71 protein-coding genes and 4 pseudogenes are annotated in these 87,335 nt (G+C 66.3%); 50 read left to right on the forward strand and 25 right to left on the reverse strand.

What is annotated here, in order from left to right; translation table 11 throughout:
• Positions 1 to 22: 22 nt before the first annotated feature.
• Entirely contained in the window at positions 23 to 406 is a 384-nt protein-coding gene (locus ACODR1_RS03910; protein WP_488879269.1) for a hypothetical protein, read from the reverse strand.
• Between the two features lie 287 nt (positions 407 to 693).
• Entirely contained in the window at positions 694 to 1,578 is an 885-nt protein-coding gene (locus ACODR1_RS03915) for a LysR family transcriptional regulator (protein WP_488879270.1), read from the reverse strand.
• A 128-nt stretch (positions 1,579 to 1,706) separates the two neighbouring features.
• Between ACODR1_RS03915 and ACODR1_RS03920 the strand changes: the two genes are divergently transcribed.
• From ACODR1_RS03920 to upp, 8 genes are all read left to right on the forward strand, one after another.
• Positions 1,707 to 2,759 (forward strand): alpha/beta hydrolase, encoded by a 1,053-nt coding sequence (locus ACODR1_RS03920; RefSeq protein ID WP_488879271.1) that lies wholly within the window; start codon positions 1,707 to 1,709, stop codon positions 2,757 to 2,759.
• Between the two features lie 59 nt (positions 2,760 to 2,818).
• Positions 2,819 to 3,661: an SDR family oxidoreductase gene (locus tag ACODR1_RS03925; protein ID WP_488879272.1), complete on the forward strand. Its 843-nt coding sequence runs from the start codon at positions 2,819 to 2,821 to the stop codon at positions 3,659 to 3,661.
• Positions 3,662 to 4,081: 420 nt separating this feature from the next.
• Positions 4,082 to 4,753: a 4'-phosphopantetheinyl transferase family protein gene (locus ACODR1_RS03930; protein ID WP_488879273.1), complete on the forward strand. Its 672-nt coding sequence runs from the start codon at positions 4,082 to 4,084 to the stop codon at positions 4,751 to 4,753.
• 240 nt (positions 4,754 to 4,993) lie between these two features.
• Positions 4,994 to 8,854, forward strand: a complete 3,861-nt coding sequence (locus ACODR1_RS03935; protein WP_488879274.1) for a non-ribosomal peptide synthetase family protein — start codon at positions 4,994 to 4,996, stop codon at positions 8,852 to 8,854.
• A gap of 2 nt (positions 8,855 to 8,856) precedes the next feature.
• A complete protein-coding gene (locus tag ACODR1_RS03940; RefSeq protein WP_488879275.1) occupies positions 8,857 to 9,090 on the forward strand; it encodes a tautomerase family protein in 234 nt (77 codons plus the stop codon).
• 11 nt (positions 9,091 to 9,101) lie between these two features.
• A complete protein-coding gene (locus tag ACODR1_RS03945; protein WP_488879276.1) occupies positions 9,102 to 10,082 on the forward strand; it encodes a pseudouridine-5'-phosphate glycosidase in 981 nt (326 codons plus the stop codon).
• Positions 10,079 to 11,290 (forward strand): questin oxidase family protein, encoded by a 1,212-nt coding sequence (locus ACODR1_RS03950; RefSeq protein WP_488879277.1) that lies wholly within the window; start codon positions 10,079 to 10,081, stop codon positions 11,288 to 11,290. The genes ACODR1_RS03945 and ACODR1_RS03950 overlap by 4 nt, the downstream gene beginning before the upstream one ends.
• An 11-nt stretch (positions 11,291 to 11,301) precedes the next feature.
• Positions 11,302 to 11,985 carry a uracil phosphoribosyltransferase gene (upp, locus tag ACODR1_RS03955; RefSeq protein ID WP_488879278.1) on the forward strand — a complete coding sequence of 228 codons (684 nt, stop codon included), beginning with the start codon at positions 11,302 to 11,304 and terminating at the stop codon, positions 11,983 to 11,985.
• Here upp and ACODR1_RS03960 read toward each other — a convergent pair.
• From ACODR1_RS03960 to ACODR1_RS03970, 3 genes are read right to left on the reverse strand one after another with little or no spacing between them, the layout of a single operon-like run.
• The gene (locus ACODR1_RS03960; RefSeq protein WP_488879279.1) at positions 11,964 to 12,437 is read right to left on the reverse strand and encodes a DMT family transporter; all 474 of its coding nucleotides are present in this window, start codon (positions 12,435 to 12,437) and stop codon (positions 11,964 to 11,966) included. The genes upp and ACODR1_RS03960 overlap by 22 nt on opposite strands.
• Positions 12,438 to 12,439: 2 nt before the next feature.
• Entirely contained in the window at positions 12,440 to 12,916 is a 477-nt protein-coding gene (locus ACODR1_RS03965) for a DMT family transporter (protein ID WP_488879280.1), read from the reverse strand.
• On the reverse strand, positions 12,909 to 13,487 hold the full coding sequence (locus ACODR1_RS03970) for an HD domain-containing protein (protein WP_488879281.1): 579 nt from the start codon (positions 13,485 to 13,487) through the stop codon (positions 12,909 to 12,911). The genes ACODR1_RS03965 and ACODR1_RS03970 overlap by 8 nt, the downstream gene beginning before the upstream one ends.
• Before the next feature lie 224 nt (positions 13,488 to 13,711).
• Here ACODR1_RS03970 and ACODR1_RS03975 point away from each other — a divergent pair, with 224 nt between their 5' ends.
• From ACODR1_RS03975 to ACODR1_RS03995, 5 genes are all read left to right on the forward strand, one after another.
• On the forward strand, positions 13,712 to 14,629 hold the full coding sequence (locus tag ACODR1_RS03975; protein ID WP_488879282.1) for a LysR family transcriptional regulator: 918 nt from the start codon (positions 13,712 to 13,714) through the stop codon (positions 14,627 to 14,629).
• Positions 14,630 to 14,729: 100 nt separating this feature from the next.
• Positions 14,730 to 16,088, forward strand: a complete 1,359-nt coding sequence (locus tag ACODR1_RS03980; RefSeq protein ID WP_488879283.1) for an LLM class flavin-dependent oxidoreductase — start codon at positions 14,730 to 14,732, stop codon at positions 16,086 to 16,088.
• Positions 16,089 to 16,412: 324 nt separating this feature from the next.
• Positions 16,413 to 18,569: a TonB-dependent receptor gene (locus ACODR1_RS03985; RefSeq protein WP_488879284.1), complete on the forward strand. Its 2,157-nt coding sequence runs from the start codon at positions 16,413 to 16,415 to the stop codon at positions 18,567 to 18,569.
• Positions 18,570 to 18,659: 90 nt separating this feature from the next.
• Positions 18,660 to 19,661 carry a zinc-binding dehydrogenase gene (locus ACODR1_RS03990; RefSeq protein WP_488879285.1) on the forward strand — a complete coding sequence of 334 codons (1,002 nt, stop codon included), beginning with the start codon at positions 18,660 to 18,662 and terminating at the stop codon, positions 19,659 to 19,661.
• 107 nt (positions 19,662 to 19,768) lie between these two features.
• Positions 19,769 to 20,587: an ABC transporter substrate-binding protein gene (locus ACODR1_RS03995; protein WP_488879286.1), complete on the forward strand. Its 819-nt coding sequence runs from the start codon at positions 19,769 to 19,771 to the stop codon at positions 20,585 to 20,587.
• 213 nt (positions 20,588 to 20,800) lie between these two features.
• Here ACODR1_RS03995 and ACODR1_RS04000 read toward each other — a convergent pair whose 3' ends face one another.
• Positions 20,801 to 21,676 (reverse strand): PhzF family phenazine biosynthesis protein, encoded by an 876-nt coding sequence (locus tag ACODR1_RS04000; RefSeq protein ID WP_488879287.1) that lies wholly within the window; start codon positions 21,674 to 21,676, stop codon positions 20,801 to 20,803.
• Between the two features lie 97 nt (positions 21,677 to 21,773).
• On the opposite strand from ACODR1_RS04000, the gene ACODR1_RS04005 reads away from it, so the two are divergent.
• On the forward strand, positions 21,774 to 22,661 hold the full coding sequence (locus ACODR1_RS04005) for a LysR substrate-binding domain-containing protein (RefSeq protein WP_488879288.1): 888 nt from the start codon (positions 21,774 to 21,776) through the stop codon (positions 22,659 to 22,661).
• Positions 22,662 to 22,711: 50 nt separating this feature from the next.
• Here the strand turns inward: ACODR1_RS04005 and ACODR1_RS04010 are convergent, their stop codons facing one another.
• Genes ACODR1_RS04010 through chrA form a run of 3 tightly spaced genes read right to left on the reverse strand, consistent with a single transcriptional unit; the run spans position 22,712 to position 24,934 of the window.
• The gene (locus ACODR1_RS04010) at positions 22,712 to 22,888 is read right to left on the reverse strand and encodes a nucleoside triphosphate pyrophosphohydrolase family protein (RefSeq protein ID WP_488879289.1); all 177 of its coding nucleotides are present in this window, start codon (positions 22,886 to 22,888) and stop codon (positions 22,712 to 22,714) included.
• Positions 22,889 to 22,904: 16 nt separating this feature from the next.
• Positions 22,905 to 23,600: a superoxide dismutase gene (locus ACODR1_RS04015; protein ID WP_488879290.1), complete on the reverse strand. Its 696-nt coding sequence runs from the start codon at positions 23,598 to 23,600 to the stop codon at positions 22,905 to 22,907.
• Positions 23,600 to 24,934, reverse strand: a complete 1,335-nt coding sequence (chrA, locus tag ACODR1_RS04020) for a chromate efflux transporter (protein ID WP_488879291.1) — start codon at positions 24,932 to 24,934, stop codon at positions 23,600 to 23,602. The genes ACODR1_RS04015 and chrA overlap by 1 nt, the downstream gene beginning before the upstream one ends.
• Positions 24,935 to 25,278: 344 nt before the next feature.
• Here chrA and lanM point away from each other — a divergent pair, with 344 nt between their 5' ends.
• The 12 genes and pseudogenes from lanM to ACODR1_RS04080 all read left to right on the forward strand — a co-directional run bounded on the left by lanM (position 25,279) and on the right by ACODR1_RS04080 (position 45,541).
• A complete protein-coding gene (lanM, locus tag ACODR1_RS04025) occupies positions 25,279 to 28,377 on the forward strand; it encodes a type 2 lanthipeptide synthetase LanM (RefSeq protein WP_488879292.1) in 3,099 nt (1,032 codons plus the stop codon).
• A 666-nt stretch (positions 28,378 to 29,043) separates the two neighbouring features.
• Positions 29,044 to 29,581 (forward strand): annotated as a pseudogene (locus ACODR1_RS04030) (DDE-type integrase/transposase/recombinase).
• Positions 29,582 to 30,355: 774 nt separating this feature from the next.
• A complete protein-coding gene (locus ACODR1_RS04035) occupies positions 30,356 to 32,395 on the forward strand; it encodes an Ig-like domain-containing protein (RefSeq protein ID WP_488879293.1) in 2,040 nt (679 codons plus the stop codon).
• A 295-nt stretch (positions 32,396 to 32,690) separates the two neighbouring features.
• Entirely contained in the window at positions 32,691 to 37,013 is a 4,323-nt protein-coding gene (locus ACODR1_RS04040; RefSeq protein WP_488879294.1) for a hypothetical protein, read from the forward strand.
• A gap of 26 nt (positions 37,014 to 37,039) precedes the next feature.
• Positions 37,040 to 39,580 (forward strand): RHS repeat-associated core domain-containing protein, encoded by a 2,541-nt coding sequence (locus tag ACODR1_RS04045; protein ID WP_488879295.1) that lies wholly within the window; start codon positions 37,040 to 37,042, stop codon positions 39,578 to 39,580.
• A gap of 7 nt (positions 39,581 to 39,587) precedes the next feature.
• Positions 39,588 to 40,040, forward strand: a complete 453-nt coding sequence (locus ACODR1_RS04050; RefSeq protein ID WP_488879296.1) for a hypothetical protein — start codon at positions 39,588 to 39,590, stop codon at positions 40,038 to 40,040.
• A gap of 765 nt (positions 40,041 to 40,805) precedes the next feature.
• Positions 40,806 to 41,837 (forward strand): site-specific tyrosine recombinase XerC, encoded by a 1,032-nt coding sequence (gene xerC / locus ACODR1_RS04055; RefSeq protein ID WP_488879297.1) that lies wholly within the window; start codon positions 40,806 to 40,808, stop codon positions 41,835 to 41,837.
• Between the two features lie 272 nt (positions 41,838 to 42,109).
• Entirely contained in the window at positions 42,110 to 42,751 is a 642-nt protein-coding gene (locus tag ACODR1_RS04060; protein WP_488879298.1) for a ubiquitin-like domain-containing protein, read from the forward strand.
• Positions 42,752 to 42,774: 23 nt separating this feature from the next.
• Positions 42,775 to 43,299, forward strand: a complete 525-nt coding sequence (locus tag ACODR1_RS04065) for a hypothetical protein (RefSeq protein ID WP_488879299.1) — start codon at positions 42,775 to 42,777, stop codon at positions 43,297 to 43,299.
• A gap of 238 nt (positions 43,300 to 43,537) precedes the next feature.
• A pseudogene (locus ACODR1_RS04070) lies at positions 43,538 to 43,690 on the forward strand (transposase); the annotation flags it as partial.
• Positions 43,657 to 44,727, forward strand: coding sequence for an IS3 family transposase (locus ACODR1_RS04075; RefSeq protein WP_488879300.1), 1,071 nt, complete (start codon positions 43,657 to 43,659; stop codon positions 44,725 to 44,727). The pseudogene ACODR1_RS04070 and the gene ACODR1_RS04075, both read left to right, overlap by 34 nt.
• Before the next feature lie 28 nt (positions 44,728 to 44,755).
• Positions 44,756 to 45,541 (forward strand): phytanoyl-CoA dioxygenase family protein, encoded by a 786-nt coding sequence (locus tag ACODR1_RS04080; protein ID WP_488879301.1) that lies wholly within the window; start codon positions 44,756 to 44,758, stop codon positions 45,539 to 45,541.
• Between the two features lie 37 nt (positions 45,542 to 45,578).
• Here ACODR1_RS04080 and ACODR1_RS04085 read toward each other — a convergent pair whose 3' ends face one another.
• The 8 genes from ACODR1_RS04085 to ACODR1_RS04120 all read right to left on the reverse strand — a co-directional run bounded on the left by ACODR1_RS04085 (position 45,579) and on the right by ACODR1_RS04120 (position 53,470).
• Positions 45,579 to 46,697: an aminotransferase class I/II-fold pyridoxal phosphate-dependent enzyme gene (locus ACODR1_RS04085; RefSeq protein ID WP_488879302.1), complete on the reverse strand. Its 1,119-nt coding sequence runs from the start codon at positions 46,695 to 46,697 to the stop codon at positions 45,579 to 45,581.
• Positions 46,694 to 47,386: a class I SAM-dependent methyltransferase gene (locus ACODR1_RS04090; RefSeq protein ID WP_488879303.1), complete on the reverse strand. Its 693-nt coding sequence runs from the start codon at positions 47,384 to 47,386 to the stop codon at positions 46,694 to 46,696. Before ACODR1_RS04090 ends, ACODR1_RS04085 begins: the two co-directional genes overlap by 4 nt.
• Positions 47,383 to 48,087 carry a WbqC family protein gene (locus ACODR1_RS04095; protein WP_488879304.1) on the reverse strand — a complete coding sequence of 235 codons (705 nt, stop codon included), beginning with the start codon at positions 48,085 to 48,087 and terminating at the stop codon, positions 47,383 to 47,385. The genes ACODR1_RS04090 and ACODR1_RS04095 overlap by 4 nt, the downstream gene beginning before the upstream one ends.
• 186 nt (positions 48,088 to 48,273) lie before the next feature.
• On the reverse strand, positions 48,274 to 49,095 hold the full coding sequence (locus ACODR1_RS04100; protein ID WP_488879305.1) for a hypothetical protein: 822 nt from the start codon (positions 49,093 to 49,095) through the stop codon (positions 48,274 to 48,276).
• Positions 49,096 to 49,248: 153 nt separating this feature from the next.
• A complete protein-coding gene (locus ACODR1_RS04105; RefSeq protein ID WP_488879306.1) occupies positions 49,249 to 49,659 on the reverse strand; it encodes a hypothetical protein in 411 nt (136 codons plus the stop codon).
• 684 nt (positions 49,660 to 50,343) lie between these two features.
• Positions 50,344 to 50,808, reverse strand: coding sequence for a hypothetical protein (locus ACODR1_RS04110; RefSeq protein WP_488879307.1), 465 nt, complete (start codon positions 50,806 to 50,808; stop codon positions 50,344 to 50,346).
• 294 nt (positions 50,809 to 51,102) lie between these two features.
• On the reverse strand, positions 51,103 to 52,335 hold the full coding sequence (locus ACODR1_RS04115) for an ATP-binding protein (protein WP_488879308.1): 1,233 nt from the start codon (positions 52,333 to 52,335) through the stop codon (positions 51,103 to 51,105).
• A 730-nt stretch (positions 52,336 to 53,065) separates the two neighbouring features.
• Entirely contained in the window at positions 53,066 to 53,470 is a 405-nt protein-coding gene (locus tag ACODR1_RS04120) for a winged helix-turn-helix transcriptional regulator (RefSeq protein WP_116491638.1), read from the reverse strand.
• Positions 53,471 to 53,567: 97 nt separating this feature from the next.
• Between ACODR1_RS04120 and ACODR1_RS04125 the strand changes: the two genes are divergently transcribed.
• Both ACODR1_RS04125 and ACODR1_RS04130 read left to right on the forward strand, forming a co-directional pair.
• Positions 53,568 to 54,590 (forward strand): zinc-binding alcohol dehydrogenase family protein, encoded by a 1,023-nt coding sequence (locus ACODR1_RS04125; protein ID WP_488879309.1) that lies wholly within the window; start codon positions 53,568 to 53,570, stop codon positions 54,588 to 54,590.
• A gap of 544 nt (positions 54,591 to 55,134) precedes the next feature.
• Positions 55,135 to 56,013 (forward strand): endonuclease/exonuclease/phosphatase family protein, encoded by an 879-nt coding sequence (locus tag ACODR1_RS04130; protein WP_488879310.1) that lies wholly within the window; start codon positions 55,135 to 55,137, stop codon positions 56,011 to 56,013.
• 28 nt (positions 56,014 to 56,041) lie between these two features.
• Here the strand turns inward: ACODR1_RS04130 and ACODR1_RS04135 are convergent, their stop codons facing one another.
• Together ACODR1_RS04135 and ACODR1_RS04140 are read right to left on the reverse strand one after the other, a co-directional pair.
• Positions 56,042 to 56,344 carry a hypothetical protein gene (locus ACODR1_RS04135; protein WP_488879311.1) on the reverse strand — a complete coding sequence of 101 codons (303 nt, stop codon included), beginning with the start codon at positions 56,342 to 56,344 and terminating at the stop codon, positions 56,042 to 56,044.
• 61 nt (positions 56,345 to 56,405) lie between these two features.
• Positions 56,406 to 57,928 (reverse strand): annotated as a pseudogene (locus tag ACODR1_RS04140) (replicative DNA helicase).
• Positions 57,929 to 58,324: 396 nt separating this feature from the next.
• Here ACODR1_RS04140 and ACODR1_RS04145 point away from each other — a divergent pair.
• The gene (locus tag ACODR1_RS04145; RefSeq protein ID WP_116491634.1) at positions 58,325 to 58,528 is read left to right on the forward strand and encodes a helix-turn-helix domain-containing protein; all 204 of its coding nucleotides are present in this window, start codon (positions 58,325 to 58,327) and stop codon (positions 58,526 to 58,528) included.
• 533 nt (positions 58,529 to 59,061) lie between these two features.
• On the opposite strand, the gene ACODR1_RS04150 is transcribed toward ACODR1_RS04145, so the two are convergent.
• The 3 genes and pseudogenes from ACODR1_RS04150 to ACODR1_RS04160 form a co-directional block, all read right to left on the reverse strand.
• Positions 59,062 to 59,994: a CPBP family intramembrane glutamic endopeptidase gene (locus tag ACODR1_RS04150; protein ID WP_488879312.1), complete on the reverse strand. Its 933-nt coding sequence runs from the start codon at positions 59,992 to 59,994 to the stop codon at positions 59,062 to 59,064.
• 51 nt (positions 59,995 to 60,045) lie between these two features.
• Positions 60,046 to 60,243, reverse strand: a pseudogene (locus tag ACODR1_RS04155) (cupin domain-containing protein); the annotation flags it as partial.
• A gap of 152 nt (positions 60,244 to 60,395) precedes the next feature.
• Complete coding sequence (locus tag ACODR1_RS04160) at positions 60,396 to 61,202, reverse strand: AraC family transcriptional regulator (protein ID WP_488879313.1); 807 nt, start codon at positions 61,200 to 61,202, stop codon at positions 60,396 to 60,398.
• A gap of 408 nt (positions 61,203 to 61,610) precedes the next feature.
• Between ACODR1_RS04160 and ACODR1_RS04165 the strand changes: the two genes are divergently transcribed.
• From ACODR1_RS04165 to repC, 12 genes are all read left to right on the forward strand, one after another.
• Complete coding sequence (locus ACODR1_RS04165; RefSeq protein ID WP_116491646.1) at positions 61,611 to 61,958, forward strand: TrbC/VirB2 family type IV secretion system protein; 348 nt, start codon at positions 61,611 to 61,613, stop codon at positions 61,956 to 61,958.
• A 1-nt stretch (position 61,959) separates the two neighbouring features.
• Positions 61,960 to 62,220 carry a VirB3 family type IV secretion system protein gene (locus ACODR1_RS04170; RefSeq protein ID WP_488879314.1) on the forward strand — a complete coding sequence of 87 codons (261 nt, stop codon included), beginning with the start codon at positions 61,960 to 61,962 and terminating at the stop codon, positions 62,218 to 62,220.
• Between the two features lie 8 nt (positions 62,221 to 62,228).
• Positions 62,229 to 64,685 carry a conjugal transfer protein TrbE gene (gene trbE / locus ACODR1_RS04175; RefSeq protein WP_488879315.1) on the forward strand — a complete coding sequence of 819 codons (2,457 nt, stop codon included), beginning with the start codon at positions 62,229 to 62,231 and terminating at the stop codon, positions 64,683 to 64,685.
• The gene (locus tag ACODR1_RS04180; protein WP_116491629.1) at positions 64,675 to 64,947 is read left to right on the forward strand and encodes a hypothetical protein; all 273 of its coding nucleotides are present in this window, start codon (positions 64,675 to 64,677) and stop codon (positions 64,945 to 64,947) included. The genes trbE and ACODR1_RS04180 overlap by 11 nt, the downstream gene beginning before the upstream one ends.
• Positions 64,944 to 65,669 carry a TrbJ/VirB5 family protein gene (locus ACODR1_RS04185; protein ID WP_488879316.1) on the forward strand — a complete coding sequence of 242 codons (726 nt, stop codon included), beginning with the start codon at positions 64,944 to 64,946 and terminating at the stop codon, positions 65,667 to 65,669. Before ACODR1_RS04180 ends, ACODR1_RS04185 begins: the two co-directional genes overlap by 4 nt.
• Complete coding sequence (locus tag ACODR1_RS04190; RefSeq protein WP_488879317.1) at positions 65,666 to 65,923, forward strand: hypothetical protein; 258 nt, start codon at positions 65,666 to 65,668, stop codon at positions 65,921 to 65,923. The genes ACODR1_RS04185 and ACODR1_RS04190 overlap by 4 nt, the downstream gene beginning before the upstream one ends.
• Positions 65,924 to 65,931: 8 nt before the next feature.
• On the forward strand, positions 65,932 to 67,152 hold the full coding sequence (trbL, locus tag ACODR1_RS04195; RefSeq protein WP_488879318.1) for a P-type conjugative transfer protein TrbL: 1,221 nt from the start codon (positions 65,932 to 65,934) through the stop codon (positions 67,150 to 67,152).
• 11 nt (positions 67,153 to 67,163) lie between these two features.
• Positions 67,164 to 67,853: a conjugal transfer protein TrbF gene (gene trbF, locus ACODR1_RS04200; RefSeq protein ID WP_488879319.1), complete on the forward strand. Its 690-nt coding sequence runs from the start codon at positions 67,164 to 67,166 to the stop codon at positions 67,851 to 67,853.
• Positions 67,850 to 68,944, forward strand: a complete 1,095-nt coding sequence (gene trbG, locus ACODR1_RS04205; protein ID WP_488879320.1) for a P-type conjugative transfer protein TrbG — start codon at positions 67,850 to 67,852, stop codon at positions 68,942 to 68,944. Before trbF ends, trbG begins: the two co-directional genes overlap by 4 nt.
• The gene (locus tag ACODR1_RS04210; RefSeq protein WP_488879321.1) at positions 68,941 to 70,152 is read left to right on the forward strand and encodes a TraB/TrbI/VirB10 family type IV secretion system protein; all 1,212 of its coding nucleotides are present in this window, start codon (positions 68,941 to 68,943) and stop codon (positions 70,150 to 70,152) included. The genes trbG and ACODR1_RS04210 overlap by 4 nt, the downstream gene beginning before the upstream one ends.
• A 127-nt stretch (positions 70,153 to 70,279) precedes the next feature.
• Positions 70,280 to 70,516: a transcriptional regulator gene (locus ACODR1_RS04215; RefSeq protein ID WP_116491645.1), complete on the forward strand. Its 237-nt coding sequence runs from the start codon at positions 70,280 to 70,282 to the stop codon at positions 70,514 to 70,516.
• A gap of 184 nt (positions 70,517 to 70,700) precedes the next feature.
• Positions 70,701 to 71,963, forward strand: a complete 1,263-nt coding sequence (gene repC, locus ACODR1_RS04220; protein ID WP_488879322.1) for a plasmid replication protein RepC — start codon at positions 70,701 to 70,703, stop codon at positions 71,961 to 71,963.
• Between the two features lie 91 nt (positions 71,964 to 72,054).
• On the opposite strand, the gene ACODR1_RS04225 is transcribed toward repC, so the two are convergent.
• Together ACODR1_RS04225 and ACODR1_RS04230 are read right to left on the reverse strand one after the other, a co-directional pair.
• Complete coding sequence (locus tag ACODR1_RS04225; RefSeq protein WP_488879323.1) at positions 72,055 to 73,389, reverse strand: type II toxin-antitoxin system HipA family toxin; 1,335 nt, start codon at positions 73,387 to 73,389, stop codon at positions 72,055 to 72,057.
• Entirely contained in the window at positions 73,389 to 73,637 is a 249-nt protein-coding gene (locus tag ACODR1_RS04230) for a helix-turn-helix transcriptional regulator (protein WP_488879324.1), read from the reverse strand. The genes ACODR1_RS04225 and ACODR1_RS04230 overlap by 1 nt, the downstream gene beginning before the upstream one ends.
• Before the next feature lie 255 nt (positions 73,638 to 73,892).
• Here ACODR1_RS04230 and ACODR1_RS04235 point away from each other — a divergent pair, with 255 nt between their 5' ends.
• The 9 genes from ACODR1_RS04235 (at position 73,893) to ACODR1_RS04275 (ending at position 85,844) form a co-directional block, all read left to right on the forward strand.
• Positions 73,893 to 74,774, forward strand: a complete 882-nt coding sequence (locus ACODR1_RS04235) for a DUF7146 domain-containing protein (protein ID WP_488879325.1) — start codon at positions 73,893 to 73,895, stop codon at positions 74,772 to 74,774.
• A gap of 77 nt (positions 74,775 to 74,851) precedes the next feature.
• Positions 74,852 to 76,954, forward strand: coding sequence for a chromosome partitioning protein ParB (locus ACODR1_RS04240; RefSeq protein WP_488879326.1), 2,103 nt, complete (start codon positions 74,852 to 74,854; stop codon positions 76,952 to 76,954).
• A 151-nt stretch (positions 76,955 to 77,105) separates the two neighbouring features.
• Positions 77,106 to 81,365 carry a strawberry notch-like NTP hydrolase domain-containing protein gene (locus ACODR1_RS04245; RefSeq protein ID WP_488879327.1) on the forward strand — a complete coding sequence of 1,420 codons (4,260 nt, stop codon included), beginning with the start codon at positions 77,106 to 77,108 and terminating at the stop codon, positions 81,363 to 81,365.
• 71 nt (positions 81,366 to 81,436) lie between these two features.
• Complete coding sequence (locus ACODR1_RS04250) at positions 81,437 to 82,192, forward strand: JAB domain-containing protein (protein WP_488879328.1); 756 nt, start codon at positions 81,437 to 81,439, stop codon at positions 82,190 to 82,192.
• A gap of 187 nt (positions 82,193 to 82,379) precedes the next feature.
• On the forward strand, positions 82,380 to 83,015 hold the full coding sequence (locus tag ACODR1_RS04255; RefSeq protein ID WP_488879329.1) for a GntR family transcriptional regulator: 636 nt from the start codon (positions 82,380 to 82,382) through the stop codon (positions 83,013 to 83,015).
• Positions 83,016 to 83,109: 94 nt separating this feature from the next.
• Positions 83,110 to 83,244, forward strand: a complete 135-nt coding sequence (locus tag ACODR1_RS04260; RefSeq protein ID WP_277792967.1) for a benenodin family lasso peptide — start codon at positions 83,110 to 83,112, stop codon at positions 83,242 to 83,244.
• 61 nt (positions 83,245 to 83,305) lie between these two features.
• Positions 83,306 to 83,437 (forward strand): hypothetical protein, encoded by a 132-nt coding sequence (locus tag ACODR1_RS04265; RefSeq protein ID WP_488879330.1) that lies wholly within the window; start codon positions 83,306 to 83,308, stop codon positions 83,435 to 83,437.
• A gap of 46 nt (positions 83,438 to 83,483) precedes the next feature.
• Positions 83,484 to 84,131 (forward strand): lasso peptide biosynthesis B2 protein, encoded by a 648-nt coding sequence (locus ACODR1_RS04270; RefSeq protein ID WP_488879331.1) that lies wholly within the window; start codon positions 83,484 to 83,486, stop codon positions 84,129 to 84,131.
• Positions 84,132 to 85,844, forward strand: coding sequence for an asparagine synthase-related protein (locus ACODR1_RS04275; protein ID WP_488879332.1), 1,713 nt, complete (start codon positions 84,132 to 84,134; stop codon positions 85,842 to 85,844). It abuts the gene before it with no gap.
• Here the strand turns inward: ACODR1_RS04275 and ACODR1_RS04280 are convergent.
• Positions 85,841 to 87,335, reverse strand: a 1,495-nt coding sequence (locus ACODR1_RS04280; RefSeq protein WP_488879333.1) for a prolyl oligopeptidase family serine peptidase, incomplete at its 5' end; no start/stop codon positions are given. The genes ACODR1_RS04275 and ACODR1_RS04280 overlap by 4 nt on opposite strands.

The raw sequence follows: 87,335 nt of genomic DNA on the forward strand, positions 1-87,335 counted from the left end.
GATTGACGCCATTCATCGGGGACTACCGCTCGATGCTGATCTGGACGCCGTAGGGCTCGACCTGGCTAGCGCCCTTGCCCTTGCAGGCGGACTCGGACGGGAAGGCGTATTCGCCGCGGGCCGGAGCCGTTGCACGCTCGCCCAGGGCTTCGGTGAAGCCGACGGGCGTGCCGTCGCGGACACATCGATAGACCTTGTTCTGGCCGGCGCCGACAGAACAGCTGACGGCGTCGCCCGTCTTGTTCACGCATTTCCACGAGACCCGCGCCTCATCGGGATTGATACGCACGGCGTAATAGACCTCGATCCCGCTGACCTCCTTGTAGAAATACCATTGGGGGGATTGCGCCATGGCCGCCGAGGCGCTCAGGGCCATGATCGAAGCGATGACAAGTCGTGCGAGCATTCGCTCCCCCCAATTTTATCGACCGTGGATATCAGACCGAGTTCTTCCAAAGCGCGGCCTTGGAGTCTAGGTTTCCTGTTTGGAAATCGTCCTAGCGAACGCCCGCCGCTTTGCCCAAAGCCAGGGTGCGGTCCTCTCTCGCCATCAGCTGTGGCGGCATGCAGTATAGCTATTGTCCGACATGATCTGTTTGACTCATCATGGTGTCGGCGCGGCAAGGCTGCGCCAATAGCAGACTCTGGGACCTCGCCGAGAACCCGACCTTCAGAGCGGCCTTTACGAGGTGTTCAGCCCCGATAGCGCAACGCGTCGACGACGAGCGTGAAGGCGCGGTCAGATGGCCTGCGCTTTGGATAGTAGAGGTGGTAACCCGCTGACGGCGGCGTCCAGTCGGCCAAGACCTGGATCAGCCTGCCCTGTTCGATATGGTCCTCCACGAAATCCGCTGGAAGATAGGCCAGTCCCAAGCCCGCGATCGCCATCTCAAGGCTGATTGTGATGGTGTTGAACGCTAGTGCTCCGGTGGCTCTGACCTTCAGCTCGCGTCCGTCCTTGGCGAACGGCCAGGCCCAAAAGCCGCCAGACGAGGGCAGGCGCAGATTAATGCAGGCGTGATCGGTAAGGTCATGGGGCGTCAGCGGCGCCGCTCGCCCCTCCTTCTGAAAATAGGCGGGCGCGCCGACGACCGCCATCTTGAAGTCTGGGCCGATCGGCACAGCGATCATGTCCTGATCAACCTGTTCGCCGAGGCGTACGCCTGCGTCGAAGCGCTCGGCGACAATGTCGGTGAGCCGATAGTCGTTGATGATCTCGACCTTCAAATCCGGATAGTCCGGCAAGAGCTTGGCCAAAGCCGGCGCCAGGATCGACATCGAGGCATGCTCGACTGACGTGATACGAATGCTGCCGGCCGGCTTGCCGCGAAGGTCGCTCAGCGAGGCCAAGCTTTCATCCAGGCGCTGGAGGGCCGGCGCCAGGGTCTGCAGGAGACGCTCGCCCGCCTCGGTCGGCGCGACGCTTCGCGTCGTGCGCGTCAGAAGCGGTAGACCCAAGCTGGCTTCCAGGCGCCGCACGATCTGGCTCAGCGCTGATTGCGACATTCCCAGTTTCGCGGCTCCTTTCGTGAAGCTGCGTTCCTCGGCAACGACCACGAACGCCGTCAGATCGGCCATTTCCTCGCGTTTCATTTATCACGCATACTTCTAAGCCCTTGAGTAATTCAGCATCTAAACGCTGAGCCTGTCGAGCCTTAGATTGCTGTCACAGGCGCGAGTGAGCGCCGGTCAGCAAGGCGACGACAATGCGCGACGAGATCACAGCTCACCAAACAACTGGCTTTCCGCGCCGCCGGATCCTGCTCGGCGCCTCGCTCCTTGCCGCCGCCTCAGCCCTTCCCGGCCTCGCGGCGGCGGTCGGGAAGCGTGCGCCTCTTCGACAGCCAGGAGCCACCAACATGCAAAGCGTCGAGTTTCCCAACCGCGCCATCACGATGGCGGGCAATCTCTACTTCCCCGCGGGCTTCACCCAAGACGGCAAGTACGCCGCCATCGTGTCGGTTCACCCGGGCGGGGGCGTGAAGGAGCAAACGGCGGGCCTCTATGCCCAGAAGCTCGCCGGACAAGGCTTCGTCGTCCTGACATTCGACGCGTCGCACCAGGGGGCCAGCGGCGGCCTGCCGCGCTTCCTGGATGATCCGATGAAGCGGGTCGGCGATATCTACGCCGCTGTCGATTACCTGACCACGCTGCCCTATGTGGACCAAGCGCGCGTCGGCGCCTTGGGGATCTGCGCCGGCAGCGGTCACACCATCAAAGCCGCGACCACGGACCGCCGCATCAAGGCCGCCGCGACGGTCAGCGCCGTCGACGTCGGGGCCGCCTCCCGCAAGGGCTGGGACGGCAAGGCCTCTGAGGCCGAACAGATCGCCACGCTCGAGGCGGTGGCGAAACAACGCACGGCCGAAGCCGCCGGAGCCGCGCCTGCCTATGTCCCCTACGTGCCGAACGTCGGCGACAAGACCGCGCCGCTCGATCTGCAGGAGGCCGCCGACTACTACCTGACGCCGCGCGGCCAGCACCCGAACGCGCCCAACAAGATGCTGCTGACCAGCGCCAGCTACATGATCGCCTACACGGGCTTTGACCGGGTCGAGACGTTGCTGACCCAGCCGGTGCTGATCATCGCCGGCAGTAAGGCCGGGTCGCTGTGGCACAGCCAGGAGCTCCACGCCAAGGCTCCCGGCCCGAAGGAACTTTCGATCATCGAAGGGGCCACGCACATGGACCTCTACGACGGCAAGGGCGCCGACACCGTCGCGGCGAAGCTGGCGCCGTTCTTCACCCGCAATCTTTGAGCCGAACAGCGCAAGCCGGGCTTCCCGCCCCTCGAAAAAGATCACAGCGACAAGCGAGAATGACGATGGGCAAAGTTTGGTTTGTCACCGGCTCCGGCCGAGGTCTGGGCGTGGAGATCGCGCGCAAGGCGCTTGCGGCGGGCCACGCCGTGGTCGCCACCGGCCGCAACCCCGAGGCTGTGCAGACGGCGATCGGAGCCCACGAAAACCTGCTGGCCGTGGGCCTGGACATCACCGACCCGCAGGCCGCGTCTATCGCGGCCCAGGCGGCCCTCAATCGCTTCGGACGCATCGATGTGCTGGTCAACAATGCCGGCAATTTCTACGCCGGCTACTTCGAGAATATCAGTCCAGAGCACTTCCGCGCCCAGATGGAGACCAACTTCTTCGGGCCGCTCAACGTCACCCGCGCCATCCTGCCGATCATGCGCGCCCAACGGAGCGGTCAGGTCATCAGCATCAGTTCGCTCGCCGGCCTGATCGGCCAAGAGTTCGTCGTAGCGTACGCCGCGTCCAAGTTCGCCCTTGAGGGGTGGATGGAGTCGCTGCGCTTCGACCTCGCCCCTTTCGGGATCAAGACCATGATCGTCGAGCCTGGCTTCTTCCGCACGGAACTCTTGGTCGAGGGCGCCTCGACGATCTGGCCGGAGCTGACCGTCGATGACTACGCCGAGCGAACATCTCAAACGGTGGCGACCTGGTCGGGCATGAACGGCTTGCAGGGCGGCGACCCGGCCAAGCTCGCGGGCGCTATGGTGACTCTTTCGGACTCAGGCGATCTGCCGCTTCGCTTCGTGGCGGGGGCGGACGCCATGGCCGCGGTCGAGACCAAGCTGCAGACCCTTCAACAGCAGATCGAGGCCCATCGCGGTCTGTCCGCCTCGCTCGCGTGCGACGAATAGCATTCAGCGCGCGTGGCGTGAGGCCGTGACGCGCCAATACCCGCCCCCCCTAAAGCCCGTTACAGCGCACGTCGCGCCATTAGCATTCAGACCGGAGCCCAGAACCGAACATCGCTGGATAACAGGAGCCGGACGTTCGTTGCTTAGGTCGTGAAGATCGGCACCGACCCGTAGCCGCGAGCCACCCTGCTCGGCATTGAAACCGTCAGCTCCGTGACGGGGCCGCGCCAATAGCCGCCGTTGGATTGCCTTCAGGAATCTGACGTCAGGCAATGCGGTCACAGATTGGCTGTTCATCTGTCCCTATTTGCGGTCGCTGGACCTCAACCGGCCTATCAGCCTTCCTGATTGGACCGGCCGGCGCCAACGGGCGATGCTTGCGTGAGACCCCTCCCTCTCCAGATTGACCCATCGATCAGCATGGAAGAAGCCATCCAGGCCGAAGGGGCGACGGCGGTCCTCCGCGGCCTGTTTCCCTCGACCGTCGCGATCACAACGCGGCCGGTCGATGCGGGCGCCGCCTCTGGCCCACATGCCGCGCGCTGGCGTGAGCGCCAGTTGGGTCGCCTTTGTGCGGCGGACGCCTTGCTGGAACTGCGAGCGGCCGCGACCACACCGCCGCACGGTTCCCCTCCCATTTGGCCGGAGGGCCTGACCGGCAGCATCAGCCATTGCCAAACCCTGTGCTGCGCCGTTGCAGCCCGCACACGCGACCTCTGCGCCCTCGGGGTCGACGTCGAGGCCGCCGTCCCGCTTGTCGAAGGCGTCGAACTCGTTTGTGGTGCGATCGAATTGGCGCACTTCGCTGCTTTTCCCACGCTCCCGGCGGGTAACTGGCCGCTGCTGGCCTTCTCGGCCAAGGAGGCGGCCTACAAGTGCCAGTACGCGCTGACCGGGCAGCTACTGGATTTCCGCGACTTCGAGATCGACTTCGACCTGATCACGCCGGGCGTGGGTCGTTTCGCACTGCGGCGGACACGCCCCCTGCCCATTCCAGCGGGCCTCGAGTTGAGGATCGAGGGGCGCTGGGCGGCGGATCGCTCTCATGTCTATACCGCCGCCTGGATTGAGCAGATAGCACCGCAAGGATAACAATTTCGGACCATTCCGTCTGAAGTGATCGGATGCACGCGCCGTTGCCGCACCGCAAAAGCCGGTATACCCAAATAGAAAGCCCAACGAATACGCGCCCAAGCCACGAGCGCGATCGGCGGATCAAAAACTATTCATCGAATTCGGGACGAAAGTCACAGCACAACTTGGCACGATCGCCTCCGCGCAACTGAAAGCGGAGCCTGACGAGGCGCGCCAGTAGCATTGAGCAAGGTGATCATGACCATCTTCTCCGCCGCCTCCATTACCGCCGCCTCCGTCGGCGCCGCCCCGCGGGAAACCTTGGCCGCGCTCCTGCTGGACCGGGCCGATACCGAGCCCGGCGCCGTCGCCGTCGTCGAGGGCGACGCCCGCTTGACGACCGGCGACCTGGTCGAGCGGGCCAGTCGCGTGGCCGCCCAACTGATCGCCGCCGGCGCCGCCAGCGACGCGGTCATAGGCCTGTTCGCCGAACCCTCGGCCTCGCTGATCACTGGCGTTTGGGGGATCGTGCTGTCGGGCGCCGCCTATCTGCCCCTGGCCCCGGACTATCCCGAAGAGCGCCTGCGCCTGATGATCGAGGACAGTCGCCTGCGGATCGTACTGTGCCAGGCCCGCTTCGCCGCCACTGTCGAAGCCTTCGCCCCGCCCGGCACGACGATCGTCGTCATCGAGGAAGCCCTGGCCGTAGGCGGCGAAGAGACGCCCCGGCGAGCCCTGGCGCTGTCGGGCGCCCGCGACCTGGCCTACGTCATCTACACCTCCGGCAGCACCGGCCGGCCCAAGGGGGTGATGATCGAACAGGCCAGCATCGTTGGCCAGCTGCGCTGGCTGGCGCGCGAGCATGGTCTGGTTCCGGGCCAGACGCTTCTGCAGAAAACCCCGATCAGCTTCGACGCCGGCCAATGGGAACTGCTGGCCCCCGCACTCGGCGTCACCGTCGTGACCGCGCCGCCCGGCGCTCATCGAGATCCGGACCTGTTGATCGATCTTGTCGTGCGACATCGCATCACCCTGCTGCAGGTGGTGCCCACCTTGCTTCGAGCCCTGGTCGAGACCGAGCGCCTTCCACTGGCGCGGACGCTGGCGCGCCTCTTTAGCGGCGGCGAGGCGCTGTCGAACGCCCTGGCGCGCGCCGCGCTGGACGCCATGCCCTGGGTCAGCCTGACCAATCTCTACGGCCCGACCGAGTGCACCATCAACAGCTCCAGCTGGCGCGTTGAGCGCGACGCCGTGGGCGATCCGGCCGCGGCGGTGAGCATCGGCCGGCCAGCCGCCGACACGACCTACCATGTGCTCGACGCCGATCGCCGGCCGGTGGCGGACGGCGCCGTCGGCGAGCTGTGGATTGGCGGCGCCCAGCTGGCGCGCGGCTACCTGCATCGTCCCGACCTCACCGCCGACCGCTTCATCCCCGATCCGTTCCGCCCCGAAGTTCCCGAGGCCCGGCTCTACCGCACCGGCGACCTGGTGTTCGCCACGCCTGACGGCGCGGCGCAGTTCGTCGGCCGGGCCGACGACCAGGTGAAGATCCGCGGCTTCCGCATCGAACTGGACGAGGTGCGCCTGGCCATCGAGGCCCACGACTGGGTCAAGACCGCCGCCGTCGTCGCCCAGGAGGATGCGCGCGGCGACAGGAACCTCATCGCCTATGTCGAGCTGAGCCCGCGCGAGGCGGCGCTGATGGACCAGGGCCGGGCCAGCGCCCACCACCAATCCAAGGCCAGCCGCCTGCAGGTGCGCGCGCAGCTCTCCAACCCCGGCCTCAAGCAGGACGCCGAGCTGGCCGGCCTGGCCGCCGTCGATCTGCCCGGACTTGAAGCGACGCCCGCCCAGCGCCGCCGAGCCTTCGCCCGGAAGACCTTCCGCTTCTTCGAAGGCGGCCCCACGCGTCTGACCGACGTCCAGGCCCTGCTCGCGGTCGCTCCCGTTCGGGCCCCACCCCGCGCGCCCGAGCGCCTGTCGCTCGACGAGCTGGGCGCCCTGCTGCGGGAGTTTGGCCAACACCAGAGCCCCGAACGGCTGCTACCCAAATACGCCTACGCCTCGCCCGGCGCGCTCTACGCCGTGCAGCTGCACCTGGAAGTCGTCGGCCTCTCAGGTCTTGCCGACGGGACCTACTACTATCATCCGGTCCATCACCGGCTGACCCGGATCGCCGGCGCCGCGTCGCAAATCCCGGGCGCCACCCTGCATCTGGTCGGCCGCCGCCGGGCGATCTCGGCGGTCTATCGCAGCAACGTCCAGGAGGTGCTGGAATTCGAGGCCGGGCACATGCTGGGCCTGTTCGACCAGGTCCTGGGCGAGCGCGGTCTGGCTATCGGAACGCCGGTCGAGCACAGCCCGCTCGCCGCCGCCCTGACCGGCCGCGAAGGGGACATCTATCTGGGGGCCTTCCCGCTGTCGCCGCTGGGCGCGGTCGCCCCGACGCCGCACCTGGCCGCCCATGTCCAGTCGCTGGAAGGGCGGCTCGAAGGCCTCCCCCCGGGCCAGCACCGGCTGAACGCCGACGGGACGCTCGTCCACGTCGCCGACGGCCGGATCGAGCGCAAGCATGTCATCGCCATCAACCAGCAGGTCTATGACCGGGCCAGCTTCGGCCTGACCCTGACCAGCGACAATCCGCAAGCCTGGCTACGCTACATCGAGCTTGGCCGCTGGCTGCAGCGCCTGCAGCACAACGGCCTTTCCCTTGGGCTGATGTCGTCGGGCTATTCGTCGAAGTCCGGCGAAGACCTGCCCTCGGCCCGGCGCATCGCCGCGGTGCTAGGTCGTGAGGTCGGAGCCTCGTACTTCTGCGTCGGCGGCCGCCTGTCCCAAGAGCAGATCGACAGCGAAGGAATGAACGAGGACGCCGTGCACATGCAGGGGCCGGCCGAACTGATCGCGGCCGACCTGCGACGGACCTTGCCGCCGTACATGGCCCCCAGCCGGCTGGTGATCCTCGACGCCCTGCCCCTGACTGCCAACGGCAAGGTCGACCGCAAGGCGCTGGAGGCCCGCCGCGACCTGCTGGGTGAAAGCAACGCCTGCGCCCACGTGGCGCCGCGCACCAAGGCCGAAGAGACCATCGAGACGCTGTGGCGCGCCGCCCTCAAGCTGGACCAGGTTTCGGTGGAGGACGACTTCTTCGCCCTTGGCGGCAACTCGCTGACCGCCGTCTCCCTGATCCATCGGATCAACGCCGCCCTGGGCGCGACGCTGAAACTGCAAGCTCTGTTCGAGGCCCCGACCATCGCCGCCCTGGCGCGCAAGGTCGAGGCGGGCGACACACAGCAGGCGTCACGAGCCGCGCCGCTTCGGCCCCATGGAACCGGCCGTCCGGTATTCTGCTGGCCGGGCCTTGGCGGCTATCCGATGAACCTGCGCGCCCTGGCCAAGGGTCTGGGCGGCGAGCGCCCGGTGTTTGGGCTACAGGCGCTGGGGATCAACGCCGACGAGACCCCGCACGGCGACATCCAGGCCATGGCCGCCGCCGACATCGAGGTGATCCGCAAGCTCCAGCCCGAGGGCCCCTACACCCTCTGGGGCTACTCCTTCGGCGCGCGCGTGGCCTTCGAGACCGCCCATCAGCTGGAGCAGGCGGGGCAAGTAGTCGAGGCCCTGCACCTGATCGCGCCGGGCTCGCCCAGGCTCGACCTGCCCGCAACGCCCGCCGGTCCGCGCTACGACAACCCGGCCTACTCGGCGATCCTGTTCTCGGTCTATGCCGGGGCGCTGGATCATCCGGACCTGGAGGCCTGGCGCCAGCAGGTCCGCGACGATGGGAGCCTTGCGGCCTTCGTCTCCGCGCGCTTTGGCCTCGACGCCGAACTGGCCGTGCGCATCGCCGCCATCGTTCGGGCGACCTATCAGTTCCGCTACAGCTTCGAGGAGCTGCAACACCGCCAGATCAAGGCGCCCGTCACCCTCTTCAAGGCCCGAGGCGACGACTACGCCTTCATCGAAGGCGCGCGCGGCTATAGCGCCGCCCCGCCCAGGGTGATCGAGCTCGATATCGACCACTACGCCCTCCTCAAGCCCGCTGGCGTTGCAGCCCTGGCCCGCGCCCTGGCCGATCCTGCCCGCCTCGCCTCCATCTCCCTCGTCGAGACCGCCTGATCATGCCCCACGTCAACATCAAGCACTTCCCCCGCGACCTGACGCCCGAGGCCCGCCAGACCCTGGTCGAGGGCCTGGTCGATCTGGTCACCCGGACCTTCGACGTCGGCGAGACCACGGTCTCCATCGCCCTCGAACCGGTGATGCCCGAGACCTGGCGCGATCGGGTTGTGCTTCCCGAACTGCACGACCGGGCCGGCCTGCTGGTGCGCCGCCCTGGCTACGACTTCGCCTGAAGGAGGACGGCTTGCCCCAGATCGATCCCAATCGCCTGGCCGAACGGCTGGTGCTCGCGCCCGAGGTCCGCGCCGCGCTCGCCGCCGGCCGCCCCGTCGTGGCGCTGGAGTCCAACGTCATCACCCACGGCCTGACCTATCCCGACAATGTCGAGACCGGCCTGGCGGTCGAGGCGGCCGTGCGAGCCGGCGGCGCCGTCCCAGCCACGATCGCCATCGAGGACGGTCGCCTGCTGGTGGGCCTGGACCGCGACACGATCGAGCGCTTCGCCACCGAGCCCGGCATTCCCAAGGTCTCGACCCGCGACCTGCCCTTCGCCCTGGCGCGCGGCGGCAAGGGCGCGACCACGGTCGCCTCGTCCCTGGCCATCGCCGAGCTGGCCGGCATCGCCATCTTCGCCTCGGCGGGCATCGGCGGCGTGCACCGCGGCGCGGCCCAGAGCTGGGACGTCTCGGCCGATCTGGTGCAATTCACCCGCTCGAAGGTCGCCGTGGTCTGCGCCGGCGCCAAGACCATCCTCGACCTTGGCCTGACCGCCGAGGTGCTGGAGACGCAAGGGGTGCCGCTGGTCACTTACGGCTTCGACGAGGTGCCGGCCTTCTATTGCCGCTCAAGCGGCGTCCCCAGCCCACAGCGCCTGGACGATCTTTCGACCATCGCCCGGGCCATCGACCTGCACTGGGCCCTGGGCGGACCCGGCGGCGTGCTCGTCGCCGCCCCGATCCCGGAGGCCGAGGCCCTGGACGGCGAAGCGATCGAGGCGGCCGTGGCCGACGCCGTCGCCAGCGCCGAGGCCGAAGGGGTCAACGGTGCGGGACTGACCAAACGGCTGATGCGCGCGGTCGACGCGGCCACCGACGGCCGCGCCTCCAAGGCCAATGCGGCCGTACTGGTCCACACCGCCCATCTCGGCGGCAAGCTGGCCGCGGCCTATGCGGCGCTGAGCGCGCCTTGGCCTCGTCCGGCCGCCCAGGGAGAGCTCGTCCGATGAGCGGGAACATCGTCGAAACCCTGCTGGCCGACCGCGCCTATCACATCGAGTTCAACGGCCACCTGACCAACCACGCCAAGCACGCGGTCGTGGCCCTGGCCGGCCTTGGATCCCCGCCGCACGAGATCCTCGCCTACTATGAAAACTACGCCGAGCTGACGACCTACGGCTACGGTCTGGAGCCGGCCCGAACCTCCGACCTGGTGGTGACGCGCGAGACCTGGCGCGACTTCCTGGGCAAGCGGCGGGGCTATTCGGCGCTCTGCGCCTTCTTCGACGCCGAGGAACGGCGGCTGGGCCTCGACGGCGTCGTCGCACTCTATGGGCCCGAATTGCTCACGGGGTGGATCGGCGCCTTCACCCACGCCACCATCCACCTGGGCTGGGGACTGGACGCCGGCAGCCGCTGGATGGCGATCGAGGGGCTGGCCTACATGGTCTTCACCCACGTCCCAGTCCATGCCGAGCGCGCGGCGGTGGACGCGGCCGCCGCCGAGGACGCCTCCCCGCAGGACAGCCTGCTGCGCATCGCCCGGGCCTGGCACGCCGATCCGTCGGCGGCGCAGCGCCTTCAGGCGGCCCAGGCCGACACGCGCTCGCCCGGCGCCCAGGCAATCCATCCGGAGCTGGCCCGTTCGGGCCTGCAGTACCGCATCGCCCGCAGCGCCGCCCACGGCCACCCGCTGCTCTACAGTCTGCCTCCGTGGGCGACGGGCGCGGATCAGGACCAGGCGCCGCAAGCCGAGGACTGGGAAGCGCTGTTCGAAGCGGTCACCCTGCTCTACCTCGCCTTCCCGGGCGACTTTGTCGTCCTGCACCTGATCACCGCTCTGCACGCGGTCGAGACCATCGCCTCGCGCCTGCCCCCGGCCGACGCCCGCGCCGCTTACCAGGGATACTGGATCGGGGCCCTGGCCATCGCGCTGGGCGAGAAACTCGTCCCCAAGCCGGGCAAGCTCGCGGCCCTGGCCGCCGCCCTGCCCGATCGCGACGACGTGGACAGCCCCGAGCGCGCCGGCGACTGGCGGGCGATCGTCGCGCGGGCGGTGTTGGAGGAGGAGGAGCACAACCCCAAGCTCGCCTACGTCCTGCAGAAGCTGTGGCGGCGATCGGGTGGACGCGCGCTCTACCGCATCGCCGCCGCCCAGTTCACCAAGACCCCGCTCCTGCCTCCAAGCTTCGAACAGCCGGCCGACAACGAGGCCTGAAGGAGACCCCCATGCCGCTCGACCTAGCTCCGGCCTCGGCCCGTCCGTCAATCGAGGCGGGCCTGCACGTCCTGCCCCAGACGCGGCAGTTGCGCGCCCTGCACACGGTCGTGCGCGATCGCACGGCCTCGCGCGCTGACTTCGTCCACTACAGCGGCCGCATCATCCGTCTGCTGCTCGAAAGCGCCCTGGACCTCCTGGCCTTCGCGCCACGCTCCGTCGAAACCCCGGTCGGCCGGGCCTATGAGGGCCTGGCCTTCTCTGAGCACATCTGCGGGGTGTCGGTGATCCGGGCCGGCGAGAGCATGGAGGGCGAGCTGAGGGCGATCATCCCCGGCGTGCGGATCGGCAAGATCCTGATCCAGCGCGACAAGGTCACCAAGACCCCGAAGTTCTATTACCAGAACCTTCCGGCCGACATCGCCGGCCGCCAGGTCCTGCTGCTCGATCCGATGCTGGCCACCGGCGGCACCGCGGTGGCGGCCGTCGAGCTCTTGCTGCAGCAGGGCGTGGCCGAGGAGAACATCGTCTTCGTGGCGTTCATCGCCGCCCCCGAGGGGGTCACGGTCCTGGCCAGCCGCTTTCCCAAGCTGCGGATCGTCGCCTCGGCGATCGAGGAGCGGCTGAACGAGAACGCCTACATGCTGCCCGGCATCGGCGACTTCGGCGACCGCTACTTCGGCTCGCCCGTCTGAGCCGCCAGCGCCGGGCGCAGTCTCGCGATCGCGCCCGGATTGTTGGCCAGCCAGATCCCGGCGACGATCAGGGCCGCGCCGGCCAGCCGCACCAGGGTGCGTCCGTCGATCGCCGCGCCGAGATTGCTGATCACCACGCCGGCCAGCATCTGGGCCCCGACCACCAGGCCGGCCGTGCGGCTGGCGCCCAGCCGCACCACGACATGGCTGTTAAGCGCCACGAAGGCCACGCCCAGGACGCCGCCGATCCAGGAAAACCAAGGGGCGGGGCCAACGTGGAAGGCCCCTGCCCCCTGCAGGGCGATCGGCGCCGTCAGGAAGACAAAGCCCACGACGTGGTTCCAGAGCGAGGCGCGCAAGGCGCCTTCCCGGCGGCCCAGATGGCCATTGATCCCGCGGCTGACGCCGATGCACAGGCCGTTGGACAGAGCGATGAGGACGGCGATCAGCATGGTCAGCCCGCCGCGGCGATGATGACGAGGCTGCCGGTCAGCACCAGCCCGAGCCCCAGGAGCCCGCCGGCGGTCGGCGCGCGCCGCTCCAGGCCAAGCCACCCGAACCGGTCGGCCGCGACGCCAAACAGCATCTGGCCGGCCAGCATCAGCGCCAAGGTTCCCGAAAAGCCTAGGGGTCCGTTGACGGTGATCGCCGCCAGCAAGACGGTCAGGGCGCCTGGCACGCCGCCCAGATAGATCCAGCGCGGCCAGCGCCCGCCGCCGGGCGGCGACGCCGCGACCGCAGCAGCAGGCGCTGCTCGCCGCCAAGCCACGACGGCTATCAAGGCCGCAACGGTCCCAACGCCGTGGGCGACCCAGGATGCGAAGAGCGGCGACGAAAAGTGCGCAAGGCGGCTGTTGATCGCGATCATCGAGGCCAGCACGACCCCCGCCGCCAGGGCCAGGACCGTCTCGGAAGTGGCGGCCTTAGGCACCGAACAGACCCTCCTGGCGCGCCGCGCCCAGCCTGGCCTCGATATGGCTCCAGAGACCGGGGCAGCCCCGCCGGATCGGTTCGGCCACCCGCGCGACCACGCGGTCGTGGCTGATGCCGTTCTCGCGCCAGCTCTGGCCGTTGTTGGCGAGGTTGAGCAGCACGGGCATGGCCCGATCGATCGCGTGGGCGAAGCGCGCCTCGGGCGTCTCCTCGGCCTCGAACTCGTCCCACAGCGCGATCAGCGTCCAGGCCTGGCCTCGCGGCAGGACGCCGAAGATCCGCTCGACGGCCTGTCGCTCGGCAGCCTTGCGCTCTGAAAGGCCGGTCTCGACGAAGGCCATGACGTCGCCGGTGTCGATTTCGCCGACGTCATGCACCAACAGGAGGGAGATCACCCGCGAGATGTCGACGGGCTCGGCCGCGTAAGGCTGCAGGGCGGTGGCGGCCAGAGCCATCTGCCAGCTGTGCTCGGCGGGGTTCTCGTAACGATCGAGCCCCAGCGGCTTGACCTTGCGGGTCACGCCCTTGAGCTTGTCGAGCTCCAGAATGAATCCGATCACGTCGTCCATGGCGTCCTCGCACGGCGGGCGAGACATCATCGGCCTTGGCCGCCGGGCGGTGGAAGCGGTGTTGGGGTCCACAGAGAGCGGACCACCGCGTCCGAAGCGACCATCGGCCCGAGCATTGAGATTGCACAATCTTGTGTTGAGTAAACCTCACTTGCCTACGAGCGCGCGTCCCCGTCTCTATGACGAGGAGGGCCGTCACAGACAGTCGTAGAGGACCCCCGCGCGTGGATAACTTCGGCCAGCTCAATGTGTTCATCCAGGCCGCCGAGACCCGCAACTTCACCTTGGCGGGACGCAATCTCGGCATTTCGTCATCGGGCGTCGGCAAGGCCGTGGCGAGGCTGGAGGAGCGGCTGGGGGTGCGGCTCTTTCATCGCAGCACCCGCTCCATCGCCCTGACGCCGGAGGGCGAGGTCTTCCTCGAGCGCTGCCAGCGTATCCAGGGCGAAATCGCCCAGGCCGAGGCCGAGCTGACGGAGGGCCAGGGCGCGCCGCGCGGGCGTCTGCGCGTCAGCCTGCCGCTGGTAGGCATGCTGATGATGCCGGCGCTGACCGGCTTCATGCGGGCCTATCCCTCCGTGGAGTTGGATCTCGACTTCACCGACCGGATCGTCGACCTGATCAACGAGGGCTTTGACGTGGTGGTGCGCACCGGCGAGGCCAGCGACTCCCAGCTGATCACCCGCACGCTAGGCACGTTCGGCCACCGGCTGGTCGGCGCGCCGGCCTATTTCGCGCTCCATGGCGCGCCCGCGACGCCCGAGGACCTGCTCGACCACGCCTGTCTGCATCACAAATATCCAGCCACCGGCAAGCTGGCGCCGTGGCGGCTGTTGCGGGACGGCGCGGAGCTCTCTCTGGACCTGCCGCGCAGCGTGGTCGCCAGCACGATCGAGCCGCTGGTGCAGATGGCCGAACAGGGCATGGGCCTGGCTTGCCTGCCCGATTACGCGGTGCACGCCCACCTTCTGGACGGACGCCTGGTCCCGGTGCTGGACCCCTACGTCGCCCATCGCGGCGTCTTCCGGGCGCTGTGGCCGCAGAGCCGCTTCAACTCGCCCAAGGTCAAACTGTTCGTCGATTTTCTGGCCGGCGCCCTGCTGCCCGCCCAGCCTTCAGCCCAGCGACTGAGCGCGGCATAGCGGACGAATTCGTCCGCAATAACCGGACAATCGCCGGGATTATCGCCTCTCCCATCGACGCCTAGGGTCCGCCTCCCGTCCGTAAGGGCAAGGAGGAACAATGCGCCGGCGCGGCGAACAGATGATCCTGGGCTTGTTCGTGCACCCGGCCGGCCACCATGTGGCCGGCTGGCGCGATCCGGCCGCCTGGACCCTGCGCCGCCTCTCCGAACATGTCGCCCTGGCGCGGCAGGCCGAGGCTGCGGGCTTTGACCTCTACTTCCTCGCCGACTTCGTGGAGGTGCAGCTGGAGTCGCCGGAGGCCGCCAGCCGCAAGGCCCATAACGGCGTCTACGGCTTCGAGCCGCTCACCTTGCTCTCAGCCCTGGCCGCGACCACCAGCACGATCGGGCTCGTCGCCACCGCCTCGACCAGCTTTTCGGATCCTTACGTCCTGGCCCGCCAGTACGCCTCCCTCGACCATCTCAGCGATGGCCGGGCCGGCTGGAACGCCGTCACTTCGGCCGACCCCGGCGCGGCCTTCAACTTCGGACACAAGGCGCCGATCCCGCACGCCAACCGCTACGCCCGGGCCGAGGAGTTCGTCGATGTCGTGCGCGGGCTTTGGGACAGCTGGGATGACGGGGCCTTCGTCGAGGATCGCGGCAGCGGCCGGTTCTTCGATCCGAACGGCCTCCACCGCCTCGACCATGCTGGAGAGCACTTTCGGGTTCGCGGCCCTCTGAACATTCCCCGCCCTCCGCAGGGGCGGCCGATCATCGTCCAGGCCGGAAGCTCCGAGCCCGGCAAGGCCTTGGCCGCCCGCACCGCCGACCTCGTCTTCACCGCGCAATCCAGCCCCGAGGCGGCCGCAGCCTTCTACGCCGACCTCAAGAGCCGCCTGCCCGCCCACGGCCGCAGACCTGGCGACCTCAAGATCCTGCCCGGCGTCGTGCCGATCGTGGCTTCAACCCGGGAAGAGGCGCAGGCCAAACTGGAAGCCCTGCAGGCCCTGGTCGATCCGATCGTGGGCCTGGACCTCCTGCGCAACCTCTCCGGCGGCGCCCCGCTGCCGCCGCTCGATCTAGACGCGCCCCTCCCGGCTCGGCCGCTGTCGCAGACCGCCCAAGGCCGACAGTCGCTGGTGCTGGACCTGGCCCGACGTGAAGGGCTCAGCGTCCGACAACTCTATCAGCGCTTGGCGCCCGGTCGCGGCCACTGGCAGGTGGTCGGCGATCCCATCGACGTCGCCGATGCGCTGGAAGCGATGTTCGAGGCCCACGGATGCGACGGGTTCAACCTCATGCCCGCCACCCTGCCCGGCGGCCTCACCGACTTCATCGATCTGGTCCTGCCCGAACTTGTCCGGCGTGGTCGCATCGCACCCGCAAGCCGCGCGACCAGTTTGCGCGAGCGCCTGGGCCTTGGCCGCCCGACCTGGCCTCACGGACCGCCCGTCGCCATCAGCGCCGCTACCTGAACGATGGAGACCGCCGCAATGACCACGCTCTTCCGCCGCGCCGCGCCGGGAGCGCATTCGCACGCCAATTCATCATTTTACCCTTATAATTCAATAATTTATATTCAACATAATCGTTTGATCGCACCACCCCAACCGTGGAATTGCCGCAAGCCGAAACCAGCTCTGGGGGACACCTTGCGACAAATCCAAACGCCGGCGCGTCCGCGCCTCAAACGCCGCCTCATTGCGGGCGTTGCGCTCGCCTTTCTCAGCCTCTCGGCCGCCCACGCGGCCGCCCCTGACCTTGCGGACACGCCCGACGCCTCGGCGGAGGTTGATCGCGTGGTCGTGACCGCCGCCAAGCAAGCCGAGCGCAAGGCGGCCCTGGCCCAGGGCGAACCGGCCTCGATCTCGGTGCTGACGGCGGACGTGCTGGAGCGCCGGGGCGTGGCCAGCACCCTGGACCTCGTCAACCTGACGCCCAACCTCTACCAGCCGCGCAACACCATGAGCTACTCGGCCGCCCAATATTTCCTGCGCGGCATCGGCGAGCTGGACGCCCAGGGCGAACCCTCGGTCGGCACCTTCGTCGACGGCGTCTACATCACCCGCAATCTGGGGGCGATGCAGGAGCTGCTCGACATCGCCGACATCCAGATCGACCGCGGCCCGGTCATCCACCTTGGCCACCAGGTCGAGGGCGGCGCGGTGCGCCTGACCACCGTGGTTCCCGACAATCAGGTCCGACGCGAACTGCTGGCCGGCTACGGCTCGTTCGACGAGATCAAATTGGGCGGGCTCGTCAGCGGCCCGATCGTCCAGGACAGGGTCTATGGCAGCTTCGCCATCAGCCGACACCAGCGCGACGGGACCGACTACAACCGCACCCTAGGCCGCCGCGAGAACGACATCGCCCTGACCCAGGCCCGCGCCAAGCTGCGGTTCACCCCGACAGAGGATCTCGACATCACCCTGGCCATCGACGGCACGGCCGACGACAGCCTCAATCGCGGCTACGGCAACCTGCTCAACGCCGACAAGTATGCGCTGAACTCGCCGATCTACCCGAAGAACCGCTATCGGCAGGCCGGCGTGACGGCGACCACGCTCTATAGGGCGGCTCCAAACTGGCAGGTTTCCAGCGTCACGGCTTGGCGCGTGTTCGAGGACCACGCCAACTACGACAACACCGGCGACCGCTTCGCCCGCAATTCATCGCCGCTGCGCTACTATGACAACGCCTGGTCGGAGGACCTGAAGCTCAGCGGCACGGCGGGCAAGGCCCGCGTCGTGGCCGGCGTCTACCTGCTCTACGAAGACTGGATCACCCGGCGCAACGTCAACGCCTCGACCACCTTCTACGGCTCGCCAAACCGGATCGTCTTCACGCCGGTCCACGCCGCCATCGACCAGAAGACCTACAACGCCGCCGCCTACGTCCAGACCGACTACGGCCTGACGCCGCGCCTGACCCTCACCGGCGGCCTTCGCTACAATGTCGAACGCCATACGACCAAGCAGACCCTGAGCTGGCTGATCGCCGGCGGCGACCACACCTTCACGGTCACCGACGTCTCGCAGGTCGCCGAAGAGCTGGCGATCCTCTACGGCGCGCCGGCCGCGACAGCCTGGCATGTGAAGGCCCACAAGAGCTGGACCCAGCTGCTGCCTAGGCTGTCGGCCACCTACCAGGCCGCCCCAGGCGTGAAGGCCTACGCCTCGATCAGCCAGGGCGCCAAGTCGGGCGGCTTCGACTTCCGCGCCAACAGCCCCTCCAATTGGCGCCAGGCCACGACGCCCTATGCGCCCGAGAAGGTCACCACCTACGAGGCGGGCGTAAAGAGCGATCTGGCCGGCGGGCGGGTGCGTTTGAACGGCGCGGTGTTCTGGAACGACTTCGCCGACATCCAGATCAGCGCCTACGACCCGCTGACGGCGATGAGCCGGCGCTTCAACGCCGGCGACGGCCATTCGGTCGGCATTGAGCTCGAAGCGGCCGCTCAGGTGACGGCCGGTTGGAGCCTAGACGCCACCGCCTCCTGGCTGGACACGGAGCTGGACACCTATCGGGGGGCCTACAGCCAGGTGGTGCTGGCAGGCGGCGCGATCGTGCCGACCTCAGCGCACTCCGGCTCGCCGCTGCCCAACGCGCCAAAGTTCCAGGGCAAGATCGCCAGCGACTACCGCCTGCCTGTCGGCCTGCCCGGCGAGCTGACGCTGGGCGTCGACCTCTCCTACCAGGGCGCCACCTTCCTGACCGCGGCCAACAGCCCCTACAACCGCATGCCGCCGCAGACCTTCCTGGACGCGGCCCTTCGCTGGAAGAGCCCCGACGGCGCCTGGAAGGCGGCCCTGCGCGGCCGCAACCTTCTCGACCGCCGCTACCTCGTCTGGTCGGGCCTGGGCACGACCAACGGCTCGCCGGCCTACGCCACCTTCTATTCGGCCAGTTGGACGGACCCGCGCACAGTCTATCTCGAGGTCCGCCACAGCTTCTGAGGCCGGCTTCGGACGCCGCCGTCCCCGGAGCGGCGGCGTCCAGCCTTTATCCCATCGACCGCCCCTCCCCCCGACTTCTCGAGAGCCGCCATGACGTCCACTCCCCGCACCGCCAGAGAGGTGCACATCGTCCGCCGTCCGGACGGCCCCTTGAGCGCCGCAGACTTCGCCGTCGCTGAAACCGCCCTGCCCGGCCTCGCGCCAGGCGAGTTCCTGATCGCCAACCGCCTTCTGTCGATCGACCCGGTACGTCGGGTGTTCTTCGCCAACGGAACCGCGCCCCTGAACGCCGGGCTGCACAGCTTCTCGATCGGCGAGGTCGTGGAGTCCCGCCACCCCGGCTACGCGCCCGGCGAACTCGTCGGCCACTATCAGGGCCTGCGCGACTTCGCCGTCGGTCGTGGCGAAGAAACGCGCAAGATCGTCGCCGGCGAGGATCCGCTGGAATGGCACATGGGACCGCTGGGGGTGGGCGGCTTCTTCGCCTATGTCGGCCTGATCGAGGTCGCGCGGGCCCGGCCTGGCGAAAGCGTCCTGGTCTCCTCGGCCGCGGGGTCGGTCGGGAGCCTGGCCGTCCAGTTGGCCCGGCTGATCGGTTGCCGGACCGTGGCCACCGTCGGCTCGACGGACAAGCAGGCCTGGCTGGCGGACGTGGCCGGCATCGAGGCCGTGATCGACTACAAGCAGGCCGACTGGCGCGAGCGCCTGGCGACGGCCCTGCCCGACGGCCTCGACGTCTATTTCGACAATGTCGGCGGCGCCCAGTTGGACGCGGCCCTGTCGCTGATCAATCCCCACGGCCGAGTCGCGGTCTGTGGCATGGTCTCGGCCTACGACAGCGCCACGCCCTTCTCGGAGCGGGCCGGCGCCTGGACCTGGCGGATGATGACCTCGCAGGTCGAGCTCAAATCCTATCACGTGCGTGATCATCAGCGCCTCTGGCCCGCCTTCCAGCGCAGCATCGGCGACTGGCTGCGTAGCGGCGCGATCCAGACAGAGACACAGGTGCGCGAGGGCCTGGACGCGACCCCGCAGGCCTTCGTCGATCTGATCGCCGGCAAGAGCCTGGGCAAAACCGTAGTGAGGCTTTGATGACGATCCAACTCTCGCGCCGCTCCATCCTGGGCGCCCCCCTTTTGCTAGCGGCGTGCAAGCGTTCTCCCTCGGCCGTTCTGCGGGTCGGCGCTCTGACCGGGCCGATGCGCGCTACGCTGGAGGCGTCCGGCGTCATGGCCGGTGCGCCCTACGAGATTGCCTGGAGCAGTTTCGCCACCGGCCAGGAGGTACTGGAGGCTATGGCCGCCGGCGCCGTCGACGTAACCACCACCGGCGACGCCTCCTTCCAGTTCGCCTACCAGGCCGGCAAGGCCGTCAAGGCCGTGCAGGCCCAGCGCGCCGAAGACATAGCCGGCGCCTCTGGGGTGCTGGTTCCCAAGACATCGACCATCCATGGTCCGGCCGACCTCAAGGAAAAGCGGATCGCCGTCGCGCGCGGCTCGGCCGGCCACTTCCTGGTGTTGCGGGCTTTGGCGAAGGCTGGTCTCTCGTCCGCCGACGTCAACTGGGCCTTCCTGTCACCGGCCGAGGGCAAGGCAGCCCTGGGCGCCGGCGCGGTCGACGGCTGGGCGACCTGGCCGCCGTTCATCGGCGCGGCCCTGCTGCACGATCCAGTCCGCCTGGGCGTCGATGGGCTTGGGCTGGTGCGCAACTACCTGCTGCAGGTCGCTTCCGAACAGGCCATCGCCGAGCGCCGGCCGCTGCTCAGGGATTACCTGGCGCGGGTCAGGGATGCTTCGGCGTGGACCAACAATCACCCGGCCGTCGCCGCCAAGGCCCTGGCCCAGACCACGGGCGCCCCAGAGGATGTGGCCCGCTACACGGTCGATCGTCAGCATTGGCGTCCAGCGCCACTCGACGCGGACTTCGTCGCCTACCAGTCAGCATTGGCCGCGACCTTCCGCAACGCCGGTTCCCTAGCCGCCGAGCGCTCTGTGGCACAAGCCTTTGTCGCGCTCTGACCGGCGCCCCTCTTCAACCGCGCCGGCTTCGGCGAACGGGGAGACGCCTCTGAACGTCCGCTTGCCACCGTCCCCGCCGATCCCGAAGGTCTGCTCTTGCGACCATGTCGCGCCAGAAACCGCCGTTAGCGCGCCTCCAGAAACACGACGTTCATGGAGTCAGGCGTCTGCGAGACGGGCTCGAGGCCTTCGGCTTCCCTATGCGCTGATCTTCTAGATCTCCAGTTCACCCCGCAGGACGACCACGCCCGAGCCGGACAGTTCCGGGCCAGGCCTAAGCCTCACGCTGAGCAGGCTGCGCCGCCCCATCTTCACCCCCTGCTCAATGACCAGTCCAGCGTCTGGTCCGAGCAGGCCGGAAGCGCCGAGATAGGCGGTCAGCGGTCCCGCCGCCGTTCCGGTCGCAGCGTCCTCCCACAGCCCCACGGTGGGATTGAAGAAGCGAGCATAGGCGGTTCCCGGCGCGGCCTCGTCGAAGGCATAGACGTAGCAACTCTCAGCGCCCGTGGGCTTCAGCACCGCCAGCAGCGGACCGGCGTGCGCCGCGCAGCGGTCGACGCTGGCTCGATCGCGCACCCGCACCATGAGGTGCGCCGCGCCGGTGTCGGCCGGCCTGGGCGGCGGGAACGGCACGATGTCGGTCGGCGCCAGGCCCAGGCTTTGCGCGAGAGGGCTGGCGTCGACCAGGGGCTCCAACAGATGCAAAGGGGCCTGCGTCATGCGTCCATGGAAGCGACCGCCCCGCTTCTGCAGAACGATCGGCAGCACCACGCCACCGATCTCCTGATGGAAGGTGGTCTCATGCGTCAGGTCGCCCAGCTGGCCGAAATGGGCCAGCCAAAGCCACGCTCCCAAGGCGTTGTGCCCCGCGCCGCCGACCTCGGACCCGTTGGCGGTGAACGAGCGCAGCTTCCAGTCGGCGCGGTCGCTGGCCTGGATGAAGGTCGTCTCGGCCTGATTGAGCTCAGCGGCGATCCGGCGCAGCACGGCGTCGTCCAGAGCAGCCCCGCCCTCCACCACCGCCAGCGGGTTTCCGCTCAAGGGCGTGTCGGCGAAGACGTCGATAAGACCGGCGATGAGACGAGGCATGCGCTAGCGTTCCTGGAGATGATCCCAACGCAGCTTGTTCTCGCCCAGGCCTCTGCGCAAAATCGAAGTTCTCAGCAAAAGATGAATTGAACTCAGCATGGCGACCTTCAATCTTCCACCGCTGGGCGCCCTGCGCGCCTTCGAGGCCGCAGGCCGGCTGGCCAGTTTCAAGCACGCCGCCGCCGAGCTGCTTGTGACCCCCACGGCGATCAGTCATCAGCTGCGTCAGCTGGAAAGTCACCTTGGCGTGCGACTGCTCGACCGCAACCCGCGCCGCGTCAGCCTCACCCCGGAAGGCCAGGTTCTGCATGACGCGACCTCGTCCGGCTTCGCCGAGATCGATCGCGCCGTCGCTCGGATACGGCGATCGCACGCCACGCCAATCCTGACCCTGTCGGCGACGCCGGCCTTTCTGAGCCAGTGGCTGGTGCCGCGACTGGCCGAGCTGCAGGACCGCTTTCCGAATCTGGAACTGCGCCTCCAGGCCTCCGACCAGTGGGCCGAGCTGCGCCCAGGCGGCGTGGACCTCGCCATTCGCTATGGTAAGGGCCCCTTCCCCAGCGTGGCAGCCAGCGCCCTGCGTCAGGACCTGTTCGCGCCGGTCTGCAGCCCGAGCCTTGGCCTGAAGAAACCAGAAGAGCTCGCGCGCGTGCGCCTCATCCACATCGACGGTCGCATCGCCCCGCGACCCTCGCCTGATTGGCCGCGCTGGTGCGCGCAGGCTGGCGTGACGGGTCTCGATACCGACGGCGGCCTAAGGTTCACCGATAGCCTTCACGCCTTGCAGGCCGCCATCGCTGGCCAGGGCGTCGCCATCGTCAGTCTAGTCATCGCCGCCGACGCGCTGACTCAGGGCCTGCTGGTCGCGCCGTTCGAGCAAACCCTGCCGGGCGAGACCTATCATTTCGCCTGCGCGCCAGCCTTGACCGACCGCGCCGACGTCGCGGCCTTGCGCGAATGGTTCATCGAGGCCTTGGGGCGCTAGCGTCTAGTCCGCTCGCGGCTCACCATCCGGCGAGAAGCGCCATTTGCGGCTCACCGCCGCCGAAAGGTCGGACCCTGGCGTTGGGCGAACAGCAGCACATGCCGCAGGAGATCAGCGGCCTCGTCGGCGAGGCTGTTCCGCAGCTCCACGTCGGTTCGCCCACGCGGTCGTCCCCGGCCGGTCGCCAGGTTCCAGACCTGCGTCAGCTCGCCGAGTTCTTCCTGCATCTTGAGGACGAACTAGTCAGGCCAACGCACGAGCGAACGCTTTGTCGGCATGCCCCCAGTCGATCGCGGCCATGAACGCGTCGACATAGGCGCCGGCCTTGGCCCCGTAGTCGAGATGATAGGCATGCTCGTACATGTCGAGCGCCAAGAGCGGGGTTCCGCCGGCCAGGGTCATGGTGTGGTCGGCGGCCCAGGTGTTGACCAGTCGGTTGTCGCGCGGGCTCCAGGTCAGCAGCACCCAGCCTGAGCCTCCGGCGAGGGCCTTGCCGGTCGCGGCGAACTCGTCCCGCCACTTGGCTTCCGAGCCGAAGGCGCGCTCGATTGCCTGGACCAGGGCCTTGCCCGGCCGATTGGGCGCGCCAAGGCCCGCGAAATAGACCTCGTGCAGGATCATCGAGTTCCAGGCGATCAGCTCTTCGCGTTTGAGGCCATTGAGCAGGAAGCCCGGAGCAGTCGCCAGATCGAGGCCCGCCAGCTGCCCACGGATCGCGCCCAGGCGCTTGACCGCCCCGACATAGTTGTTGTCGTGGTGGGAGACGAGCAGGCGTTCGGAGAGGCCGGTAATAGCCTTGGGATCGAACGGCAGAGCCTGAGCTGTGAACGCCGGGGTTGTCGGCGGCTGCGCGGCAGCCGCGCTTGCGGCCTGGAGCGCCAGGCCGCCGACGGCGACACCGGTGACGATCTGGCGGCGGTCAAGATCGATAGACGTCATTAGAAACCTCCTACGCTACGGAAGATGGAAAGGATGATGGCCGCCAGGGTGCAAACCCCAAGGGTGGTCAGGACGCCCGCCTTGAGCCGGAAGAGGAGCAGCGCCCCAAGGGTGGTGAGGCCTGCGGCGCTTAGGCTCAATGAGGCAAGGTCGGGCAAAGCGATCTCGCCCCATGGCGCGTTTAGGCGCCAAAACCGCGTGAAGAGCACGTGCGCCGAGAACCAGATCGTCAGGTTGGCGATCACGCCGACGACAGCGGCGGTGATGGCCGCCAGCGCCGCCTGGAGGCGCGGGGCCGAAGACAATCGCTCGACGAAGGGCGCGCCAGCGAAGATCCATAGGAAGCACGGCGCGAAGGTCGTCCAAAGGGCGATCATCGCGCCCAGCACGCCCGTCAGCCAAGGCGCAAAAGGCGCGGGCGCCCGGAAAGCCGCCAGAAAGCCGACGAACTCGGTCACCAAGATCAACGGTCCCGGCGTGGTCTCGGCGAGGCCCAGGCCATCGACCATTTCGCGCGCGGCCAGCCAACCATGGGTGTTGACCGCCTCCTGGGCCATGTAGGTCAACACGGCGTAGGCGCCCCCGAAGGTGACGAGTGAAAGCTTGGAGAAGAACAGCCCGATTTCGAACAGTACGTGGCTTGGACCAAGCAGCAGGGCGACCGAAATCATCGGTCCGGTCCAGATCGCAATCCAGCCCGCCGCCGTTCGCGCCGCATGGGCCACGAGCGGGCCGAGCGGATCGCGGGGGCGATCGGCGGTCGGGCCGGCGCCCCAGCTCACGACGCCAAGATGGGCGAGAACGGCGCCGACCACGCCCGCGCCGGCCACCACGAGCGGGAATGGAACCTGGAAAACGGCGATGGCCAGGAGCGCCGCCAAGGCTATCGCGCGCCGCGGCCAGTCCTTTAGGGCGCGCCGGCCGATGCGCATCAGGGACTCCACGACAATGGCCAGCACCGCCCCCTTCACGCCCAGAAAGGCTGCGGTCACCAGATCGACGTGGGCGGCGTAGGCGTAGAGCGCCGACAAGGCGAGCACGACCAGGGCGCCGGGGATGATGAACAGCAGGCCGGCGATCAGGCCGCCCCTCACGCCTTGCAGCTTCCAGCCAATATAGGTCGCCAGCTGCTGGGCCTCGGGGCCTGGCAGCAGGGTGCAGAAGTTCAGCGCCCGCAGGTACTCCTCCTCATTCACCCAGGCCAGGTCATCGACCAACGTCCGGTGCATCAGAGCAATCTGGCCGGCAGGACCGCCGAAATTGATCAGGCCTATGCGGCCAAAGACCTTGGTCAGGTCGCCAAGGGTGGGTGTTGCCTTCTGGTCTTCAGACACGCGTCGCCGTCCTGAGAATTCAGGTTCGGCGCGACTCTTGGGCGGGGACCGCCTGTTTCCGGGAGGCCACGCTCATCCCGGCTGAACGACTGAGTAGTCCAGTGCGACCTCAAGCACAATACGCCTGCACGGGCCCGCGCGCGGGCGGACCAGATGGAAACCGTGCGCCAGGAGCGGACGTTGGGTCAGCTCCAGAAAGCTGACATTCAGAGCCGCGAAAACCGGCCAATCTGACCCAAACAGGGATACTCGGAAGCCTACGCCGCCACATGCAAGAACAGCTGGACCGAACGCATTTCAATGATCACTGTAATTGTTAATTGGGTCGCGGGCGGGGGTTTGAAGTGCATCAAGGGCTATCTGCTGAAAGTCTGTATCGGGGAGCCGCCCTCCATGAGCGAACCGGTGGATCCACCGTCGAGGCCGAACTGCTTCACCAGCGGTATCTTAACCCCCAGCTGAAAGACCGTCCCGACCTGGAGGGCCGCCTCCGCAGTCTGACCGATCAACTTAGCCAGAAGTACATACAGCACGAGAAAGGACCGAATCCTGAATGGGCCGGTTTTCTCGACGTCCTAGTGGGGAGCAAAGAAGAGACTTGGACGCCCACGATCTCCGGTCTGATCGAAACCTTTTGTTCCACTGAGGTATACGCTGCTCCGTTCCGGTTAGCCGCGGGTCGGATGGCCGAGCGCTTAAGCAAGCTTTTTGGTCCAGACGCTTCATCGGGCGCCATAGACGCCCTCGTGACCTACTACGTACGGCGTTTACGCGATGTCGCTCGCTTTGTACTGCACCTTTCCTATAGCCGGGCCAATACGTCCTATTCTGTCTGGGCCTCAAGTTTTAGCGGCACAAGCAACTTATGGCCCGCGCTGGCGAGCGAATTTCCAGTTCTTCTGCGTTGGTTGTCAGAGGTTGACCGCCAGCAAGTCGAATCCGCAGCAGAACTAAGCTCGCGCCTCGGTGCAGATCGAGATCTCTTGTTCGAGAGCTTCGGCGTGAAACGCGACGCGAGGCTCGCGTCAGTGGCTCCAGGACTATCCGATCCGCATCATGACGGACGGAGCGTTATGCGCCTGACTTTTCAGGGGGGCGGGAGTTTAATCTACAAGCCTAAGCCCATGGCGATCGAAAAGGCTTTCAACGACCACTTCGGCAGCATCCGAGAGGCGGTGGGCCTTGATCCCATAAAAATCGTTGACGCGGGAGACTACGGTTGGGCTGAGGACGTCATTACGAACGCCGCGCCGGTTGATCGCATCGGACCGGAAGCGGGCAAGGCCACGGCGCTTCTCTGGTTGCTCAACGCGACGGATTTGCATTTCGAGAACGTCCACCTCGGTGAGGGCGGGGTGCGAATTTTGGATCTTGAGACCTTGCTAACGGCACCGGTCGCAGGTTTTCCATCATTATATGACCGTCCCTGGCGCCGGCATTCCATCAATTCCACATTCCTATTTCGAGGCAATATTAGCGATAATGCAAAGCTTGTTGGCTTCGCTGGCTTCACGCAGCGCGGCGACCGGACGGCCGGCGTGCCTCATCCGGGATTTGCAATCCGCGACGATCAGGTTGTTGTGGTCGGGTCTGAGGGGGCAGCCGAAAAAGCGGTACATGAGGCGGATTCCGAGCGCCCTGCGCGTCAGCTTTTTGCCAAATCCGTAGTCACCGCCTTCAGAGAAGCGGTTTCAAATATCAGCAAGAACGTGGAGTCATTTCGGCTCACATTAGATGACGATTGTCGACTACGCTTTATCGCTAGAGACACGGACTTTTACTATCAAATACTCGATCGAATGCGGCAACCCCGCTTTCTGCGTGATGCAGCGCTCCTAGAGGCTGACCTCTTTCAATTGCACCTGGGTGTACCTCAGGACAGCCCCTTCGCTCCCCAACTTCACGAGATCACGGCAGACGAGATCCGCCAGTTGCTCCGTGGTGACATTCCATATTTTTCCTATGGTGCTGGACGAAGATCGATCATGACATCCACCGGCCTCGTCACTGACGCATTCGCCGTGAGTGGCAAGGAGTATGCTCGGATGAAGCTGAACGAGTTCGAACCAAGCGACGTCTCAGAACAGGCGACCTTGCTCTCCCTGGCTTTACGCGACTTTACGGCGTTCGCCCCCCAAGACTTCGGGCGCCAAAGGAGCGATCACGGCGCCACACCTGCTATCGATGATCTCAGCTTGGCGCGTGAACTCAGCCACCTTGCAGATTCGATCATGGACGGCGCGTTCGAAGCACGCAGCTCACCGGCCCGGTGGCTCGCTCTTGCCGGAGGTTCGTCAGAAGCCGATCTGAAAGCAGAGGCTGGCGAGTCCACTTTATTCAGTGGAAGTTGGGGCATTCTGGTGGGGCTCCAGGCTGTGGAAAGCGCCGCCGCACCACACGTCGAATGCGACCGTCTGGAGCGTTTTCTCGACGTTCAGGCCGATCTTTGGGCGCGAAGCCTACGAGACTCGGAAGCTGGAGATCGTATCGGGCGTCAAAGCCTTCTCGGACTTGCAGGTCTGGGCGGCGATCTTGTCGCCTTTTCAAGGCTTCAGGATCTCTCACCGCGCTGGCGGTTCTTGCGACGCTACATCGCTCCGCTGTTGAAAGCTGCGTCACAAGCCATCGAAGTGGATAGATCTTTCGACATTTTGAGCGGTTCGGCCGGGCTCATGGTGGGGTGCGAAGCCGTTCTGTCGTCGATGTCGAACGATGACTTCGCTGCTCTCGCGACAGCTGTGCAGCAGAAGGCCGCTGCCAGATTATTGAAGTCGGCCGTTCCCTGCGAAAGCGGTTTGGGATGGATCATCCCCGGCCAGTCGAAGGCGCTCCTCGGATTCGCGCATGGCTGGGCCGGGATCGTCGCGGCGCTCGAGGCGGCAAGACGTCGGGCGAACGAGGTTGAGGGAGTGGCCCTCGCGGCGTTGTTGGAAGCTGCCGCGCGGTATCCGACTGACCTTCTGATACGTCAGGGCTTCTGGGGGGACTTTCGTTTCGGCCTGGCGGCCCAACCTTTGAACGACAGTTGGTGCAACGGAAAGCCAGGTTTCGTCAGAGGACTACTCACTTTGAAAGGCGTCTGGCAGCCGGATTGTCAGGAAGCCCTGGAAAATATCATTGCACAGTTGAAGATCCCCAATCAAAATCTCAGTTACCGGTTCTGTTGCGGCGTCATGGGGTCTGTCGATCTTTTCATCGACCTCGCTGGTGACCCGGCTTGGGCGGACTTAAGCTTCGAGGCGAGGAAGCAAGTCTTCACAGTGCTGCGACGGCTTCCATCGCTAGACCCCCACGAGACGCCTGCGCTCATCGCGGAGATTGGGTTTTCCGGGTTGTTCCAAGGAAAGGCGGGTATAGCCTATACCGCAGCGAGACTTCTGAAACCCGACCTTCCCAGCCTGTCACAAATCCGGTTGGCGCCACGCGCGTCAACGATTTCGTGACGGCCGCAACTAGAATTGCGATTGCCAAGCGCCTAGCTCCATATCAGTGTTCGCAGAACGCCACTTGGAAATTAACAATGCAAGCACTGGCCTTTCGTCCGCAACACGACGAACACTCCGAGGTTACCGACCGTTTGGTCGAGGAACAGCTATGGGCGGCTTTTGGAATGGAACTCTTCACTGACCGTATGATCAACGGCGCGTCAGGTGATGAAAACGGACCGTTCATGGGCACCGGATACACCGCAAACGCTTGCTACAACTGCGGGGGAAGCGCTCTGTCGGCGACGCAAGTGAACTGCTGCAGGTAGTTCGTCCGCCTGCGAGGATAGGAAAGCAAGCCCGCCCTTATTTTTCGGATTTACTGGCGGCGCGGTACAGCGAGAAAGCTGGTAAGCAAACCGTCGACAGCGAACATCAACTTGGCCAAGCCCAAGGTCGGGACATGCGATTTGAAGTCGCTTAGCGCGAAGCGCGCGGACCGGTCATCTTCTCGACAAGCACCATCGCGACGCTCGTTTGCGTCGTTTCGTTATTTCCGTCGAAGCCGCCGAACTTGATGGCTCAGTCCTCGATCTCGGTGTGATCCTCGGCCGTCCATGCTGACATTTTAACGCTAGCTTTATCTCCACTACCGCGGCCGCAGTCCGAAAAGGCGGAGATCAAGTGAAGCCGATATCATTCAAGCGTCACCGGTTTCCGTCGGCGGTCATCCAGCAGGCCGTTCGGCTTTATTTCCGTTTCTTGCTAAGTGTTCGAGACGTCGAGGATTGATGGCCGAACGCGCCGTCGATGACGAGGGCGAAGTGCTTGACACACTGGTACAGAAGCGCCGAAACAAGAGGCTGGCGCCGAAGCTTCTGCGTCGCCTGCTCCGCAACACCGGTGTCGCACTACAAGCGATCGTCACGACAGACTGGTGCCGTACCACGCCGCGACGAAGGCGCTCGGCCAGCGGCAACACCATCGACCTGGCGGGATGCGAGGGAACAATCGAGCCGAGAACTTACACCTCCGCATCCGGCGACGAGAGCGAAAGCAGCGGAAGGTCAAATCTCAAGGCTCAGCCCAGCGCTTCCTCGCCGCCCATGGACCGATCTACAACACCTTCAACCTTCAGCCCCACCTGATCTCCCGGCCTGGACACAGAGCGCTCTTGGCCAAGGCGGAACTCGCCTGGGCGAAGGGCGCAACGACGGCCTAGCTGCCCTCGCCTCTGGGATTCGCGCGGCTGACGGCGATCAACTTGTCAGTTCCGGCTGGACCAAAGGCCTGGCTGTTTAGGACACTAGCTGTTTTGGCTAGAGCAACGCTTGGACGATTTGGAAACAAGTCAGCGTCCGGCATGTAGAGTCTGCCCAGCCGGCCGATCAGAAATACTGCTGTGCCGACAAGTTCGCGCCAGTTGCTGACCTACATGCACCTCCAAGAACCGGACCTTCAGCTCACCCGGCACAGGGGCGAGATCGACCCATAATAGGCATTTAGGTTTCCATCGACGAGCACGTAGGCATGACTCATCGCTTCCGTTCGGAAGTTCTGCTTTCTGGCCGTAACTGAAGCGTCGACGGCGCTGACTCCACGACTCGTGGGCAACTAGCGCAAGTCTGCTTTAATCCAGCGCCCCAGCAGACATCGCTTGCTCCTCAGAGCCGAGCTAGCCTCGACCCGCTAGGTAAGAAGACGCAACTGAAAAGCTCTGTGGCGATAACGGTCGATCCTCTGCGTGTCGGAGACCGCCGAAGCACCCGGTTTCGCGTTCTCCTGAAACTGTGGCCGCAAGCTTGACCATGGGTTGACGGCGCTTCGATTGTTTGCGAACTCGCGATTGAGTGTCGCTGAAGATGCGACCAAGGGGCGTTGTATGTCGCGTATCGGAAGCCGGATTGGGCTGGCAGCCTTGATGGTCTGCTGTCTCAGCGGGGAGGTTCTGGCGCAGGCGCAATCGGTAACCTACCGGTACGACAACCTGGGGCGCGTGGTTCAGGTCACCTATTCCGACGGTGCCTCGGTGACCTACGCCTACGACAAGGCCGGCAACCGTACTCAACAGACGTCGACGCCGCGGATACCGGCTCCGGGGGCGAGCGACGCCTCGCTCAGCGTGGGCTACAACAGCACCGCCAGCCTTGCCCTGCCGATCTCGGGCGTGGCGACGGGGGCCGCCCTGGACGCTGCTCCGGCAAAGGGCACGGTCTCGTTCTCCGGAACCACGGCGACCTACAAGGTGACCTGGCCCAACTACGGCGCTGACAGCTTCACCTATCACGCGACCGGTCCTGGCGGTTCGTCGGCGGTGCGCACCGTCAACGTCTCGATCGGCAATCCTCCGATCCCGTCGTCCAACAATGGATCGGCCTCGACAGCCTACAACACCGCTTTGGCGATCACCTATCCGGTCACTGGCGACTATGCCGAGGTGGCGCTGGATTCGACTCCGGCCCATGGCACCATTTCAACCCCCGGCCATGTCGCCGGCGTGGGTCATCAGTCGATCTACACGCCGCACGCTGGTTACTACGGTCCCGACAGCTGGACCTTCCATGCCTACACGGCCGGCGGCTCCAGTCCGGTCAGGACGTTCAGCATCAATGTCGGCCTGCCGGCTGCCCCGACGGTGTCGGCCAAGGCGATATCGACGGCCTACAACACCGCAGGATCGGTGAACCTGGCGCCGGCAGGCGTTTACAACAGCGTGGCAGTGGCGAGCGGGCCGACGCGAGGTTCAGTATCGATCTCGGGAACCACGGTGACCTATACGCCGACGCCTGGAACCCTTGGTTCGGACAGCTTCACCTTCACCGCGACCGGCCCCGGCGGGACCAGCGCGCCAGCCACCGTGTCCGTGACCGTGGCCGCTCCGCCTGCGCCGGGCGCGAGCGACGCCACGCTCAGCGTGGGCTACAACAGCACCGCCAGCCTTGCCCTGCCGGTCTCGGGCGTGGCGACGGGGGCCGCGTTGGACGCCGCGCCGGCCAAGGGCACGGTCTCGTTCTCCGGAACCACGGCGACCTACAAGGTGACCTGGCCCAATTACGGCGCCGACAGCTTCACCTATCACGCGACCGGTCCTGGTGGTTCGTCGGCGGTGCGCACCGTCAACGTCTCGATCGGCAATCCCCCGATCCCGTCGTCCGCCAACGGATCGGCTTCGACGGCCTACAACAGCGCCGTGGCGGTCACCTATCCGGTCACGGGTGACTATGCCGAGGTGGCGCTGGATTCGACCCCGGCCCATGGCAGCGTTTCCACACCCGGCCATGTCGCCGGCGTGGGCCACCAGTCGATCTATACGCCGCACGCCGGCTACTACGGGCCCGATAGCTGGACCTTCCGCGCCTACAACGCCGGCGGCTCGGGGCCGGTGAGAACCTTCAGCATCAATGTCGGCCTGCCGCCGGCGCCGAGCGCCGGCGCGACCAGCCTGTCCGTTCTCTCGCTCACCAGCGGTTCGGTCCAGCTGCAGCCGGGCGGGGTTTACTCAGGCGTGGCGATCAGCGCCCAGCCGGCGCATGGTTCGGTGTCGCTGAACGGCGCGACCGCCACCTACACGCCGAGCGGGGCCTATGTCGGCAGCGACAGCTTCAGCTACGTGGCCTCCGGGCCCGGCGGAAGCAGTGCGCCGGCGACCGTCAGCGTCACCGTCCAGAACCGCGCGCCCACGGCCAATCCAGAGGCGACCCTCGCCGTACCTGGCAATCCGATCACGCTCTCGCCGCTCGACAACGACACCGATCCGGAAGGGCAGAGCCTGACGATCATCGCGGCTTCCGGCGGCGGCCCCGGTTCGTCCCTGAGCTTCAACGGTTCGACGATCGTCTACACGCCGTGGGCCAGCGAGCCCCAGGGATCTCAGCGCAGGCTGTCCTACACGATCTCCGACGGCCATGGGGGTACGGCGAGCTCGTACATCGACGTGACCATGGACTACAGCGGCGATGGCCAGTGTCACATCGATCCGAACACTGGCGAGTGTGTGATCAGCTTGCGTCGGGCCGTCCAGAAGGGGCAGTCGTGACCAAGTTGGTGAGTGGGGCCAAAATCGTCGGGCATGAACGCGAGCACCGGCCGAGATGTCGCGTCGGTAAAGTCAGTTTGTCCGGCTTCCGTAATTCTAAGCACAGGGAGCTTGGTTCTGGCCGGAACTCCCCTGGGCTGTCCCGTCGCCGCGGTTACGGCGTCGAGAGGTGTGTCGGCTCCACTCCTGATTGGTGTCGTGACGGCCTGGGCCGCCACGCTAGGAGAGAGTCAGTTGCGTGTGTTGGGTTGGGGCAATAAGCGTGATGTTGTGCGGATCGGTGCGGTCGAAGGCGTTGGCTGCGGCCCTGTTGTTCTCGACGGCGCTGGGCGGCGCGGTCGCTCTTCCCTCCAACGCGCGGGCCTCGGTCTATCCCACCCCGTCGGTGCAGATCGCCAAGGGGACCTTGAGCCCGCCGAGCGCGGTCGCCGGCTGGTCCGGGGATCCCGAGGACGGCTTGTGCCTGGCCTTCTACGGCAACCCCGACATCTGTCCGGTCAGCGGCCGGCCGCGGACGCCCGAGATCAAGGCCCTGGCGCGGGCCCTGAAGAACGATCCTGACCTGATCTTCGAGTTCGTCCGTGACAGTGTCGACACCGAGTTCATCTTCGGCGCGCACAAGGGCGCGCTCGGAACCAGCATCGATCGATCGGGCTCGTCGTTCGACCAGGCGATCCTGCTCTTCGAACTGCTGCGCGAGGCCGGTGTCACGGCGCGGTATCAATTCGGAACCGTCACCCTGACGGCCAGCCAGTTCTACGACTGGACGGGGATGGACAACGCCCAGGCCGCTTGCGCGCTGCTGGCGGCGGGCGGCATCCCGGCGGTGATCAACGGCGAGACCCGGGCCAGCTGCGACTATGCCGGCGCCATCAGCAGCGTGACGGTGTCGCATGTCTGGGTCGAGGCCCAGATCGGCGGCGCCTTCTACACCTTCGATCCGTCGCTGAAGGCCTACCAGCATCAGGCGGGGATAGGGGTGTCGCAAGCCATGGGGCTGAACGACGGCGAGCTGTGGAACGCCGCGACCTCGGGCATGGGGCAGGCCAGCGCCGGCGGCGTGCCCTTCGTCTCGAACCTCAACCAGGAAGCGCTGGCCTCCAAGCTGCAGCTCTACTCGACCACGCTGGAGACCGCGCTGAAGGCCAAGGTCGAGGCAGGTCAGGACCTCACCGACGTGATCGGCGGCCGGCGCATCAAGCCCGTCGAGCGCCCCGCCGGCGGCTGGCGCCTGGCCAGGCCCGCGAACTACTCGGGGACGGCGACGTGGGAGAAGGGGATCCCGACGCCGTTCCGGAACCGCCTCACGCTGGTGGCTTATGTCGACGCAGTTGGCGGCGGGAGCGCCCCGTTGCTCGGCGTGAGTTTCTTCACCGACGAAATCTATGGCCGGCGCCTGCATCTTGGCAGTCGCCCGGACGGCGATGCGGCGACTGCTGTGCGCTGGTTTCCGACTGTCACGCTAGATGGTGTCGAAGTGCAGGAGGGCACGCCGCTACCGTTCGGCGGCAACATGACAGTGGCCCTGAGCATGGACATCAACCATCCGTTCGTCGGCGGCTATGGCGATGTCATTCTCACCAAGCAGGCCGATCTCTTCTCGCCCGTGGCCGTCGTTCATGGGTGGGGGCGGACCTCCAGGCGCCTTCAGGACAAGTGGGAAGAGGAGCAGGCCCACGACAAGGCCGGCTACACGACGCTGATCTCGATTCTGAGCGAGACGCCGCCGCAGCCTTCGGCCTCGGGCGACCTTTTGCGTTCCAGGATTGCGGCCAAGTGGTTGGCCGAGACCAGTCAGGCCGGCGAGATCGCCGCCCAGGTCGCGAACGCCCGGTTTGCGCCGCTGCATAGTGTCGGCGTCGTATCAGCCGACCAAATCAATATTCCGGTTATTCCCGAGCCCCGTGACTATGAGGGACTTCGAACCTCTGGCTTCGTCACCCGAGACGAGGTGACGGTCATCGACGTCGAATCCAGTCTGGGGGTGGTGTCCCGGACATCGGATGCGTCCTCTCGGACTGCGGCTCTTCACACGATCGCCGCGCTCGATGCGGCCCTAGAGGGGGGAGTGCTCGCCGAACTGGTCGATACGCCAGACGCGGCCTCAACGGCTTCGCGGATGGCGTGGGGCAACCGTCCCGAGGCGTCGGAAACACCCAATACCAGCCCGCGACGCTTCTACAGCTTTGCCGCCTCGAACACGCTTTCTTATCCGACCGTCACCGGCCTGATGGTCTACGACGGCGGCGTCACGGCCGTCCCGGCGTTCAACAAGGTGCCGATCATCGAGCAAATCGAGGTTGATGGTCGGCGCACCGATCTGGCCTCGGCCATCAAGAGTTATACGTCCTCGGGCTACGAGGTCACCGCTTCGGCTGAAGCGTCGCTCGGTCCAGGTCATAGGATCGGCACCGAGTATGCCGCTTGGGAAGTGCGCATCCACGATGCGCTAGTCAAACTGCAAGCCGCTAAGCAGTCCTTCTGTTACCCGGTGGCTTTCACCTCCGGCTCGAACAACGGTCAGTGGCCAACTCTCGATATTTATGTAGCGATGAATGGCGGAGACACTGATGTTTTGGGGTGTGGCGGCAGTCTTGCTCTTCGTGACCTCGCCGTCTATGCAAACGCCATAGGCTCAAAAGACGGAACTGCGGAGCGCGTTGTTACGGGCTATAAGCGCCCTGCCACCCTTCAGCGTGGCGGCGCCCTGATCGCGGTGAAGTATGACACGGTTAGCGGCGAGCCGCTGGCGATCGCGCACGCCCTGACGCGTGTCGGCATGGTGACAAAAGGGGGCGGCGCCCCGTCGACCTCGGTCTTCGACATGAAGAAGGTCACCGACAGCCTCAGCGACCGCTTCAAGGATCGTTCGAACGCTGCCGGCGTGAATCTCGCCACTGGTCTTGCAGGCTTCAAGGGGCCGATCGAAGGGAGTGTCGGCCAGGGGGAGTTCCCTTACCGTTTGGAGCAGTACACCGAGCTTCGCGGCGGCTATCGTGATCCGCCCGAGTATCACAGTGAATATTCCTCGGCGCCGTACAAGGCTCCGGACGGGCCCGTGAGCAACTGGCAGGGAACCGCAGCTGTCAGCAGTTCGGTCGCTGAGGCTTGGGGTCCGCAGCGAGTGGACGCATCGGCGCAGAGCCTTGTCGCGCTGGCGGCGATGCAAGCTGTCTGGCGTCAATCGCGCGGACCCGCACGCGAAGCCGCTGGCGCTCTGGTCGCCGACTGGTGGACGAGGAGCTGGCGCCACAACGTGGTGGCGATTTCGCAGGGGGCTTCCAGCGAGCGCTTCGTTCGTCTCGCCAGTGGCGGCTACGCGCCCGTCGCCGGTGGAGGTGGCTCCGTCACGGTGACCGGAACGCCGCAACTGGTTCGCCCGCCCTTCGTTCGAACCGGCACGCCCATCGGTGCGACACAGTTGGAGTCGACGACACGTGCGTGGCGCTACGACGGCATGTCGGTGACGGCGACCAGTGCATCGGGCGATGTCCGCTCCTACGCTTATTGGGGGATCGAGCCCTACATCCCCGGTGGGTGGATCCCTGACTTCGCGGCTCAGCCGGATGCGTTGCATGGCTTCCGTCTGAACACCTGGACGTTCCCCCGCGGTGTAACACTGACGCTCGACTATCCCCCAGACGATCCCTCCAATCCCTACGACGGCACGGACAAGCCGACGTCGGTGACCTCGAGCCTCGGCCAGACCCTGTCGACGCTCACGCGCTGGGAGCCGAACACCTGGAAGATCCTGGACGCGGCCGGCAAGCCGACCCGGCTGGAGCTGCGCCCCGTCGTGCCCCGGACGCTGACCCAGCGTCCTGATCCCAATCGTCGCGTCAACGCGGTCTATGGCGCCCTGGACGACGTCACGCCTATGCTCAGCTACGGCTACGACGCGGTCGGGCGGGTGGCCTGGGCAAAGGACCGTCTAGCGGCCGGCGGCCAGCGCCAGGCTCACACCTTCTACATCGCCGACGGCTATCGCGGTGAACGGGTAGACCCGCTGGGCAACCGCTACGTCGTCGAGACGACGTCGGGCGCTGGCCTGTCGGTCGACGGGATCGCCGCCATTGGCCGGACGCGCCACATCGACGAACTGTCGCGCGTGACGACGAGCCTGATGGATGGCCGCGGCCGGGTGCTCAGCCGGACTTATCCGGAAGGCGATGCGGACGTGTTCTCCTATGACGGGCGCGACAACGTCATCAAGCTGGTCAAGCACGCCAAGCCGGGATCAAGCCAGGTGCTCACCGTGGAGGCCGCCTACGACCCGATCTGGAACAAGCCCCTCTGGGTGAAGGACGCGCGCGAGCAGCGGACGGACTTCACCTACGTGCCAAAGGGCTCAGCGGGGGCAGGCGAGGTGGCCACGATCACTCAGCCGGCCGTGGCGGGCGGGCGTCCTGTGTGGAGCTTCGAGTACGGGACCGGCGGGCTGCCGACAAAGGTCACTGACCCGACCGGCGTTGTGACGCGCACCGACTACGACGCCAGCGGCAACCCCAAGGCCACGGTGCTCGATCCAGGGGGCGTCAACGCCCAGACCTGCCGCACGTTCGATGCGGCCGGCAACGTAACGAGCGAGCGCGATCCGCGCGCGGGGGCGTGCTCGTGAGCCGGGTGGGCGGAAGGGTGATGGCCATGCGTGGGCTTGTCGCCGGTCTGGCGGCGCTGTTGCTGGGTGCGCAGGCCTGGGCGCAGGAGGCCGAGCCGACGGCGGCGGATTACACCACCTACCGAGGCTATGACGATATGCGGCGGCCGACCCTGGTGGTCGGTCCTGACCCGGATGGAGCGGCCGGAGCGCTAAAGCGACGGGCTGAGCGGACGATCTATGACGCCGAAGGCCTGGTGACGAAGGTCGAGGTCGGCACGGTGGACGGCGTGTCGCTCGACGCGGCGGGAAAGGTGAGCGTCACCAACTTCATTCCCGGACAGACTACGACCTTCACCTATGACGCGGTGGGCAACCGAACTCAGGTCTACGCCAACAAGGACACGTCGGCCGCGCAGCTGACCCAGACGCGTTATGACGCCTCGAACCGGCCCGAGTGTGTTGCTGTGCGGATGGCGCCGGCGCAGTTCACTGCGCTCTACGGTGGGGGCGTTCAGCCCGACGCATGCGCTTTGTCGGTTGGCGCCGATCGCATCAGCAGGACGATCTACGACGCGGCGGGCCAGACCCTTCAGGTCCAGCAGGCGGTCGGCTCGCCTGACGAGCGTGCCTACGCCAGCTTTACATACACCCTGAATGGTCAGCAGCAGACGATCACTGACGCCAACGGCAACAAGACCGCCCTGGTCTATGACGACTTTGATCGCCTGAAGTATCAGTATTTCCCTTCATCGGCTCGTGGGTCAGGCGTGTCCAGCGCGACCGACTACGAGGAGTACGCCTACGATCCAAACGGCAATCGAACCGCTTGGCGCAGGCGCAGTGGCGCAGTCATGCTCTTCGCCTTTGACGCGCTTAACCGCCTGAGCGCCAAGACGGGGAGCGCGATCCGAGGCGTTGGCTATAGCTATGATCTAGCGGGCAGGCCGACCGCTGCCCGCTACAGCGCCGATGGCCAGGGTGTCGTCTACGGCTACGACACGGCCGGGCGCCAGACAACCGAGGCGACCTTTGGTCGGGCTCTGACCTACGAGTACGACAAGGCCGGCAATCGGACCGTTCTGCGCTGGCCGGAGCCGTACTATGTCACAAACAAGATCGATGCCGTCGGCCGGCTCAAGTCGGTGGCGCTGACAACCAACGCGCCGTTCGTGACCTACGGTTCCGACAACCTGGGGCGACGGACCTCGGCCAGCCTCTTCAATGGTGCGGTGTCGAGCTGGGGATACGATGCTGGCGACCGACTGACCAGCTTGACTCACGATCTGCCTGGAACGGCCCAGGACGTCAGCTTCGGCTTTACCTATAATCCGGCCGGCCAGACCGACGGGCAGGCGGTGTCCAACGGCGTGTATGTCTGGGCGGCGCCCGGCGCGAGCCTCAACGCCACGGCCGACGGCCTCAACCGGGACGCGGCCATCGTCGCTGCAGGCGGCTATAACTCCAATCAGAACCTTATCAAAGATAGCGGGCGCGCTTTCGGTTACGATGGCGAAAATCGCCTGACCTCCATGAGTGGGCCCGCCAGCGCCAGTCTGGAATATGACCCCCTCGGCCGCTTGGCCAGAACCACGATCAACGGCGCGGTCACTCAATTTCTATACGCGGGCGACAAGTTGGTGGCCGAGTACGACGGCGCGGGTAACGTGCTTCGCCGCTATGCGCCCAGTTACGGCGTTGACGAGGCGATCGTGTGGTGGGAAGGGAGCGACAACAGTACGCCCCGCAGTCTGCACACCGACCGCCAGGGATCGGTGATTGCCGCGGCCAGCTATGGCTCGGCCCAGGTCTATACCTATGGCCCCTACGGCGAACCAGGCGACAATTGGGGCGCAGGCGCCCGCTTCCGCTACACCGGCCAGATCGCCCTGCCGGAACTCAGGCTCTACCACTACAAGGCGCGGGTCTATGACCCTGCTCGTGGATGGTTTCTCCAAACCGACCCCATCGGGTACGGGGATGACCTCAATCTCTATGCATATGTCGGTGGAGACCCTCTCAATAAGACGGATCCGACGGGCAACCAAGCCTGTCTGGGCAAGTGCCCGGACTTTGACGGTAAGACGGTGATCGGGATTTCGCCGACGGGCATCTACGTCAATAAGAACGCGCCCTACGCGAAGGAAACGATCGAAGGCGTAATCGCCGTTGTGTCGATGTTCATCCCCGGCGGGCAGGAGAAGGCTGCTGCAGAGGTCGGAGCGGCCGCAAAGGGACAGGGTGTCTTAGCGACAGTTGGTAGAGCCGCCTCCAAAGGGTGGCGCGTGGGCGATGACGTCTATGCACTAACTGCCAAAGGCAAAGCTCCGTCGTGGTCGACAGTGCGTGCTCGGTTCTGGAAGAATGAGGCAGCGGGTAGCGACGCAGCTTCCAAATATGGTGCCGAGAATGTCGACCGAATGGCTTCGGGTCGTGCCCCGCAGCGATATAATCCCGATAAAGGCGGAATAGAATCGATGGAGTTGAGCCACGAACCAATTCCGGCACGAGAGGGCGGCCGCTCTTTCGTGCCTCGATGGCCCCAGGACCATGCCGCTCGAGACCCCTTCCGTCGTCCCGGATATTGAGGAGACAATGACGCTAGCCTCAAAGTTTCAGGAGCACAGAACCAATCGCATTCATCTGGATGGTCGGGACGTGTTCAGCTTGTACGAGCTCGATCTGAAGGGTGTCCGTACCCTTTATGTCGATATTGTTTCGGTAGATCGAAGTGTTGATCAAGGTGTACGCTTGAAAGCGACTAAGGGTGAGCTGATCGTCAATGGGCAGCCTATCAAAGAAGCGGCGATTTGGGCGGCTACCGCTCCACCACGGTTTAGCGTTCACCCTTCCGCTCAAGCGCAGAAGGGTATGCTAAAGATCTGGAATTTCTGGAAAGTGGGTGGCGTGGATCAAGCTTGGGTCGGGAATGCCGGTATGTTGGTCGAGGAAGCCGGTGACACGATTACGTTTAGTTGTAGTCCGGGTGTTGGTGAGTTTGATCCTCACCGCATGAAATTACTGATTACGATTCAGCGCGGCGATTAATCTCCCGCGGCTGAGCTTGCCGCCCTTCTCGGAGTTATGCGGACAATTTTTATAAAATGTCCCGCCCCGAGGGCACCGGTCTGAATGGGGTTGTCAGGTTAAACGACGGCGTCTCCAAACTCAGTCTCCGCAACTAAGTTCGCCCGCACCATAATGCGGAGGCCGGTTAGCTTCAGGCTGACAAAGCTCACGCTTCGTGAGGTGGTATCAACCGGTCGATCCGTCCAACTCTTGTCCGATATCTGTCCCAGCGCGCCTGTCGCGATCAGCATCGCCGTCCGATAGTTATCCTGCATCTGTCCTAGATCTGTCCCACGCCTTGGCTTTGGCCGACGGTGTGGGATCGCGGGGTCCGCGATCCATGATGTGGACCCCCTTAAGCGTTCATTTGGTGGCCAAATCAGCGCTCCAAACCCCTTAAATCAGCGATACACCATACGCACCTCCTGGTGCGCGTAACGCTATGATTTATCTTCACTAATCGTGGCGTTGGTTTCTCGGGGGCGCTACCCGGCAATCTACCGAATCCCGAAAACCCCAGTCTCATCAACGCCGAGCCCGCTACCGGGGGCACTACACCGGCGGCCTTGAGCGCGGCCTGTATCGCTGGCGGTTTGGTGGTCCTGCGGCTTTGGGACCATGGGGCGGGCCAAGGCGCGCGCCTGGAGCCGGCTCCTTCCTACGCCAAACCGCGCCTGCGACCGGAGGGCAGGATGTGTGATGTAGGCCTACATCACGGGCTTACCCGTATCTGCGGACGGCCTGATGCGGGGCGTGAAGGCAGGGCCGCTGCCGGGCGAGGACCGAAAGGGCAGTCTGGCGGCGTTTAGGCGGCGCTACCTGGCCTCCCTGGCGGCCAGGCACTACGCGGCCGAGACCATCACCCAGCGTGGGGCGGACCTGGCCGCCTTCGTCCTCTGGTGCGATGCGCGCTCGATCGACGAGCCTTGGGCCGTGACCCGGCCGATCCTGGAGCGCTATCGCCGGCATCTGCATGAGCACCGTCGGGCCGATGGGGCGCCCTTGAGCTTCCGCGTCCAGGCTGGACGCCTCTCGCGCATCAAGGGTTTCTTCGCCTGGCTGGCCGAGGAAAACCACATCGCCGCCGACCCGGCCGCCGCCCTGGCGCCGCCGCGTCCCGAACGGCGCCTGCCGGCCGCCACTCTCACCGTGGACGAGGCCGAGACCGTGTTGGCCCAGCCGGATCTCACCGATCTCCTGGGCTTGCGCGACCGGGCCATGCTGGAGGTGTTTTACGCCACGGCGATCCGCCGCACCGAGCTTGCCCGGCTGATGCTGCACGACATCGACCATGGCCGGGCCTTGCTGGCCGTCCGCCAGGGCAAGGGCAGGAAGGACCGCATCGTGCCGCTGGGCCAGCGGGCCTTGGCCTTTGTGGGGCTCTATCTGGAGCGGGCCAGGCCCGGCCTCGTCGTGGGCCGTGACCCTGGCGTGCTCTTCCTGACCAGCACCGGCCAGGCCATTGCGCCCAAGAAGCTCTCCGACCGCATCGGCGGTTATGTGCGCGCGGCGGGCGTCGGCAAGGCCGGGGCCTGCCATCTCTTCCGCCACACGGCGGCGACCTTGATGCTGGAAGGCGGGGCCGACATCCGTTTCATCCAGGAGTTTTTGGGCCACGCCAGCCTGACCACCACCCAGATTTATACCCGCGTGGCGGTAGGCAAGCTCTCCGACGTCCACGCCGCCACCCATCCTGGCGCGCGCCTGCCCAGCGACCAGCTGGCCGCGCTCCGCGCGGCGCTGGACGCCACCACGGCGCCCGACGACCAGGCCTAGACGCCTCAGCTTCTCCCTCTCAGCCAGCCTCTTTGCGCGCCCGCCATGGGCGTGCGAAGCCTTGCCTCTGATCTTTGACATGTGAGTCCGCGCGCGCGTCCGCGTGGGGCCAAAACCGCCTCTGGGGCGAAATCGGGTTTTTGCCGGCGCCGCCGTCAAACCGCGCGTCGCAAAGCCAGGCCGCGCCAGGGGAAATCGGCCGCTGTACGACCAGGGCGCGTCGGGGGGATCAGTCTCTCCAAACCGACCCCATCGGGTACAGTGCGGGCGATATGAACCTCTACGCTTACGTAGGTGGCGATCCCGTCAACGCTTCCGATCCGTCAGGTCTCATATGCCACAAGGATACGGGCAAATGCGATGTATTCGATCAGCGGAGCAGGCCCGACGCCCGTAGCGCGGCGACGGTAAAAGGGGCCTATGAAAAGATTTACGCCTGGGCCGGCGGCAACCCCAACGCCGTAATTAAGGTCAAGGTGACGAGCAACGGCAAGACGATGACGGTGTCGACAACGGGAGCTCAGATCGCAGGCGCATTGGAGCAGACGAACGTCACGATCAATAACAAGGCGAATTTCATCGATCCGAAAACGGGAGCTAAATGGCCGAGTGCGGCTAATAGCGTAACGACTGAGTATTCGGTCAAAGCGCCTGCGGCGAATGGTGCGAAGTTTTTTACTTCCTATGGCGATCGTCAGGCTCGTGGATTTGATGCAGAAGGTACACAGCTGTCGACCACTCAATTGGTCGGCCATGAGATAGGTTGGAGCACGCCAGGATTTGGCAGCCTTTATAAGGCTGATCCAGAATGGAGCTGGTCGGAAGATGCGCAGCGGGCGCTAGGATCTTATTGGGCTACAAACCCAAACTCCTTTGCGGATCAACTCTTACGGAAAGCTGGGGTGGGCAAGTGAGCGCGTTTCAATGGGGCTTGATCATGAGTTGCCTGATGCTGGCGGCTTGTTCCGAACAGGAGCCTAAAATCGCTGAGAGCGATGGCGCTGTTAGCGACATGATTACTGGTCGAGCCTACCATGTCTCGTATGAGAAGTATCTGGACGGGAAGCCTACGGACCAGATGCTCTTCCTCAATGACGCTAGGGATTACTTGATCCCCGGGGCGCGGGGCGCATCCTATCAGATTACCGGTGTTCCCTTAGGGCTGGAGAAGTGCGGCATTGAAGCCGCGTGCTTCGCGGGTTTCTCAAGGATCCTTCCGATCATTTTGCCTCACGGGGCTGAGGAGCACTTCATGGTGAAAGGGCGACGATACCTCGTGCGCAAGGCGCCCCATCGTTCCGGCGAGATGTGCGGCCGCTTGGAGACGATTGATGAGGTTTTGAATGCTAGGCAGGAGGTTCTCCGTTGCGAAGGCATCGGCGTCGTGAGTATCCGGACACCCGACGCCGACGGCGTTAGGATCGAGTACCGGCTGAAGTCGATGAATGGCATATTGCCTTAAGTCTGCATGAGCTGGCGTTCGGGTGCTGTCAGCGTAACTTTGCCTTCCGACAGGCTGCGGGCTGGACGCGGCGCAACGAGGCGCGCCCTTCGCCGCTTCAGCGCCGAGGCCCATGCAGCTTACGCGGCGTTTGCTAGCTCAGTCGATGCGCGGACTTGCGAATTGGTGGGCCTGTTGACGTGACCCCCTGAAACTCCTCCAGAAATAACTAGAGTCCGCCCGACCAAAGGACGGACGAATGAAGCGATCACGGTTCACGGAAGAGCAGATCATCGCGATCCTGCGCGAGCAGGAGGCCGGCGTGCCGGTCGCGGATCTGTGCAGGAAGCACGGACTCAGCTCGCCGACCTTTTACAAGTGGAAGGCCAAGTACGGCGGGCTGGACGTGTCGGAGGCGCGGCGGCTGAAGGGGCTAGAGGACGAGAACGCCAAGCTCAAGCGGATGCTGGCCGAGGCGATGCTCGACAACGTCGCGCTGAAAGACCTGCTGGGAAAAAAGTGGTGACGCCCGCCGCGCATCGGGAGGCAGCAGCCTATTTGCAGTCGGCCTACGAGATGAGCGAGCGGCGGGCGTGTCGGGTTCTGGGCGTGGATCGCGCGAGCGTGCGCTACCAGGCCACGCGGCCCGACGACGGGATCTTGCGCGAGCGGCTAAAGACGCTGGCCCAGGAGCGGCGCCGGTTCGGCTATCGGCGGCTGCACGTGCTGCTGAGGCGCGAGGGGCATGCGGTCAACAAGAAGCGGGTCCAGCGCTATCGCGAGGAGAAGCTGACGGTGCGCCGGCGCGGCGGGCGCAAGCGGGCGATCGGCACGCGACGGCCGCTGGAGGTCCCGCTGGCGCCGAACCAGCGCTGGAGCCTGGACTTCGTGTCCGACCAGATGACCGACGGCCGCCGCTTCCGGATCCTGACGGTGATCGACAACTGCACGCGCGAGTGCCTAGCCCTGGTGGCCGACAACTCGCTGTCAGGCGCTCGGGTGGCGCGCGAGCTGGACGCCATCATCGCCCAGCGCGGCCGGCGGCCCGACACCATCGTCAGCGACAACGGCACGGAACATACCTCCAACGCCATCCTGGCCTGGACCGACGACCGCGGCGTGGGCTGGCACTACATCGCGCCGGGCAGGCCTCAGCAGAACGGCTACAACGAGAGCTTCAACGGCCGGCTGCGCGACGAGCTGTTGAACGAGACCCTGTTCCGATCCTTGCCACACGCCCGCGCGGTGCTGGAGACCTGGCGGCGCGACTACAACCAGCGCCGGCCCCACTCCAAGCTCGGCTGGTTGACGCCCAAGGAGTACGCCAGCGCCTTCTGCGGACAGACCGGCCGGCACGCTGCGCAGGCTGATAGCTCCGCGCGCCGGCCTCTTGCCACCCACCTCGACCAAGGCTCAAATCAACCTGGGACTCTCGTTTTGGCTGGATGAGAAATGGGGGTCACGTCAGAGGGGGAGTATGTTCGATCTATCAGAAGCGGCAATCGGAGCTATTCGCGCCGATATGTCGCGCGACGGGTTCGCAGTCTCGCCGCCTGTTGTTTCACCTGAACTATTAATACAGCTGCGGGCAGCGTTAGACTCTTGCTACGCGCAACAAGTGCGAGAGGTCGGCGGCGAGAGAGTTCTCCGACAGATCGGCGATCTTGATATAGTTCGTTTGCCGTTAGCAAATGAGCAGATATTTTTGGATATTGCTCTCGGTGCGCCTTTGCGGGCGATACCTCGTTCGATCTTTGGCGAGGCGTGCATTCTTATTGAGCAAACTGGTGTCTTGAACCAGCCTAGCCAACCCAATCCGGCAAAGGAATGGCACAGGGATGTCGTCATTGCAGAGGCGGCGACAATGATGCCCAGCGCTGTGTCGATCGTGCTATGCGTCGATGACTTTAACGATTTGACGGGAGGAACCTGCTTCTTAGCGGGTAGTCATCAGGAGGACCTTAGTGTTCATGATTTGGAGCATAAAATGGCACAAGTAGCGCCAGACGTTCCGGCTGGCTCTCTTTTGATATTTAACTCAAGAATATATCATCGATGTCGTGAAAATATTAGCAATCATGTGCGAAGAGGAATTACTCATATAGTCGGTCACTATTCACTCGCGCAGCAAATTTCTATACCTCGTAGCCTTGGTTCGCGCACGGACCTGTCTCCAAGCGATCGAAAATTTCTTGGCTTCGCCGCCGAACCAGCGGACTCTGCACTAGATTGGCGTCGCCGCAGGTTGATTGGGTGGCGGTGACGGCTTTGCAGACCCTACTTTGGGCCGATTTTGACCTCTAGTTTCGCCAAGACTCCACAGCATCAATTACGGCTTCTTGATCCCTGTCGCTAAGGCCGTTGTACATCGGCAGCCGAAGAAGCCGGGGCGCTATTGATTCGGTCACTGGGCACTCACTAACGCCAAGCGTAGAGCCAAACTTGGACATGTGCAGAGGTCGATAGTGTGCCGCAACCTCGATCCCCAGGCGTTCAAGGTGAGACTTCAGCTCTTGCGCTTCGGATATACTTGGTGCGACCACATAGAAAATTTCGCAATTTGACTGCTCTGTGGACTGGGGACTTGGTAGGTTGAATTCACGTCTGTTTGCCCAATCTTGCAGCCCCATATAGTAACGGCTCCAGCTTCGTTGCCGTTTTTGGCTGTTTGAGTTGGCAGATTCAAGGCGTCCGAGCAGGATGGCTGCATGCACCTCGGACATCTCAAAGCTCGATCCGAGCGCGACCCACTCGTAAAAGGACACGTCGCCGTTAAGAAAAGCGCCAGAGTTCACACCTTTCGTCAGAATCGGTGCGATTCTCGGCACGATATCTGCGCGATTGACGGTTAGTGCGCCGCCGTCTCCACAGCTAACTGATTTCGTCCGATGAAAGCTAAATGCACCGAAGTCGCCTATAGTGCCCAGCAGGCGACCATCATATCTTGCTCCGAAAGCGTGGGCGCAGTCCTCAATCAGAAGAGCGCCAGACGACGTCGAAATCTCACTGATGGCTGCTAAATCACAGGCTCTACCTCCGTAGTGGACGATAACAATCGCCTTGGTACGTGAGGTAACTAATCTCGCGATCGACTGTGGAGACACGCAAAGGGTAGCCGGATCAATGTCTGCAAACCGAACTTTAGCGCCACGGAGGGCGAATGCGATGACGCTCGTAGGGAATGTAAAAGATGGGACAATCACTTCGTCGCCAGGACCAATCCCTATCGCCAAGGCGATAACTTCGATCGCTTGAGTGCAGGAGCCGGTCACTCTTGGTGAGGGACCAAATCCCATTTCGACCAAGTGTTTTTCTACTACCAACTTTGCGTTGGCGCCGTTGAGACGACGAGCTACCGAGCCGAGGTCGATCAGATTCGACGCGAATTTGTGCAGGGGTATGCGGCGTTCTAACTTCAATACTCGACATCCAACGGTTCACAAAAATACTTATCTACGGCTACTTCCCCGAAGCGCGCCCTTATCGCTTGGGGCTTGAGAACCGCGAGTTCGAACTCGTAAAGCGGCGTGCAAGAACTGATGCTTACAAAACGCGATAGATGCAAAGCACTCCAGCGTGCCAGGCGACTTGGGTCATGATAGGTCAGGTCTTCCTGCATTTTGTTTTGTTGCGCCGCCGAAGAGAGAAAATTGACAGCAATTCCGTGGTTGGAAAAGTGATACATGCGCTTAAGGCGCGCCCGAACCTCGCGCTGCCAGCGCGACTGGGACAGCCCGAAGCTTGAGTTGAACGCTCCAAGCGAAACAAAAAAATCGCTTGGCGGTGGTTCAACGCTAAGTATGTCGCCACACGCGAACCAGCCGTTAGGAAAGACCTTTCTCGTCTGCTCCACAAAGGGCGAGAATAGATCACACCCCGAATACCCGATTTGCGGTGCGTATGCTTTGAGTGCTAGACCGAGATGGCCGAGACCAACTCCGACTTCGAAAACGCTGCGCGCATTGTGACGGAGCAGAATTTCGATGATGCTGAGAATTCGAATTTGATGCGTTCCATCGTCATTGTAGCCCACTGAGCGCTCGCTAATCCCATGGCGCTCTAGAAGCGTTCGATAGTACGCGTTGTTCTCGCTCACAAAATCGATCATGTAATCCGCTGTCCAGGGCTTGAGCTTTTTATAAGCGACCTGCACTGATCAAGCCCGGCATTTGCTATTGTGTCGATTATAGACACGCTCTCATCATAGCCAGGCCACCTTTGATCATATTTTTTGTAGTCATAAGTTTTCACTTCGAGGCAAAGCCCGCGCGAAGAAAACCTCGAGACGTCTAGGTAATTTAGCCCGGCCGGACCCGTTACGTAGGTTCGCGCTGAAACCTGGTTCATTATCCTAATTATTCTCTCAGTTCTATCTTCTCCAACGACGTATTCGTTCATTCGTTCGATCTGCGTTTGAACTCCTAGTGCCCGTGCAATGTGCCGTATCAATGCCTCGTTTAGCTCCGTTAAGCGGTCTACGCCGGGCGGTATTGCGTTGCACCATATCTCAGCTGCCGCGCCGAAATGCGGCGCTCTACCTAGCGCGCTAGCCAACTTGCGGCGATGCTGCATGGACCATTCAGTGAAAGGCGCGGCGATCCGTACTTGTTCGATTGAGAGTTGGCCGCGCGCGGTGACGGGGACCGTGATCCAATCCGTGCCATCAGCGAACCTCAGTCGGTTGCGATTGCGAAAGCCATTGCGTGAGAACGGCATCGTGTCGGCGATGAGGAATAGGTCTGCAGAGTCGATGAGGTCGAAATACCCCCTCCAGGGTAAGTAGCATGACTGAACCGCTGCAAGTCTCATTTTCTAAACTCCAAAACTTTGGATTTTAAATTCCTCAATATTAAAATGAAGCATGTTGGCGCGATTTGCCGATCGCTATTGTTTGGGTGCCGAATTAGTAAACGGTTTAAATTCAATAATATAATACTGAAGAAAGTGCGGTTTGTATAAAATTGAAGTTTAAGAGCAAATTTTCAATTAATATTGTTATATTTTTCGCCAATTGTGTAATTTTTTGTCAAGTGCCTTAATTAAAATGTCTACGAGGCCTAAGTCGTAGAATTTTTCTTTGTAGTTATGCTCGAATCCGTCAATCCAGTCGGCGTTATACTGGCAGCCGCATGTTCTGGGGTCTCGCAGTTCGCCGTCCTCGTGCATAACTAGCACCTTGCATCCGGATACAATGGCCTCCTTAAGCAATATTGATCCGTGATCATATGAGTAAAGCGTGTCGCATCGCCGCAGAAATTGGCCAAGATGCCACATTGAGGTCACTTCGTCTTCTATAACTCGAAGCGATTCCAAGTTTGGCATGTCAAATTTTTGCCGAAGGGCACGGCCGTGAGAAGTAAATACAAACGATAAATCCCTATATACTCTGTCATCTTTAAAAATGTATGTTGGATCAATTACCGGTATAAATAGTGTGCCAATTTCTTCTTGGGGAATGCCGGTTATTTTTGAGGTTCGCTCCCTCATGATGTCGCTATACACAAAAACGATATCTTCAGGTGCAAATTTACCGTCACCACCCAGTAATCCCGGGTAATTCATTGCCCACCTAACAACAATTTGCGCGTTCAGAGGATTTCCTTGTGTCATTTCTGAATATATTGCGACGCACCCCTCGCCAGAGCCAGTGTAAATTGGAACAGCCTGTGCTGGTTGTGCGTCAAACGGATGCATTGGCGCGATAGCAGAGCGAACCCCTAAATCATTCAACATTTCACAAAGGCGGTAAAGTGCGCGTACACCGGCGCTTCTATGCGTATATTGCGGCGCAAATATTAATACATCTGGCTTATCCATCATATCAATCCAAGTTTAGAGCCGTGGCAATCGTTCCGGCCAAGGGCTCTCGCCCGTCCAGCTCGTCGTGCTCGGCCGGCGCATCGATAATGAAGCTAGGCACGAACGGCTTCTCAGTCGCGCCGCTATTGGGCTTCTCTCTAGCCATCCGGCTCACCGAAACACGATCGGCCGATCCGGGACCGGCTTTTGCCGTTCTCGGTCGGCGTCGTCGACGCCGCGGCAGTCGCCCAGGCGCGCCTGCACCGCAGGAAGCCTCGCCTGCTCGCTCATCGTTGAGCTGATGCGCTCGACGGACAGGCACTCGGCGCATTGAGCCGCCGACCGGGTCGTCAGGTCTGTGGTGAGATCGATTTCGCGATCGCAGGCCGCCAGGACCGCTTTGGTCACGACGTCCAGCGACTCGGAGGAGCGGGCCAAACGATAGCCCCAGCGCTGGACGCATCGTCTGGCATAGATCGAAAGCGCCGACTGAGCGCCTTTAGGTGAGAGCTTGGTCGCGGCAAGCGCCGTGTCGCGATCGTGGATCGCTTGTGCGATAGATACAGGAGTGACGCAGACCATCTTGTCTGGGTTCGGCGCGCTGCACCCCGCCAGGGTCATAGCCAGCAGGGTGCAAATAGCAGCATGAATCCTTCGCAACGCTCCGACTTCCCCGATAATTCAACCCGACGCTCAGGCTTTTTCGCCCGAAGCGGCCGAACAGCTACTCAAGGCTCAGCTTCATTGCTTAAGGCCAAGATCGGACCTCCACAAGTTGCAGGCCAATCCAACTCCGGTCACCTCCGGGCGGTCAGACCTTCAGAGACGCCTTGAGTTCCACCACCTCTTTCCGGCTGCTTCGAGTTGTCGAGGCCAGGCTTGGCCGGGGATCCTGAGCGTCGCGCGCGACGATCAGGAGCAACGCTGCCTAGCCTCGGCCAGGAACTTCTCGTTCTTCGGTGCGCCCTTGTCGCCCTGCTGTTCATGCCGGTCATCGGCGACAGCGTCCGCGTGGCTGCGGGTAGCGACATCTTCGCCGACCAAGTTGCCCGCTACATGACCTTTCTTCCGACCCGCATGGCGCTTTGGACCGCTCCCGCAAACGTCGGACTAGGGTCGTGAGCCGTCATTGGCTCGGCTCCAGATTGGCGACTTCGGCATGGCGACATCCCGCGTCGGTGCTGGCGACCGCTGCCGACCCTGAGCGGACTTGAGAGTCGTCTGGGTGGACCAAGTTCAAAACTGCATTGAGTGCGTTCGGTAAAATTACAGAAAGAAGCTCTCACCGGGATCGCGCGCATCTGTCTTGACGCCGCTAACCCCACGAACTCCAGCCTGGCCACAGACACCAAAGAACTCTCTGGACCAAAGCCAGTTCTTTGAATGCCAGTCCCAGAAAGCGTGCACTTCGGAAGTAATAAGCATCCGGTATCCGAACGCCTGCAGCTCGACCAGCGCGCGCTCCATCACCCCCGCGCGTTGATATCGACCGCCGGCGCCCTCCAAATATATACGGGTGATCAGCCGGACCATCGGTTCGTCCTCGTCAACTTCGCGGTGGGTCAACTCTCCGACTTTCACCCCCGTCGGCGACAGAATGACCACCTGTTCATCGTCGTCGAATTCCAGCGTGACGTCGCCGTGTGGCGTCGGATGGATAAATGTCTCGCTCATGGTGAGGTCTTTCCCGGCTTCGAAATCACGATAGCGGAAAGCGGTCGATGAGGTCATGGCCCAAAGGTGCCGGACATCCCCGCTGAGGATTTGGGGCGGGTTTTCGGTCGCGGTTCAATTACTTAAAGTAACTGCTAGGCACAATGCGCCATTTGCTGCCGTTGGCTGGCCTCTGGAAACGCGACGTTCTTTCCGTCAGGATGAGCTAGGCCTCATTGCCTCCTCGGAGGCTCACAAACGGTAGCGAGACCGACCTAGCCCTCTGTCGCTTGTCCTGGGCTGGCGGCGAGGCGCGTAGGTATCAGCTAACGCAGTGCGTCGCCGCCGGCCCGGGCGATCACGAGGTGTGAACTACCCCCAAAGGGTCGAGAGCGGCATGGCCGCCAGCGCCTCACCGAACGGCACTGTGTCGGCGCTGTCGTAAAGCACGGCGCCGAACTTGAAGCGATCACCGACCGCGCCACGTAGTTTTCGCAGACCATTGAAGTCCCCGCCGCGGACCGTCGCCGAGGCCTTGATTTCCAGGCCCACGATCTCACCGGCCCTGTTTTCGATCACGATGTCGACCTCGTCGCCGGACTTGTCGCGGAAGTGGCTTAATGTGTAGCGGTCGGCGTCCCAGGCGGTCAGCTTCAGCACCTCGCTGAAGACGAAGCTTTCGAGCACGGCCCCGAACGGGGTCCGATCAGCGGCGACCCGCTCCGGCGTGAGGTTGCGCAGAGCCGCCAGCAGACCCGGATCCAGGAAGTGCAGCTTCGGCGTCTTGATCAGTCGGCTGAGGGCGTTGTTGCTCCATGGCGGCAGCGTTTGGACCAGGAACAACTGCTCGAAGACGCCGGTGTAGCGTTGGGTGGTGACATGGTTGAGATTGAAGGCGGCGCCCACGCTCGAGTGATTGATCAGTTGCCCGGAATGCTCGGCCAGGGCGCGCATAAGCCTTGGCATGCGGTCCAGCTGGTCGATCTGGGCGACGTCGCGGACGTCGCGTTCGATCACCGCCTCGACATAATTCAGGTGCCAATCCTGGCGGCGCGCCCAAGCGCTTCGCGCCAGCGCTTCGGGGTAGCCGCCGGCCAGGACGCGTTCCACGAGGTCGGGTCCGAGCCGCGCTGCGCCGGCCCTGGGCGCATGGCCGGCGAACAGGCTCGAGAGAAAGGGTGGCCGGGTCTCGCCCAGGATCTCCGCCTGGGCCAGCGGCAGAAGGCGGATGGTCTCCATTCGGCCGGCCAGGGAGTCGGCGACCCTTGGCAGGGTCATCAAGTTGGCTGAGCCCGTCAGGAGAAAGCGGCCGGGCCTTGCATCTCGATCAACGGCTTGCTTGATCGCCAGCAGCAGGTCAGGTGCGCGCTGGACTTCGTCTATGATCGCTGTGTCGAGGCTGCGGATCAGTCCGGCCGGATCGGCTTGCGCGGCGGCAAGGGTCGTGGCGTCGTCGAGCGTGAGATAGGTTCTCCCCTCACCCGCCAAGGACCTGGCCAAGGTGGTCTTGCCCGATTGTCGCGGCCCGGCGAGCAGGACGACCCGTGTGTCGCTTAGCGCTTCGGCGACGCGGTCGGCGACGAAACGTGGGCGCAGGTTGGGCATGATGCCGTCCAATTGAAAGTGCCGAGCTGTCTGATTGAAAGATTCGTGGCGTCCAATTGAAAGTGCGTTAACGTCCAATTGAAAGTCTGTGAGGCGGCGGTTCGATGGCCCAGCGCGGTCGGCCTTTCCGCTGCCCCGCAGCAGCGTGGCGGACAGCGGCGTGCCACATCTGTTCAATCGCCGGCGCCGTTACGCCGCCACCTGGGCGCCGTGCGACCCGGAGAAGATGGTCCTAAGGCGAGGTCAATATGAGCGCGAGCATCGGCGCACCGTTCATGCGCCCTCAGATGCGGCGCCGCTCGAGAAGCCGATCACGCAAGGGCTGCAGCCGAGCCCTCGCCATAGAGTGCGATGGCTTCGTTCGGTCTGGGATTGGTCTGGTGACTGCACCGCCCCAGTTCGTCCTGTTCCGCCAGGTCTTGTCCCCGCTCGCCTGGGCGAACCGAGCGACGCGATCCAGGCAGACAGCCGCGCGGATTTCGCTACGAGCGAGATCTGGAGCGGCTTTGCCTTAGCGGGACAGCGCGGGTGGTCGACGTCATCGCCCAAGAGCGGACCCACGCCCTTGCCGCCAGCCGAAGGTTTTGGTCACGGACAAGGGCGCGGCCCATCTCGATGCGGCGCACCAAGCAACCGTCAAGGCGGCTACGCCCCAGGATGCACCGAAATTGTTTCGCCGACCTCTGGGGACACAGCGATCACGGGGGACGAGCCCCCGGCGCTTTGAGGGCTACAAGGAGCCGCGCTGGGCTGATCCACCCGGTTGGGGTTCACGCGGATCGTGGCCAAGAGGCTTCCCATAGAGGCCGATATTGGCGTCGCCCCATGCCTTCAAGGCGCGAAGGATGGGGGCCATGCTCAGGCCAAGCTCCGATAGCGAATACTCGACCTTCGGCGGCACCTGCGCATAGACCTTGCGCGTGATGAGCCCGTCGTCCTCCAGCTCCCGCAGCTGGTTGGTCAGCATCCGCGGCGTGCAGTTTTGAACCTGCCGCCGGATTTCATTGAAGCGCAGCGTTCCGGCCAGCAGGTGCCAGAGGATGATGGCCTTCCACTTGCCGTCGATAAGCCCGATGGCCGCCTCGACCGAACACCCTGGCGTGCAGTCGAAGCGGGAATGGCGCACCTTGGCCATGACAGTATCCTTTTTGATACTATGTGCGGTCGTTGTCAGTATTGCAGGTTTCTGAGAGTAGCTGCACCTATCGGGCGCCGCAACACGGAGCACCGCCATGAAGGCTATCGGTTACAGGATCCCCGGCGCCCTTGATCGGCCCGACGCGCTCGAGGATATCGTGCTCGATCGGCCGGTCGCCACCGGCCATGACCTGCTGGTCGAGGTGGCGGCCGTGTCGGTCAATCCGGTCGACACCAAGGTCCGCGCCAGCGCGGGGCCGACAACCGGAGACTGGAAGGTCCTGGGCTGGGACGCCGTGGGCAAGGTCGTCGAAGTCGGGCCGCAGGTCGAGGACTTCGCCGTCGGCGACGAGGTGTTCTACGCCGGGTCGATCACGCGGCAGGGGGCCAACAGCCAGTTCCACCTTGTGGATGCGCGGATCGTCGGGCGAAAGCCCAAGACGCTCAGCAACGCCGAGGCCGCCGCCCTGCCCCTCACCGCGATCACGGCCTGGGAAATGCTGTTTGACCGGATCGACATCCGCCGACCCGTCCCTGGCGCGGCCAATGCCGTGCTGATCATCGGCGGCGCGGGCGGCGTGGGTTCAATCGCGATTCAGCTGATCCGCGCCCTGACCGACCTGGTGGTGATCGCCACGGCGTCGCGAGCTGACACCCAAGAATGGGTCAAAAGTCTTGGCGCCCACCACGTGCTCGATCATGCGAAGCCTCTGGCCGGGCAGATCCAGGCCCTGGGGATCGGTGCGCCCGCCTTCGTCTTTTCCACCACCCATACCGACAAGCATCTGGATGAGATCCAGGCGCTCATCGCGCCTCAGGGCCGCTTTGGCCTGATCGACGATCCGGCCCTGCTGGACGTCGTGGGCTTCAAGCGCAAGGCCGTCTCGATCCACTGGGAATTGATGTTCACCCGCTCGATCTTCGAAACCGCCGACATGGCTGAGCAGGGGCGGTTGCTGAACGAGGTCTCGGGGCTTGTCGACGCCGGCCGCATTCGCACGACCTTGACCCAGACCCTGTCGCCCATCAATGCGGCCAACCTTAAGGCGGCGCATGCGCTGATCGAGAGCGGCCGCGCGAAGGGCAAGGTGGTCCTGGAAGATTTTGGCCCAAGCTAACCGGCGATGAGACAAGCGGCAGGAGCCGTGCGCTGCGAGACCCATGCGCTGCGAGCGCCGGCTTCCGCGACGATCAGGAAGGGGGCGGCCCGTCTTGGCGTTCTGTGGGATCTTGGCCAATGCCAGCTTGCACGTAGGCATCGGGGGCGCCCCCGCTCCCTCCGCCTCGGACGGCGCACACGCCGTCAGGGAAAATCTCCACAGAAAGCGTTGAGGGGGGAAGCGCCGGCGGCCCCGCGCCTGCGCGGAACATCGCTGGGCTTTGGAGCGTCCTGGATCGGCGGCGGCTAAGGCGGATGGCGCAGGCCGGTCCCTTCGCCGAACCGCTTTCAGCCGGCGACGGGCCCATCGCGCCGCCGAATCTGTGAGATTTCGTGTCTGGCGGCGCCATGCGCCCCAGGAAAGTTGCGGGGCGGGCGGGTTGGGCCGCCAGGCCCGGGAAATCCTGCGCAGCCGACGGCCCGCGTCCAACCTCGAGCCGTAAGCATATTGTTATTTTATAACTCATGCGTTCTAAGGCCGATCCAATCGAGAGGATCGCTGGATGTTCAAGCCGCTCGCCGCCCTGGCCGTCGCGTTGGCGCTTACCGCGTGCGTGACGACGCCGCGAACCGGACAGGCCCCGCTGCGCGTGGCCGCCTGGAACATGGAGCACCTTTCCGAAGACGGGTCCCAAGGCTGCAAGGCCCGCACCGACGCCGACTACGCGGTGATGGCTCGTTACGCCGAGCAGCTGAAGGCCGACGTCATCGCCTTCGAGGAGGTGGAATCGGTCAAGGCCGCCGCCCGCGTTTTCGATCCGGCCAAGTACCAGCTGGTCATCGAGGAGGGGCCCGCCGGCGAGCACTTCCCCTGTGGCGGCCAGGAAGGGCGCAGGCTGACCCGCCAGGCCGTAGGCTTCGCCATCCGCAAGGGCGTGAGCTTCGATCGCGCGCCGGACGTCTCCGACTTGGCGCTCGGCAATCCCAACCTGCGCGCGGGCGTCGACATCACCGTGCGCGCACCCGGCCACGCGCCGTTGCGCCTGCTGGCCGTGCATTTGAAGTCGGGCTGCTTCAACGGGCTTAATGGCGGGGCCTGCGCGACCCTGCAGCAGCAGATCCCGGTCCTGGAGCGCTGGATAGACGCGCGCGCCGCCGAGCCGATCCGCTTCGCCGTGCTGGGCGACTTCAACCGCCGGCTGGCGCGCGCCGATGACGTGCTGTGGGCCGAGCTGGACGATGGCCAGCCGGCCAATGCCGACCTGTCGCTCGCCGAAGGCGCGGCCACGCCCAAATGCGATCCGCGCTACAAGGAGTTCATCGACCACATCGTGCTCGACGCCCGCGCCACGCGCGACCTGGTCGGGTTTGAGGAGCAGGTCTACGCCACGACTGACGGTCGCCCGTCGGACCATTGCCCCGTCGTGGCGCTGCTGCGCTAGGGCGACTGCGCCACGGCCCCGCGGCGGATCAGGCGCCCTTGCCGTCTTTCAGCAGCTTGGCGGCCATGGCGCGCGCGGCCTTGGGATCTGCGACCAACTGGTCGATTTCAGCCAGGCGATCGTAGGGCAGTCGGGCGAGCCAGTGCTCGTCGCGGACATCGTAGCCAAAGTGCAGCTCGACGGCGTGGCCTGTTTCACCGACATGCTGGTGGGCCCAGGCGCGCGCGTCGTCGAATTGCTTGAGGTCGCAGGTCTTGCAATAGGCCTTGCCGAACATCTCCTCCTCGACAGGGGTGAAGCTGGTCGGCAGGAAGCTGGACGCATCGCTCATCGGCCGGCCTTTCGCGCCCTGCGACGGTGGTCCGGATTCAGGCGCATGGTCAATGGCCAGTCTAGTCGTCCAGATGATCCCGCGCTTGGGCGAAGGCGTGGTCGCGGGCCAGATTTCCAAAGCGGGTGGTGTGGCTGGAGAAGGCCAGGCGCACCGTGCCGATGGGGCCGTGACGCTGCTTGGCGATGATCACCTCGGCCAGACCCTCGACCTGGTCCATGCGCTCGCGCCAGGTCAGGTGCTCGGGCGTGCCTTCGCGCGGCTCGGCGCGGCCCACGTAGTAGCTTTCGCGGAACACGAACCACACCATGTCGGCGTCCTGCTCGATCGAGCCGGATTCACGAAGGTCAGACAGCTGCGGGCGCTTGTCGTCGCGGCTTTCGACCTGACGCGACAGCTGCGACAGGGCGATGACCGGGCAGGCCAGCTCCTTGGCCAGGGCCTTGAGGCCCATGGTGATCTGCGAGACTTCCTGCACGCGGCTGGCGTTCGAACCGAGGTCCGAGCCGGTCACCAGCTGGAGATAGTCGACGACGATCAGGTCGAGGCCCACCTGGCGCTTCAGGCGACGGGCCCGGGCGGTCAGCTTGGCGATCGAGATGCCGCCGGTGGCGTCGATATAGAGTGGCGCTTCCTGCAGCTCCATGGCCGCGTCGCGCACGCGGCCGAACTCGCTGGCGTCGATCTCGCCTTTACGCAGTTTGTCGCCCGACACGCCTGAGGCGTCGGCCAGCATACGCAGGGCCAGTTGCTCGGCGCTCATTTCCAGCGAGTAGAAGGCGACCACCCGCCGTTGACGGTCTTGCGGCTGCCGTCGGGCTGGGGCTCCCAGGCGTACTTCTTGGCGACGTTGAAGGCGATGTTGGTCGCCAGCGCCGTCTTGCCCATCGACGGACGACCGGCCAGCACGATCAAGTCGGAGGGGTGAAGGCCGCCGATCTTCTGGTCGAGGTCGATCAGGTCCGACGCCAGGCCAGACATGCCGCCGTCACGCTGGAAGGCCTCGGCGGTCATCTCGACGGCGCCGCGGAGGGCGTCGCCGAAGCTGACGAAGCCCGAGCTGGCCGTCCCGCTTTCGGCCAGGGTGTAGAGCTGCTGCTCGGCGGCTTCGATCTGGTCGCGGGCCGGGCGCTTCTCGTCGCCGTGGCCGTGGGCGGCCGAGGCGATCTCGCCGCCGATGCGGATCAGGTCGCGGCGCAGGGCCAGGTCGAACACCGCCCGGGCATAGTCGCCGACATTGGCGGCCGGCGGGGCGCGGTCGACGAGGTCGGCGAGGTAGCGGATGCCGCCCAGTTCCTCGAACGCCGGATCGCGCTTGAATTCGTCGGCCAGCAGGATCGGTTCGGCCAGCTGGCCCTTGCGGATGTGGGTCTCGATCGACTGGAACAGCCGCTGGTGGAACGGCTCGTAGAAGTGGCGTCCCTGCAGGCTGTCGGTCAGCCGCTCATAGGCTGAGTTGTCGTAAAGCAGCACGCCCAGCAGCGCCTGTTCGGCTTCCAGGTTGTGCGGCGCCGTGTTGATGGTCGGTCCTGGACCGGCATCGACGCTGGCTTCGAAGACGACGGTACGCGCAGCAGCACTCATCGACAACCTCATGACGCTTCAAGTCGAGGTGGCCGGAACTGTGGATGGATTCGGCTGACGGCGTCATCCGCGCCTGAGGCGGCGGCACCCGCATGGCGATCAACCCACGGGGGCCGACGGCCGTGGCGGAGTGAATGGCCCATCCTAGTGCTCGAGGCCGAGAATGGATCAGCGGATGGTTCGAAGTCGCCGATTGCATCGACAGTCGCCTGTCACAAATCCGACATTGGACCTTCCGGTCTGCTAATGCCGATGATAGTACGAACTCCATCATGAGTTGAGCCGCGTCCGCTTCTGAGTGGAGGCTGGCGTGCAACGCCGCGTGAGAACGGTTTTGTTTGGAGTGCCGTCTCTAAGCTGAGCAGACCGGTTGGTTCGAGCCGCCGGAGTAACAGTTTGTCACGTCGTTACCGTCTTACGCCGCGTCAGCGTGATTGCTTGTCCGAAGCCCAAAAGGGAAGGACCGCCATCCAGATCGCCCACAAGCTCGGCATCTCCGAGCATACGGTGAACAGCTACTTTTCCGAGGCTTACCGGCGGCTTGGCGCGCGTAATCGCGCCCACGCCGTGGCCCTGGCCGTCAGTCTTGGCGAGATCTGAGCCGGCCGTCTCACCTTCGCCGCTCCTTTTTCTAAGGTCCCAGCCGCCGGGCTCGTCAAAGGGCTGGTCGGCCCTTGCCGGCGGTCAGACGGAGCGGACCTTGAGCCAGGAAGATGACAGCTCGAACCGGCGGTGCGATCGACATGTCTGCGTCCAGGCGCGCCGGCGTCGCAAGGCCATCGGACAATCCCCGGCCAAGCTTGGTCGGGCGCCAGGGATCAGCTTCCAGCAGATCCAGAAATACGAACGCGGGACCAGTCCACTGACGAGGGTCAAGCTCTGAGCCCTGCCCTTATGCATCAGCGCGTTGCGGGCCTTGCGCAACGCCTCGACCCTGCAATGCAGCTATCGACGCGCGTCTCTGAAACCGAACTAGCGACGGCCAGAAGCCCAATAACACTATAACTGCTTGATAACGGAGCACATTTTATCAAGCAAGTATGGTGTTACACGCAAGCCCTACGACGACCTGGATCGATCATCTCGCGATGGAGACGTTGCGATACGTCGTGGAGATGCGCTTGGCCGCATCGTCAAGTCTGCGCGCCCGCAGGTTTGTTGTGATCCGGTCCGACGTCTCTGCGTTTTCGTGCGATGCGCCACATAAAGAAGATGATGCCGCAGACAAAGAACAGCGTGCAGAAGATGCTTCCCTCCGGGCCATCCGCGCCACCGGTGAGAAAGTCCGTTCCGGCTGGGGCCAGCGAGACGATGAGCGCGGGCACGCCCGCGTCTAGGCCGGTGACCGGCACGTCGAAGCCGGTGGCTATTATCCAGTTCCATCCCACGTGCCACCCCATCACACCCCAAATGTTGTTGGATGAGATTGACCACGCGCTCGCGAAGAGAGCGAAAAGCAGAGTATTGCCGGTGACGAGCCAGGGCTGATCCCGGGAGAAATGCATCAGCGTAAAGGTAAGCGACGATAACAAGACGGCAACGATGAGGTTCGTGCGGCGTGTGATGACTGAGGTGAGCCATCCACGGAAAATGATTTCTTCGATGCTGGCTTGAACGAGGAAGCCTACGAAGAGGCCAGCCATTGCGATGATTGCGCCAGAGAACTGAGCGGCCGGAAACAGTGCGCCAGGTTCGTAGGCGCCAGCCAACCAGATACAGGCTATCATTGCCGACGGCATGACTACACCAACAACCAGGCCGCCATAGAATCCTAGCGCCGCACCGTCTCTCGTAAGACCGATTGTGCCGGCATTCCGCCGCTCGACGACGGCTATCCATGCGGCAACGGCGAGCAGCCAAGTAATGAAGGATACAAACAGCATCGCCGTGAGGCCCTGGGCGCCGACGAATTCGCCTTGTGCATCCACAAAGCCGAACCGATCAAGAAAAAGCGCGGACGGAATCTCGGTGGCGATCGCAAGGGCGATGCAGATGACGGGAGTGAGAAGCGCCCATGGAAGCCAGCCGCGCGCCGGTGATGTGCTGTAGATGGTTCTGAGGTTCATACCCGCAGACTGAAGCGGGTCGCGGTCCAGTTATAGAACGATCGTGTGCGTTCACTCCCATTGACGCAGGGCGGCGGTTTCGGGGGCGCCGCTGTTGGGCGTGCCAGAAGGCTCGATGAGCAAAAGCTCCACTTCGCGTCTCGTGTGCGGGCGGTATTCCTCGCCCCTCGGGACGACGAAAAGATCTCCGGGCCCAAGCGTGATGCTGCGGTCCCGCAGCTCTATTTCAAGTTCACCCTGTAGAACAAAGAAAAGTTCGTCGTGTCAGCGTGCGTGTGCCAAGCGTACTGTCCCAAGAGTTTGACGATCATGATGTCATAGTCGTTGAGCGTCGCGACCGTTCGCGGCGCCCAATGGTCGGAAGACCATGGCAAGTTTCTGCGTCAGGCCGATCTTGTTTTTCATCTTATGGAGACTGAGGGCGCTCCTCCTACAGGTCTAGGACGATTGAGCCGTTGCCATTGCGCCGGCGTCAGGCCGTAGGCGCTCCGAAAGTGTCGCGTCAGGTGGCTCTGGTCAGAGAATCCGCTGGCAGCGGCGATTTCTGCAAGCGGGGTCCTGCCGTTCATCATGGCTCGCGCTGTGTCGAGGCGGCGGAAGATCAGATAGCGATATGGACTGACGCCCAGCAGCGCACGGAATCCGCGCGAGAGCTGCCAGCGATCCTGCCCGCTGACGCGTTCGAGATCATCAAGTCGGACATTGCTGTCCGGGTGGGCGTCTATGAACGCGCGCGCCAGCGCCACCGCCTGGAGATCCACGCGCCGGTGATACGTCTGTTCACTCCCAAGCTCTGACAGCGCCTCCGCGAGGTCGAGCATGGCCTGATCATACTCCAGGCCACAGAGGTCTTGGTTGAGATCACCAATAAGGGCCGTGGCGGCCGCGTGCAGCCGCGCGTCGTCAGATACGCCCTCGGCAAGGAACGGAAGGGCGCGTCCGCCGAGAGCCTCCTGAAGTGCGGATGGTGCGACGCTGGCGCTCCGGTACCGGAAGTGTCGCCCGTCCCCGGCGTGACCGTCATGAAGCTCATCTGGATGGAGAACGACGATCTGACCGGGCACCGAATGACGCCGTGATCCGCGGTAGGAGAAGCTCTGCACCCCCGCGACGGTTATGGCGATGGCGTATGTGTCGTGCCGGTGTGGACCGTAGGCTGCCCCGTTGAGGGACGCTTCAAACCGCTCGAAATTACCAGGCGCCCGCACTATCCAGCTAGTTTAGTCAAACGACATGCTACTCCACCCCTCCTGCAGACGTGAGTCGATGGGTGTTCGCGAAGATCATAAGGCAAAACGGACGGCCCGCAGCGGCCAAGCAGATCAGAGTCCGCATTGGGTCGTGAGCGGGAGACGGCAACCGCTCCGAAAGAGAACATCTTGCGTGCTCAACGGCGTGGCGCGGACTGACCAAATCGCGTGGCGCTGGCCGTTCAGCGGGCTGGCGTCCTCTAATCGAGGCCCTCGCCCAGGCCACCTGCTTGGCGGCCGAGCACTGAGCGCTGCGCGAGGCTCTGTTACGCTCAAGTCCCGTGGGTTCTCGCTAGCGAATTCTGGTGAATTGCGACGCAAACGCAGGCTGTGCACGGTCTGGTCGTCAACCACGAGGACCCGGCCATGCCTACGCTCCCCTTCTCGTCTGGCCCCTCCCCTCGTCTCGTAGGTTTCCTGGGTCTGACGGCCGTGCTGGTCCTGGCCGCCGGCCCGGCACTGGCGTCCGGCGGCGGCGGCGCGGCCATGCCCTGGGACGACAAACTCAGCGCGGTGGCCGACTCCATCACCGGCCCGGTGGCCAAGGCCATCGGGGTGATCGCCATCGCCCTGACCGGCCTGGGTGTGGCGTTCTCCGAAGGCGGCTCCTGGGTCCGGCGCGGTCTCAGCGTGATCTTTGGCCTGTCGATCGCCTTCACCGCCTCTTCCTTCGCCCTGTCGTTCTTCAACTTCACCGGCGGGGCGGGGTTCTAGGATGGAGCGCGTCGAGGGCTTCGAAATCGAGTTCCACGGTTCGCTGGCCGAGCCCGTCACCCTGGGCGGGGCGCCGCGCGGCCTGGCCGTGCTGATCGGCACCCTGACGGCGATCCTCGCGCTGGGGCTTCAGGCGCCGCTGATCGGCGTGCCGCTCGGCCTGGCGCTCTGGGGCGGCGCCTATGCGCTCGCGCGCCAGGATCCGTACGTCTTCGACATTCTTCGCCGGCACGTGCGCCAGCCGGCCTGGCTCGACGGCTGAGGCGGACCATGTTGTTCCTGGGCGAGTACCGCGGAAAGTCCAGCCGCCTGTTCGACCACCTGCCCTGGGCGCTGCTGATCGCTCCGGGCGTGGTGCTCAACAAGGACGGCGCCTTCCAGCAGACCCTGGCCTTCCGCGGGCCGGATCTGGCCAGCGCCACCGACATCGGCCTGGTGGCCGCGCGCGCCCAGGTCAACAACGCCCTGCGGCGCCTGGGTTCGCGCTGGTGCGTGCATGCCGAGGCCGTCCGCCGGCCCTCTCGCGCCTACCCGGCCGCGGCCTACCCCGATCCGGTCAGCCACCTGATCGACGAGGAGCGGCGCGCCGAGTTCGAGGCCGAGGGCGTCCACTTCGAGAGCCGCTACTTCCTGACCCTGACCTTCCTGCCGCCCGAAGACGCCGTGGGCGCGGCCCGCAGCCTGCTGGTGGAGAACCTGCCCGACGGCAAGGGCTCAGCGGCCCTCTACAGGGCGGCGCTGGACGAGTTCCGGGCCGCTGTCGCCAGCCTGCGCGACATCCTCGCCAGCGTCCTGCCGATGGTGGTCCCGCTCGACGACGCGGCGACCCTGGCCTATCTGCACGCCTGCGTCTCGACCAAAGACCATCCGATCGCGCCGCCGCCGGCGCCGGCCTATCTCGACGCCTTCCTGACCGACGACGACCTGCAGGGCGGTCTCTATCCGCGACTGGGGGGTCACTACCTGCGCACCCTGTCGGTGCGCGCCTATCCGGCCGCCTCCTGGCCGGGGATCCTCGACCAGCTCAACGGCCTTGGCCTTGCCTATCGCTGGGTCACCCGTTTCCTGCCGCTCGACAAGGAGGACGCGCGCAAGGCCGTCACCACCCTGCGCAAGCGCTGGTTCGCCAAGCGCAAGGGTATCCTGGCCCTTCTGAAGGAGGCGATCACCAAGGAGCCGTCGGTCCTGGAGGATCCCGACGCGGCCCAGAAGGCCCATGACGCCGACGCGGCCCTGGCCGTGCTCGGCGACGACCTGGCGGCGCTGGGCTACGTCACCCCCACCATCACCCTGACCCATCCCGACCCAGACGTGCTGGCCGCCCAGGTGCGGCAGGTCGAGAGCGTGGTCAATCGCGCCGGCTTCGTGGCCAAGGTCGAGGACCTCAACGCCGTGGAGGCTTGGCTGGGCAGCCTGCCGGGCCAGGCCTATGCCGACCAGCGCCGGCCGCTGGTCAGCACGCTCAATCTCTGCGACCTGCTGCCGGTCTCGGCGATCTGGCCCGGCCCCGACCACAACGCCCACCTGTCGGCCGAATGCGCCAAGCGCGGTTTTGAAGGGCCCCAGCCGCCGCTGATGCACGCACTGACCGGCTCGACGACGCCGTTTCGCTTTGACCTCTTCCAGGGCGACGTCGGCCACGCCTTCGTGGGCGGGCCGACAGGGGCGGGCAAGTCGGTGCTGCTGCTGACCATGGCGCTGCAGTGGCTGCGCTATCCGCAGGCCCAGGTGCGCCTCATCGACAAGGGCGCCAGCGCCCGGGCCGCCACCCTGCTGGTCGGCGGCGCCTTTCACGACCTGGGCGGCGGCGCAGGCTTGGCGTTCCAGCCCCTCGCGGACATCGACGACCCCGACGAGCGGACCTGGGCGCAGGGGTGGGTGGAGGATCTGCTGGTCTCCAGCGGCATGACCCTTGACCCTGCGGTGCGCGAAGCGGTCTGGACGGCCTTGCAGAGCCTGGCCGCCGCGCCGCGGTCCCAGCGCACTCTCACGCTGCTGGCCGCGACCCTGCAGGACAGGGCGCTGAAGGCGGCGCTGGCGCCGTTCACCCTGGCCGGTCCGTACGGCCGGCTGCTCGACGCGGCCGACGTGGATCTGGCCAGGGCTGACTGGCAGACGTTCGAGATGGGCGAGCTGATCGCCAGCCGCGCGGCCGCCGGCCCGGTCCTGACCTGTCTCTTCCACCGGCTGGCCCGCGACTTTGATGGTCGCCCGACCCTGCTTGTTCTCGACGAGGCCTGGCTCCTGCTGGAATCGACCGCCTTCGCCGGCAAGATCCGTGAGTGGCTGCTGACCCTGCGCAAGAAGAACGTGGCGGTGATCTTCACCACCCCCAGCCTGAAGACGACCCTGGCCTCGCCGATCGCCGGCGCGCTGCTGGAGGCCTGTCCGACAAGGATCTTCCTGCCCAATCCGGACGCGCGCACGCCGGATCTGGCCAAGGCCTACGCCGCTTTCGGCCTCAACGCCCAGCAGGTGTCGATCATCGCCGAAGCGAGCGCCAAGCGCGAGTACTACTACCAAAGTCCGGCTGGCGATCGCCTGTTCGAGCTGGGCCTGGGGCCCGTGGCCCTGGCCGCCGTCGGCTCGGCCTCGCCCGGCGACCAGGCCCTGATGACAAAGCTCCTGGCCGAGCACGGCCAGGGAGGCTTTGCGCCGGCATTCTATCGCGCCAAGGGCCTGCCCGAGGTCGCCGAGTTCCTGGCGCAGGCCCGCCATGCGGCCTGATCCGCGCCTGGGTCCTTGGGGGCGGCTGCCGGCCGCGTGGACGGCCAGCCCGCGCCGTCGGCGCCTGGCCTTCCTCGTCCTGCTCGCGCCCGGCGCGCTCATGGCCGTGGCCGGCGCGCAGGTCCTGGTCAGCCCGCCGCTGCTGGCGGCCGGCGTGGCCTGGCTGGCCGCCGCCCTGGCCGTGCGCTCGGCGTCGGAGCCGCGCTTCCTGGCCCTTGAGGCCGAGAACGCCACACCGTTGCAGGAGGAGACCATCCCATGACCCCCAGTCGTCGCCGTCTTCTGGGCTGGACGCCTCTGGGACTGGCGCCGCTGCTGGCGGCGGGCCTTGCGCCTGCGGCCCGCGCCCAGCTCACCGTCTACGATCCCGCCGCGGTGGCGCAGATGCTCAAGCAGGTCAGTCAGGGCCTGCAGCAGATCCAGACCCTGCAGGCGCAGCTGGCCAACTCCCAGCGCATGCTTGAGACCCTGGGCCTGGACGTCACCGGCCCGCTTCGCGACATCGCCGGCCAGGCCACGGGCCTGCTGCGCCAGGCCCAGGGTCTGGGCTACACGGCCGCGGACATCAGCCGCGACTTCGCCGCGCTCTATCCGGGTGACCTGGCCGGGCTGACGCCGGCGGCCCTGGCCGACAGATTGAAGGCCTGGAGCCAGGCCAGTCGCCAGACCCTGCAGGACGCCCTGCAGGTCCAGAACCAGATCGCCCAGGCCCAGGGGATCACGGCCGGGGCGGTCGGGGCGGCGGTGGACGCCTCCCAGGCCGCCGCCGGCCAGACCGCGGCGGTGCAGGCCACCAACCAGCTGCTGGCGGCCCTTTCCACCCAGCTCACCCAACTGCAGGTCCTGCTGATCACCCAAGGACGGCAGGCCCAGACCTACGAGGCCGAGCGCCGCGCGCTCGTCGAAAAGGGCGAGGCCGACCGCCAGCGCGCCGCAGCGCTCCCCGCCCCGCCGCCTCCCAGTTCCAGGCGCGCCTTCCAATGATCCATCGCCCTGTCACGACGCTCGTTCCTTCGATGCTTGTCGCCGCCGTCCTGGTCCTGGCCGCCTGCGGGCCCAAGCCGGCCGCCGCACCGCGAGCCGTCGGTTGCACGGCCGATGAAATGCGGACCCGCCATGCCCGCACCGCGGCCTGCCGCGCCGAGTTCCAAGCGATGCTGGAGCGCGCCGAGGCCGAGCGGCGGCGAGCTTCAGCCTTGCCGCAAGTCGCGCCCGCGCCCGCGCGCGACCAGTTCTGAGGGACACGATGTCCACCGCCTCGCCCGCCGCCATCGATGACCTGCTCGACCGCTACACCACCCAGGTCGGCTCGGGGTTCGGCCTGATCCAAGGCGACGTCCAGGCGACTTTCGGAGTTCTGATGACCATCAGCCTGGGCGTCTCGGCCCTGCTCTGGGCGCTCGACGAGCACGAGAACGTCCCCGCGGCCCTGGTGCGCAAGATCCTGCTCTTTGGGTTCTTCGCCTGGCTGATCTCGGGCTGGAAGGCGCTGACCCTGACGGTGATCAACGGCTTTGCGGCGCTAGGGCTGAAGGCCGGAGGCGGCGCCCTGTCCGTCGGCGACTTGATGCAGCCGTCGAAGGTGGCCATCGACGGCATGAAGGTGGCATTCGAACTGCTCGAATACATCGGTCGCCTCGCCAGCGAAGGCATGGGCGTGGGGTTTTTCACCCATATCGACGCCATTCTGATTACAGCGGTCGTCGCCATCGGCGTCGTCCTGGCCTTCATGGTGCTGGCCGTGGAGATCGCCGTCACCATCGTCGAGTTCTACATCGTCACCCTGATCGGCTTCGTCACCGTGCCGTTCGGGATCCTGACCAAGACCGCCTTCATGGCCGAGCGGGCCATCGGCTACGTCGTCTCCGCGGGCGCCAAGGTGATGGCCCTGGCCCTGGTGGTCTCGATCGGCGAGCAGATCTTCACCAGCTACACGGTCTCGGCCGAACCGACCTGGGCGGAGTCCTGCGGACTGCTGCTGGCCGCCCTGCTGATCGTCATGCTGGCCTTGAAGGCGCCCGCCCTGGCGGCCGCTCAAATCACCGGCGGTCCGCAGCTCAGCGCCGGCTCGGCCGCCGCCGGGGCGGTGGGCCTGGCCGCCACGGTGGGCGGGCTGGCCCTGGCCGGACGCTGGGCCATGGGCGCAGGCGCGGCTGGATCGGCCGCCTCGGCCCGATCGGCCTCGCGGCTGCCCAGCGGGGGCCAGGGCGGCGGCCAAGGCGGCGGCAGGGGAGGAGCATCCGGGGGCTCGCCCCCCGGCGGGTCGTCAGGCGTCGGCGCCGCCGCTTCGGGCGGTGGGCGCCGGGCCGCCTCGACCAGCGCCGTCGTCGGCCGCGCGCGCGCCACCTACGCGCCACCGTCTGGGGCCAACGCCTCGTCGGCCGCATCGGCCGGCGGGCTTTCGGACGATCCGCCGCCCGAGCCCGAGGACGGGGAGCCCGATCCGCCCAGACGGCGCAACCCCTGAAGGAGCCGTCGATGACGTCCAACGCCTTCAAGCGCCCGCAGGACCGCTATGGCCAGTCCACGCCGCAGGAGACGCCGTATCATCGCGCCGCCCAGGTGTGGGACGACCGCATCGGCTCGGCGCGCGTGCAGGCGAAAAACTGGCGGCTGATGGCCTTCGGCTGCCTGGCGCTGGCGATGCTGAGCACCAGCGCCTTTCTTTATGTACAGCTGCGACGGCCGATCGCGACCTATGTCGTGCCGATCGACCGGTATGGACGCCCGGGCCGGGTCGAGCTGGCCGACCGCGCCTACAGGCCCGACGAGGCGATCAAGGCCAGCTTCGTCTGCGACTTCGTCGAGCGCGTGCGCTCCAAGAGCACCGATCCGGTGGTCCTGCGGCAGAACTGGTCGCGGGCCACGCGGATGACCAATCAGGGCGCGCGGGCCAGCCTCGTCCAGTACGGCCAGGATCACGACCCGGCCGCGCGCCTGGGCCAGGAGGCGGTTTCCGTCGAAATCGCCTCGGTGCTTGCCCGCAGCCCGACCACCTTCCAGGTCCAATGGCGCGAAACGACCTACCTGCAAGGCGTGGCCGGTCCGCCGGTGCGCTGGACGGGCCTGTTCAGCGTCGCGCCAAGGCCGCCCAAGACCGAGGCCGAGCTTTTCGACAACCCCCGGGGCCTGGAAATCACCAGCTTCCAGTGGAGCCGCGACCTATGAGCCTGCGCATCACCCTTCCCGGCCGCGCCCTGGCCCTCATGGGCGCCCTGGCCTGCGCGCCCTTGGCGGCGGCGTCGTCCGCCCAATCGTCCGCGCCGCCGCCGTCTCAGGCCCAGAGATCCCGACCCGCGGTCCTGCCGCCGGTCCCGCCGACCAACGGCCAGGCCCAGAGCGCCGGGGCCCAAGGCGCGGGGGTCGGCGCCGTCGCGCAGGCCAAGGCCCCTACGCCGGCCGCCTCGCTCACCGGCGCGACCCAGGGCGCGGCGCCCGCGCAATCCAGGGGGCCGCGCCGACGGTCCGGGACGAACCTGGCCTTGGCCAAGCCGCTGGCTGCCTTGCAGCGGGCCAACGCCGAAGCGCGCGCCGGGCCCACCAGCGGCGTCTTTGTCAACGCCGCGCTCTATCACGCCTTCGAGCCGGGCCGGCTCTATGCGATCCACACCAGCCCAAGGTTCCTTACCACCATAGCGCTGCGGCCCGGCGAGAAGCTGATCGCCAAGGCCGCCGGGGACACCGTGCGCTGGGTGCTGGGCGAAACAGAAGCCGGGACCGGACAGGCCCAGCAGGTCATCGTGCTGGTCAAGCCGATGCGGGGCGGCCTGCGCACCAACCTCGTTCTGACCACCGACCAGCGCACCTATCTGATCGATGCGGTCTCCACCGACAGCGGCGCATATACCAGCGTCCTGTCCTGGACCTATCCGCAGGAAGAGGCCCAGGCCAGGGCCGCCGACGCCGGCCGCCGCGCCGCGGCCGCGCAGGCGACCGAGGCCGTCCAGGCCGCCGTGCCGGTCGAGCGCCTCGACTTTCGCTATCGGGTCACGCCCCTGAAGGGCCGCGCCCCGCCTTGGACGCCGGTGCGGGTGTTCGACGACGGGACCAAGACCTACATCGAGTTTCCGCCCGACCTGGCCGTGCGCGAGGCGCCGCCCGTCTTCCTGCTCGACGCCGACGATCAGGCCCAGCTGGTGAACTCGCGCCTCTTGGGCCGCTACCTGGTCGTAGACCGGATCATCGACCGCGCCGAACTGCGCCTGGGCGCCAAGAAGCCGGTGGTGGTGCGGCTGACCCGACAGGAGCCGCGTCCATGAGCGTCGAGCCGCCGGTCTCCAATCCCGCCGCCGCGGCGGGCGCAGCGTCCAAGCGACCGGCCGAAGGGATCCTGGTCGCCCCGCGCCGGCCGATCACGCGCTATCGGCCCGTGGCGATCGCCGCCGTCGCCGGCGTCATCGTCCTGGTGATCGGCTCCGGGTTCATCCTGGGCATGGGCCAGGGCCCGGCCCGGCGAGCGCCGGCGCCCCAGGCGGAGGCGCGCGCCGCGGACGGACCCACGCCGATCGAGGCGCGCCTGCCGGCCCGGTACGACGATCCGGCCGCCCTGCCCGCGCCGCTCGGCGCGTCCACGGGTGCGGGGGCCTCGCCAGGCGCCGCGGCGCCGCAGCCGACCGCGCCGGTCTCCCCCGAGGTCCAGCAAGCCCGCCAGGAACGCCTGGCCGCCCGGGCCTCGCCGCCCTTCTTCAATGGGACCGGCGGCGCGACGGCGGCGCGGCCATCGGCCGAGGCGCTCGATCCCGCCGCGCCGCCGGCGACCCTGGCCCCCGCAAGCCCGAACGGGGCGCCCGCCCCGCCGTCTCCGACGTCGGCCAGGGAGCAGTTCATCGCCGCGGCGGCGACGCGCGGGCCGCTGGCCCCGATCCTGCCGCGGTCGCCCCTGTCGCCCTTTGAGGTCAAGGCCGGGGCCCTGGTCTCGGCGGCCCTGGTCACCGGGATCAATTCGGACCTGCCCGGACCGGTCATCGCCCAGGTCACCGAGCCGGTGTTCGATCACCGCACCGGGCGCACCGTCCTGATCCCGCAGGGGACGCGCCTGATCGGGCGCTACGACAGCCAGGTGGGCTATGGCCAGGACCGGGTGCTGGTGGTCTGGACGCAGATGGTCTTTCCCAGCGGCCGCAGCGTGGATCTGGGCGCCATGGTCGGGCTCGACGCGGCCGGGATGAGCGGCCTTTCTGGCAAGACCGATCGCCACCTTCCGGTGCTGGCCCGCGCCATCGGGCTTTCGACCCTGATCTCGATCGGCGGCGCGGCGGCGCAGAACAGCGCGGGCCGACGGGGCGACCGGGTCGTGCTGCAGGACGCCGCCGGCGGGGTCGCCGCCTCGGCCGGCCAGAGCGGCCAGCGCCTGGTCGAGCGCGACCTGCAGCGGGCGCCGACCTTGCGCATCGCGCCTGGCCAGCTTGTCCGGGTGCTGATCGACCGCGACCTCGTCCTGCCGCCGGAAGGCGGGTCATCCCCTTGAATTACCAAGCAATGGATCGCGCCCCGATTCCCAGTCAGATCAAGGGTCATTATTCGCTTAACGCGGGTGTTTCGCCGTTCACCTTTATTAGTTGGCCGGCTGGAATCGCGATCTTATCGGCGGGGCCATGAAGACCGCTCGCGATCTTGCATACCAGGCTGAATACCAGAAGCGCCTTCGCGCCGAGGCCCGTGCGGCCGGCAAGGCTCAGCTGAACGGCATGGTCGGCAAACGCTTCATCGAACTGCTTGACGCGATGAAGGCCGAGCGGGGCTTCGCCAATCGGATGGACGCCCTCGAGCACGTGTTCGAGGTCTATTTCGACGGGGGCGATGAGGAAAGGAAACACGCCGTGAGCGCATAGAAAAACCCGGCTCGCTGTAACGCGCCGGGTTCTCCAGGTCATTCGCTAGACGGGGCGCCAACCCCGACCGAGCTCCTAGTTCCTGCTCTTTCTAACCGAATCACCGACATCGCTGCAATCCAAAAACGCGCGTTCGCGCGACGGGAACCTGTGCGCCTGCGGCCTCCCCAAGGAGGAGCAGAAAATGCAGACCGTCTCGAACGGGGTGGGAGACGTGCGCCGTCTGGCGGACGCCCAGTGGGCGGCCGCAAGGCTCGCCGAAACCTACCAGGGCCTGCCGGAGGGCGTCTCCAAGGCCATGCTGCTTGACCGGTTCGAGCGCGCCGCGCCCCGCCTGGGGTACGGCGACGGTCTCGTGCGCCTGATCCGCGCCCTGGTGCGGGTCACCGCCGAGCAGGACTGGACGGGTCGCACCCATCCCCTGGCCTGGCCGTCCAACGATGCGCTCTGCGAGGAGCTGCAGCGCTCGCGCAGCTGCGTCCAGGGCCTGATCCGCCTGGCCGTTCGCGCCGGCCTGGTGCACATGAAGGACAGCGGCAACGGCAAGCGCTGGGGCTGGCGCGACGAGCGCGGCTTCATCGTCGAGGCCTTCGGCTTTGACCTGGCGCCCATGGCCGCGCGCTGGGACGAGTTCGCCGACCTGGCCGCCGCGCGGGGACTTGAGCAGGCCCAGCGCCGCCACCTCAAGCGCAAGCTCGGGGAGATCCGCCGCGAGATCCGCACCGTCTGCGCCGACGCCGTCCATCGCGGCTTTGGCGGCTATGACTGGGCCGGCGCCGTCGACCAGGCGCTTGGCCGGCTGCCGCGCACCCCCAGCCTTGCCGAGCTTGAGGCGCTGCACGAGACGTTCCAGGCGCTGCTGGCGGCGGTGGACGCGGCCTGGGTGAAGGCTCGCAAATCCATTCAAAATGAGCCCAGGGGCGTCGTGGACGAAGCCCAGAAAGAACCTACAACCCAGCCTAGATCCGCAGGAGCAACGTATTCTTCTCCTCGAAAGGAGGTAGTCGAGCCCTCGGCGCGATCGGCCCGCCGGGCGGCGGAGGCTGACCCGGCGGCAGTGGAGGCCGCGATCAGCGAGGAGGTCATCCCGCTGTCGCTGGTGCTCGAGGCCGTGCCCGAGCTGGACGACTTCCTGGCCGATCCGGCCCAGGCCCAGTGGGAGGACCTCGTCGACGCGGTCGGCCGGGCCGCGCCCCTGATGGGGATCAACCTGTCGGCCGTGCGCGAGGCGCGCGAGGCCATGGGCAGGAACAGGGCCGCCATAGCCCTGGCCACCGTGCTGGCCCGTTGGAAGGATGGGGAGATCCGCAGCTCGGCCGGCGGCTATCTGCGCGCCATGTGCGAACGGGAGCGGTTCGGCGGCCTGAAGCTTTTGCCCAGTCTCTATGGGCTCAAGGATCGCTTGGCCAAGGCGCCGCCAAAAGCGCCCTCCTCGCGCAGGGACTAGGGGAATGGTCCTGATGACGGCGCTTCATGCGCCAGAGCGGCGATTTTTCGCGCCGCATCGCTGGACATTGGCCGCGTCGGCGGCGGGAGGCTCAAGCCTTGGTCGCGGCGTCGCCATCCAGGTATCGGCCGATCTGAGCCAGCCGGGCATGGGCCGCCTGGGCGATCGGGCCGCTGACGGCGGCCGGAAAGTCCGCCGGAAGCGAGGCCAGCACCCGGTCCAGCCCCGCAGGGCCCGCCTGCGCCAGGTGGGCCAGCATCTTGCGGACGGCCTCAGGATCCAGGCCGCCGGCCGCGCCGCTTTGGACGAAGTGACGCGGGGCGACGTCGCCGACACGGTAATGTCGCCGCTCGCCGACGGCCATGGCCAGCTTCATCTGCTTGGGCTCGATCTGACGGGCGGCGCGACTGGGCTCGGCCGACAGGACGTCGTAGAGCGGGGTCATCCGAAAGCCGCCGCCCGGTTGCAGGAAGAGGCTGAAGTTCTTGGCGTGGCCGTCGGTGGCCCCCAGCAGCCAGAAGACGACCTGGGCCTTCAGGAAGGCCAGGCGATCGTTGGCGGGCGTGTCGCTCGCGGCCAGCAGGTCCAGGCCTTTGAGGACGCCGGGGCCGCCGTCGGCCTCGTACTTGCCCACCCACGGCGTGGAGAGGGCCTGGCAGAAGTCCTCCTGGGGGCGGCGCAGGAGGCGATGATCGCGGTCGTGGAAGCGGTCGAACCGCTCGACGACCAGAACCCGCCGGTCCTCGAAGCTGGCCATCTCGACGGCGGCGCTGGGCAAGCCCCACGCCGCCAGCAGGGTCAGGCAGAGGTATTCGTTCTCCACGCTGTTGGAGAGGTCCAGGCCATTGGGCAGGCGACCGATCTGCGGCTTGAAGATGTGGGTGGTCGGGGTCGCGCCCAACGGTCGCAGCCATTGGCCGTCCTGGCGCAGGAAGGCGGTCTTTTCCTGCGCGCCGGCGATCGATATGCGAAAATCATCGTCGGGCTCCAGACCCAGCGGCGCCCGGGCCAGATTGGCCAGGATCCTGGCGATGGCCGCCTCGGTCATGGGCAGGCCCTCCACCTGGCCGACAACCGGCGCCGGCGCGCTCTCGGGGAGAAATTGCAGAGCCCCCACGCAGTCGCGGCCCAGCGCCGACAGCAGGCTGTAGGCATCGATGCCTTCAGCGCCCACCCTGGCCGCGACGCGGCTGCGAATGTCGATGTTGTCGGGCAGCAGGTTGTCGAAGACGGCCATCACCGGCGCGCCGATGTAGCGGTCCTCGCGCAGCGGCAGGGACAGCGAAACGGGCAAGGCGGCGCCTACCGTCAGCCATTCGGCGTCGTAGGTGAAGTCGACGGCCCCGCTGGGTTCACGACGCAGCAGCCCGACCCGCCGGCCGTTCATGTAGACGGCCAGCGGGCTGTGGCGCGAGCGGCGGGCCATCAGAAGAGGTCCGCCAACGCGGCGTCGTCGACGGTTCGGCGAGGCCGCACGACCAGTTCGAGATTGAGCACGGCCAGAACCGTGAAAAGGGTCTCCAGAGTGGCGCCCTTGCCGGCTTCGAGCTCGGAGATGGTGGCCTGGCGCAGCTGGGCGGCGCGGCCCAGTTCGGTCTGGGTCAGATCGGCCTTCTTGCGATAGCGCTTGAGGCTGGCGGCGAGCTGACTTTCGTTCCGGACGATGATGTCCACGGCGTGTCTCCGACCTTTATACGCCATTGCGTATAGTGCAAGATTATACGGCATCGCGTATAAATCAAGGGTATACGGATAACCGTATAACGACCGATTATGCGGTTATCCGTATAAGCGGCGGGCGCCTGTCGCTGCGCCTGACCGGCCTGGGGGCGCGGACGCCCGGCCGGAGCGCTTGAGGGGCCGCCGTGACAAAGGCCAAGCCAGGGCTTGGGCGGGCGGGCCGCCGGATGCGGCCGAGGAGTCCTGCCCATGTCGTTGCGCGCCATCGTCCGCCGCTTGGGCGGCGACCTCTATGACGGAGGTCGCCGCGCCAACATCCCCGCCCCCGGCCACAGTCGGCGCGATCGCTCGGTGTCGCTGCTGGAGCGCGACGGCCGGGTCATCGTCCATAGTTTCGCGGGCGGCGACTGGCGCGCGGTGCGCGATCATCTGCGCGACCTTGGTTTGCTGGGACCATCCGGAGACTGGACCGCGGCGGCGGCGCCGATCGAGACCGCTTCGGATCGGGGGCGCACAGCGCGCCGCGACGCGGCCCTGCGGCTTTGGCGCCAGGGCCGGCCTGTCGCCGGCACGCTGTCCGAACGCCACTGCCGAGGTCGCGGCGTCGCGGGCGACATCCCCGGACCTGACGCGCTGCGCCATCATCCGGCCGCGCCGCTCGCGGTCTATCGGCCGACAGGGGCCACGCGCCCGGCCCTGATGGCCGGCGTGCTTGGTCCGGACGGGACGGTCACCGCCGTCGAGCTCACCTATCTGACCCCCGGCGGACGGCGCGCCATCGACCTGACCCTGCCGCGCAAGACCGTCGGCCTGATCCCGGCTGGCAGCGCCGTGCGCCTTGATGCGGCGGGGCCGGATCTGCTGGTGGCCGAAGGGGTGTTCACGGCCCTGGCCGCCCGACATCGGTTCGCCCTTCCGGCCTGGGCGCTGCTGTCGACCTCGAACCTGCGGCGCTGGCGGCCGCCCGCGGGCGTGCGCTTGGTGCTGATCGCCGCCGATCGGGGTCCTGACGGCGAGGCCTCGGCCAGGCAACTGGCCGAGGCGCTGGGCGATGGCGGCGTGAGGTCCCGGATCGCCCTGCCCCCGCCTGGCATCGGCGACTGGGACGAGGCGGCCAAGGCCGAGCTCTGACCAAAAGGACAAAGGCAGGGCCGGCGCGGGCGCGCCGAGGATCCAGGATGGGCCTGGCCCGGCGCGGGAGCTTCGACATGACCAAGACCCGCACCGTCCCGACCGCCTCTGGCGAGCCCGCCGCTCCAGAGGCCAAGCTCCAGGACTTCCAGATGCTCAGCGTCCGCCTGGGGGACCTGGACCTGGCGCAGGAGAATCTTCGCTTCGACGAGCCGGTCGACGATGACATTCCTCAACTGGCCGACACCATCGGTGCGGCCGGGGTCCTGATCGCGCCGATCGTGCGACCCGGCCGCAAGGGCGAGGCGCCGTTCATGGTGCTGGACGGCCGCCGGCGTCGCATGGCGCTGCTGCTGCGCCGAGATCGCGGCGACATCGACGACGATCATCTGGTCGCCTGCCAGGTGGCGGTGAGCAAGGCCGCCCAGGCCGCCGCCCTGGTCCTGCCCAACACCGAGCGCGCGCCGATCCACACCGCCGCGGTGATCCTGGCCATCGGCAAGTTCCGCAAGGCCCGCATGGATACGGCCGCCATCGGCAAGGCCCTGGGCTATGACGTCGTCGAGATCCGCCGCCTGGAAGCCCTGGCCGGCGTGCACGCCAAGGTGCTCGACGCCTTCCGCCAGGGTCGCCTGACCCTCAAACAGGTCAAGCTCTTCGCGCGCATCGACGACAAGGCCCAGCAGGGCCAGCTCGCCCAAGCCGCCCTGGACGGCCACCTGCAGGACTACCAGCTGCGCGCCCGCGTCGAGGGCGGACGGGTCAGCGTGAAGGACCCGCGCGTGGCGCTGGTCGGCATGGCCCGCTACACCGCGGCCGGCGGCGGCTCCAGCAGCGACCTCTTCGGCGAAATGCCCGACGTCGTGCTCGATCCGGATCTTCTGCAGCGGCTGTGGCAGTCGCGGGTCGATGAACTCGCAGACAAGCTGGTCGCGCTGGGGCTGACGGTGTTCAGCGGGCCGGACGGCGGCGTCGCCGCGCCTGACGGCTACGAGACCCTGCCATACGTCTATCACGGCGACCTCACCGACGCTCAGAAGGTCGCGCGAGCCAGTGCGCGCGAGGCGCTCGACGCGGCCAGGGTCCGGCTGAAGGCGATGACGTTCGACAGCGAGGCGGCTTTGGACGCCATGGTCGAGCTGATCACGGCGGACGCCGCGCTGGCCGCCGCTGGTCTGGGCCGAGGAGAACTGGGGGCGCTCTTGCTGTCGCCCAGCGCCGATCTCGGAGTCGAGGCCCGCTTCTTCCGGAAGGAGGTCGAGGAGATCCTTGATGAGGATGAGATCGATGACGAAACCGCGCCGCGCATCGCCGCCTCGGCCGGCCCGCCGGACATCGCGGCGGCAAAGGTGAGCGTCGAGCTGGACGGGGCCGGACACCACCTGCACGAGACCCGGACCGATATCGCCACGCGCGGCCTGATCCGGGATCTGGCCGACAATCCCGCCGCCGCCCTCTCCGCTCTCCTGGCCCAGCTCTTCAAATGCCTGGCCCTGCGCGGGACAAGCCGCCCCAGCGAGTCGGCCCTGACCGTGGAGGCCAGCGCCTACGCCCGCAGGGGCGCGCCGCCGATGCCGGCCCTCGACGGCGAGGTGTTCGAGCGCCTGGCGGCGAGGCGCGAGGCCTATCTGGCCTCGGGCCTTCGTCCCATAGGCTTCGTCGACGGCCTGCCGCATGGGGAGAAGATGGCGCTGCTGGCCGAACTGGTGGCGGTGTCCGTGGACCTGAAGGAGGTGCGCAACACCCTGATCCGGCGCAGCGCGCGGGCCGAAGCGGTCGAGATCGCCGCCCTTTGCGACACCGACCTCTCGGCCCATTGGTGCGCCGACGTCCCGTTCCTGGCGCTGCATTCCAAAAAGCAGCTCCTGGCCATGCTGTCGGCCATGGAGGTCGAGGATGATCGCGCCGCGGGCCTGAAGAAGGACGACCTGGTCATCCTGGTGGCGGATGCGGCCGCGCAGCGGCGCTGGGCGCCGGCCGCCCTGTCCTGGGCGTCGGCCGAGCCGCGGGTCGAGGCGGCGGAAGAGCGACCTAAGACCGCCGTCGGGGACGACGCCGGCCCCGTGACCGGCCCCATGGCTCGCGTCATGACCGGCCAGGCGCTTGAGGCCGGCTCGGCCGAAGGCGACGTCGACGCCGCCGACGATAAGGACGAGGCTGCGTCGGTGATCGCGGCCTGACGGCGCGAGCCCCCGCCCTCCGGGCGGGGGCTCGCATTCTGCTGGCCTGGCTCGGGACGGTTCCACGAGGAAGAGGCAGGGCCGGGGCGGGCGAGCCCGCCGGGTCTGGGAGGAGGAGCCTTCCGCGGCGGGTGAGCAAAGGCCCTGTCCGATGACCGCCTCGTCCCCTTCGCCCCTGTCGCTGTTCGCCGACGACGCCAGCGACGCCGTCGCCAACCTGTTGGCCGCGGCCCGCGCCCTGGTTCCCCATCTCAACCGCTCGCGCCGCCTGGACCGTAAGCTCCTGGCTTCTGTGATGACCCTGACCTTCGGGGCCAGCGACGCCGAGGGCGCCTGGTCCTGGCGCGACGCCTATGACGCGTGCGAGGCGGCCCTCGTGCTGCAGATTCGTCGACTTTCGGCGCAGCTGGCGCGCCTTGAGGACGCCCCTGCCGAGATCTGCGCCCTGCTCGAGGGTCTCGCCGCGCTCTGTCCGACCCAGACCCGCCGCGATGACGAGCAGGTGGCGCTGGATCAGTTCTCCACCCCGCCGCAGCTTTGCGCCCTCGCCGCCCTGGCCGGCCAGGTGCGCGGCGGCGACAAGGTGCTCGAGCCTTCGGCGGGCACGGGTCTGATGGCCATCCTGGCCGAGGTCTGTGGCGCGAGCCTGACCCTCAACGAGCTTTCGCCCCAGCGGGCGGGCCTGCTGGACGGCCTGTTTGCGGCCGCGCCGCGCACGCGCAACGACGCGGTCGAACTGAAGGACCGTCTGCCGGGGGCGGGCGGCTTCGACGTGGTGCTGTGCAATCCGCCGTTCGGGCCGCTGGAGGCGCATCTGCACGCCGCGCTCGACACCCTGGCCGACGGCGGGCGCCTGGCGGCCATCGTGCCGCTGGCCCGGCTCAAGGCCGAGGCCATACTGGCGGGTCTGGCCGCGCGCGGCACGATCGTGGGCCGGATCGGCTTGCCCGCACGCGCCTTCGCCGGCCAGGGGACCTCGGTGGAGACGGGCCTTCTGGTGCTCGACCGCGGCGCGGCCGGACCGATCGCGCCCCTGCATTCCTGCGACGACCTGGCCGAAGCGGTCGGCAGGGTCGCCGCCTTGCCCGGCCGGCCCAGCGTCAAGCCGAGGATCTTCCGCACGCTCGTCCAGCCGGCGGCGTTCGTCGCCCGCGAGCGCGGCCCGGCCTGTCCGGGCCGCCGGCTGGCGCTGCTGGCGCAGACCCGGACCCTCGACTACGCGGTCATCGACTGGCGGGGCGAGGGCGTCGATGTCGGCCTTTATCAGGCCTACCGCCTGGGGCGCATCGCCATCGCCGGGGCGGCTGCCCATCCCTCGCCGCTGGTCGAGTCCGGGCCGATGGCCTCGGTCGCTCCGCCCGTCCCGACCTATCGGCCGCTCTTGCCCACCAGCCTGATCGACGCCCACTGCCTGTCGGACGCCCAGCTGGAGACGATTGTCTACGCCGGCGAGGCCCACGCCCAGACCCTGCCGGGCCGCTGGCGGATCGGCCAGGCCGCCCACCAGGCCGTCGCGGTCGGCGCCGACGCCGACGATGCGGTCAGCTTCCGGCGCGGCTTCTTCCTGGGCGACGGGACTGGCTGCGGCAAGGGCCGCCAGATCGCCGGGATCATCGCCGACAACATGGCCCAGGGCCGCCTGCGCGCCCTGTGGCTCTCCAAGAACGACGCCCTGCTGGAAGACGCCCGTCGAGACTGGGGCGCGATCGGCGGCCAGGGCCAGGACATCGTCCCACAGAGCGGCTGGAAGCAGGGCGAGGCCATCCGGCTCGAGCGCGGCGTCCTCTATTCGACCTACGCCACCCTGCGCCAACCGGCCCGCGGGGACCGGCCCTCGCGCCTGGACCAGATCGTCGCCTGGCTGGGCGAGGACTTCGACGGGGTGATCGTCTTCGACGAGGCCCACGCCATGGCCAACGCCGCCGGCGGGGCCAAGGGCGGCCGCGGCCCTAAGAAGGCCTCGCTGCAGGGCCAGGCGGGGCTGGCCTTGCAGAACCGCCTGCCCAACGCCCGGGTGCTCTATGTCTCGGCCACCGGGGCGACGACGCCGGAAAACCTGGCCTATGCCGCTCGCCTGGGGCTGTGGGGCGGGACCGAGGCGCCGTTCACCACGCGCGAGGCCTTCCTGGAAGCGGTCGAGGCCGGCGGCGTGGCGGTCATGGAGCTGATCGCCCGGGAACTGAAGGCGCTGGGTCTTTACATCGCCCGCTCGCTGTCGTTCGACGGCGTCGAGTACGAGGCCTTGCCGCACGCCCTGTCGGCCGACGACATCCTGATCTGGGATCGCTGGGCCGACGCATACCAGCTGATCCATAAAAATCTTCGGCAGGCGCTGAAAGCCACCGGCGTGCTCGACGAGAACGGCGCGGCCCGCGGCGGCCAGGCCGCCTCGGCGGTGATGTCGGCCTTCGAGGGGACCAAGCTTCGGTTCTTCGGCCACCTGCTGGCCGGCCTTAAGGCCCCCAGCCTGATCGCGGCGATCCGCGCCGACCTCGCCGCCGGCCGATCCAGCGTGGTGCAGGTGGTCAGCACCAACGAGGCGGTGATGGAGCGACGCCTGGCGCAGATCCCCGCCGAGGAATGGAACAACCTGACCGTCGATCTCACACCCAAGGACCAGGTGCTCGACTACCTGATGGCCGCCTTCCCGATCCAGGCGATGAGCGCCATCAACAACGACGACGGCTCGGTGACCCTCGTGCCGATGGTGGAGGACGGCCGACCGATCTACAGCCAGGAGGCCCTGGCGCTGCGCGAGCAGCTGGTGGCCGAACTGGCCTGCCTGCCCGCCGCGCCGGGTGTGCTGGACGCGGTGCTCGACGCCCTTGGACCCGACCTGGTGGCCGAGGTCACCGGGCGGGGCCGGCGGATCGTACGGCGGGAGGACCGCCGTGTCGTCGAACGCCGCAGCGCCTCGGCGGCCAAGGCCGAGACCGACGCCTTCATGTCGGGGGCCAAGCGCGTGCTTGTGTTCTCCGACGCCGGCGGCACCGGGCGCAGCTATCACGCCGACCTGTCGGCGGCTAACCAGCAGCGCCGGGTCCACTACCTGGTCGAGCCAGGCTGGCGGGCCGACGCGGCCATCCAAGGCCTGGGCCGCTCGCACCGCACCAACCAGGCCAGCGCCCCGCTCTTTCGACCGGTGACGACCGACATCCACGGCGAAAAGCGCTTCTTGTCGACCATCGCGCGGCGGCTCGACAGCCTGGGGGCCCTGACCCGCGGCGAGCGGCGCACCGCCGGCGCCGGGCTCTTCCGAGCCGAGGACAACCTGGAAAGCCCGTGGGCCCACCGCGCCCTGCAGGCCTTCTATGTCGCCCTCCACCACGGCGAGGTGGAGGCCATGGACCGCCCGACGTTCGAGACCAAGACGGGCCTGTCCCTGCTCGACGGCCAGGGCAATCTGCGATCGTCCGACGATCTGCCGCCGATGAACACCTTCCTCAACCGGCTGCTGGCCCTGCGCATCGCCGACCAGAACGGTCTGTTCGCCGCCTTCGACCTCATCCTGGCGGGCATTCTCGAACGGGCCGCCGCCACGGGCGCCCTGGACCGGGGCGTGGAGGACATCGTCGCCGACGAGCTGGTGGTCCTGGGCGAGGAGACCCTCCGCACCGACGTGATGACAAGGGCGCAGACGCGCCTGACGCGATTCTCGCTGCGCACGCGGCGAAGCCTGGTCAGCGTCGAGGAGGCCCTCTTAGGCCTGGACCGCGCCGCCCTGCTCTACTGCGTCAATCGCAAGTCCGGCCGCGCCGCCCTGGCGGTGCAAGGCCTGACCACGACCGACGACGACGATCGCCTGACCCCGGCCGTGCGCCTGGTGCGGCCCGAAAAGCGTGTCACCACGCCGCTCAAGACTTTCGAGGAGTCGGCCTGGGAGAGCGTTGACGAGGCGACCTGGTCGGCGGCCTGGCGCGCCGAACTCGAAGCGGCCGACCCGTTCACCACCCGCGAGATCGTGCTGGTCACCGGCCTTCTGCTGCCGGTGTGGTCGAGCCTGCCCAGCCGCCAGGCCAGCGTGCGACGCATCAAGGCCCCGGACGGGCGCCGGTGGCTGGGCCGGGTGCTGGACCCCTTGCAGGTCCCGCCGCTGAAACTGGCCCTGGGGCTTGGCGACGCGGCCCAGACCCTCGGCGAGCCGCGGTTCGCGCAGCGCTCGGTCCTGCAGGACGGCGCGTCGCTGGCGCTGGCCGGCGGCCTGTGGCTGCGCCGGGCGCGGGTCATGGACCGCTGGCGCATCGAGGTGGTCGGGGCCGGCGCCCAGCGGCAGGTGTTCGTCAATCTCGGCTGCTTCGTGGAGATCATCGCCTATACGCCGCGGGTCTTCGTGCCCGTCGACAAGCCAGCGGTGCTTTCGGCGGTCCTGGCCCGCTGGCCGGTCCAAAGTCTGTCGCCGGCGGCGGCGTGAAAGAAAAAGCCAGGGCGAGGGGGGCGAGCGATCCGGGCATGGGGTCCGGCGCCGCCAGATCGGAGGACGCCATGTCCGCCTCCCCTGCCCTCACCGACGTCGCCGCCGAGACCGCCAATGTGCGCGAGGCGACGGCCCAGCCCAGCCTCTTCACGCCCGAAACCCCGGGACGGTGGGCGCCGTCGCGCCAGAAGGTCCTCGACTTCGCCGCGCGCTTCGGGGTCGACGTCATGCAGGACGCCGAGATCCTTCACTTGCATCTGGCCCAGGACGAACCGACCGAAGGTTGCGAATTGGCCATGCGTCTGGTCGAGCGGTTCGGCGGCCTGGCCGGCGTGCTCGCCGCCGACCGCGCCGAACTGCGCCGCCACGTCGGCGAGGCGACCATCCTCAACTTCAAGATCCTGCGCGAGGCGGCCGGCCGGGTCAGCCTGGCGACGCTGAGCGCGCGGCCGGTAATGTCTTCGTTCGGGGCGGTCGCCGCCTTCTTCCGGGCCAAGCTCCGAGGCCTGCCGCGAGAGGAGATCTGGGCCGCTTTTCTGGACAGGAAGAACCAGCTGATCCTGGCCGAAGCCTTGGGCAAGGGCACGGTGGACCATGCGCCGGTCTATGTCCGTGAAGTCCTGCGGCGGGCCCTGGAGACGGGGGCCAGCGCCCTCGTCCTGGCCCACAACCATCCCTCGGGCGATCCCACGCCCTCGAAGCCCGACATCGAGATGACGCGCGCGGTCGCCAGCGCCGGCAAGGCCCTGGGCGTGCTCGTCCATGATCACCTGATCGTCGGCGCCGAAACGGTCGCCAGCTTCCGGACCCTGGGCCTACTTTAGGTCCCGGAAAATCCACCCCCCAAAATTCGCGGGGGAATTTCGGGGAGGTGCCATCGGCGATCGATGCTTCCATCCTCACGCCCCTTTGGCGGGCCCCTGGACGAAAGGACCTGGCGCGACAGGACCTGGCGACAGCGGCCCGCCTTTCGGCGTGCTGCGTTGCGTGGCGTCCAGGGAGTTAAGCCTGATGATCGATCGGCCCGGCACCGGTGAACGCGTCTACCTCTCGATCAAGACCTTCCTGCTGTCTGAAAGCGCCCTGCGGCCCGGCGAACGCATCGACGTCCCCGAGCTTTCGCGGCGGTTCGGGGCCAGCGCCACGCCGGTGCGCGCGGCCCTGCACCGCCTGGTGGGCGAGCGGCTGCTCACCGCCCTGCCCGGCGAGGGCTTCCTTGTTCCCCGTCTGACGGAGCCGGACCTGTCGGACCTCTACCAATGGAACGTCGCCCTCCTGGTCAACGCCGCAAGGTCGGCGGGCGGCGAGCCGGCTATCTCGCCTGACGCTCCCGCGGGCGATGGTCCGATCGCAGCCCTTGAGGACCTGTTCGCGCGCCTGGCCGCCCGCAGCGGCAATGTCGAGGTCGAGTGGGCCGTGGCCGGCGCCAGCGATCGCCTGCATCGCCCACGCTGCGCGGAGCTGGAGCTGGTCCCCGAGTTCCAGGAGGAAACCCAGGAGCTGCGAGGCCTGGCCGCCGCCGGGTCATCCGCGGCGCTGCGTCAGGCGCTCGTCGCCTATCACCGCCGCCGCCTTCGGCTGGTGCCCGCGATCGTCCGCAGCCTCCATGGCCTCAGTGACCGCGACCCGCGGCGCCCTGCGGAATAATCGGAAAATTCCGGCGTTATTTCCTTCGGGTTCTCTACCTGTGGTCGCACCGTTCAACTGTCACGGTGGGCGTGACCTAGAGAAGGAGACCGTCATGGAACGGATCGAAGACCACATCGAAGACGCCCTGATCGACCTGGGCGCCGTCGCCGTCGAAACGCAGGGCGGCAAGCTCAGCGACATCGAGGGCTTCGTCCAGCAGCCGGCCACCGGCATCAGCGACGACTGACCTCCCCCCGGCGCCCTTTCCGCCCGAGAGGGCGCCGCCTTCGCGTTCCGGGAGACAAGCCATGGATACGCAAAACAACACGGCTTCGGAAGTGATCGACCTTGGTGCGGTCGCGGACGTCACCGCCGGGATGATGGGCGTCAACATCGAGGGCTTCCAGCTCCAACCCGAGCTTGGCCTTTCCGACGCCTGAACCACTGCGGCGTCCCCGAGCCGGGGACGTCCGCTCGGAGACCGACATGGATCTCGTCGTTCCCGACCACCTCGCCTACTGCTTCGCGGCCGGTCGTCCCATTTTTCTCGACACGGTCCGCGCGCGCTACTTCACGATCCACGAAACCCTAGGCGAAGCGTTCAGCGCCGTCGTTCGGGATGGGCCGGCCGCTGGGCGCCCCGAGCAGGTGGAGACCCTGATCCGCCGGGGACTGTTGAAGCCCAACGTGCGTCGCGCACCGCGTCTTCCTGTCGTTCCTGCACGACGCGAGCTCGCCCCCGCGCCTAGGGGCGGCTCAAGCCTGATTGACGCGATAGGCGCAGCCTCAGCGATCTGGAGCACGAGCCGACGCCTGCGGCGCGAGCCGTTCGCCAAGATCCTGAGCCAACTGCAAGCCGATCAGGAGGTCCTGCACCGTTCGGAGGCCGATCGGGCTCTCGTCCTCGCCGGGCGCTTCCTGCGACACCGGGCCCTCGTCCCCGTGCGATCGGTCTGTCTCCTGGATTCTCTGGCGTTGCGCGGGTTCATGAGGCGGCGGGGCGGCCATGCCGATCTGGTTTTCGGCGTCATCGCCAGTCCGTTCGCCGCCCACTGCTGGCTCCAGTGTGAAGACCTCGTGCTCAACGATCGGTTGGAGCGGATCGAGGCCTTCACGCCGATCCTGGTGCTCTAGATGACGGCAAGCATTCTGATCCTTTGCGGCCCTGCCGAGCTGGTGCGCCAGCGCGAGACGGAGGTTCTCGGACGGCGGCGCATGACGTCGCGTCTGGCGGGGCACGACTTCGTGGTGATGAGCGATCGACCAGAAGCCGTGCGGCTACCTGACGACATGGGCCTGGTCTTCGGCGAGGTTTTCAGCCGCGCCGATTTTCGCCGCGCCAAGACCATTTCGCCCGACCACGCCAAGGCGATGTCGTCCACCGCCGGCGCTGCGTTCGTGTCGGGGTTCTGGGGCGATTACCTTGCCGTGTTCGCCGATCCGGCCGGGGCCGCACACGTGATCCGCAGCCCGTTTGGCGCCCTGTCGGCATATCGGCTCACGGTCGGAGCGGTAGACGTCATGTCCAACGATGTCGGGCTCCTCATCGATCTGGGCTGGCTGACACCACGGATCGACTGGTCGTTCGTGGCCCACTTCATGGCCTATCCGTTCAGGCGCGCGCGGCGGACGGGCTTCGAGGGCCTGGCCGAACTGCCGCCAGGCTCGGCGCTGACCTGGTCGTCGGGCCGTCCTGACGAAGGTGCGCTCTGGTCGCCCGGGGACCATGTGGCCGACGACGGCGAGGCGGACCACTCGCAGGCGCTTGGGGACCTCGTGCGTCGCTGTGTCAGGGCTTGGGCGGACGGCCGTGACAAGGTCTTGCTGGAGTTGTCCGGCGGTCTGGATTCGTCGGTACTGGCCGCCTGCCTTTGGGACGCCGACGTCGATGTCCGCTGCGTCAACATGGTGTCGCCGGCGCTTGATGGCGATGAACGCCTCTATGCCCGCGCCGTGGCCGAACGGCTGGGACTGGCGCTCGAGGAGATCGCTCTGGCGCCAGGCGACGTGGATCTGACAATGGCGCCGAGCGTGCGCCGTCCGCGTCCGAGCGGCCATGCTCTGCTCGGGGCCTGGGATCGGACGCTCCAGGCGCGGGCCGTTGAGCTTGGGAGCGACGCCTTCGTCTCTGGCGGCGGCGGTGACAACGTCTTCTTCAAGACCCACTCGTCGACCCCCGCGGCCGATGCGCTCCGGCGCGGGAAGCTGGGCGTCTGGATCCGCGCTGTGCAGGACCTCGCCCTGCTGCACGACTGCAGCCTATGGCGCGCTGGCAGCATGTCGGTCCAACGCGCCTTCGCCCCGGCGGCGCAGGCCTGGCGTTCGGACCTGCGGTTCCTGGCTCCACGTGTGGCCGGTACGCCCTTGGAACCTCACCCCTGGCTGGATGGCCCGCGCTTGCTGCCGGGGAAGGTGGAGCACCTCAAGCTGTTGATGAGCGCACACAACTATCTCGACGCCTTCGCGCGATCGGAGACGGCGCCCCTGCTCACGCCGCTGCTGTCTCAGCCCATCGTCGAGCTTTGCCTTTCCATCCCCAGTTGGGAGTGGATCCGCGGGGGCCGAGACAGGGCGGTCACCCGAGCGGCCTTCCGCCATGCTCTACCGCCCTTGGTGGCGGATCGCCGCACCAAGGGCAACCTGTCGGGTTTCGCGGGCCCAGCCTATGAGGCGGCGCGGGGGGAGCTCGCCAGTCACCTCCTTGGCGGGCGCCTGGATCAGGCGGGCCTGCTCGACAAGGCCGCGCTCGCGGGCCTGCTGCGCGAAACCGGCCCCCCGAAAGGCTCGGACTATTTCCGCATCCTGCAGATCGCCGACGTCGAATCCTGGGCGCGCCGTTGGTCCTAGAGCTTGGCGCGGTCCCGCATCGCGCGCCATCGGACATACTGCTCGGACTTGGCCGGGTCGCTATCCTCGACGTCCTGCAGCCAGAACCGAAACCAGTCGAGATTGCGCTGATAGACCGCCAGCTTGTGACGGGGCTGGACCTTTATGTGGGGTTCCTGCGCGAAGACGTACGCCTCGACGGGCGTGGTGCTGTTGGAGAGGCGGGCCAGAAGCTCGGGACCGACGCGATATTCTTGCTCGGACATCTGCATCAGGGTGGCCGCCCGGAGGCGATCGGTCTTCAGCGCCGGCGCCACCATTTTCCAACGCTCCGGGGTCTCGTCGGGCGCGCCCAGGCCCCACGCCACGCGCATCGGGCCGTGGTTGTCGCGGCCGGCCACCCCATGGATCCAGTAGTAGGCCGGTTCGAGTTGGGGCGTGCTGATCGAGACCGCTGTGAGCAGGTCGGATTCGGTGGCGACCCACATGGTCACCTCGCTACCGAAGCTCAGGCCGCCCATCCCGATCCGCCGAACGTCTATGCGGCCTTCGCCGTCCAGCCGGCCGATGATGGCGCGGACGCCTGACAAGGCGACCCGGTAGTTGGCCACCGAGTCCTGCTTGTCGGTCGGCACGCTCGTCTTGTTGATGCAGAGGGCGGCGATCCCCGCATCGGCCAGGGCGCGGAGCGGCCACTCGTCTCCCTCCCCGCCCAGCGCGAACCCCTGGCAGGTATAGTAGGTGATGAACAGCGGCGGCTTGCCGCCGCCGGTCCCCGGGACTGCCGGAAAGAACACGCCGGTAAATTGGTTCCCTTGAGGATCACGCCAGGCCAGTCTCTGCGGCGAGACCCCCAGCAGAGCTCGCGAAGCGTTCGGCTGGGCGACGATGCTGGCGGCCCCCTCGTCGAGATCGATGGCCACCAGCCGCGGCGGATGCTGTGGCGTCGCCGAAACGCAGAACGCCAGGTCCTGGGTCAGGGCGCAGGGGGCGACGTCCCTCGGGTCGCCGCCCAGAACGCCGTCGCCCTTTGCGAGCAGGCGGACCTTGTCGCGGGCGACGTCCCAGACAAGGAGGCTTTGCCGATAGCCAGGCTCCACCCGCGTCAGGATGATCTGGTCCCTGCCGGGCCGCCAGACGCCGGCGCTGATCCTGGACCGGCAGAGGGGGGAGGAACAGACGATGGGCGCGGCCCCGTCCGAACGGCTTACGACCACCCTCGCCGAGCCGTCTCGCGTGCGGGTGATTGTCAGGCGACCGTAGCTGGATGTCATGTCGAGCGCGGCAGGGCCCGAAAACAACGGAGCCCGCGTCTCTCCAGACGACAGTCCGCGGCTCGCGGCGGCGGTCGCGTCGATTTCCTGCGCGGCTCGGCCGCCGGGGTCGGCCTCGTAGAACCTCGCGGGCGCGGCGCCCAGCAGACCGCGCCGTTGAAACCATTGGCCGGCAAGACGCTGGGCCGCGAACCGGCCGTTGACGTCGACCGCGTCGAACAGGTTCTGGGCCGGATCG

The organism is Caulobacter sp. FG7, assembly GCF_057808875.1.

Bases quoted from the DNA above. Each gene is read 5' to 3' on its own strand.
- ACODR1_RS04180 (WP_116491629.1), top strand. From the start codon at position 64,675: ATGCGGCCTGATCCGCGCCTGGGTCCTTGGGGGCGGCTGCCGGCCGCG.
- ACODR1_RS04235 (WP_488879325.1), top strand. From the start codon at position 73,893: ATGTCGTTGCGCGCCATCGTCCGCCGCTTGGGCGGCGACCTCTATGAC.
- ACODR1_RS03980 (WP_488879283.1), top strand. From the start codon at position 14,730: ATGCGCCGGCGCGGCGAACAGATGATCCTGGGCTTGTTCGTGCACCCG.
- ACODR1_RS04135 (WP_488879311.1), bottom strand. From the start codon at position 56,344: ATGAGCGATGCGTCCAGCTTCCTGCCGACCAGCTTCACCCCTGTCGAG.
- ACODR1_RS04190 (WP_488879317.1), top strand. From the start codon at position 65,666: ATGATCCATCGCCCTGTCACGACGCTCGTTCCTTCGATGCTTGTCGCC.
- ACODR1_RS04050 (WP_488879296.1), top strand. From the start codon at position 39,588: ATGACGCTAGCCTCAAAGTTTCAGGAGCACAGAACCAATCGCATTCAT.
- ACODR1_RS03910 (WP_488879269.1), bottom strand. From the start codon at position 406: ATGCTCGCACGACTTGTCATCGCTTCGATCATGGCCCTGAGCGCCTCG.
- ACODR1_RS04090 (WP_488879303.1), bottom strand. From the start codon at position 47,386: ATGATCGATTTTGTGAGCGAGAACAACGCGTACTATCGAACGCTTCTA.
- ACODR1_RS04245 (WP_488879327.1), top strand. From the start codon at position 77,106: ATGACCGCCTCGTCCCCTTCGCCCCTGTCGCTGTTCGCCGACGACGCC.
- repC (WP_488879322.1), top strand. From the start codon at position 70,701: ATGCAGACCGTCTCGAACGGGGTGGGAGACGTGCGCCGTCTGGCGGAC.
- ACODR1_RS03915 (WP_488879270.1), bottom strand. From the start codon at position 1,578: ATGGCCGATCTGACGGCGTTCGTGGTCGTTGCCGAGGAACGCAGCTTC.
- ACODR1_RS04225 (WP_488879323.1), bottom strand. From the start codon at position 73,389: ATGGCCCGCCGCTCGCGCCACAGCCCGCTGGCCGTCTACATGAACGGC.
- ACODR1_RS04270 (WP_488879331.1), top strand. From the start codon at position 83,484: ATGGATCTCGTCGTTCCCGACCACCTCGCCTACTGCTTCGCGGCCGGT.
- ACODR1_RS04275 (WP_488879332.1), top strand. From the start codon at position 84,132: ATGACGGCAAGCATTCTGATCCTTTGCGGCCCTGCCGAGCTGGTGCGC.
- ACODR1_RS03935 (WP_488879274.1), top strand. From the start codon at position 4,994: ATGACCATCTTCTCCGCCGCCTCCATTACCGCCGCCTCCGTCGGCGCC.
- ACODR1_RS04125 (WP_488879309.1), top strand. From the start codon at position 53,568: ATGAAGGCTATCGGTTACAGGATCCCCGGCGCCCTTGATCGGCCCGAC.
- trbE (WP_488879315.1), top strand. From the start codon at position 62,229: ATGTTGTTCCTGGGCGAGTACCGCGGAAAGTCCAGCCGCCTGTTCGAC.
- ACODR1_RS04240 (WP_488879326.1), top strand. From the start codon at position 74,852: ATGACCAAGACCCGCACCGTCCCGACCGCCTCTGGCGAGCCCGCCGCT.
- ACODR1_RS03930 (WP_488879273.1), top strand. From the start codon at position 4,082: ATGGAAGAAGCCATCCAGGCCGAAGGGGCGACGGCGGTCCTCCGCGGC.
- ACODR1_RS04100 (WP_488879305.1), bottom strand. From the start codon at position 49,095: ATGGATAAGCCAGATGTATTAATATTTGCGCCGCAATATACGCATAGA.
- ACODR1_RS04045 (WP_488879295.1), top strand. From the start codon at position 37,040: ATGCGTGGGCTTGTCGCCGGTCTGGCGGCGCTGTTGCTGGGTGCGCAG.
- ACODR1_RS03970 (WP_488879281.1), bottom strand. From the start codon at position 13,487: ATGGACGACGTGATCGGATTCATTCTGGAGCTCGACAAGCTCAAGGGC.
- xerC (WP_488879297.1), top strand. From the start codon at position 40,806: ATGCGGGGCGTGAAGGCAGGGCCGCTGCCGGGCGAGGACCGAAAGGGC.
- ACODR1_RS03925 (WP_488879272.1), top strand. From the start codon at position 2,819: ATGACGATGGGCAAAGTTTGGTTTGTCACCGGCTCCGGCCGAGGTCTG.
- upp (WP_488879278.1), top strand. From the start codon at position 11,302: ATGCCGCTCGACCTAGCTCCGGCCTCGGCCCGTCCGTCAATCGAGGCG.
- ACODR1_RS04185 (WP_488879316.1), top strand. From the start codon at position 64,944: ATGACCCCCAGTCGTCGCCGTCTTCTGGGCTGGACGCCTCTGGGACTG.
- ACODR1_RS04115 (WP_488879308.1), bottom strand. From the start codon at position 52,335: ATGCCCAACCTGCGCCCACGTTTCGTCGCCGACCGCGTCGCCGAAGCG.
- ACODR1_RS04255 (WP_488879329.1), top strand. From the start codon at position 82,380: ATGATCGATCGGCCCGGCACCGGTGAACGCGTCTACCTCTCGATCAAG.
- ACODR1_RS03940 (WP_488879275.1), top strand. From the start codon at position 8,857: ATGCCCCACGTCAACATCAAGCACTTCCCCCGCGACCTGACGCCCGAG.
- ACODR1_RS03990 (WP_488879285.1), top strand. From the start codon at position 18,660: ATGACGTCCACTCCCCGCACCGCCAGAGAGGTGCACATCGTCCGCCGT.
- ACODR1_RS04000 (WP_488879287.1), bottom strand. From the start codon at position 21,676: ATGCCTCGTCTCATCGCCGGTCTTATCGACGTCTTCGCCGACACGCCC.
- ACODR1_RS04080 (WP_488879301.1), top strand. From the start codon at position 44,756: ATGTTCGATCTATCAGAAGCGGCAATCGGAGCTATTCGCGCCGATATG.
- ACODR1_RS03920 (WP_488879271.1), top strand. From the start codon at position 1,707: ATGCGCGACGAGATCACAGCTCACCAAACAACTGGCTTTCCGCGCCGC.
- ACODR1_RS03960 (WP_488879279.1), bottom strand. From the start codon at position 12,437: ATGCTGATCGCCGTCCTCATCGCTCTGTCCAACGGCCTGTGCATCGGC.
- ACODR1_RS04250 (WP_488879328.1), top strand. From the start codon at position 81,437: ATGTCCGCCTCCCCTGCCCTCACCGACGTCGCCGCCGAGACCGCCAAT.
- trbL (WP_488879318.1), top strand. From the start codon at position 65,932: ATGTCCACCGCCTCGCCCGCCGCCATCGATGACCTGCTCGACCGCTAC.
- ACODR1_RS04110 (WP_488879307.1), bottom strand. From the start codon at position 50,808: ATGACCTCATCGACCGCTTTCCGCTATCGTGATTTCGAAGCCGGGAAA.
- ACODR1_RS04130 (WP_488879310.1), top strand. From the start codon at position 55,135: ATGTTCAAGCCGCTCGCCGCCCTGGCCGTCGCGTTGGCGCTTACCGCG.
- trbF (WP_488879319.1), top strand. From the start codon at position 67,164: ATGACGTCCAACGCCTTCAAGCGCCCGCAGGACCGCTATGGCCAGTCC.
- ACODR1_RS03995 (WP_488879286.1), top strand. From the start codon at position 19,769: ATGCGCGCTACGCTGGAGGCGTCCGGCGTCATGGCCGGTGCGCCCTAC.
- ACODR1_RS04165 (WP_116491646.1), top strand. From the start codon at position 61,611: ATGCCTACGCTCCCCTTCTCGTCTGGCCCCTCCCCTCGTCTCGTAGGT.
- ACODR1_RS04265 (WP_488879330.1), top strand. From the start codon at position 83,306: ATGGATACGCAAAACAACACGGCTTCGGAAGTGATCGACCTTGGTGCG.
- ACODR1_RS04120 (WP_116491638.1), bottom strand. From the start codon at position 53,470: ATGGCCAAGGTGCGCCATTCCCGCTTCGACTGCACGCCAGGGTGTTCG.
- ACODR1_RS04260 (WP_277792967.1), top strand. From the start codon at position 83,110: ATGGAACGGATCGAAGACCACATCGAAGACGCCCTGATCGACCTGGGC.
- ACODR1_RS04105 (WP_488879306.1), bottom strand. From the start codon at position 49,659: ATGGTCTGCGTCACTCCTGTATCTATCGCACAAGCGATCCACGATCGC.
- ACODR1_RS04010 (WP_488879289.1), bottom strand. From the start codon at position 22,888: ATGCAGGAAGAACTCGGCGAGCTGACGCAGGTCTGGAACCTGGCGACC.
- ACODR1_RS04210 (WP_488879321.1), top strand. From the start codon at position 68,941: ATGAGCGTCGAGCCGCCGGTCTCCAATCCCGCCGCCGCGGCGGGCGCA.
- ACODR1_RS04005 (WP_488879288.1), top strand. From the start codon at position 21,774: ATGGCGACCTTCAATCTTCCACCGCTGGGCGCCCTGCGCGCCTTCGAG.
- ACODR1_RS04150 (WP_488879312.1), bottom strand. From the start codon at position 59,994: ATGAACCTCAGAACCATCTACAGCACATCACCGGCGCGCGGCTGGCTT.
- ACODR1_RS04215 (WP_116491645.1), top strand. From the start codon at position 70,280: ATGAAGACCGCTCGCGATCTTGCATACCAGGCTGAATACCAGAAGCGC.
- ACODR1_RS04170 (WP_488879314.1), top strand. From the start codon at position 61,960: ATGGAGCGCGTCGAGGGCTTCGAAATCGAGTTCCACGGTTCGCTGGCC.
- ACODR1_RS04015 (WP_488879290.1), bottom strand. From the start codon at position 23,600: ATGACGTCTATCGATCTTGACCGCCGCCAGATCGTCACCGGTGTCGCC.
- ACODR1_RS04095 (WP_488879304.1), bottom strand. From the start codon at position 48,087: ATGAGACTTGCAGCGGTTCAGTCATGCTACTTACCCTGGAGGGGGTAT.
- ACODR1_RS04060 (WP_488879298.1), top strand. From the start codon at position 42,110: ATGAACCTCTACGCTTACGTAGGTGGCGATCCCGTCAACGCTTCCGAT.
- ACODR1_RS04065 (WP_488879299.1), top strand. From the start codon at position 42,775: ATGAGTTGCCTGATGCTGGCGGCTTGTTCCGAACAGGAGCCTAAAATC.
- ACODR1_RS03950 (WP_488879277.1), top strand. From the start codon at position 10,079: ATGAGCGGGAACATCGTCGAAACCCTGCTGGCCGACCGCGCCTATCAC.
- trbG (WP_488879320.1), top strand. From the start codon at position 67,850: ATGAGCCTGCGCATCACCCTTCCCGGCCGCGCCCTGGCCCTCATGGGC.